This is a genomic window from Streptomyces sp. NPDC049597, assembly GCF_040675505.1.
Taxonomy (GTDB): Bacteria; Actinomycetota; Actinomycetes; order Streptomycetales; family Streptomycetaceae; genus Streptomyces.
In genome coordinates, this window is record NZ_JBFAOY010000001.1 from 724,390 (window position 1) to 835,006 (window position 110,617).

A 110,617-nucleotide genomic window follows, 5' to 3' on the forward strand; every position below is an offset into this window, starting at 1 on the left:
CGGGGGAAAGCCGGCCAGAGCCTCGCACCGCACAGCAGGTGTTGCCCCTATGCCGGGGGCGGGGCGGCAGCCCTCTGGCCCGCCCTCCGCACCGCGCGGCGGGCGCCGTCAGGCCACCGGGCGGAAGTCCACGCAAGCGCAGCGGGCCCCACGCCGGCGGCTGAAGCAGCAGCCCTCCCGGTGCGTGACCCTCACGGCGTCACGCGGGCGCGGACGCCAAGGTCAGGTCCGGCAGAAGTCGGGGCCCCCTCGGGGACGGCGCGCGCCGCCGCGCCTCAGCGGCAGTTGTCCGCCGCCTCGATCATCCGCGCCGCCTCGTCCAGCGCCTCCCTCAGCACCGCCGGGTCCGTCACCGCCTCCGCGCCCTCCGGCGGCAGCAGCCAGCCCGACCCTCGTACCGGCGGCACGCCGGGCGCGCCGGGGATCCGCATCCCCCGCCCCGATGTCTGCGTACACGCACTCCCCGGCACGTCCCAGCCGTCCGCAGTTCCCGGCGGCACCAGGAAGCCCAGCGTGTCGCACTCCCCGTCGTGGAGCACCGGCCCCACCCCCGGCGCCGCCGCCGCGCGGCGCAGGATGTCGACGGCCTCAAGACCCTGGCGCGCGGGCACCGTCACCAGGTCGCACGGCGCGGCAGGCGGCACGCTGCTGTCCGGGGTGGGCCCGTGGGCCACCGTGGTCGAGGGCGTCGCACCGGTCTCCATGCCGACCTCCAACAAGGGGATCCCCCTCCTCGCCGAGTCCCGTAGGAGACACGTAGCCGGTCTCCGTACGGTTCAACGGCCGTGCGCGTCAACGGCTACGGCGGCACGCCGCCGCAAAGGATGGCAGTTCATGGCAGATCGCCGACGAGATGTCCCTTTTGTAGTCAAACCCAGTGTGTGGGCCCTGTCACAGCAGGTACGTTCTTGCTCCGCCGGAACACGGCTGCACCAAGAGAGGGCTCGGCCATGGCGTCGTCGTCACAGGCATCGAGGGCGCACCCAGCGCACCCCAACCTGGCCTTCCGCCGACTGCGCGGATCTCGCTCCGCGGGCGAGTTCGCCACGGCCGTCCGCAGGGCTGCCCGCGAGATCGGCGAGCAGGTCTCGTGCGACGCCCGCTACATCGGCCGGGTCGAGTCGGGCGAGATCCGCTGCCCCAACTACGCCTATGAGCGGGTGTTCCTGCACATGTTCCCCGGTCTCACCCTGACCGATCTGGGCTTCACCGCCCGGGAGGACGTGCGCGGCCGCGGCCGCCGCGCGGCCCCCGACGCGCCGGAGGCCCGAACCCCGGCAACCCCGTTCCCGCCGTGCCGCCCCTTCGACGACGGCCGGCCCGACAGCGACAGCGACAGCGACGAGGAGAGCGACGTGCTGCGTCGCGCATTCATGACGAGCGGCTCCGTCACGGTGGCGGCCGCCTCCCTGGGACTGGGTCTCGCATCCGGTTCCGGTTCCGTGCCCGCGCAGCGCCGGGTCGGCGAGGCCGAGGTCGGAGCCGTCGAGGAGGCGGTGCGACGTATCCGCCTCCTCGACGACCGGCACGGCGCCGACGGGCTCTACCGGCGGGCCGCCCAGCCCCTGCGCGCCGCGTACGCGCTGCTCGACGCCGGGACGTGGTCCCGCAGGTCCACGGCGGACCGGCTGCACGCCGGGGCGGGCGAACTGGCCATTTCCGTCGGCTGGCTGGCCCATGACTCGGGCCGCTTGGACGACGCCCGTTCGCACTACGCGGAGGCGCTGGCCACCGCGCGCGTGGCGGGCGACCCGGGCCTGGAGGCGCACGCGTTCTGCAACACGTCGTTCCTGGCGAGGGACGCCGGCCGGTACCGGGAGGCGGTGCGCACCGCGCAGGCCGGCCGGCGCGCGGCCCGGCAGGTCGCCTCGCCGCGGCTGCTGTCGCTGCTCGCGCTGCGGGAGGCGGGCGGCTGGGCCGGGCTCGGCGACCGCGCGGCCTGCGAGCAGTCGCTCGCCCGCGCGCACGCGTACTTCGAGCAGGGGGCGTCGCCCCACGACCCGGAGTGGATGTCGTTCTTCGCCGAGCCCGAACGGGAGGCGCTGCAGGCCCAGTGCTGGGCGGCGCTCGGCGACTTCAGGCGCGCCGCGCACCACGCGCGCCGCGCGGCGGCGCTCCAGGACCACCGCTTCACCCGCAACCTCGCCCTCTACCGCGCGGAGCTCGCCGCCGACCTGGCGCGCGCCGGCGCCCCGGACGAGGCGGCCGCGGCGGGTGAGCAGGTGCTCGCGCTGCTCGGGGACGTCCGGTCGTCGCGCATCCGGACGATGCTGGCGGACACCGCGCGGGTGCTTGCGCCGCACCGGCGTGCCGAGGGCGTCGCGGCCTTCCTGGACCACCACGCGACGGCGACCCGCAGGGTGTCCCGCGCGTAAGGCGCCGGCCCGCGCGGGAGCTGCGCACGACGGCCGGACGCGCAGGACGCCGGCCGCCGCTCAGACCTCCAGGTGCCCCAGGTCGTTCCAGCGCTCGAACGCGGGCTCCCCGTACGCCCACGAAAGGACCGACAGGCTCGTCGGGTCGAGGCGGATGCGCGCGCCGAAGGAGATGTCCTGTCCCAGCCAGCGCGCCCCGATCGCGCGCAGGATGTGGCCGTGCGCGAAGACGAGCACGTCACGGTCGGCGGACAGCGCCCACTCGATGACCTCGTCCGCGCGGGCGGAGACCTGGGCGAGCGTCTCGCCCTCAGGAACGCCGTCGCGCCACAGCAGCCAGCCGGGCTGCCGGGCCTGGATCTCGGGCGGAGTCAGCCCCTCGTACGCCCCGTAGTCGTACTCCATCAGCGCGTCCCACGGCTGCGCGCGGTCTCCGAAGCCGGCCAGGGAACACGTCTCGCTCGCCCGCGACAGCGGGCTGGTGCGGATCTCGACACCGGGGAGCCCGGACCACGGCGCCCGGTGCAGCCGCTCGCCCAGCAGCTTGGCGCCGCGCCTGCCCTCGTCGAGCAGCGGGATGTCCGTCCTGCCGGTGTGCCGGCCACTCAGCGACCATTCGGTCTGGCCGTGCCGTGCGAGCAGGATCCGCGGTGCCATGGGCGCTCTCCCTGGGGTTCACGAGTGCTTGTCGTCCCATCATCCCGCACCTCATCAGGAGGCAACCTCCGGGACGGGGACGGCGTCCCCTTCCAGGACGGGTGATCCTTCGAACTGAAGACGGAGACCGACCGGATGCCGCTCCCCGCGCAGCACCAACGGCCCCGCTGGTGGACCGAGCTGATGCTGATCGCCGTGGTGTACGCGGCCTATTCCGCAGGGCGGCTCCTCGCTCGCGGCGACGTCTCGACGGCCGTGGACCACGGACTGGCGATCCTGCGCGTGGAGAAGGCGCTCCTCATCGACGCCGAGCACCCGCTGAACCGTCTCTTCACCGACACCCCGGCGATCGGCATACCCGCCGACTTCGCCTATGCGACCCTCCACTACCTCGTGACCCCGGCGGTCCTCGTCTGGCTCTTTCGCCGCCGCCCCGCCCACTACCGGGCAGCCCGGACCTGGCTGATGGTCTCCACCCTGCTCGGCCTGGCCGGGTTCACGCTGATGCCGACCTGCCCGCCGCGGCTGCTCGACGCCGCCCACGGCTTCGTCGACACGATGGCCCAGTACAGCGCGTACGGCTGGTGGGGCGGGGAGGCGAGCGCGCCGCGCGGGCTCGGCGGCATGACCAACCAGTACGCGGCCATGCCCAGCCTCCACGTCGGCTGGGCCCTGTGGTGCGGCGTGATGCTCTGGCGGCACGGCCGTACGCCGCTGATGAAGGCTCTCGGCGTCGCCTACCCGCTGCTGACCACGGTCGTCGTCATGGGCACCGCGAACCACTACCTCCTCGACGCCGTCGCCGGGGCCGCCGTGATGGGCGTCGGCTCGCTGCTCGGGCCGTACGCGACGCGGCTCGCCGACCGGGTCACCGGCCGCTTCGCGCACCGGACGACGCCTGCCGTTCCCCCCGTTGTCGGTGGCGGATGCGAGACTTCGGCGGGTGAGCGAATCCCCGGACAGCGCACCTCCTCCGAAGGCGCCGACGACAGCACTCAGGCAGCGGCTCGCTGAGCTGCGCGGGCCCGCCGCGCAGCCCCATCCGCTGGACGCCCGCGCGCTCGCGGCCCTCGCCGCCAACCCCGGCTGCAAGCGGCGCGCCCTGCTGGACGGCGCCGGTGTGGACAAGGCCGCGCTGGCATCGGCGCTCGGCTCTCCGGCGTCCTTCGGCCAGTCGCAGTTCGCGTTCATGCGGGGCAACGCCTTCGAGGCCAAGGTCAAGGCCGACGGGGGCAAGGAGCTGATGCGGCTGCTCGGTCTCGACCACCCGCACGAGGTGCACGTCCCCGACCTCTCGGCGACGGGCCCCGAGGGCCGCGCGGCCCGCACCGCGCTGGCGCTGCGCGAGGCGACCGGCGCCGGCGGCTTCGCACTGCTCGACCACCCGATGCTGGCGCTGGACGTCGCGGGTTCCCCCGCGTATCTGGAGCCGGACGCGCTCGTGGTGCACCCCGGCGGCCGGTGGACGGTGGTGGAGATCAAGTCGTTCCCGATGATCGACGCGGCCGCGGACGCCGCGAAGGTGGGCGCGGCCGCACGCCAGGCCGCGGTGTACGTGCTGGCGCTGGAGCGGCTCGCGGCGATGACCGAGGGCGCCTCGGTGGCCCACAGTGTCCTGCTGGTCTGCCCGAAGGACTTCACGAACATGCCGACCGCGTCCGTGGTGGACGTGCGCAAGCAGTTGTCGGTGACCCGGCGGCAACTGAGCCGGCTGGCCCGGCTGGAGGACATCGCGGCGGAGCTGCCCGACGGCGTGACGTTCGACGTGGAGTCGTGCTCGGCGGAGCAGTTGGCCGACGCCGTCGAGCAGGTGCCGCACGCGTACGCGCCCGAGTGCCTGGCCGCGTGCGAGCTGGCGTTCCACTGCCGCGAGCGTGCCCGGCTCGCGGGCGCGGTGGAGGCGCTGGGCCGGTCGGTGCGGGGCGAGCTCGGCGGGTTGACGACCATCGGGGACGTCCTGGCCGCCGCGCGCGGCGAGGCCGGCGACCCCGGGGACCCGGCGGTCGGCGCGCTGCGCCGGGCGGCGGCCCTGCGGGCGGAATCGCTGCGGACGGCCGGCCGGGCGGCCGCGCTGACGGAGACCGCCACCGACCGGGCCCCGTCCCCTGCCCCGGGGACGAACCGCACGGCCGTGAGGCAGACTGCCGCCGACGGGACCGTCACGACCACGGAGGCCCCTCCCGACAGGGAGGCCGTCGCCGGCCGGGCGGGTGCCGTCCCCCACAGGAGCTCGTCCGCCCCCGCCGGGGATCCCGGGCCCCGGAGCACCGGAGGCGAGGCCGCCCCCAGCAGGGGGGCCGCGGCCGACGCGACGGCCACGACCACGGAAGCCCCCGCCGCCAGGGAGGCCGCCCCGGGCCCGGAGCCCGTCGCCGGCCGGGCAGCCACCGTCCCGCACGGGAACTCGGCGAGGAGGGCGGCCGCAGCCTGCGGGACCGTCACGACCACGGAAGCCCCCGCCGACGGGACGGCCACGGACCGGGAGGCCGTCGCCGGCCGGGCGGGTGCCGCCCCGCGCGGAGCCCTGGCCGAGAAGGGCGTCGAATGTCGCTGATCTCCACCCTCGCGCGAATGGAGGCCGTCGAGTCCGGGCGGGCCCAGCCCCTCGCGACGGTCCGCCACCGCCATCTGTCGCAGCGGCCCCTGGTGTTCGTCCCGCTCACGACCGCGGGCGAGGCCGGCGCCCCGCTCGGGGCGCTGGTGGGCGCGGACCCCGGCCGGCCGCGGCTGCTGGTCGTGGCCCAGCCGCGCGACCGCGACCTGCGCTCGGCCTTCCTCGCGGAGCTGGCCGACGCCGTCCTTCCGTACATGGACGGATTCGGCGACGACGTCGAGCACGTCGAACGCAAGGAGACCGACGCGGAGACCGGGAAGAAGGTCACCGTCGAGGTCGAACTGTGCGCGGACGCCCCGCAGTTGATCGTGCCCAGCCGCGCGGGCATCGAGTACGTACGGCTGCTGGGCCGCTCGATGCGCTTTCGGCGCACGGCCGAGCAGGACCCCGACACGCCCTACCCCGCGCCGCCGCGCGTCCCGCTGCTGGGCCGCTGGCTCACCCACTACGGGGAGCGGGCCCGCGTGCCCGGCTCCTCGCTGCTGCTGGCGGCGACGGACCTGCTCAACCGGCACTGGGCCACGGGCCAGTCCTCGCTGGAGGACCAGCACCTGGGCGCCGTCCTCGCCTGGATCGACGTCGGCGAGGGCGAGTCGGGGGCCGAGGCCGCGCTGCGGGCGGAGCTGGCCCGCGACCGGGACGGGCAGCTGCTGTGCCCGCCGGCCGGTCCCGCGACCGACCCGGCGTTCGACAACCGGCTGCTGGCGCCCGCGACGGAGCGGTTCGACCGGGCGCGGCAGCTGCTGGCGGCCGCGGAGGACGGGGCGAGCGCGGACGAGCGCCTGGGCGAACTGCACGGCGCCGAGCGGGAGATCCGCCGTCTGATCGCGAGCCAGTTGCGGCCCACGTGGGAGGCGGTGTGGCGGACGGTCGAGCTGATGCGCGAACTGCCCGAGGGCGCCCGGGTGGCCGACCGCTGGACCCGCGACCGCTGGTCGTTCACCGCGCACCGCGACCGGGTGCGGGCCGGGGAGCCGCCGCAGCCCAGGCGCGACGACGCGGTGACCGCCGCGCAGAAGCTCGCCGCGCGGGAGAGCGCGCAGGCCCAGCTGGACGCGCACGAGGCGCTGGACGATCCGCTGGTGCTGGCCGGTCACCGGCTCGCCGGCCAGGCGTTCACCGCCGAGGTGCTCGACGTGGAGATGGCCTGGTCCGAGTCGAAGCGCCCGAGCCCGCGCCCGCTGGTCACCGTGCGCACGGACGACCGCCCGCACCTCGGGGAGGGGGCGAAGGTGTACCGCTCGCTCGAAGGCAAGCCGCAGACCGCCGAGTTCGTGCGGTACGAGGGGGACGGCGTCCTCGTGCTGCGCGTCACCGACCGGATGGGCCGCGCGAAGGAGCCCGCGGAGGGCTCGGTGCCGGCCAAGGGCGACCTGATCGACTGGACCCTGTTCGAGCACGACCAGCGGGGCGGCCCGAAGCTGCCCGACCCGGAGGAGACGCCGTGGACACACGGCGGACCTCCGCGCTCCGACACCGCCGAGAGCCCCGACCCCGTCACTCCGGAGGACCTCCTGTGACGTCTCCCGTCACGTCCGACCCCTCGGCGGAGGCGGCGCGCGCCACCGCCGGCATCCTGCACGACACCCTCCATGGGGACGCCCGGGGCGTCGTCGTCGACTCGCCGCCCGGCGCGGGCAAGTCGACTCTCGTGGTGCGGGCCGCGCTCGAACTGGCCGGTGCCGGACGCCCCTTGATGGTCGTCGCGCAGACCAACGCGCAGGTGGACGACCTCGTGCTCCGTCTCGCAGGCAAGGAGCCGGAGCTGCCCGTCGGCCGCCTCCACTCCAACGACTCCGACCCGTACGACAAGGCCCTCGACGCCCTGGACAACGTCCGTACGTCGGCGAAGGCCGCCGATCTCGCCGGCCTGGACGTCGTCATCTCGACGGCGGCGAAGTGGGCCCACGTACAGAACGTCGAGCCGTGGCGGCACGCGATCGTCGACGAGGCGTACCAGATGCGCTCGGACGCGTTGCTCGCCGTCGCCGGACTGTTCGAGCGCGCGCTGTTCGTCGGCGATCCCGGCCAGCTCGACCCGTTCTCGATCGTCGGCTCCGAGCAGTGGGCGGGGCTCTCGTACGACCCGTCGGCGAGTGCGGTCTCCACGCTCCTCGCCCACAACCCGGACCTGCCGCAGCACCGGCTGCCCGTCTCGTGGCGGCTGCCGGCGTCGGCGGCGCCGCTGGTGTCCGACGCCTTCTACCCGTACACGCCCTTCCGCAGCGGTACCGGTGCGGGCGACCGGCGGCTCTCGTTCGGCGTCCCCTCCGACGGCTCGGGCCCCGACCGGGTGCTGGACGAGGCGGCCGAGTCCGGCTGGGGCCTGCTGGAGCTGCCCGCGCGCCGCACGCCCCGTACGGATCCCGAGGCGGTCGGGGCGGTCGCCCTGGTGGTGCGGCGGCTGCTGGACAGGGGCGGGGCGGCGATCTCCGAGCTCGCCGCCGAGCCCGTGCCGCTGACCGCCGACCGGATCGCGGTCGGCACCGCCCACCGCGACCAGGCGGCGGCGGTCCGCGCGGCGCTGGCGGACCTGGGGGTCTCGGGCGTCACGGTCGACACGGCGAACCGGCTGCAGGGCCGCGAGTACGACGTGACCGTCGTGCTGCACCCGCTGTCGGGCCGCCCGGACGCGACGGCGTTCCATCTGGAGACGGGCCGCCTGTGCGTCCTCGCCTCGCGCCACCGGCACGCGTGCGTCGTGGTGTGCCGCGCGGGCGTGGGCGATCTGCTGGACGAGCACCCCTCGACGGAGCCGGTGCAGCTCGGCGTGACCGTGAAGTTCCCGGACGGCTGGGAGGCGAACCACGCGGTGCTGGCGCACCTGGCCGAGCACCGGGTGAGCTGGCGGCCCTGAGGCCCTCTTGCGGCGAGCGGGACAATGGATGACGGCCCGGGGCCCGGGCCGTGGTGCGAGGAGGAGAACGGACATGGCAGAACCGGAGCGGACGACCGAGCGCAGGATGCGGCCGGCCCCGCTGCTCTTCGAGCCCTCGGAGGCTGCCGCCGACCCCGAGCACTTCTTCGACCTGGAGTCCATGGAGGACCCCCAGGAGCTGCTGTCCCGCGCGACGGAGCTCACGCTGGCCTTCCGCGCGGCGACGGACCGGGCGGTGGAGTTCCAGGCGATGGCCGCGGCCCAGCTGGCGGACCCCCGCCGCTTCGACCGGCTGACGCCGGCGGAGATCGGGGAACGGGCGGGCTGGACGGAGGACTACGCGAGGAAAATGATCGAATTCGGCCGCGACCTCCTCCGCGGGGCTCCCTGACGCTCGCGGATCCCCGCGCCACGGAAGGCCGCGCCCGGATGCGTGACGCGCGCGCATCCCTGCCCCACGGGAGGCCCGCCCCGATAGGTGATACCCGCGGGTCCTTGCGCCACGGGGGCCCGCCCGGATGCGTGACCCTCCCGCATCCCTGCGCCACGAGGCCGCGCCCCGTGTTGTGACACTCACGCATCCCTGCATCCCAAGGGGCCGCACCCCCGACGCGCAGGGGGCGCTGGCCGCAGGCCGCCGTGACGCAACGCAACGCGCGGCTGCCGCCTCCTGCCGGGCCACCATGCCCGCTCAGCGGAGCCGCCCCAAGGCGCGCCCACGACGCGGAGATGCCACGGGGACGTGCCGCGGCGCGAACCTACGAGAAGGCCGCCCATGCGTAGGGGTCGGGGGCTATGGGCCGCCCGTGACGCAACGCGCTCAGCGGAGCCGCCCCAAGCGCGCGCCCGCGACGCGGAGATGCCACGGGGCCGTGCCGCGGCGCGAAGGTACCGCGAAGGGTCCCCGCCCGCGCGCCGGACGCGGTCGTGCCGCAGCGCGCAGGCCGCCGCGACCAGGCCCGCGGCACGGAGCTGCCGCAAAGGAGGCGCAGGGGCGACCGCCCGGACAGTCCCCCGGCCCGGCAGGGAGTGTGGCGCGCCAGCCCCATGGTTTCCCGGCCCCCGCACGGGGCCCGGGGCGAACCCCCGGTTCGGGAAGGCCCCCGCATATGCCAGCCACACGCGGCCAGGCGCAAGATACTCCCCTCCGCCCCGCCCTGTCCCCGTTTCCGTCAACCCTGGGAAACCGAATCGTTACTCCCGGTAGACCTGTCCTCATGAGTGCATGGCCGCGACACCGAGAGCACACCACGGACGTCTTCTCCCTCCTGTGCGAGCAGAGCCGCGATCGCGTCGCCGAGGTCACCCCGCCCGGCGCCGAGTGGCTCGCCTCCGCCCGTACGTCCCCCGGGTCGGCGCTGGCGCAGTGGGAGGACCGGCCCACCGCCCCCACCGTCCTGCCGTGCGGCACCGTCTTCGACGTCGTGAACGTGCCCGCCGTCTTCGGGCGCCGGATGCTCGGCCGGCTGTGGGACGAAGGCCCCGGCTCCGGGCCTGTCGCCATGCACGGGGGGCGCATGATGCTCTTCGCCGCCCCCGGCACGGCCCAGCGCCTGCCCTCGCTGCTCGACTGGGAGGTGGGGGTCCCCTCAGGGCGAAGCCCCACGGGGAGGGGCGAAGCCGTCCCGCCGCTGATCTGTCACGGCATCGGCGACGCCGTGACCGTCCCGCCCCTGACTCCCTCCGACACCCCCTCGGCACCGCGCTGGCTTGTGGCGCCCGACACACGGTGTCCCTGGCTGCCGGGCCCGGAGGTGCTGCTGTGGGCCTGCGTCCGGGTGGCTCGCGACGGGGCGCGGCCGGCTGTCCGCATATCGATTTTTCCTCCCGCCGATCAGGGTGCTAAGGTCTACGACGTCAGCAGGCGCCGCTAGCTCAGTTGGTTAGAGCAGCTGACTCTTAATCAGCGGGTCCGGGGTTCGAGTCCCTGGCGGCGCACAGACGGGAAAAGCCCCTCGCGAGAGCGAGGGGCTTTTTCGTATCCGCCCGCGCAGGCGGCCCCCACGCGCCGTCACGCGGTCGTGATCTTGACCGTCCACGCTCCGGTGGCCGTACGGTCCGCCACCTCCACGCGGGTCCGCCCGCCCGGCGGACCGGGCACCGTGAACGTCTCACCCACCCGCAGCGGTGCGTCCGCGAGCGGCGGATAGACCGACTCGTCGCCGCACGCCTCGGTCTCCGGGTGCGTGTCCACCACCTCGATCGGCCCGTCGCCGGACGCGGCCTCCCCCCGGACCCGGTAGAGGAGCACCCCCTCGGTGCAGGTGAGCTCGTCGTTGCCCGTGGCGCTGCGCGCCTCGATCGCGAGCGCGCTGTTGTGCCCGGTGCGCACCACCGCCAGCCGGGTACCGACGCTGCCGCCGCGCACGGGCGCGGCGGCGAGCGGTTCCAGGGTGATGATCTCCCCGCCGCCCGGCGGCCCGGCCGAGGCGGGTGCCTCGTCCGGGCCGTTCACGCACCGGACCTCCGCCCGGCCGAGCCAGCCGAGCTTCCACTTGTGCCAGCCGAACAGGTCGGGCGCGAGGCCGAACTGGCTGCCCATGACGTCCCAGTCGCCGACGTGGGTGTCCCAGTCGCCGTAGGCGCCGTCCTTGGGCCGGTGGTAGAGGTCGGGCAGGTCGAAGACGTGCCCGGTCTCATGGGCCAGGACGTTGCGGTCCGGGGGATGGCGTTCGAAGACGGTGACGACCCGCCGGATCTCGGCGCCGTCCGCGGACAGCGGCCGGTCGAAGTTGACGACCTTGGTGGCGTCGGAGTCGACCCCGGGGGCGTCCGGGTCCGCGACCAGGTAGACCACGTCGTAGCGCGAGAAGTCGACGTCGTCGTCGGCCGCGGCGATCGCGTCCCGGAGGTAGGCGGCGCGCCGCTCGGGGTCCCAGTCACGCCTTATGTCGTAGACGACGGACGCCTTCGGCATCCGCACCCACTCCTGCTGCGGGTGCGCGCGCAGCAGGAACTTGCCGTACGAGGCGCGCCGGAAGAAGTCGCTCGTGGCGGGGAAGTGGTCGGCGGCGAGCTCCTGGGGGCTGTTCAGCGGGACGGAGTCCGGGAACGACAGGAAGATCATGACGGCGTCGAGACCGTCGTCGGGCTGCGGATAGGCGGAGTTCCAGGAGTCGAGGCCGAGGGAGTGGTGGGCCTGCGTGCGGGGCAGGGCGCAGGGGCCGGCGGAGGAGGCGGCCACCGCGGGCCCGGTCACGAGGGACGTTGCCGTGAACGCCACGAGAGAGGTGAGCGACGCGGCGACGCTGCGCAGGCGCGCCCCTTCCACTCTCCCGGGTGTTCCCTCGGGCGACTGCTGACCCTCCACGTGGACCTCCGGCTCGGGAATGCTGGATGCCTCACCCACCTTGTGATGTTTCGCGGAGGTTTGCCCTGTTCCGGTGCCCCACTCGGGTGACCGGCCCGACACCGGCCCGATGCCGACTCGAGATGCGGCGACACTCCGAAGGCTCACGGAACGTCACATCCGGTCAGCTTGGCTCCGACCCCGGTCGCCACCCGCGCAGAAACGATCGGTCGCGGTACGCGAGGACCCGCGCCGGGTCGGTGGCGCTGGAACGGCCGCCGCGCCAGCCTCTATGATCGGCACACTTTCCCCGAGTCCTTGCGGGATTTCTTCGGCGAATGTCTCGGGCGGCCAGCCCCCGACCACATTTGCACGACCCTGTACGACACACTGCATGCGGGAGTGAGCGGTGAGCGGAACGTCCGAAGGACAAGGGCCCGCGGGCGTCGCAGTCCCCGGAAGCGTCCGAGAAACCGTCACCGAGCGTAACGGTTTGGGCCGGAGCTCCGCCGAGCTGCGCGACTACCGTGCCGCCTTCAACGCCGCACAGCTCGCCATGGCCGTCGTCGACCCCGAAGGACTCGTCGTCGGCGCCAACGAGGCCTTCGGGGCTCTCTTCGGCAGCCGTTCCGCCGAGCTGCGCGACCAGTACGCCGCCGACCTCATCGACCTCGCCTCCGACGCCCGCACCTGGCACGCCTACCGCGAGGTGCTGCGCGGCCGGCGCTCCCGCTTCCGCTGCACCCGGCGGCTCAAACACCCGGACGGGCGAGCCCTTTGGGCCGAGGTCACCGTCGCGCCCGTGTCCGGAACCGGCGACGTGCTGCTGTCCGTCGCCGACATCAGCGACCGGCGTGAGCTGCACGCGCGGCTGCGCCATCTGCAGCTGCACGACCCCGTGACCCGGCTGCCCAACCGGACGCTGTTCTTCGAACGGCTCACCGCCGCGCTGGAGTCCTCACCGTACGACCACGGTTCCACCGGCCGGATCGGGCTGTGCTACCTGGACCTCGACGGGTTCAAGGCCGTCAACGACACGCTCGGGCACCGGGTCGGCGACCGGCTCCTGGCCGCCGTCGCCACCCGTCTGACCGAGTGCGCCGACAACAGCGGGGCGCGCGGCTGCGGCCACCTCGTCGCGCGGCTCGGCGGGGACGAGTTCGCCATCCTGGTCGAGGACTCCACCGGCACCGAGCAGCTCGCCGACCTCGCACGGGCCGTACTGGCGGCGCTCCAGCAGCCGTTCGACCTGGCCGGCCGGCGTCTGTCGGTGTCGGCCTCCATCGGTGTCGTGGAGCGCGCGGTGACCGGCACGAGCGCCACCGGGCTGATGCAGGCCGCCGACACGACGCTGTACTGGGCCAAGGAGGACGGCCGGTCCCGCTGGACCCTGTTCGACCCCGAGCGCAACGCGACCCGGATGACGCGCCAGGCGCTCTCCTCGACGCTCCGCCCGGCAGTGGAGCGCGGCGAGTTCGCGCTGGAGTACCAGCCGCTGGTGGGACTCGCCGACGGGGTGACGCGCGGAGTGGAGGCGCTGGTGCGCTGGAACCACCCGCAGTTCGGCACGCTGACGCCGAATCGGTTCGTCGCCATCGCCGAGGAGGACGGCTCGATCGTGCAGCTCGGGCGGTGGGTGCTGCGCACCGCGTGCCGCCAGGCGCGCCGCTGGCAGCTCGACCACCCCGGGGTGGAACCGCTGTTCGTGAGCGTCAACGTCGCCGTACGGCAGGTGTGGGACTCCGACCTGGTGGCGGATGTCGCGGAGATCCTGGCCGAGACGGGACTGCCGCCGCACCTGCTCCAGCTGGAGCTCACGGAGTCGGCGGTGATGGGCTCGGCGGGCCGGCCGCTCCAGGCGCTGAAGGCACTCAGCGAGATGGGCGTCCAGATCGCGATCGACGACTTCGGGACCGGCTACTCGAACCTCGCGTACCTGAGCCGGCTCCCGGTGTCCGCGCTGAAGCTCGACGGAACGTTTGTCCGAGGGTTCCAGGACGAGGCCCACGCGAACCCGGCGGACGAGACGATCGTCGAGGCGCTGGTCGAACTGGCCCACCGGCTGGGACTCACCGTCACCGCCGAGTGCGTGGAGACTTCGGGACAGGCGTCCCGGCTGCGGCGCATCGGCTGCGACACGGGACAGGGCTGGCTGTACTCGCGGGCGGTGGCGCCGGAGCGGATCGCGGAGATGCTCGGCACGGGTGCGCGCGCGGAGCCCGCGGGGGCGTCGGGCTGAGGGGCGGATCCCCGGTGACGGAAACGGTGCCCCGCGAACCGGTCAGGCCGGCAGACCGTACGCGTCAGCGATCAACTCGTAGCTGCGCAGGCGCACATCGCCGCCGTGCGCGTTGGCCGTGATCATCAGCTCGTCCGCCCCGGTGCGCTTGTGGAGGTCGTCCAGCCCGGCCCGCACCGCGTCCGGGGTGCCGTGGATCACGTTCGCCAGCCAGCTGTCGACGAACTCCCGCTCCATCGGGCTGAACGCGTACTCCTCCGCCTCCTTCGGCGTCGGGATCAGGCCCGGCCGGCCGGTGCGCAGCCGCACCATCGACAGCGCTCCGGTCAGCACCTGGCGGCGCGCCTCCCGCTCGTCGTCCGCCGCGAGGGCCGAGACGCCGATCAGGGCGTAGGGAGCGTCCAGCACGGCCGAGGGCCGGAAGCTCTCCCGGTACAGCTCCAGGGCGGGGAGCGTGTTCCGCGCGGAGAAGTGGTGGGCGAAGGCGAACGGCAGCCCGAGCGCCCCGGCCAGCCGGGCGCTGAAGCCGGAGGAGCCCAGCAGCCAGACCGGCGGGCGGGCCGGGGACTGGACGCCGCCGGGCGCGGTGGCCTGCACCGGTCCGGGCACGGCATGGATACGCGCGTACGGGTGCCCGTCAGGGAAGTCGTCGTCCAGGAACCGGATCAGCTCGGCCAGCTGCTGCGGGAAGTCGTCGGCGCCCTCGTGCGAATCAAAACGGCGCAGGGCCGCGGCCGTGGCGCCGTCCGTGCCCGGCGCGCGTCCGAGGCCCAGGTCCACGCGGCCCGGCGCCAGCGCCTCCAGCGTGCCGAACTGCTCGGCGACGACCAGCGGCGCGTGGTTGGGCAGCATCACACCGCCGGAGCCGAGGCGGATGCGCTCGGTGTGGGCGGCGAGGTGGGCGAGGATCACGGCCGGGGAGGACGAGGCGACGCCGGGCATGGAGTGGTGCTCGGCGACCCAGTGCCGGTGGTAGCCCCGGCTCTCGGCGAGGCGGGCGATGTCCACACTGGTGCGCAGTGCGTCGGAGGCGGTGCGGCCGCTGCCGACCGTGACCAGGTCGAGCACGGACAGGGGGACGGGGGCGGTGCCGGCCGCCGTGCCTCGGATCTCGTCCACTGCGTTCACGGGTGGGGCCCTCCTGGGTGAGTCGTACGTACCTCGACGCACAACAGGAGGCCATCTCCGCTTTATTCCCGGCAGGCCGGCCGGCCCGCGACCCGGGCGGTCAGTCCTTGCGGGCGAACAGCCTGCCCAGCTCGTCCGACCAGGCGCCCCTGCGTTCCGCCAGCCGCAGCCCCTCCCACACCGTCACCTGGTTCGCCGTGAGCACGGGCTTGCCCGCCGCCTCCTCCAGTTCCGGCAGGTGGGCCACCGTGTGCAGGGCGGTGTCCGGCATCAGGACCGCGTCGGCCCGCGGGTCGTCCCCCTCGCGCAGCAGCTCCAGCACCCGCTCGCGCCCCCAGGTCGCCACCTCGGCCGCCGTCACGATCCCGCTCGCCCGCGCGGCCACCACCTCGATCCCCGCCGCCTTGAGGAAGCGGGCGAACAGGTCCGTCACGTCCTGGGGATACGTCGCGGCGACCGCCACCCGCGCGGCCCCGACCTCCCGTGCGGCATGGGCGAACGCGAACGACGTGCTCGACGCCGGGAGTCCGGCCGCCAGCGCCAGGGCCCGGGTCTGCTCATGGGCCCCCTCCCACCCGTACACGAACGAACCGCTGGTGCAGGCCCACACCACCGACTCCGCGCCCGACAGCCTCAGCTCCTCCACGCCGGCCGCCAGCCGCTCGGCCGAGCCCATTTCGCGCAAGGCGTCCTCGCGGTGCGCGTCCTCGCCGATGTCGGTGTGGACGACCGGCAGGTTGACACCGGTCAGCAGCGTCTCGATACGGGGGTAGTCGTCCTCGGCCGCATGCCCGGGATAGAGCAGGCCCACCGTCGTCATGTCACGCCCTCCTGTCCTTCCGGCTCCGCCGTCGCCGCCGTGGCGTCCATCAGCAGAGCCTGATAGGGGCCGACCGCGCAGGCGCCGACGGCGCGCAGGGCCGACCACATCGTGACCTGGTTGGCGGAGACCACCGGGATCCTCAGCTCGGCCTCCAACTGCGGGATCACGTCGTACGTCGGCAGGTTGGTGCAGCTGATGAACAGCGCGTCGGCGCCCTCCACCGACACCTGACGCGCCATGTCGACCACCGCGCGGTACGGCACTTTCCAGATGTGCCGGGTCAGCCCGAGGAAGGCCCGGCCCACCACCGTCACTCCCGCTTCCGCCAGATAGTCCTCCAATGACCGGGTGACCGATTCCGTGTAGGGCGTCAGCAACGCGATCCGCCGGGCCCCCAGCGCACCGAGCGCGTCGAGCAGTGCGCCGGACGTCGTCAGGGCCGGCACGTCGCCGGCCGTCCGCATCACCTCGCACAGGGCGCGTTCCCCGGCGAGGCCGCCGACAAAACTGCCCGACGCGCACGCGTAGGCGACGACCTCGGGCTCGGAGGCGCCCAGCGCCCGCACCGCCTCGCGCAGTGTCTCGTGCTCGCTCACCAGCCGCGCGAGGTCCAGGGAGACCCCGACGGGCACGAAGGGGGTACGCGTCAGGCGCAGCGATATGTCATCGGGCACCCAGCGCCACAGCTCCCGGTCCAGAGCGAAGTCGAAGGGGGCCACCACACCGATGCCGTGCTGCGGCTCAGGCCCGAGAAAGGAGACGACATCCATGCGCTCAGCCCCCTTGGCGTCTTGTTGACGACGGTAGGTTCCGGTGCGAGCGTGGGTCAATCCGTACATCTACGACGCGACGAGGTGGTTTTTGACCGATGGCCGAACCCACTCTGCTCGTGCTGAACGCGGACCCCCCGCCGCGCCTCGGCCGCCTGACCGGCAAGGTGCGGGTGGAGTACGCCGACGAGGAGACGCTCGCGGCCCGACTCCCCGGTGCGGACGTCCTGTTGGCGTGGGACTTCGCCTCCGACGCGGTCCGTCAGGCCTGGCCCGGCGAAGGCCCCCGGCCCCGGTGGGTGCACACCCCGAGCGCCGGCGTGGACCGCGTACTGTGTCCGGAACTGGCCGCGTCCGACACCGTGCTGACCAATGCCCGTGGCATATTCGAGCAGCCGATCGCCGAGTACGTCGCGGCGCTCGTCCTGGCGATGGCCAAGGACCTGCCGCTGACGCTGGAGCTCCAGCGCCGGCACGAGTGGCGGCACCGGGAGGGCCTCGCCGTCGCGGGCAGCCGCGCCGTGGTGGTCGGCGCCGGGCCCATCGGGCGGGCGGTCGCCGGCGCCCTGCGGGCGCTCGGCGCCACCACGGCGGTCGTGGGCCGCCAGGCCCGCCCCGGCATCCACGGCGAGCAGGACCTCGACCCGCTGCTCGCCCGCGCCGACTGGGTGGTGTGCGCGGCGCCGCTCACCCAGGCGACGGCGGGCATGTTCGACGCGCGCCGCTTCGGCCTGATGCAGCCATCGGCCCGCTTTCTCAACGTCGGCCGGGGACCGCTCGTCGTCGAGGCCGACCTCCTCGACGCCCTGCGCAAGCGGTGGATCGCGGGCGCGGCCCTCGACGTCTTCGAGTCCGAGCCGCTCGCGCCGGACAGCCCGGTGTGGGACACTCCGGGGCTGCTCGCCTCCCCGCACATGAGCGGCGACACGGTCGGCTGGCGGGACCGGCTGAGCGAGCAGTTCGTCGACATGTACGAGCTGTGGGCGGCCGGAGAGCCCCTGCCGAACGTGGTCGACAAGAAACGTGGGTACGTCCCCATGCATGACCACTCGCCTGACTGACCTCACCGCTCGTCAACTGCTGGCCGGCTATGCCCGGGGCGACTTCTCCCCCGTCGACGCGACCCGCGCGGCGCTGGAACGCGTCGAGACCGTGCAGCCGCTGGTCAACGCCTTCGTGCGGACCGACGCCGACGCGGCCGTCGCCGCGGCCGAGGCGTCGGCGGAACGCTGGCGCCGGGGCGAGCCGCAGGGGCTGCTCGACGGTGTGCCCGTCACCGTGAAGGACCTCGTCCTCCAGCGCGGAGTGCCCACCCTGCGCGGTTCCCTGACCGTGCGCGCGGACCGGGCCTGGGACGAGGACGCCCCGTCGGTCGCCCGGCTGCGGGAGCACGGCGCGGTGTTCCTCGCGAGGACGACGACGCCCGAGTTCGGCTGGAAGGGGGTCACGGACTCGCCGCGGCACGGCGTGACGCGCAACCCGTACGACCCCTCGCGCACCGCGGGCGGTTCCAGCGGGGGCGGCGCGGCGGCGGTGGCGCTCGGCGCGGGCCCGCTGTCGGTCGGCACGGACGGGGGCGGATCGGTCCGCATCCCGGCGTCCTTCTGCGGCATCTTCGCGCTGAAGCCGACGTACGGGCGGGTGCCGGTGTATCCGTCGAGCCCCTTCGGCAGCCTGTCCCATGTCGGGCCGATGACCAGGGACGCGGCGGACGCGGCGCTCATGCTCGACGTGATGAGCGGCGAGGACTGGCGGGACTGGTCCCATCTGGGGCCGGCACGCGAGGTGCGGCAGGGGCTCGGCGAGGGGGTGAAGGGCCTGCGGATCGCCTACTCCCCCACGCTCGGCGGTCAGGTCGCGGTCCGCCCCGCGGTCGCGTCCGCGGTGCGGCGGGCGGTCGGGGCGCTGGCCGACCTCGGCGCGTACGTCGAGGAGACCGACCCGGACATCACGGACCCGGTCGAGGCCTTCCACACCCTGTGGTTCACCGGCGCCGCCAAGCTGGTGCAGGGCCTCGGCCCGCGGCAGCGGGAGCAACTGGACCCGGGCCTGCGGGAGATCTGCGGCATCGGCGCCCGGCGCAGCGCGCTGGAGTACCTGGCGGCGGTGGACGTCCGGGCGGAGCTGGGCCGGCGGATGGCGCGGTTCCATATGGCGTACGACCTGCTGGTCACGCCGACGCTGCCACTGACGGCGTTCGAGGCCGGAGTGGAGGTCCCGGCGGGGTCGGGCCACCGGCGGTGGACGGGGTGGACGCCCTTCACGTACCCGTTCAACATGACGCAGCAGCCCGCGGCGACGGTGCCGTGCGGGCTGGACGCCGAGGGGCTGCCGATCGGAGCGCAGTTGGTGGGCCCGCGGTACGCGGACGGCCTGGTACTGCGGGTGGCCCACGCACTGTACGAGTCGGGCGCGGCGGGGGTCCCGGGACCGGGGGCGCTGGGGTAGGCGCGGCGCCCCCGGTCAGGCGCGCCGGAAGCTCAGCGTCTCCCCGGACGCGCCGGTGCGCCACAGGTCCTGGCACGCCGACGCCATCTCCTCCAGGCCCTCCACCACCGTGCCCCACACGATCCCCGGCACCCACCCCGTATCGCCGTTCAGCAGCAGGTTGTTGCGCTCGTAGAACAGGGCCAGATCCACCGTCACGGGGGCGGCGCGGCTCTCGTAGCCGTACGACGACGTGCCCAGCTGCACGTCGGTGAAGGTGAAGTAGCACAGGTCGCCGGGGATCGGCGTCACCGTCGGGTTCTCCAGCGGCGGTTCCTGGGGCGCGAAGGCGGGAAACAGGGCATAGATCTCATTACGCGCGTACTTGGCGTGATACACGTCCGCGGACAGCGGCAGCGCGTCCCACACAGCCGCGCAGGTCAGCGGAGCCTTGTCGGTCAGCAGCCGGGCGGTGCACCGCACTCCGCGCCGGTCCAGGGCAACAGTCAGGTATCGGTCGGCCATTTCCTACGCATACCCGGGAGCGACCCGGGTAGCCGCGCGCCCATGGCTCGTAGAAGACAAGCACGATCGATGAGCAGACGTTCCCTGCTGCTCGGCACCGCGGCGGCGGGCGCGCTCACCGCCGTCGGCGCCGCGGGCTGCGGCCGGGTGCCGTCCGGCGACGCGCTGGCCCGGCTGAAGTCCCAGGGCACGGTGCGCCTCGGCATCGCCGGGGAGGTGCCGTACGGCTACGTCGACGACCAGGGCGAGTTCACGGGCGAGGCGCCCGAGCTCGCCCGGGTCATCTTCAGGCGGCTCGGCATCGACCGGGTGCAGCCGGTCGCCACCGACTTCGCCTCCCTCATACCCGGCCTGAACTCCCAGCAGTTCGACGTGGTCTCGGCCGGGATGTACATCAACAAGGAGCGCTGCGCGCAGGTCGTCTTCGCCGACCCCGAGTACCAGATGCTCGACTCGTTCATCGTGCGCAAGGGCAACCCGAAGAACCTGCGGACGTACGAGGACGTGGTGCGGGCCAAGGCGAGGCTCGCGACGGGTACGGGCTACGCCGAGATCGGGTACGCGGTCGCCGCCGGCATACCCGAGAAGGACATCGTCATCCTCCAGGACCAGGTGGCCGGGCTGAACGCCGTCGAGTCCGGCCGCGTCGACGTCTTCGCCGGCACCGCGCTCACCGCCCGCGAGGTGGTCCGCAAGAGCGCCCGCGCGGAGGCCACCGAGCCGTTCGCCGCGGTCGTGGACGGCAAGAAGCAGATCGACGGCGGCGGTTTCGCCTTCCGCCCCACCGACACCGACCTGCGCGACGCGTTCAACGTCGAGATCCACAAAATGAAGAAGAGCGGTGAACTCTTCCGCATCCTGAAGCCCTTCGGCTTCACGGAGAGCGAGATGACCACCCTGACTGCCGAGGAGCTGTGCAGGAAATGACAGCCGGACTCTGGCAGAACTGGGTGCTCCCCGGTATCTGGATCACCGTTCAACTCCTGGTCTGCAGCACCGTGCTCGCCGCGGTCGTCGCCTTCGGCGTCGGCACCGCCCGCACGCACCGCTCGCGCACCGTCCGCTTCCTGGCGGGCGCGTACACCGAGATCTTCCGCGGGACGTCGGCGCTGGTGCTGATGTTCTGGCTGTTCTTCGTGGTGCCGCCGCTCATGGGCTGGCAGTTGGTGCCCATGTGGGCCGCGGTGCTGGCACTCGGCCTGTCGTACGGCGCGTACGGCGCCGAGATCGTGCGCGGCGCGCTCAGCGCGGTGCCCAAGGCGCAGCGCGAGGCGGGGGTCGCGCTCAGCCTCACGCCCTGGGAGCGGATGCGGCTGATCCTGCTGCCGCAGGCCGTGCCCGAGATGATCCCGCCGTTCTGCAACCTGCTGATCGAGCTGCTCAAGGGCACCGCTCTGGTGTCGCTGCTCGGCGTGGGCGACGTGTCGTTCGCCGCGTACCTGGTGCGGCTCGCCACCCAGGAGAGCGCGCAGATCTACACGATCAGCCTGGTGATCTACTTCCTGCTCGCGCTCGCGGTGACCCGGTCCATGAAGGCCCTGGAACGCAGGACGAAACGGAACATCGGCATCGAGCCGGAACCCGGTCTGCTCGGCGGCATGCTCTCCCGGCGGGCCGGGGCCGAGGCCGTCGGCACCACGGTGACGGGGGGTGCGGCCAAGTGACCTGGGACTGGTCCGCGGTCGCGGACTTCATGCCACGCTTCTGGGACGGTGTGCTGGTCACCCTGCAGGTGCTGGTGCTCGGCTCGCTGATCTCCTTCACGCTCGGCCTCGTGTGGGCCATCGCCTTCCGGGCGCCGAGCCGTTTCGTGCGGTGGCCGGTGAATCTCGTCACCGAGTTCATCCGCACGACCCCGCTGCTGGTGCAGCTGTTCTTCCTCTACTTCGTGCTGCCGGAGTGGGGCGTCCAGTTCTCCGCCCTGACCACCGGCACGATCGCGATCGGGCTGCACTACTCCACGTACACCGCTCAGGTCTACCGGGCCGGTATCGACGCCGTGCCGCCCGGGCAGTGGGAGGCGGCGAAGGCCCTGAGCCTGCCCGCCCACCGCACCTGGTTCGCCGTGATCCTGCCGCAGGCGGTCCGCCGGATCACCCCCGCCCTCGGCAACTACGTGATCGCGATGCTCAAGGACACTCCGCTGCTCGCCGCCATCGGCGTCCTGGAGATGCTCCAGCAGTCGCGGCTGGAGAGCGCCTCGACGTTCCAGTACACCGAGCCGCTGACCGTGATCGGTCTCGCCTTCGTCCTCATCGCCTATCCGGCATCTCTTCTCGTACGAGCCATGGAGCGCCGCCTTGTCCGCTGACATCACAGACACCACGCCCGAGGAACTGATCCGGTTCGAGAACGTCACCAAGAGATTCGGCGACACCACGGTCCTCGACGATCTCTGCTTCTCGGTGCGGTCCGGCAGGCACGTCACCCTGATCGGCCCGTCCGGCTCCGGAAAGACGACGATCCTGCGGCTGCTGATGACACTGGAGACGCCCGACGAGGGCACGATCCAGGTGAACGGCAGCCGGCTGTTCCCGGCCCCGGAGAAGGAGCGCCGCGAGGCGCGCAAGAAGATCGGCATGGTCTTCCAGCAGTTCAACCTGTTCCCGAACATGACCGTGCTGCGCAACATCACCGAGGCGCCGGTGCGGGTGCTCGGCCTGTCCAAGGACGAGGCCGAGGCCCGGGCCCGGGAGCTGCTGGACCTGGTGGGGCTCGGCGACCGCGCCGACGCGAAGCCGACGCAGCTGTCGGGCGGCCAGCAGCAGCGGGTGGCGATCGCCCGCGCGCTGGCGATGCGGCCGCAGGTGCTGCTGCTGGACGAGGTGACCTCGGCACTCGACCCCGAGCTCGTGGCCGGCGTACTGGATCTCCTGCGGGACATCGCGCGCACGACGGACATCACGATGGTGTGCGTCACGCACGAGATGAACTTCGCCCGGGACATCTCCGACGATGTGCTGATGTTCGACTCCGGCAAGGTCATCGAGTCGGGTCCGCCGGAAAAAATCTTCTCCGACCCGGAGCACGAACGCACGCGCGAATTCCTCGGCGCGGTGCTCTGACCATTCACTCTGTCGGACAGGAATGACTCTGGCATATGTCAAAGTGATGCGCCCCAGCGTATGCCGCTGGGGCGCATCGGCATTTGCGCCAACACCCCGGTCTGAAACGGCTCTTGGCCGCTATCGTGGTACGGAAGCTTGCGGTCACAACCTGCTGGGGGGAAACCGTGGCGCTGAAGCCCGAGCCGACCGCGCCGTTCCATTCGGTGCAGTACGTCCTGCGCGTCCTGGAGACCGTCTCCAAGCACGGTGGCGGTGTCACCGACGTCCAGATCGCACGTGAGACCGGCCTGCCCACCGGCCATCTCGCTCCCATGCTCGCCATGCTCCGCCGCGAGGGATACGTGGAGCAGGTCGCCGACGGCGCGTACGTGATCGGCGACTCCATGGTCCTGCTCGGCTCCGGTGCCACGCGCAAGGCGGCCCTGGAGGCCAAGCTCCAGGAGACCCTGACCGAGCTGCGCGACTCGGTGGGCGCCGCCGTCTACATCAGCCGCTACATCGACGGCGAGGTCAAGATCACCCAGTTCGCCGACAGCCCGCGCACGCCGAAGGTGAACGAGTGGGTGGACTTCCGCTCGGCCGCCCACGCCAGCGCGGTCGGCAAGTGCCTGCTGACCCAGCTCGACGTGAACGGCCGCCGCGATCACCTCTCGCGCCACAAGATCGCGCGCCTGACCTCGCGGACGATCACCAGCGAGCGGCTGCTCTTCTCGAAGCTGGACGCCCAGCCGCCGACCGTCCCCGTCCTCGACCTGCAGGAATACGCGGTGGGCACGGTCTGCGCCGCGGTGCCGCTGACAGCGGGCTCGGCCGTGGGCTGCCTGGCGCTCTCCCTGCCCATCGAACACGCCCACCGCCTGCGCTCGGCGGCGGACACGCTCAACCGCAGGGCCGCCCCGGTGGTGCTCTCGCTGGCGATCTAGGACCCCGGCCGGCCCCGGGTGGTCAGGAGCACCCCCGGGGACCAGGTACTATTAATGAGTCAGCCGCTCCGAGCGGCAGGCAAAGAGGCGCCGCTAGCTCAGTTGGTTAGAGCAGCTGACTCTTAATCAGCGGGTCCGGGGTTCGAGTCCCTGGCGGCGCACCCACAGCGAAGGACCCCTCGCCCCAGGCGAGGGGTCCTTCGGCATGTTCAGGTCACGGTGGCGGCGGCCGACGCCGCCACACCGAAGACGGCCACCGCGTGGTAGTACGTCCAGGCGGTCGAACGGCACGAGGTGCGGGTCGCGCCCGAGTACCGGGCGCACACCCGCCTCATGTCCGCGTAGAACGCCGAGTCGAGCCGCGTCCTGTTGGCCGCGAACGTGCCGGCCGCCTTGTAGTTGCGGTAGCCGAAGTCATGGCGGGCGCAGGCCGTCCCGAACGGGAAACCGAGCGGGTTGTCCGGGGACACGGAGCAGTAGTCCGTGGACCAGTTGAATCCGTAGGCGCTCCAGACGCTCTGGTTCGCCCGGGCGGCCGACCAGGCGTTGTAGCTGGTGACACTGGTCTGCGTCCAGGAACTGAGGACCTGGGGCTTGTCCGCCGGCACGGCCGCCGCGGCGGATGCGGGCAGGAGCGCGGCGGGCACCGCGAGAGCGGTGGCTGCGAGAGAAAGGGCGAGTCGGCGACGCATGCAGAACCTCCGGACGCAGAGCGGGAGTTGGTGCACGCACGTGGCCTGTCCACGGCGGATACAGACTCCCGCCCGACGCGCGTCCCGCACAGCGTGTACACGCCGATCGAAAGGGTGAACTTCTCCCGACGCGCCGTCACACGAGGACGGTTCGGGAAAGGGACGGGGCGCGGCCCGGGCGGACTCTCGCTGTCGGCGGTCCGCAGTACGGGGGCAGGGCCTGCCCTGCCCCCGTGACGGAGCGCCCGGTGGCGTCCGGCGCTCAGAACTGGACGTCGGAGCAGGCGTAGAACGCGTTGGCCGTGTCGTGGACGGTCCACACCGCGAGGATCAGATGGCGTCCACTGCGCTGGGGCAGGTTGCCGGAGTGGGTGAGCGTCGCCGGCGGCTGCTGACCGCCGTAGGGCACGGTCAGGAAGGGCTGGGACTCGAGGGCGGCCCGGGTCAGCGGCTGGCTGGGGTTCCAGCCGGCCTTGGTGATGAAGTACTTGAAGTCGGTGGTGCGGTGCCTGGCGGTGAACTGCCACCGGAAGGTGTAGTTCTGGCCGGATCCGACCCTGGTCGTGGGCCAGGCGCCGCCCCGCGGGTCGTCGAGCTGGGCGAACTGCGACAGACCCGCCGAGCAGATCCTGCCGTCGGCGGGACCGGCGGCGGGGAATCCCTTGGGGCCCTCGACACTCTGCGGTTCCCACTGGATGGGACCGCAGTTGCTCACGGTGCCGTTGGCACAGAGCTTCTGGCGGCTGATGGGTGAGTCGGTGTAGCCGTGGCTGCTGGCGCTGCCGGTGGCGAGCAGGGTGGCGCCCGCCACGGCGAGGCCGACCACGGCCGCACCTGTCTTCTTTCGCATGCTGGCTCCAGGAAGAACGTGGGGGAGTTCCGTGGGATGTGCGGCACGCGTGCGGTAGTACCTATTCCGGTCTAGACCAAGTTCCAATGTATGGACGGGAGTTCATCATGTCCAGACCAATCACAAGAGCGCGTGTCAGCCGTCCGCGCCCTGGGCCCGGCCCGTGTAGAAGGCAACGGTCAGGTCCTTCACCAGTGCCTTGCGCTCGTAGTCGTCCGGCTCGATGAGCCCCCGGCCGGTGAGCCGGCCCACCGTGTCCTCCACCGCGTCGACCACCGAGGTGAGGACGGTGTCGCGGTGGCGTGCGTCGAGCACCGCGATCCGGCGGCGCTGCATGGCGTCCGCCACCTCCGGCGCGTAGTCGATCACCGTCGGCTGGGCCGTGAAGATCTCGATGCCCACCGGGGCGCACTCGGCCGCGAGAGCCTTCGTCAGCGTGGCCCCCACCTTCTCCGTGTCGCGCAGCGTGGGGACGGCCTCCCCGATGGGCGTCCCCACGTCGAGGACGGAGGGAGCGTCGGCGGGCAGCTGCGAGAGCACCCGGGCGGTGGCCGACTCGACCTGCTCCCTGAGGAACGCCTCGTGGTCCTCGACGCCGAGGACCGCCCGCGCGGCGTCCTTGACGCGCCACACGACCAGCACCACCACCCGCAGTGCCGTGCCCTCGGCGTCGTGGACGGGCATCGGCTCGCTGCGCCAGTGCCGCAGCCGTACGTCGACGCGGCGGCGCAGCACCAGCGGGCTCATCCACACCAGTCCCGTACGGCGCACGCTGCCCCGGTAGTCGCCGCAGAGGGTGAGGACCCAGGCATGGCCGACGATCCCTCGGCCGAGTCCGCCGAGCCCGAACAGCGCGAGCAGGACACCGAGCGCGAGCAGGCACCACAGGCCGATGCCGATGCCCCGGTACGGCGGCGGGGTCACCCCGAACAGGGCCGCGACCACATCCGGCACGGCCCCCGTCCCCCACAGCACCGCGCCGATCCCGGCGAGCGAGAAGGTCCCGGCGACGAGCCCGGTCCAGCCGGGCAGCACGGGTCCGGGACGCTCGGCCAGGGACGGGTCGACGGGCGGCACGGACACTTCGGGAGCCGCCGGCGTCGCCGGTGCCGGCGGCGGGGTGGAGCGGCCGATCTTCGGCTGCTCGCCGGTGCCCTGCCGCCGCGAGACGACGGCGGGTCTGAGACCCGGGGGCAGCGCGAGCGGCCTCTTGTCGTCCCGGAAGAGCAGGTGCACCGGGATCTCGGTCGTCGTCTCGCCCGCGATGACGGGGCTGCGCCGCTGGCCGTCGGACGGGACCGTGCCCTCCGGCTCCGACATCGTGCTGTTCATGCCGCCTCGGCTTTCGCTCGTTGCTCGTGTCAGCTCGTACTCGTGACGCGTCGGGGGCGGGACCGGCCCGCCCGGTCAGCCTGCGGCGAAGAGCCGCCGCCAGGTCTCGGGGCCCGGGTAGCCGTCCGCCTCGGCGCCCCGCCAGCCCTGGGCGCGCTGGAACGCCTGGACGCCCAGCCGGTGGGCCTCGCTCCAGCGCGGCGAGGGGCCCGAGGTGTCGTGCCTGCCGTAGCCGCGCCGGACGAGTTGGCCGCCGAGCCGGCTGATGTGGTCGCTGGACCGGCCGGGGCGGAAGTGGTCGCGCCCGGGGAAGGCGGGCGGCCGTGCCCTGGAGCCGCCGGTCGCCGCGGCCGGGATGTCCTTGCCCCGCGCCTTCGCCAGCAGCCGCCAGGTGTGGGGCCCGGGCAGTCCGTTCGCCTCGGCGCCCCGCCAGCCCTGGGCCCGCTGGAACGCCTCGGTGGCACGCCGGTCCGCGTCGGACCAGTGCGGTCCCGGGCCGTCGGCGTAGAAGTGCTCGGCTCCGCGCGCCATCAGCATCTTCCCGAGCTCGGTGACGTACCGGTTGACGGCGCCGGGGCCGAAGGAGGCATCACCCGGGTAGGGCGCGGCCGGGCTCTTCGAGCCCGCGGTCCTCGCCGAGGCGACGACGCCCTTGTAGCGGTAGGCGACATAGCTCGCGGAGTTGTTCCAGTAGGCCATGGGAGTGGCCTGCTTGCGGGTGTGCGGCTTGGTCTGCTCGTACGCGACGTAGTAGGAGTGCGTGTAGTCGGTCCAGCCGCCGAAGATCGTGACGTGCGAACCCTTGGTGGGGTTCTTGGGGTTGTGGAAGAGCAGGATGTCGCCGGGCTGCAGGTCGTCGCGGAGGATGCGGTCGCCGAACTCGGCGAGGCTGCCCGTCCACTCGTTGCTCCCCAGGTTCCAGGCCATGGACACATAGCCGGAGCAGTCCTGGCGGTAGCCGTCCGACCAGTACTTCGACATGCTGTACGGCACCTTCGCGCCGACCCACTTCTTGGCGCGGTTGATGATCTGCGCCCGGGTCGACGCCCGCAGGCGGGACTGCCCCTGAGGGGGCTTGCCCGACGGCCCGTACAGGGGGCTCGTGCCCCCCTGCTCGGTCGACGGCCCGGGGTCCGAGGCAGGTGCGGGCGCGGGCCGCGGGGACGCGGGGGCGTCGGCCGCCGCCGTCCCCGCTCCGCCGAGGACCATCGCGGCGGCGGTGACCAGCACCAGTGCGCAGCGCCGGCGGTGGGCGGACGGGCGTGCTCCGTCGGCGAGCACCGTCCCCCGCCAAGCGCATCCGGCGCAGTCGCAGTCACCGGCGGGCTCGTACTCCTCGAAGACCGGCACGGTCATACGCGTCCCCTCCGCAGCTGCAGTCGGCGAGATCTTCTGACGGCGCCTCACGGGCCCCGCTAAATGTCCTTACTTGATGCATTTTGACCGATAGAAGGGTAAAAGCGATGATCCGACAGGCCGGGCGCGGCGGTGGAACGCGAGTGCGACGGCACGGAGCACTCCCAGGAGTCGGGTAGAGTTCTCCAGGTCAGCAGGCGCCGCTAGCTCAGTTGGTTAGAGCAGCTGACTCTTAATCAGCGGGTCCGGGGTTCGAGTCCCTGGCGGCGCACCGGCACACGAGGCCCTCGTCCGACGGACGAGGGCCTCGTGCTTTCCCGCTCGGGAGCGGGTGCGACCGCGTGACCGCCGGCCCCCGGCGGGTGACGCCGGGGGCCTGTCGCGTCGTCGGCGCGTGCCGTCAGAGACGCGGAGACCGCGTGCCCGTCAGGTACGCGGAGACGACGACGTTGGCCGTGTAGCTGCCGGTCGCCCGGTCGAAGGCGCCGCCGCAGGTGATCAGGCGCAGTTCGGCCCGCCCCTCCTCGCGGGCCCCGTAGACCGCGCGCGCGTCGAACCGCTCGCTGCCGAAGACCCGCACGTCGTCCACGGTGAACTCGGCGATCCTGCCGTCCGCACCCGTCACGTGGATCCGCTCGCCGGGCCTCGCCGCGCTCAGGTCGTAGAAGACGGCGGGCCGCGTCTCGGTGTCCACATGACCCACGAGCAGCGCCGCGCCCCGCTCGCCGGGCCGCGCGCCCCCGCCGTACCAGCCCACGGTGTCCGGCGTCTCGAAGGACGGCGGGGCGACGGCGCCCCGCTCGTCGAGGCCGCGCACGACGACGGGCGCGGACAGGCCGAGAGCGGGCATGTCGACGCGGCGGGGTTCGGCGGCGTCGAGCGGGGGGTGCGCGGGGGGCATCGGGACACCGGGCGGACGGCCGACCGCCGCCATGTCCCCCGTGGTGAGCGCCGACCTGCCGACCGCTCCCCCGGGAGCCCCGCCGCCCCACAGCCACAGGACGAGCACGAGGAACGCCCACAGCACGCCGACGACCGCCCGGACCGTGCCCGAGCCTCGGACGTCCCGCCGTGCGCGCGGCCTGGTGCCGGACATCTCAGTCGGAGTCCGTACGACGGCGGCGTACGGAGCGGACGGCGACGACGACGGCGGCGATGCCCGCGAGCACGAGACCGATCACCGTCTGGGTGGCGCTGGGGCCGGCGTCCTCGGTGTCGACGGCGGCGACGGGCGCCGCGATCGCCATCGTCCCGCCGCCGCCCGCGCGGACGGGCGCCACGGGGGACGCGTGCGCTGCTTTCACCGGCTCGGCGGTGTCCGGCAGCCGGCCGGCGACTTCGAGGCGGCCGGAGGAGGGATACTCGCGGCCGTCGCAGCGGACGCGGACGTCGTAGGCGCCGGGCCGGACATCCGGCCGCACGCTCGCCTCACCGGTCAGGCCACGGGACCCGCGCCGTGCCGTCAGCTCCGCGTCCGTCACGAAGACCTCGGATCTCGCGGTGGCGGTCGAGCGCGCGCAGCCGGTGGCGCTGATGCCGACCTTCCCTCCGGGCGCCGTCGTGGCGGGGGTGAGGATCGCTTTGGCGGAGTCGTCCGCGACGGCCGCGGTGGCGGGGGCCAGGATCAGCGCGGCGGCCACCCCGGCGGAACGGAGAGCAATCGAACCTGCACGCATCGTGAACCTCCTGACAGCCAGGTTCACGCGAGCGGGCCGATCCCGCATCCGCAGAGGGGGCCGCCGCGTCCGCGACGGGGCCCTGACCTAGACGCGATCCACCAGGTCGGCGATCGAGTCGACGACCTTCGACGGCCGGAACGGGTACTGCTCCACCAGGGCGGGCGTCGTGGACCCGGTGAGGACCAGGAACGTCTCCATGCCGGCCTCCAGACCCGCGAGGACGTCGGTGTCCATACGATCGCCGATCATGGCACTGGTCTCGGAGTGCGCGCCGATCGCGTTGAGCCCGGTCCGCATCATCAGCGGGTTGGGCTTGCCCGCGAAGTACGGCTCCTTGCCGGTCGCCTTGGTGATCAGCGCGGCCACCGAGCCGGTCGCCGGGAGCGGACCCTCGGTGGAGGGCCCGGTGTTGTCCGGGTTGGTGCAGATGAACCGGGCGCCCGCGTTGATCAGCCGGATCGCCTTCGTCAGCGACTCGAAGCTGTACGTGCGCGTCTCGCCGAGCACGACGTAGTCCGGCTCGTGGTCGGTGAGCACGTAGCCGATGTCGTGCAGCGCCGTGGTCAGGCCCGCCTCGCCGATGACGTACGCGGTGCCGCCGGGGCGCTGGTCGTCGAGGAACCGTGCGGTGGCGAGCGCCGAGGTCCAGATGTTCTCGACCGGTACGTCGAGGCCCATACGGGCGAGCCGGGCGTGCAGGTCGCGCGCCGTGTAGATGGAGTTGTTGGTGAGCACCAGGAACGGCTTCCCGGTCTCCCGCAGCTTCTTGATGAAGGCGTCCGCGCCCGGGATCGGTACGCCCTCGTGGATGAGGACACCGTCCATGTCGGTGAGCCAGGACTCGATCGGCTTGCGCTCTGCCATGTGGCGGACTCCTGCCGTGCAAACGTGCGTGCTGGGGGCGCCGCGACAGCACTGTGGCGACGCCCCACAGCCTAATCAGGAAGCCTCGATCCTGACCCCGTCGATCACCGGCTCTGGAACCGGCGCAGCGGAAGCGGAAGCTCACGGGCTGGGCCGCAGCCGCGGCCCTGCCGACGCAGGCGCGCCCTTCGGCAGCAGCTCGCGCAGCGCCTGACGGACCGTCTGGCGCGAGAGCTCGTCACGTGGACGGTCAGCGTCGGCGAGCCCACAAGCGGCGCGACATCAGCAGTAGCAGCCCGGTGCCGAGCGCGATGACCGCGCCCGCTGCGGCGACCCGGACGGCGGTCCGGGAGCCGGTGGTGGCGAGCTCGTCGAGGGAGCGGGCGAGGGCCGAGCCCTCGGGGGCCTCCTTGACGTCGAAGCGGTAGTCGCCGGACGCGCCGACCCAGTCGCCGTCGTTGCCCTTGCGCTGGACGACCGCGGCGTTCACGGTGACGGTGTTGGGCGCGGTGTCGGCGGCGAGCGCGAGGCGGACCTTGACGGTCACGGTCTTCCCGGCCGGTACGACGAAGCCGCGGAAGCCGTCGTCGAAGGCGCCGACGATCTCGTCCTGGCTGGTGCGCTCCAACGCGACGGGCCGCCAGCGTCCGGCGTCCTCGTCGCGGAACTGGACGTCGACCTTGTCGGCGGTCAGGCCGGGGCCTCGGCCGGTGAGGATGACCACGGGGTGGATGCGGTGGCACAACTCCCGGGTGGTGTTGGTGAGATCGAGCTTCACGCTCTGGAATCCGCCCCCGGGGTGGACGGTGCGCGGGCCGCCGTGGATCCGGGTCCGGATGGGGAAGTCGGGGTCGGCGGCCTTGCCACAGGTGGGCTGCTGGTCGGCGGGCCGCTCCCCGGACCGGTCCTCCCCCACGGACGCGCCGCCGACACGGTCGGCGTCCTCGGCACGGGGCACGCTCCGTACAGCGGCCGCCGGAGCGGTCTTCGCCGCATGGTGGGCGGCGGGCGCGGCGAGGGCCGTCGCGGGGGACACGGCCGTCAGCGCCGCTGTCGCGGCTGTGAGGGCGAGGGCGTTGCGCAGTCGCATTTGGGGCCTTTGCTTGCTCGCGTACCGCCGGGGGGGGGAGGCCCGCGTCGTGGCGTGGGCTCTGCCAATCGTGGCCCGCGTCGGCCCGCCCTGTACGGTCGCGTACCGCCGAACAGCGGCCCCGTACCCCTCCCGTCAGCGCTTTCTCATTCACCCTCGTTGGCCGCGAAGGCCGCCCGCGCCCGGCCGAACACCGGAGCCAGCACCAGCTGCGCCGCCCCCTCCGCGACCGTGCGCCCCCCACCGCCCGCCGTCGTCACCGGCACCCGGCTGCGCGCCGCGAGCACCGCGCCCACCCCGCGGACGAACTCCCCTTCCGCCGCGTCCACCACCCGGCCCCCGAGCACCACCCGGTCGATGTCGAGCAGTTCGACCAGGTTGGCGGCGCCGACGCCGAGCACCCGCGCCGCGCCCGCGATGTCGCCGCGGGCGACGGCGGCCAGGCACAGCGCCTCGACGCAGCCGCGGTTGCCGCAGCCGCATCGAGGCCCGTCGAGCTGGACGACCTGGTGCCCGAACTCCCCCGCACCCGTCCGCGCGCCCCGGTAGAGCTCGCCGCCGAGCACGAGTCCTGCGCCGAGTCCCGTACCGAGGTGGAGGTAGGCGAAGGAGTCGCCGGGGCCGCGCAGCGCAAGGCCGAGGGCGGCGGCGTTGGTGTCCTTGTCGAGGACCACGGGCAGCCGCAGCCGCGCGGCGAGCTCGTCGCGCAGCGGGTAGCCGTCCCACTCGGGGAAGCCGGTGACGCGGTGCGGCACTCCGGTGGCGTGGTCGAGCGGCCCGGGCATGGCCACGCCGACGCCGAGCACCCGGGGCCCGCCGCGGCCCCCCGCCCCGTCGATCAGCTCCCGTACCTCCCCGGCGGCCCCCGCCAGCACCGCGTCGGCGCCCGCGCCCAGGTCCAGGGGGCTCGTGCGGGTCGCCACACGCGCGCCCGACAGGTCCAGCAGGACCGCCGTCAGCTCGTCGCGGTCCAGGTGCAGGCCCACCGCGTGGCCCGCCGCCGGCAGCAGCCGCAGCACCGTGCGCGGCTTGCCGCCCGTGGAGGCGCGGCGGCCGGCCTCCGCGGCCAGGCCCTCCTCGCGCAGACGCCCGACGATCTTGCTGACGGCCTGCGGGGTCAGACCGGTGCCCTCGGCGAGCTCGATGCGGCTGATGCCGGCCTCTCCGGCCGTGCGCAGCAGGTCGAGCACCAGCGCCGCGTTGTGGCTGCGCAGAGCGGGAAGGTTCACTCCGGCCCCGCCGCCCCTCACATCGGCGCCGTCGCCTCGTTTCATTTCCGCCTCCGCCCTCGTCACCCTCCCATTCTCCGCAGCGGTTGCACTTTGGCAACAGCGTTGCTTAAGTGGAGCCATGACTGGATCCGGCTCCCCCCTCCGCGTCGGACTCGTGGGCTACGGCCTGGCGGGCTCCGTCTTCCACGCCCCACTGATCGCCACCACCGACGGCCTCGTCATCGACACGGTCGTCACCTCCAGCGAGGAGCGCCGGGCTCAGGCCCGCGCCGCACTCGGTGACGGGGTGCGCTTCGCGGCGGCCCCCGACGAGCTGTGGGAGCGGGCGGACGAGCTGGACCTCGTCGTCGTCGCCTCGCCGAACAAGACGCACGTCCCGATCGCGACCGCCGCCCTGGAGGCCGGTCTCGCCGTGGTCGTGGACAAGCCGGTCGCCGGCACCGCCGCGGAGGCGCGCGCGCTGGCGGCCCTCGCCGACGACCGCGGCCTGATGCTCTCGGTCTTCCAGAACCGCCGCTGGGACAACGACTTCCTCACCCTCCGCCGCCTCGTCGCCGGCGGCGAGCTCGGCGACGTCCAGCGGTTCGAGTCCCGTTTCGAACGCTGGCGCCCGCGGCTCAAGGGCGGCTGGCGCGAGTCGGGCGACCCGGCCGAGATCGGCGGCCTGCTGTACGACCTGGGCAGCCACGTCGTCGACCAGGCGCTGACCCTGTTCGGCCCCGCCGCGCGGGTGTACGCGGAGTCCGATGTGCGCCGCCCCGGTGCCGCGGCCGACGACGACACCTTCATCGCGATCACGCACGAGGGCGGCGTCCGCTCGCACCTGTACATGAGCGCGACCACCGCCCAGCTCGGTCCCCGTTTCCGGGTTCTCGGCTCGAAGGCCGGGTACGTGAAGTACGGGCTGGACCCGCAGGAGGCCGACCTGCGCGAGGGCAGGCTGCCGGGCGGCGGCGAGCCCTGGGGCGTGGAGCCGGAGGCGCTGTGGGGCCGCATCGGCGCCGGTGAGTCCCCGGTCACGGGCGGAGGCGCCCCGGTCGAGACCCTGCCGGGCGACTACCCCGCCTACTACGCGGCCGTCGCCGCCGCGGTGCGCGACAAGACCGCCCCGCCGGTGACCGCGCTCGAGGCGGCCGCCGCCCTTGACGTCCTGGAAGCCGCCCGCCGCTCCGCCCGCGACGGCGTCACCGTGGAGATCACCGCATGAGCACTCCCCGCCAGCACCTCACCGTCGACGAGATCGTCGAGCAGGAACGGCGGCTGACGCTGCACCACTTCACGCACGACGACGCCTGGAAGCTGGGCAGCCTGCTCGTCGAGATGGCGCACCTGCGCGGCGCGCCCGTCGCGATCGACATCCGGCGCGGCGCCCAGCAGCTGTTCCACTGCGCCCTGCCGGGCTCCAGCGCCGACAACGACGCGTGGATCGACCGCAAGCGCCGTGTCGTCGAGCGCTACGGCGAGAGCTCGTACCTCGTGGGGGCACGGCACCGCGCCAAGGGCACGACGTTCGAGGAGTCCTCGCGTCTGGACCCGGACGTGTACGCGGCACACGGCGGCTCCTTCCCGATCACGATCGAGGGGGCCGGCGTCGTCGGCACGGTCACGGTCTCCGGCCTGCCGCAGGCCGAGGACCACGCGATGGTGGTCGAGGCGCTGGAGCGGTTCGCCGCGCACGCCGACGGTTCGAGCGGTACGGCCGGGCCGCCTTCCTGACCCGCCGCACCGCCCGCGCCCTCCGTCCCGGCAGCGCGAGCAGCGCTCACCCATGCCCCGGCCGCAACCGGGCAGGCAGCGCTCACCGTGCCGCCGGACCATGCCCCGGCCGCATCGGGCCGGGGTCGCTCACCGTGCCGCCGGCCCGCTCGGGCCGGGGTCGCTCACCGTGCCGCCGGCCCGCTCGGCCGCTACGCGTCCTTGAGCTCCTGGCGCTGCCGTCCGAGCCCCTCGATCTCCAGCTCCACCACGTCGCCGGCGCGCAGGAACGGCTTGGGCTCCGGCTGCCCGAGCGCGACGCCCGCCGGCGTACCGGTGTTGACGACGTCGCCCGGGTACAGGGTCATGAACCGGCTGAGGTAGCGGACGACATCGGCCACCGGGAAGATCTGGTCGGCGGTGGTGCCGTCCTGCTTGAGCTCGCCGTTCACCCAGAGCCTGAGCCGCAGCGCCTGCGGGTCGGCCACCTCCTCGGCGGTCACGAGCCAGGGCCCGAGCGGGTTGAACGTCTCGCAGTTCTTGCCCTTGTCCCAGGTGCCGCCGCGCTCGATCTGGAACTCGCGCTCGGAGACGTCGTGGGCGACCGCGTACCCGGCGACGTACGACAGCGGGTCCTCGTCGTCGGCGATGTAGCGCGCCGTACGTCCGATCACCACCGCGAGCTCGACCTCCCAGTCGGTCTTGCGGCTGCCGCGCGGTACGAGCACGGTGTCGTCCGGGCCGACGACCGTGTCCGCCGCCTTGAGGAAGACGACGGGCTCGGCCGGCGGCTCGGCGCCGGTCTCGGCGGCGTGGTCGTGGTAGTTCAGCCCGATGCACACGACCTTGCCGACACGGGCCAGCGGCGGACCGATCCGGAGCCCGGCGGCGTCGAGTACGGGCAGGTCACCGGCTTCGGCCGCGGCCCGGATCCGGTCGAGGGCGGCGGCGTCCGCGAGCAGCGGGCCGTCGATGTCCGCGACGAGGCCGGACAGGTCGCGCAGGGTCACCCCGTCCTCGTCGAGCAGGGCGGGGCGCTCGGCGCCCGCCGTACCGACACGCAGCAACTTCATGGTTTGTCTCCCCTGGTCGAGTGCGTCGAGTGCCGACCCGGCCCGACAGGTGCGGCCGTCGGAGGATCAAAGGGTTGGCTGATCCTCCAAGACATCTGACCACCCCGCAAGACCGTGTTCACAACCTGGACCCTTACGAGTCGGTAGCCGGCGCACGAACGGGAGCCGGACGACGCGGCTGGGGGGAGACGCGGCGCGCGGCGGTCTCTTTCACCGGTGCCGCACATCCAGCATTCGGCGGTGCGGGCGCGGTCGTGCTCGGCCCCGCCGAGGAGCGGGGCCGCGGCGAGAGCGTTCCCACCAGCTGCGGAGCACGGGCTCGGGCGCGGTCGTGCTCGGCCCAGGCACGGCGGTCGCCCGGCGGTCGTCGCCGTGACAGGCGCCAGTCACCGGGCCCCGTCGTGCCGGGCGTCGCCGTGACAGGCCTCGTCACCGGGCCCCGTCCTGCCGGGCCTCGCCGGGACAGGCTCGACCGCCTGCTACACCACTGAAGCCGGCGCCCCGGCGCTCGGCACGTCCCGGTACAGGAACACGCGCTCGGCCGCGGACCACGTGGTGCTGGTGACGACGTACAGCGCGGCCGCGAGCGGCACGACGGCGACGGTGATCAGCGTGGCGAACGACATCAGCGGCACGATCTTGAACATCACGCCCATGCCCGGCACCTGCTCCCCCACCGCCGCGGGCGCCGCCGCCATCTGACACTTGGTGTGCCGGTAGCTGAACGTCGCCACGGCGGCGACGATCCCGAAGAGGGCCAGGTACACGAGCCCGGCACCGCCGAGCACGCCGCCGTCCGCCAGCGCGTCCGTCCAGCGCCCGCCGAGCGGGGCGGCGACGAGGGTGTGGTCGAGCAGCCCGTTCGGCTCGCCGCCGATCCGCGCGCCGGAGAACAGGCGGTACATGAGGAAGAACGCCGGCAGTTGGAGCAGGGACGGCAGGAAGCCGGAGAACGGCGACACCTTCTGCCGCGCGTAGAGCTCCGTCGCGGCCGCCACCAGCCGGTCCCGGTCGCTCCCGTGCTTCTCCCGCAGCTCGGCGAGCTGCGGCGCGAGCCGGGCGCGGGCCTTTTGACCGCGGGCGGCCGAGCGGGACAGCGGATGAATGGCGAGCCGCACGAGCGCGGTGAAGACGACGATGGCGGCGGCGGTGGCCGAGGCGGCGAACAGCGGGTGGAGCAGGTCGGCGAGGCGCTCGACGAGATCGGCGAATACGGACATGGGTGGGCCCCTCCGGGGGTGGTGTCGTGCCGGGGATCGGGTCATGCGGGCATGGCGGCATGACGGCCCGTGGAGGGACCTCGCGGGGATCTGCTGTCGCTACACGGCCGCCGGGAGGCGGCGGCCGGGGGCGCGGGGGCGCGTACGGCCCCGGGCGTCGGGGTCGCGCTGCGGGAGGAAGGCGGTGCGCTGCTCGCGGTCGCGGATCGCCGTGCGCACCCGGGTGCGCGGCACGGCGGGCACGCAGCGGGCGCTGATGACGGCACAGACGACGAGTGCGGAACCGGCCGCCGCGGTGGCGGTCGCGGCGAGCGCGACGGCGGCGGTGAGACCGGCGCCGTCGACGAGAACGGCCTCGACGACGACCTCGACGAGGAGGAACAGCAGGAGCACGGCGGGACGGAACACGCTTGTCATGCGAGCGGACACGCGTCCCCCTTCCTCCCGTTCGTGACGTCCGGCTCTTCCGTCCATGTACACGAGTGGCGGAGCCGTCGGGTTCCCAAGTGCTCGGGAAAACCGGCGGACAGCGCTTTCACCCCGCCTCGGCCACTAGTTCAACACGCAACACCGTTGCCATCACGTTACGTGTGCGGCTCTTGACGCCCAGCAGTGACAGAGAGTTGGCTTTGCGCCACCTCGGCCGAAAATAGGCGGCCTGTCCTGGAGGTTGGTTTCCACAAATGAACAGAAGTGCGCGTAGTGCCGTGGCGGCCGCTTCAGCCTCTGTCCTCGCCTTCTCGCTGGCCGGCTGCGGCAGCGAGGAGCACACCGGCGTGATCAGCAACGACATCGTCGTGGGTCTGCTTCTCCCGGACAGGGCCGCGGCGCGCTACGAGAAGTTCGACCGGCCGGTCATCGAGGACAAGGTCGACAGGCTGACGATCGGCGAGGGCAAGGTCGTCTACGCCAACGCCAACCAGGACGCCGCGCTCCAGGCCCTCCAGGTCCAGAACATGATCGAGGACGAGGTCGACGTGCTGATCCTGGACGCCGTCGACGCCAAGGCCATAGCCGGCAGCGTCGAGAAGGCCGAGAAGGCCGGCATCCCGGTGGTCGCCTTCGACCGCCTCGCCGAGGGCCCGATCGACGCCTACACCTCGTTCGACAACGAAGAGGTCGGCCACGTCCAGGGCAAGGCCCTGCTGAAGGCGCTCGGCAACAAGGCCGAGAACCGCCGGATCGTCATGGTGAACGGCGCCCTCACGGACCCGAACGCCGCGCTGTTCAAGAAGGGCGCCCACGCCGAACTCGACGGCAAGGTCACGATCGGCAAGGAGTACGACACCGAGGAGTGGAAGCCGGAGAACGCCGAGGCCAACATGAAGGCCGCGATCGAGGAACTCGGCCCCCACGCCATCGACGGCGTCTACTCCGCGAACGACGGCATGGCGGGCGGCGTCATCGCCGCCCTCAAGGCCGCGGGCGTCACCAAGCTCCCGCCGGTCACCGGCCAGGATGCCGAACTCGCCGCCGTACAGCGCATCGTCGCGGGCGAGCAGCACATGAGCGTCTACAAGCCGTACGCGCCGGAGGCCGCCGCCGCGGCCGAGATGGCGGTGGCGCTCGCGAAGGGCGAGTCGCTTCACACCGTCGCCCAGACGCACGTGGACAGCCCGACCACCAAGGACATCCCCTCCGTCCTGGTCCCGGTCATCGCCCTGACCCAGGCCAACATCGAGGAGACGGTCATCAGGGACGGCATCTTCACGGCCGAGGAGATCTGCACCCCGACGTACGCGGCCGCGTGCGCGAAGCTGGCCATCGGCTGACCGGCGACCCGACCGGGACGGGCGCCTGAACCTGCCCCACGCCGGTCAACGGGGCCGCACGGAGGTCAGCTTCGCCCAGACCACCAGTCGGTAGCGGGAGCTGAACTCGGGGGTGCAGGTCGTCATCGTGAGGTAGTGGCCGGGCTCGCCGTAACCGGCGGAGGGCCGCACGAGGCTGCGCGGCACCGGCGCGATGACGCCGGTGTCGCGGGGCGTCGTCCGAGCGAGCCTGCGGTCCACCGCGTAGTCGAAGATCCCCTCGCGGGTCTCGACCCGCACCATGTCACCGGAGCGCAGCCGGTCGATGTACCGGAAGGGCTCGCCGTGGGTGTTGCGGTGCCCGGCGACGGCGAAGTTCCCGGCCCGACCGGGCCGCGCCGTGCCCGGATAGTGCCCGATGTACCCCTTGTCGAGAACATCGCTTCTGCCGATGCCCTGCGCGACGGGGGCGACGACGCCGAGGCGGGGGATGCGAAGGACGGCGTACGCACGGTCCCAGCGGGGCGTTTCGTCCGGTTCAGGAGATATCTGCCTGCCTCGTCGCGTCGGCACCTGAGTCCTGTCCGAAGCCGCTGCCTCCCGCCCCCAGTCCCGCTCCAGGGCCCGGACCTGGCGCTCCGCACCCCGCCTGGCCTGCTGGTTGGTCCACCAGAGCTGGTGGACGACGAGGAGGAGGACGACGACTCCGAGCGTGACGGTCACCTCGGCGGCGGCCCACAGCCCGCGGGCGAGCGCCGCCCGCGCCCGCCGCCGTCCTGCCCCGCGCCTCTGCCGCACGGGCGCAGAGTAGGACCGGGGGCGTCAACTCACCAGTGGCGAGGGCCACTCCGTACCGCTCGCCGTGACACGGCACACCGCACGTACACCCGGCCGCAGTACGGTGTGGTGCATGCGCCCCGACACGCCTGCCGACCACACCGCCGAAGCCGAGCGCCTGCTGCGCACCGCAGCGCAGTATCCGGAGGACGACGAACAGCTGCTGCTCCAGGCGGCGGCCCATCTGGAACTGGCCGGCGACCGCGGCCGCGCCTCCGGCCTCTACGACCGCCTGCTGGCCGCTGAGCCGGAGCACCCGCAGCTGGTCAAGGCCCTCCAGGCGGCCAACCTGTGGGAGTACGGCCACGAGGCGGAGGCCCGCGCCCTGATCGCCGGCATCCGCATCGCGGCCCCGACGCAGGCCGCGCCGTGGGAGATCATCGCCGAGACGCTGGAGTCGCACGACGAGCTCGAGGCGTCCCACGAGTGCTTCACCGAGGCGCTGGCCCTGCTGCTGCCCGAGGACGACGACGTCCCGTACGCGACGCGCTCGCTCCTCACGGGCCGCCACCGCGTACGCCGCCTGCTGGGCCTGCCCCACGACGACCACGACGCCCTCGCCGACCGGGTTCACACGGCCCAGACCCCGGACGTCACGCTCGACGAGCTCCACGACCCGAACCGCCTGTGGGCGCTGGGCTCGGACAACCCGGCGGAACTGAAGGCCGAGATCGCCCGCCTCCGCTCGGAACTGGGCTCGTTCCGCTCGGCCCTGTCGCGCCCGTTCCCGGTGGCGGTCCTGCACTGGCCGCAGGCGGAGCTGGCGGAACTCCTGGAGGCGTACCCCGACCTCACCGCGGAGTACCCGTCGCACGAGAGGCACCTCGCGACGATCGAGTCCTCCCTCCGCGACCTCGCGGGCACAGGCACGGAGAACCTGGGCATCGTGACGGCCACGGTCCCGTCCTACGAGGCCTTCGCGGCCTCGGAGGCGTCCTCCCCGTCGAACGCCTCCCTGCTCCCCCAGTACGCGACGACCCTGGCGGCCCGGGGGCGGGCTGCTGCGTGGCCGCCGGCGCGGGGAGCGGGGTGCTGGTGCGGGTCGGGGCGTGTTTATGGGGAGTGCCACGGAGCCTAGGCCTCGCCCTAGGTTCTCGCGAAGGTCGCGATCATTGAAGAGTCCAAGGCCTCTCGGAATCGGTCAAGCCTCGGCCGACGCTTCGAAACCTCGTCAGAAAGCCCTTCACCTTCAGGCTGAAGACCCTGCTGACACTCACAGGATGCATACAGTAACGTCACATTTGAACCTGATGACCTGACGGGCCGCCCCCTCCCCCCTCGGGCCCAGTCCTGTGTGCGCGAGGAACACCATCTATGCCCTACAGCCCGTCCGCCGACTGGCAGTTCGAGGTTCCCACCCAGGGAAGCAAGCGTCTCCCGCCAGCTGCCCGCTACGTCGATTCCCTTACGCATCAGGGATACGGCTTCGAAGCCGCCATAGCAGACCTCATCGACAACTCCATCGATGCGGGAGCTCGGAACGTGGTGGTCAGTTTCCTGCGGGACGACGACCGCCTCGTGAGCCTCCTTGTCATTGACGACGGCCGCGGAATGGATGACGAAGCCCTGGACGTGGCCATGACCGTCGGTGGACGGGAGAGCTACGCGAACGATGCCCTTGGCCACTTCGGGGCAGGCTTGAAGGCAGCGTCGTTGTCCCACGCCAACTCACTCACCGTCATCAGCCGCACGAAGCGCAGCTCCTCCACAGGCCGTCGCTGGCTCACGGAACAGGCTAAGGCCGACTACAGCTGCGACATCGTTAACGCCCGCTACTGCCAGGACCTCGTAGACCGGTATGACGGGGTGATCGGCTGGCAGGGCACGATCGTTCGCTGGGACGCAGTCCGCGCCTTCGAAACGATCACATCTGGCCAGACAGACCGCTTCCTCAACGACGCCATCGAGAAGCTGGAGACCCATCTCGGGTTGTACTTGCACCGGTTCCTCACCAAGGACAGCTTCAACATCGACATCGTCGTCGAGGACGTACGGACCCGGGAGGAACTGGACCATCGAGGCGTCGAGCCCATCGACCCCTTCGGCTACCGCATACCCGGTCAGCCTGGGTTTCCGCGCCGGTACACGGCGCCAGTTGAAGGCATCGGCAACCTCGAGTTCACTGCGCACATCTGGCCGCCGAAGTCTCCGCTGGTCCCCTTCCGCGGTATCGGCCCCCTCGCCGACCGGCAAGGCTTCTACATCTACCGCAACAACCGCTTGGTACAGGCCGGCGGGTGGAACGGCACCCGTAGTGCTGAACAGCACCACAACCTGGCGCGCGTCTCGCTTGATCTGCCTTCCGGGCCGAATGGCGTCTTCAGCCTCACGGTCAAGAAGGACGGAGTAAATGTCACACCTGCCTTCGCCCGAGGCCTGGAGAAGGCGACTGACCAAGCCGGTAATTCGTTCGCTGCCTACCTGGCAGCCGCTCAGACGACCTACCGGGACGCTGCAAGGCGATCCACCGAGGTCCAGCGAAAGGAAGTCATCCCTCCCGGCAAGGGAATTGACCCAAAGCTGAAGCGAACCCTGAGAGATGAGCTGCCTCAGCTCGAAGGCGAGGATCCGATCACCTTCCGTTGGGACAGCTTGCCACTCGATGTCTTCTTCGACATCGACAGGGAGGGTCACGTTGTACGTCTCAACAAGGAATACCGTCAAGCCTTTAACGGTGACCGTCGGGCTGGCTCAAACGACGCACCTGTCCTCAAGGGGCTTCTCTACTTGGTACTTGAAAAGAACTTCAGGATGGGCCGCTCCAGCGCTCAACGTGACGACGAAATGGCGCTGTGGAACAGCGTGCTGCTGACGGCGGCCCGCTGCGAACTCGATCGCACCAACGCTGACCGCTGACCGCCTGACGCGTAACCGCTGGGGACAACCATGACCGACCACTTGCTCAACCTTCATGGCGACGTACTTGCAGCTATGCGCCGCGGCCCGCGAGACTTCACCCAGCTCGCCGGCGTCCTCTCCGATACGGACGACCCTTGCAGCCTCGATCTCACGGTGTTCCGTGACCGCCTCGTGGGCGGGGACCCGGACCTCAAAGCGCTCTGGTGTCGCGCCCTCACAGCCTGGGACATCTCCGAGACCACCGAGTGGTTCGCGACTCCAGCCCGTACCGACGAACGGCGCACCGAGGTCTACTCACGGCTAGGCTTTGAAAGCGACCTGCGCAAGGCTCTCGATGCCGCCGTCTCCATCGACAAGGGGCCACGCCAAGTTGTCATCAGTGACAAACTCAAGCCCTGGTACTCCAAGGACGCTGCGGGGATCCGGTCCTTCTACTGGACTGCCTATCAGAATCTGCTCCGCAGTAAGGGGTGGAGCGATGCAGCTGTTTCCAGTCTTGATGAGGCATCGCACAGTATCGTCGAGCGGCTCGCAAACCCGACACAACCCGAGGAATACGGCGCCCGAGGCCTCGTCGTCGGCTACGTACAATCTGGAAAGACCGCCAACTTCACCGGCGTTATAGCCAAGGCCATTGACGCCGGCTACAGGCTGGTGATCGTCCTCGGCGGCACTCTCAACCTGTTGCGAAGCCAGACCCAGCGCCGTCTCGACATGGAACTCATCGGCCGGGAGAACATCCTGCGTGGTGCAAACCCGGCGGACCTCGATGACCTCGTCGGCATCGACTACCAAGACGACGAAGACTGGCCGGATAAGTTCGTGTCACACGGCAGCCGGCCTTCGGCGCTCGGGGCGTTCGACGTCGAACGACTTACGACACGAGACGACGACTACCGGGGCCTGATGCAGGGCATCCGTGCCCTCGATATCGAAAAGGTCGACCGGACCCTTCCGCTCTATGATCCAGCGAACCTTCACCATGCCGCTGCACGCATCATGGTGGTCAAGAAGAACAAGTCAGTCTTGACCAACCTCGTGAAGGACCTCAAGAAGATCGGGCCGATCCTTGGCGAGATCCCGGCCTTGATCATCGATGATGAGTCAGACCAGGCTTCCATCAACACCACCAACCCGAAGAAGTGGGCCGAAGGCAAGGTTACTCGCACCGCGATCAACGGCCTCATATCAGAGCTGCTCAGCATGCTTCCACGAGGACAGTACGTCGGCTATACCGCTACGCCGTTTGCCAACGTCTTCGTCTCTCCCGATGACGCAGAAGACATCTTCCCCCGGGACTTCCTGCTCTCTTTGCCGCGCCCCTCGGGCTACATGGGCGTGCAGGACTTCCACGACCTCAACTCAGACAACGAAGAGAGAGAGTCGACGTTCGCCAACTCTCGGGAGAAAGCGCACGTCCGAGGGATCGACAGCGAGTCAGGTGACCGGCTCCTGGAGGCTATTGACGCCTTCGTACTCACCGGCGCCCTCAAGCTATATCGAGTCGCTCAAGGGGTTCCAGAGAGTCGGTTCCGCCATCACACAATGCTCGTCCATGAATCGGTGAGGATGGCCGAGCACGCGAACCTCGCTCTGCGGATCAACTCAATGTGGCACTCGTCCTACGGCAGTTCTGAAGCGCACAGCCGCCTAGCGGACCTCTTCAAGTCGGACTTCCACCCGGTGTGCGAAGCACGTGCTGACGGTCTCCCATTCCCCTCTTCCTACGACGACCTGCGTCCGCACATCAGTCGCGCGCGGCAGCTCATCACTTCCGGCGGCAATCCGGTCATCATCGTGAACGGTGCGACCGAGCGCGATTACGAGCAAGCCGACCTGGATTTCGACCGGACGCCGAACGTGTGGAAGATCCTCGTCGGCGGCACAAAGCTCTCCCGTGGGTTCACCGTCGAAGGCCTCACAGTCACGTACTACCGCCGCAAGACCCAACAGGCTGACACCTTGATGCAGATGGGGCGCTGGTTTGGCTTCCGTGACGGATACCGCGACCTGGTCCGTCTCTATATAGGCCGAGAAGAGCCCTACGGCAAGGACAAATCACTCGACCTGTACAAGGCCTTCGAGGCGGTCTGCCAGGACGAGGAAGAATTCCGGTCTCAGCTCGCACAGTATGCCGAGATGATCGACGGTGAGCCTCAGCTGACTCCTGCCAAGGTACTGCCCCTCGTTTCTCAGCACCTGGCCCTGGTCAAGCCCTCTGCGCGCAACAAGATGCACCATGCTGAACTCGTCGAGATCCGGTCACCTGGAAAACCGATCGAGCCAGCCGCCTATCCGCTGGATGGTGCCGCGATCCGCCGTAACGCAGAACGCTGGCGGCCACTACTTCACGTCTTCGAGGCCGATTCGAGGACAATGACTCTACCGCCGGACGACAGTAGCCCCCTGACCAGAACATTTCGCGGGACGACCACTGTCATTTCCCATGCGGCGCTGGTCAGCGTGATGAGCAAGCTTGAGTGGGAGGGCGACAACCACTTCGCGCCGCACCTGAACTATCTGACCCAGCTCGACGGAGGCCTCGCCAAGGTCGACGACTGGTTGCTCGTGGCTCCGCAGACGACTGCGGACAGACGAATTCAGGCCAGCCTCCTGGGCGTCGGCCCCTGCTCCCTCGTCCGACGCAGTCGGCAACTTGGGAAGCCATCTTTTGGCCGCATCTCTGGACTTGAACACCGCCGCTGGGCTCAGGCACTCATCGACAGCGCTCAGGAGGGAGCCGCTTGCACCACCGCCGATGGGCTCGCGCTTGGCCCCCGCACTGGCGTCGTGCTCCTGTATGCGGTGGTCGAAGCCGCCAAGGACAACGAATTGAAGGCTGCAGCCCCTCACGGCATCGCTGATCCCGCACGGGTCATCCTCGCATTCACCGTGATCTCCCCCAGGGCAGCCAACGACTCGTCACGCCGCTTGCTGCGCTATCGCGCCAAACGCGCCGGCAACTAGGGGCAGCCCATGGGCGGCCGAAGCTAGGCTTCGGCCGCCCATCCGAGACATCATGCACCGCACTCAACGGACAGGACTGCCCTCTTGCTGCCTCTGGACATGTCAGCCGCCACCAACATTCACACCCAGGCGCTTCTCCAAGATGACCCTGAACTGGCAGCGGTCTATGGGAGGCTGAACCAGCTCGACCCCACTGGTCAGCGCTTCGCAAGAGTCCTCCGCGACACGATCGATCAACTCCTCAACGGCGAGGTAACGGGTCGATACGACTGGAAAACTCTGTTCAAGACTGAGAAGACTCACGCCGGCACCCTGGTTGAAATCAATCTGCAACGCGAATTCAGTTTCGACGATGGCATTGACATGGACTACCAGATCAACGGCATCGACGTGGACTGCAAGTACTCTCAGCAGTTCGGCGGATGGATGATCCCCCCAGAGGCGGTTGGTCACCTGTGTCTTCTCATCTGGGCGAATGACTACGAAAGCCGCTGGAGCGCTGGAATCCTTCGCATACGGGACGAGTGGCTGAACCGCGGAAATAACCGCGACATGAAGCTCACTGTCAAAGCAGCGCACCGTAATAAGATTCTCTGGCTCTGGGAAAAAGCGGAGCTACCTGAGAACGTCCTGCTACACATGAGCCCCACCGACCGTGAGGCAGTTTTCGCATCAAAGTCAGGACAGGAACGCCTCAACGAATTGTTCCGCCGGGCACAGAACCGCCGTATCGGCCGGAACGTCATCCGCACTGTGGCGCAGCAGAAGGATTACATGAAACGAGTTCGTGGTAACGGTGGAGCCCGATCCGCCCTGCGCGATGAAGGAATCCTGATCATGGGGGACTACACGGCTCACAGGAAGGTCGCGGCGGCACTCGGAGTTCCTGTACCCCGGGAAGGCGAATTCGTGAGCGCTAAAGTCAAGCGCGTTGACCCTTCACGCGCCCTGCACTCCGTCGAGCTAGAAGGTGCACACTGGGCACTCGCGCTGGATGAACGGCCTGACTGCGCTGCCCCCGTGTTGCCGACCCCAAGACGCTGAGCAAGAAGATCGAGCTTGATAGAGATCAAAAGCGCCTGGACGTATGACTTACAGGAGACGGGTGTCCGCTCTTCACAATTTCACGAGGAGCGAGATAATTCCCCGGTCGGGAATTGTGATAGCGGAAGTTGATATCCGGGCAGAATGCGACGATCAGTGCCGCGCTCTTCCACGACGAAACTCTTCGATACCCTCATTCCATGGTGAAACGGAACCTTCGGGCCCAGGAGCCCGAGCCGACAGTTGCGGAGTGGGTGCCGCCCGCGGGCTCATGGGCATCTTCGGCTGCCCGTCGCCGGAATATGCAGGCGATCCGCAGCAGGGACACCAAGCCGGAACATCTGGTCCGGAGGTTGCTCCATGCCCAGGGGCTGCGCTACCGCGTGGCAGCCAAGCCCCTGCCTGACCTCCGGCGGACGGCGGACATCGTCTTCCGGCCTGTGAAGCTGGCAGTCTTCATCGACGGTTGTTACTGGCACGGCTGCCCTGAGCACTACGTGGCACCGAAGACGAACCCGGGCTACTGGTCCGATAAGGTCGCGCGAAACGTCGCCCGCGACCGAGACACCGACCAGCGTCTCAAGGAAGCTGGCTGGACCGTGCTCCGGTTCTGGGAACACGAGCCTTCGGCAGAGTGCGCGGCTGCCATTGCCGCAGAGGTCGAACGGCGCCGTGCCCTTGCGGGAGGCAAGGGCACGGCCTGATCACGGTCCTTCGGCGTCCCGTTCCCGAGCCGCCTTCAGCACCTCAATGATCGACTTGCCGACAGCAGTGGCAACGGGAGGCGGGAACGCGTTACCGACCTGGCGGTACTGGGCCGTCTTGCCGCCATCAAGAATCCAGCCCTTCGGGAAGCCTTGGATGATCGCGGCCTGCTCCACCGTGAGCATCGGCCCATCGGGTCCGAAAAGGTCGCGGTCTTCCGACTCCTTCTTCTTGCATGTCTCGATGTCATTGGCAACGCCGAGTCCCGAGACTCCCAGCAGCTTCCACGCCGCCTTGGCCCGGCTGGGGCCGAGGTCTGCTCCGCCATGCTTCTTGGAACCGCCTACCAAGGTCGGAGCAATCCCGCCGCCCTTGCCCTTGAGCTCCCGATCGCGTTCAGCAGCTGCGTCACGCCACCGCTTGAGGGCGTCGCGTGCCTGCTGCCCACGTGGCCCGTCGAAGTACTGCTCGTACCGCTCCTCCATCGTGGCGTCGAGCGCCGCAGCTACACTGACCGGCTCTTCGTGAGTCGGCGTCGGCCACTCGTACTTCACGTCCTTGAGGACATCGTTTCGGATGGCCACCAGAATGGCTCGCGGGCGGAGTTGCGGGACTCCAAAGTCACTGGCCTCCAGAACACCCCACTTGCAGACGGTGTAGCCGAGCCCGGGATCGCTGACGACGCTCCCGTCCTCCTCGCGGTACGTACCCCCCTGGAGCTTCGCCATGATCGAGTCGCGGTAGTCGGAGAACTTCGGGTCCATAAGCCCGCGCACGTTCTCGATCATCACCGCTCGCGGATTCAGCCGCTCAACGAGCTCAAGCATGAACGGGAAGAGGTCACGCTCGTCGTCCTTGCCCAGCTGCTTACCCGCATGGGAGAAGGGAGGGCAGGGAACACCGCCGGCGAGGAGATCGAGACCGTCCCGCTTGAGCAATTTGCCGCTTTTAGCCAGATGCTTGTCGGGGTTGAAGTCCTTCACGTCCATGCCGAGGAGATCGCAGTGCTGCTTCTCCCAGCTCCACGACTCCTGAGCGTCGATGTTCCGCTGAAGCGTTTGGGCCGCGTGCTTGTCGATCTCGACGAGAGCGAGGTGCTTGAAACCCGCTTCGTGCAAGCCGATGGCCTGCCCGCCGGCCCCAGCACAGATCTCAATAGAGGTGAACTCCGTCTCAGTGCTGGTCATGCACCCTCCTTTGAACACGTACCCGCTGGCGCCCTGTGCCACCAGCCATCACAGAGGGTGACAGACCCCACTGACAACGCCTCACAAGTGTGAGGCATCCTCCGACGTCTTCAGACACTCCCCACACCAGACGAACATTTATACGATGCTGCGCATGGCACAGACCCCTTGGGTACGGGACGAGCTTTTGCTTGCGCTGGCGCTCGTGGTAGACAACGGCTGGCGCGAACTGCGTCAGCAGGATTCGCGCGTGGTTGAGCTGTCCGGCTTGTTGCGCTCGCTTCCGCTCCACGAAGACGCCGTCGCCGACCCCCGGTTCCGCTCGCCTAACAGCGTCAGCCGTAAGACCACTGACATAGTGACCGCCCACCCCGACCACCTTGGTGAGACGACCAAGGGCGGACGTCCCACTCAGAAGATCGTCGCCGACTACCTGGAACGTCCAGACGCGATACTGGCAGCCGCTCGCGCCTTGCGGCACGTAATGGACAGCGGCGAGCTGCACAGAATCCCTCCACAACCGGATGAGACGGACGAGAGCGGCGAGCTCAGCTCCCTTGAAGGCCGACTGCTTGTCCGCTTGGCCCTCTACCGAGAGCGAGACCGCGGGCTGCGCGAGCTCAAGCTGCGGCAGATCCGAAGGCTGAAGCAGCCCATCGCGTGCGAGGTGTGCTCTTTCGACTTCGGCACGACGTACGGGCCTCTTGGCGTTGGCTACGTCGAGGTGCACCACGTCACACCTCTCCACGCAATCGGGCCTCGCGAGACGCGACTGGACGATCTGGCCCTCCTGTGCGCGAACTGCCATCGCATGTGCCACCGAAGCCATGCCGGCAAGACGTGGCGTACTCCCGCTGATCTCCGCGAAGCAATGCACGGCGTCAGCATTCACGGTGCCTCGTAGAGCTACTGAGCACGAAGGAGAACGTCGTCGGGATCATCTCCCTGCACCGTCAGCCAGACCAAGAGATCTGCGATCAGCGTGGCGGCTGCCTCCTGGTTTACACGTGAGCGCACAAGTCGAGCCGAGGCCGCACTAACGCCGAGCACTTCTCGATAGGTGTCGAGAACCGCCGAAGCACGTCGCACTCGGCTGGTCACTGCATCTCCCATAACGGATAGTTCACACCAAACCGCCTTACCCGTCCCCCGTGGCGAACGCGCCCCAGTCGGCAGACATCGATGCCAGAAGGTGGAGTCCGCGCCCGCATTCGGCATCACAGGATGCTGGTCTCCCAGCCGTCGGCATGACGCCGCTCTTGTCGTGCAGCTCCACCCGAAGACGATTGCCACGGGACTCGAGGACGAGCGTTGCCGGCGTGCGCTCACCCGCGTGCTTAATCACATTGGTCGCGAGCTCAGTCACGACAAGTTGGACTTCATCCACTGTGTGCCGGGCACCCCAGCGGACCAGTGTTGGCCGGATCGCCTTCCGCAGCAGGCTCACTTCATCCGGCACAGCGTCAAAGGGCAGGACACAGCGAAGCCTTGACTCGCAGTCTTCCTCGAAAGTCAAAGTGAGACTCCCTCCCAGAGGACAGCAGCGCTGCGCCCACCGCATCCACGGCGACGCTGCGTGACCTTAGGTCACCGAGTATGACAGTGAGAAGTCTCTCCATGTAACTTCTCACAAGACTCGATCGGGTGAATTGGCTGGCACCAAGGACCATGCTGCATAGCCTGATTGGCGCCCGAAAGTGAAGGACAGCACCGTGTCATCGAGGACTACGACTCGCCGCCGCCAGCTCGGCGCAGCCATGCGAAACCTCCGAGCTCGCGCGGGTATGACGCTGGAAGAAGCCGGCCAACTCGTTGGCGTGTCCAAGGCGACCGTGAGCCGGTATGAAACTCAGGCCGGCCCTGTGAAGTGGCCCATCGTGGATGCTCTCTGCCGCGAGTACGGGGCAAGCGAGGCTGAACGTACGACCGTTGTCGGGTTGGCCAAGGATGCCAAACAGCAAGGGTGGTGGAACTCCATCGCAGATTCCATCCCGGAGAACATGAACCTGCTGCTCACGCTGGAAGACGAAGCGGTCCGCGAGGACCACTTCTCCTGCGTCTACGTTCCGGGCCTCCTGCAGACCCGGGCGTACAGCACCGCCTTGCAGCAGGCGAATGAACTGCGCCTTGAACCAGATGAGATCAACCGGCTCGTCGGCATCCGCATGAAGCGGCAGGAGATCCTCGCCAGGCCCAAGCCTCCGCACCTCTGGGCCATCCTTGACGAGTCAGTTCTGCGACGCGTGGTGGGATCGCCGGAGGTCATGAAGGACCAGCTCGGCCGCCTCCTTGAAGCGAACGAAACCACCCCGATCACGCTCCAGGTGCTGCCGTTTTCCAAGGGGGCTCACGCCGCAGCGTTGGGCAGCTTCGTCATCCTTGGTGCGGCCGATCCTTCACTCGATGTCGTCTACGTCGACCTGCACACTGGCTCGCTGTTCATGGAGACCGAAAGGGAACTGGAGCGATACAGACTTGCGTTCGAGTACCTGCGCGCACAAGCGTTGGACATGGAAGCCTCGTCATCCCTGATCCATCGCATTCGCAAGGAGCTGTAATGCCGACACTACGGTCACACGCCGAGCCGCCCACCTGGTTCAAGTCGTCTTACAGCGGCGGAAACACGACAGAGTGCCTGGAGTGCGCGAGGGTCGGTCAAGCCACGTTCGTGCGTGACTCGAAGCGACCTGAGGGGCCTGTTCTCACCGTCCGCGATGAGCCTTGGCGAGTGTTTGTTGGAGCGGCCACACTCAGCGGCTTTCACGAAGCAGACTGAGGTGTCGGGCAGACCACCGAAGGGCAGCGGTTCCTCCTCGCCTCCCGACTCTGCAATGTGGCAGTGGGCGACGAATCGCAACCTGCCCCGCGCCCCGGGGTGTGTCCTCCTCGTCCGGGGCCAAGTTGCACGCAATCCGCGGTGGCCGACCGGGATGGAGCAATCTCGCGCAACCGGACCCCGCCGTCTGCCCGTTGACCGCATGCTGGTGTCCCGACCAGCGAGAACGGAGCCCAACGTGACGCTCAGGTTCATCGGCACGACGTCCGAACACGGCAACTGCCCCACGCTCTACGAGATCCAGGAGACAGGACAGATCGTGGTCCAGGGCGACCAGCTCACCGATCCCGAGCATCTGGCCCAACTGCGGGACGTCGGCGAACAGGAGACCTTCGTCGTCATTCCCCGTGAGCTGCTGACCCGCTTCGCCCCGAAGGAGTGACGTGCCTCCCTTGATCCCCTTCGAGGAGATCACCCATCTCTTCTCCGAGTTCGAGCGCACTGCCTTCCGCCTGGAGACCCGCCGTGGCTACGCAACCGACCGCGCGGGCGCTCGGTTCCAGGCATTCCTGAAGGGCATGGATCCGCAGCCGGAGCCGGATCATCCGTGGAACGCGAACGTCCGAGCCAAGGCGGCGGGCGGAGCCACGTTTTCCCGGGTCCGAATCATCGATCAGCCGCCCACCGACGGACAGCGGTTTCTCATGGCAACCGCCGCCGCCAACGTGGAAGCGGGAGAGGACATCCGTGTTCTCGCTCGCACCGAGGCCGATCGGCTTGGCCTCCCGGACTGGGACTTCTGGCTATTCGACTCGCGAACCCTGATCCGCATGCACATCGACGAAGCGGACACCACGACCGGTGTCGAAGTGATCGAGGAGGAGGAGCCCGTGCTCGCCGCATGCCGGGCCCGTGATGCCGCCTGGGCCGTTGCCGCCCCTACTGCCGAGGTGTGGGCCCGGGTACGTTCGTCCATGTGAGCAGCACGGACTTCCAGAACGCGCGCGTCGCCCTCGGCCTACGCCTGCGTGAGCTCCGCGAGGACACCGGCCTGACCGGCAAGGGCCTTGCGGAGCGCCTCGGATGGCAGCGGTCGAAGGTGTCCCGACTGGAGACCGGGAAGCAGACGGCGAGCGAGGCCGACCTGGATGCCTGGGCAGCCGCTGTAGGAGCACCTGGGCAGGCAGGCGACCTGAAGTCCCGCCTGCGCGGACTGGAGTCCCAGCAGCGGTCGTGGCGGCGACAACTCGCAGCGGGACACCGGCCGGTGCAGGACCGGTATGTCGTGGAGTACCAGCGCACTAAGACGATGCGTGGCTACGAGGCGACCGTGATCCCAGGCCTCTTCCAGACACCTGACTACGCGCGGCACCTTCTGCTCCAGAACGCTTCCCTGATGCGCTCTCCTCGGGACACGGACCAGGCAGTCGCCGGTCGCATGCGTCGGCAAGCGGTGCTGTACGAGCCTGGGAAAGTATTCCGCGTCCTCATGTGGGAGGGCGTCCTGCATGCGCTGATCTGCCCGCAGGACGTGATGACAGGCCAGCTCGATCGGCTCGTCGGGCTGATCGGGATGAGCACGGTGGAGCTGGGCATCGTGCCGTTCGGCGCAAGGCTGCCGATGACTCCGAAACACGGGTTCTGGATCTTCGACGAAAAGCGGGTCATCGTCGAGACCATCAATACCGAGCTGTCCTACGACTCATCCGAAGACCTTGCGCTGTACGGGCGAGTGTGGGACGGACTGCACAGCGCGTCGGCCTACGGGCCACAGGCGCACCGCCTGATTGCTCGGGCTCGGGCCCAGCTGCAGACCACGTAAGCAACTCACACCAACCTGCTGCCGGGGCGCGCAATCCGGGGCAATCGGCGCGCGCCGACCGCGATCGGATTCCTACCGTCCTCGTCATGGACGCACACACCGTCACGCGCCCGGCGGGCCTCGCTCTGTGTTGGTATCCGAAGCCTGACGCGCCAGTCCGCTGTTGCACGTTGCCACCCGGACATCCCGGCAACCACTCGCACGAGTACTCCGGCGCAACATGGCCGCGAGAGGCGAAATGACCAGCGGCGCATCACCGGCCCGCTGCGCCGACGTGCCGATCCCGCCGGCTGCTGCGCTGTCCTGGGAGGCCTACGCGGGACGCGCCTGTTACGCGTGCGGCAAACCGCTGACCACCGGTGCCGTGTTCGTCGGCCGCGCCACCGGGCAGCAAGGCGCCCACGTCCTCGACACCGACGTCTACGCCTGCCCATGAGACGTACGCGGGTGCCGCCGATCGCCCGCGGCCCAGCCCCGTCCCGTACCAAGCGCCCTGGCAGGACCGGTCCGGGACGGTGTCGGGCTCCCCGGCAGGAGCCCGACACGCACCACGGCGCGCGGGTGAGCCGCGTGCCGAGCACGTATCGAAGGAGCATCGCATGACCGCTCTCGCAACAGAACTGGCCCGTGGCCGCAGCCTCGTCGAGCCGGAGCTCTTCGACCGGCTCGTGGCATTCCTCGTCCAGGAAGAGGGGATCACCCGCGAGCGGGCCGAACGCGTCATGGATCAGGCGCTCGCCTTCCTCCACATGTCCGCCCACCGCGACTCGGGCCTGTCACCGTCCCAGGCCGTGGACCCCGGCTGGCACGCCTTCATGCTGCACACGCGCGAGTACGCCGCCTGGTGCCAGGAGCGGTTCGGCCGGTTCATCCATCACAACCCGTTCTCGGAGCCGCAGCTCTTCGACGGCGCGCAGATGCGGGCCTCCGTCGCCGCGATCGAAGAGGCCGGGTTCATGGTCGACCACGAGCTGTGGGACACGGCGACCTGCAACCCACCGGCCTGCTGTGGTGACGGTGGCGGCTGCGGCGGCAAGTAACCGCCCCGTTCACCGCGTGGCCGCCCGACCGGCGGCCACGCGTCCCCTCGGACCGGAGCCGCCATGCCCGCTCTCCACGTCACCGCCGTCAGCCGGCTCACCGTTTTCCCGTTGCACGGCCTTCTGGTCGCGTACACCACCCAGTCCAGCGACCGGCGCGGCCTGGGCGACATCGCCATCGTCGGCGTCGTCGGCCCGGACAACGCCACGGGAGACCACGTGTGGCGCCTGGCGATGAGCATGTACTCCAACAGGCCCACCGGCCAGGCGCAGGCGCGCTGGGTCCTCACCCAGTGCATCCGCGCCCGCATGTGCCGCGCCCTGTCCTACCGCGACCTTCCGGAAGCGAAATGGACGGCGGTACTGACCCGCAGCATGCGTCTCGACGGGCTGTTCGCCAACCACGACATCCTCCGCACCGGCACATTGGTGATCGAATAGCGCCTTGAGAGGACCGCTGATCCGAAGGCCGGGCGCAACCGAGTGCCGGCGTGCTCCACAATCGACCTGTGGCAGACCGCATCAGCGCGTGCATCTCCGTCCTCGGCGTACTCGCCACCTCCCTCCTCCTCGTCGGCGCCGTCCGTGAGTACCAGGCGGGCTCATCCGCCTGGTGGGTGGGCGCGGGGGTGGTGTTCGTCCTCGCCGCCTGCTTCACCCTCGTGCGTGACGTCCGCCGTTTGCGGGCGCCCGCGCCGAACGGTCGCAAGTCGTGAAGAGCGTCGGCACCGCACCCCGTACCGGCGGTCGTCCTATCCCCGCGCCCACGTCCCCAACGCCCGTGCCAGGCGCTCGTTCTGCTCGCGCGTGATGCCGTGGGCAAGGCGTATCCCGCAGCGCGGGCTCATCGGCTCGTCGCAGCACAGGATGCCCCTGAAGGACTCCTCGGTGCCGCTGAGCGGTGACGCGGCGGTCAGCGTCCACTCGGCCGGGCCCCAGAGTGGGTGGTCGGACAACAAGGCCGACGCCACACGCGGTGCCTGCGCCGCCGGGGCGCCCATGTGGAGAAGCGCCGTGGTGACCATGTCCCGCGCCTCTGAGGGGAGATCCGCGTCGCCGAGCGCCGGCAGCAGGAGCAACAGCCGGGCGTGCGGGTCGTGGACGCCCGGGGCGGTCGTGTCAGGGGTGTGCGCGATGTGGACGAGTTCCCGCCAGGCGAGACCCGGTCCCGCCTGGTGGCCGTCGAGGGTGGCGAGGTGGCCCAGTCGCCCCCAGTCCGGGTGGGTGACGACGTACTCGGTGCCGAAGTCGTCGGGGAAGTTGCGGTAGACCACCGCCGCGGTGTGACCGTCGGCGAACGGGATCCGGAAAACCGGCCAGCGATCCTGGTCCATGGCCGTCTCGTACGCCGCGTCCGCGTCGGCCGCGTCCACGCCGAACCACTCGGGGGACGGTTCGTCGTCCTCGTCGTCCGTCTCGCACAGCCACAGGAGGTGGGTGGCCCAGAACCCCGGCAGGGAGAGCAGCTCCTCCCCGGCGACCAGCGGGTCTTCGTCGTATCCCTGGATCAGCACGCGTCAAGACTGCCAGGCGCCACCGACAGCCGGGGAGCAGGCGACCGGCCGGCGGTGACCGAGCACGTCGGCCACCCGCTCCCTCACCCGGCGCCCCCCGCAGCCGCCCGTCACACCGCCGTCGGCATCTCCCCCGCCTCCGACACCGCCTCGTCGATCGTCGTCGCCGCCGCCCGCAGCACCTCGACCGCCTGGTCCAGGAACGGGTTCGGGTCGCCCGACCGGCGGACCGCGAACACGCGGCGTACGTGCGTGGGGTTGGCCAGGCGTATCAGGTGGACGTCCTCCGACTTGCTCAGGGCCAGTTCGGGGACGATCGCGACGCCGAGGCCGTTGCGTACGAGCTCGAAGGGGAGGTTGTAGTCGTTCGTGCGGAAGATGACCTCCGGGCGGAAGCCTCCCGCCGCACAGATGTGGAAGAGGGAGCGGGCCGCGTCCGTGTCCTCGCGGTAGCAGATCCAGCGTTCCGCCGAGAGGTCGCTGACCTGGATGCGTTTGCGGCGGGCCAGCCGGTGCCGCTTGGGCACGAGGACGTACAGCGGCTCTTCCAGGATCAGCGTCCGCTCCAGGTCGGGCGGGTCGTTGCGCGGCACCGTCCCGTATTCGAAGATCACGGCCAGGTCGAGCCGGCCCTCCGCGACGGCGGGCAGGGTGACCGGCGGGTCGCCCTCCTCGTAGCGGACGTCGACGTGCGGGCGGTCGCGCAGGAACTCGGTGAGGACGGCCGGCATCAGGCGGAAGCCCGCTGACCAGAAGCTGCCGAGATGCAGCCGGCCGCGTTCGGCCGCGGCGAAGGAGCGCATCTCGTCCTCTGCGGCCTCCAGGTCGGCGAGCAGTCGTGCCGCCCGCCGGGCGAGCTGGGCGCCGGCGGCGGTCGGCCGGACACTGCGCGGCGAGCGCTCGAAGAGCGGCACGCCGAGGGCCCGTTCCACCGAGGCTATCTGCTGGGAGACGGCGGACGGGGAGTAGCCGAGGCGGCGGGCGGCGGTGCGCAGTGAACCGGTGGCGACCACATCGCGGATCGCCTGCAACTGCGTCGGGGTCAGCATCAGCCGAACTTAACAACCGCTCCGATGTCGCCGCCAGAGGTCGCTCTCGGTGAAGTTCCCCGCCGTGCGGGCGTGTCGAGCGCTCGACGGTTCACCGCGCAGGTGGGCGAGGGTACGCGGCGGGAGCCGAGCAACAGGTCAGCTGAACAATGTGTGCGGCAATGTTCGTTCTGTTTCATCTTGTGCCGCCGGTTCGACTGTCGCAGATTGAGCGGCATCAAGCGGCAGGAACCGGCCATCACTTGGCCGGCCGACCAGCGAAAGGCAACCGCCATGGACATACGGCTCCCGGGGCTCCGAGCCCGTCGCACGAGGCGCGCCGCAGCTGCCGGCGTGGCGCTGGCCGGACTTCTTCCGCTGCTGGCGGCGTGCGGCGGCACACCGTCGGCCGGTGCGACCGGGCCGGGCTCCGCAGCGCCGTCCGGTCAGGCCGCCGCGCAGAAGAAGGACCCGAAGCTCGCGGCGCTGCTGCCGAAGAAGGTGCGCGACTCCGGCGAGCTGGTCGTCGCGGAGGGCGACGACTATCCGCCTCTGGTCTCCCTCGGTCCGGACAACAAGACGCTGGTCGGCATGGAGCCGGAGCTCATGCGGGCGATCGGGCAGGTGCTCGGCGTCGAGGTGAAGTTCTCCAAGGCCAGCTTCGACAGCATCATCGGCGGCGTCCAGTCCCGCCGCTACGACCTCGCCATCCAGGCCATGCTCGACAAACCGGAACGGCGGCAGCACGTCACGTTCGTCGACTACTTCAAGACCAGCAGCGCCATCCTGGTGCAGCAGAAGAACGCGAAGTCGATCGCCTCCCTGGACGATCTGTGCGGCAGGACGGCGGCCGTCGAGAACGGCACCGCGCAGGTCGAGGACATCGAGGCGCAGGCGAAGAAGTGCGAGGCCGCGGGCAAGCCCGCCGCGAAGGCGCTGGTCTTCCCCGACTCCGTCGGCTGTTTCCAGGCGCTGTCCACCGGCCGCGCCGACGCCTTCGTGGGCGGCACCCCGACCGTCGCGTACCAGGCCGGGCAGTCGAACGGCCAACTGGAGCAGGTCGGTGAGCCCTACCGCTTCCTGCCGTACGGAATCCTCGTGAACAAGCAGGACAAGGACCTGGTCGAGGCCGTGCGGCTGGCCCTGCAGAAGCTCGTCGACAACGGTGCGTACGGCGAGATCCTGCGGCGCTGGGACGTCGAGTCGGGGGCTCTCGACCGGGTCACGGTGAACGGCGGCGCGACGGCATGAGCGAGTCCACGCTCCGCACCGCCCCTGTGGTCAAGACGAGCGCGGGCCGCAGGCGGATCGACGCGGTGCCGGTGCGCCGGCCGGGCCGATGGTTCGCCTCCGCTGCACTCCTGTTCCTTGTGGTCTTCCTCGTCGAGGGATGGGCCTCGAACGAGCGGATGCAGTGGGCGACGGTCGGCGACCACCTCTTCGCCCCCGTCGTCCTCGAAGGTCTGGCCACGACGCTCTGGCTGACGGCGGCCGCCATGGTCATCGGTGTCGCCGGGGGTGTCGTCCTGGCCGTGATGCGCCGGTCCGCCAACCCGCTGCTGTCCCGGCTGAGCTGGGTCTACGTGTGGGCGTTCCGCGGCACACCCCTCCTGGTCCAGCTGCTGTTCTGGTACTTCCTCGCCGCGATCGTCCCGCAGGTCGGGCTCGGGGTGCCGTGGGGGCCGACGTTCGTCGAGTTCGACACGAACACGCTGGTGACGCAGACGTCGGCCGCGCTGCTCGGCCTCGGGCTGCACGAGGCCGCGTACATGGCGGAGATCGTCCGTTCCGGCATCGCCTCCGTGGACGACGGCCAGACGGAGGCGGCGCACGCGCTCGGCATGACGCGCCGCCAGACCCTGCGGCGCATCGTGCTGCCGCAGGCGCTGCGCATCATCATCCCGCCCACGGGCAACCAGGTGATCTCCATGCTCAAGACCACCTCCCTGGTCTCGGTGATCGCCGTGCCCGAACTGCTCACCTCCATCCAGGCGATCTACTCGCGCAACTTCCAGCAGATCCCGCTGCTGACGGTGGCCTGCGCCTGGTACCTGCTGGCCGTGTCGGTGCTCAGCGTCGGCCAGTACTACCTGGAACGCCGGTACGGACGCGGGGCGAGCCGCGATCTGCCGCCGACTCCGCTGCAGCGCGTACGCACCGCCCTCGCCGGCCGCGGGACTTCGCCGCAGGAGCCCGTACGCCCGAAGCCCGTGCCGCAGGAGGACCGATGACGACCACCGCAGCACCCGTGGTGCGTGCCGAGGGTGTCCACAAGAGCTTCGGCCGGACGGAGGTGCTCAAGGGCATCGACCTGACCGTCGCCGCGGGCGAGGTGATGTGCCTGGTCGGTCCGTCCGGATCCGGCAAGTCGACCTTCCTGCGGTGCATCAACCACCTGGAGACCATCGACGCCGGACGGCTGTACGTGCGCGACAGGCTCATCGGCTACGAGGAGCGCGACGGCCGCGTCCACGAGCTCACCGACGCGGCGATAGCGCGGCAGCGGCGTGGCATCGGCATGGTCTTCCAGCGCTTCAACCTGTTCCCGCACATGACGGCGCTGGAGAACGTGATGGAGGCCCCGGTCCAGGTCAGGAAGGAGTCCAGGGCCGAGGCCGGGGAGCGTGCGCGGTCCCTGCTCGCCCGGGTCGGACTGGCCGACCGTGCCGGCTCCTACCCGTCGCAGTTGTCGGGCGGTCAGCAGCAACGCGTCGCGATCGCCCGGGCGTTGGCCATGAGGCCCGAGCTGATGCTGTTCGACGAGCCGACCTCCGCGCTGGACCCCGAGCTCGTGGGCGAGGTCCTCGATGTGATGCGTGGGCTCGCCCAGGACGGGATGACGATGATCGTCGTCACGCACGAGATGGGATTCGCCCGCGAGGTGGGCGACTCGCTGGTGTTCATGGACGACGGTGTCGTCGTCGAGTCGGGCGACCCGGCCGATGTGCTGGGCTCGCCCCGTCACGCCCGCACCCGGGCCTTTCTCGGCAAGGTCCGCTGACCGGCAGCCGGACCGCTCCCGGCAGCGCGGCGCGTCCAGGCGCGGGCACGGGACGGGTTCGGCCTCGACTGTCGTGCCCGCCACCCCTTCCCGCGCCGCGCCACGCCCCACGCTGCCCCATTTGTCACGTATGCCATGGTGCCGGTGCGGGCTCCTCCGGCACCTGTCCCCGCCCCCCGGCATCGCCCCGCCCCGGCGGCCGCCCTTCCTTCCCGTACCGCAAAGGAAAGACCCATGCCTCGTGTCCTCGTCGTCGGAGCCGGCGTACTCGGCGCCTCCGTGGCGCACCATCTGGCCCAGGCCGGTGCCCACGTCACCGTGATCGACGCCGGTGGCCCGGCCGCCGGAACGTCCAGCGCCACCTTCTCCATCGACGTCACCCACCTCAAGACGCCGTTCAGCTACTACGCGTTGAACCGGCGCGGCGCCGAGCTGCACCAGCGGCTCGGCGAGGAACTGGGCGGAGCCGACTGGCGCCACCCCGCGCCCCTCGTGCAGTGGGGCCACACCGAGCAGGAGCAGCACGTCATCCGCGAGCGGGCCGAGCGGCTGCGGGACTGGGGCCACGCCTGCCGCTCCGCGCACCCCGCCGAACTGGCCGACCTGGCGCCGGGCGTCTCCCCGGACGCCTGCCGGGCCGACGAACTCGTCGTCCACGAGCACGCGTGCTGGTACGACGCCCCGCTGTTCACCCGGCGGCTGCTCGACCGGGCGGCTCTGGGCGGCGCGGACATCCGCTTCGGGCTGCGTGTCACGGAGGTGCTGCGCACGGGCGGACGCGTCACCGGCGTGGTGGCCGAGGGACGCCGGTTCGAGGCGGACTGGGTGGTCAACTGCGCGGGCCCGGACGCGGGGCGCATCGCCGCGCTGGCGGGTGCGTCGCTGCCGCTGAACCGGGTGCCCGGGCTGGTGGGCGAGAGCACACGGCTGCCGGACCACGAGCAGCTCGGCGCGATCCTGGCCACGCCCGGTGTCGACCTGCGGCCCGCGCCCGACGGCCGGGTCGTGTCGATCTCGTGGCCGGTGGACGCCATGCTGCCGCCGGATGCCGAGGGCGCGACGGACACGAGGGACGCGGTGGACGCTTCGAACGCTTCGAACCCTTCGAACGCTTCGGACACGGCGCGGCGGGCCGACCCGGCGCTGGAGCAGGAGCTGCACCGTCTGGGCCGGGAGGTGTTCACGCCGCTGCGCGCCGCCGGAATGGCGGGCGTACGGCTCGGGGTGCGTCCCGTGCCCGCGGACGGGCTGCCGCTCGTCGGCTGCGCGGAGGCGACTGCGGGCCTCTACACGGTCGTCACGCACAGCGGTGTCACCCTGGCACCGGCGCTCGGCCTGCTCGCCGCGCGGGAGATCGTCGGCGGCCGCGCCTGCGAGGAACTGGCGGACTACCGCCCGGACCGCGTCCCCGCCACGGACGTACTCGACGAGAGCGTGCAGGTCATGAGCGGTGCGGCCGCGATCACGGCGGCCTGAGCCGGGACGGTCGGACGCCGCCGCCCCCTGGGGCGGACCTGGCGACGTCCACACGGCCGGGGCCGTTGTCAGTGGGTACCGTCATGCTGGCGGCCATGACTGCGATCACGCTGACCGACATCGAGGCGGCGCTGCGCGCCAGTTGGGCCGCCGACACGTGCTCGCCCGACGACGTGGAGCGCGCGGCCTGGAGCGAGGACAATCCGTCCTGGGGGCACTGCGATGTCACCGCCCTGGTCGTGCACGACGTCCTCGGCGGTGATCTCGTGCTGGGCGCGGTATTTCTCGGCGGCGAGCAGCACGGCCACCACTGGTGGAACGTGCTGCCGAGCGGCGTCGAGGTCGACCTCACCCGCGACCAGTTCCGCGACGGGCAGACGGTGACCGGCCGGCGGATCGTCCCCAGACCGGTCGGGCGGCCGCTGCGGCGTGCGAAGGAGTACGGGCTGCTGCGCGGCCGGGTCGAAGCACGGCTCGGCCGGTCCCTGCCCGGGCCGACCGCGGAGGGGCCCTCCCGCCGCGCGTTCGACGCCGCCGGCCACCGGCTGTCGTACCTGGACTTCGGCGGTCCGGGGCTGCCGCTGCTCGCGCTGCACGGGCATTTCGGCGAGGCCCGCACGTTCGCGGACCTGGCCGCATCGCTCGCGCCCGCGTGGCGGGTGATCGCGCTCGACCAGCGCGGCCACGGCCGTTCGCACCGGCCGGGGGACTTCTCTCGCGAGGCGTACGTACGGGACGCGGCGGCACTGCTCGACCACCTCGGGCTCAGCGGGGTCGTGGTGCTCGGGCACTCGCTCGGCGGTGTCAACGCCTACCAGCTCGCGGCCCGGCGGCCCGAGCTGGTGCGCGCGCTGGTCATCGAGGACATCGGCGCGCAGGTCGACGACGACCTGTCGTTCTGCCTGTCCTGGCCGCACCGGGCGCCGACGCGCGCGGCGCTGATCGAGGGGCTGGGAGAGTCCGCGCGCTATCTGGGGGACGCGATACGCGAGTACGCCGACGGGTGGGGTCTGGCCTTCGAGCCGAAAGACATGGTGCTCTCGCAGCAGCGGCTCAAGGGGGACCACTGGGAGGACTGGCTCGCGGCCGACTGCCCGGCACTCCTGGTCCACGGCGCCCGCAGCGACGTCCTGAGCGCCGCACACGCCGAGGAGATGGCCGCGCGCCGCCCCGGCACCACACTCGCCCGGCTCCCGGCCGGGCACACGGTGCACGAGACGGACCCGGCGGGATTCGCCGCTGCGGTACGCGAGTTCCTGGGCGGCCTGCGCGCGTGAGGCGTCGTGCCTCCCTTATGGGCACAACCGCAGCTCCGGCAGATCCGTGGTACGCGTCCGGCCGGCTCGATTCCGGCACCCACAGTCCCGACCCACATCGGGGCCCCACGCAGAACCATCACGAGTTCCGCCACTCCTGCACATTTCCCTCACCCAAGTGCCATGCTCGGTACCTTCGGTTCCGCTTCATCGGCCTTGGGGGCACACATGTCCATACGAAAAGCGCGCGGTCGAGCCATAGCTGTTGCCGCAGTCCTGGGTGTGGCCGTTACCGGGTGCGGCGGGGACAGTGACGATGTGAAGCCCCTCGCCGCAACGTCCAGTGCTGCTGCGCGGGAAACGCCCACCCCCTCGGCCACGCCGGTCCTCGACCTCGTCGACGACGAGGAGAGTGCAGATGCGGGCAACGAGATCGTCGTGGCCGTACTGGACAACGACACCCTCGCCCAGGACGGCGGCACTCCCCAGGAACTCGAGACCGCTCTCGGCGCTGAGGGGTTCACCCTGACCGTGGACACTGCTCCGGCGCACGGCACGGCAACGGTGGACGGGACCGACATCGTCTACACCGCCACGCCCGGCTTCGGAGGCGAGGACGAGTTCACGTACCGCGTGCAGGTGAAGGGAGACGCCTCGCTCAGCGGGACCGCCGTCGTACGGATCACCGTGGCGAAGCCCACCCCCACGCCGAAGCCGACTCCGACCAAGGCACCTGCCGCACCGAAGGTGTCGTACGCGAACTGCGCTGCCGCGCGAGCGGCGGGGGCGGCACCTGTGCACGAGGGCGATCCGGGCTACGGGCGCCATCTGGACCGGGACGGTGACGGCGTCGGCTGCGAGCCGTACAGCGGAGGCAGTGGAGGCAGCTCCGGGGGCTCTGGGGGCTCCGGAGGTTCCGGGGGGAGCACCTACTACGCCAACTGTTCTGCGGTACGTGCCGCTGGTGCCGCTCCCATCCATTCCGGTGACCCGGGATACGGACGCCACCTCGACCGGGACGGCGACGGCGTCGCCTGCGAGTGACGACGCGGCGAGAGGACAAGAGGGGACAGGGCCTCAAACCACCGTCTCCGCCTCCTTCTTGATCAGCTTGCCGTCCGCCGCGATCACGAACCACTCGCCGTCCAGGCCCTGGCCGTTGACGTCCCCGGGGGTCACGTCGCCCACGTAGTAGTACAGCGGCCAGTCGCCGTACACCGCCTGCTCCGCGCCCGCGCTCAGCTTGGTCTCCTTGAGCAGCGCGGGGTCGGCGGCGCCGTCGGCGGTGACATCGGCCGGGGAGATGAGGGCCGGCCAGACCGCGATGCAGTCGGCGTCGCAAGTGGCCTGGCCCGGCTTGTCCTTGGTGAAGCCGTAGAGCGTGCGGCCCTTTCCGTCGACGAGGATCGTGCCGAGTTCGGACTCCGCCGTCGTGACCGTCACGGTCGCGGGCGCTGGCTCCGGCGCGGAGTCGGCGGCGCCGTCGGCCGGGGCCTTCGTGCCGGCGGGGGCGTCGGCGGGCGGCCGGGCGGGCGGCGGCTGCTCGGCGCTCGGTGAGGCCGGGCCGGCCCCGTATCCCGTGCCCGATCCGCCGGAGTCCTCGCACGACGTCACCGTGAGCAGCGCCAATGCGATCAGCGGGGCCGCGAGCAGGCTTCTGGTCCGGGCTGTGGTGCGGGTGCCGCGCATGGTGAGATCCCCTCGGATTCCGGTCTGCGGGAAGGAACGTACGGCGGGATGTACGGGCCCGACCGGCCGGCTGTTCACTCCGATCGGCGGCGGCGTGCGTTTGAACGGGGAGCCGGAGAGCCCCGTACTTGACGCCGACCGGCCACCACCGGGTCGGCCCCCAACGGGAGGTTCATCCGCCATGCACAAGCGCCATGTCTCCGTCTCGGCCGCCGCCGCCCTCGTACTCGCCGCCGCGGCGGGCGCCGTCCCCGCATCCGCGCACGACAGCCACGCGAGCGGGCACGGCACGGCGAAGGACGGCGCGGTGACGTTCACGAAACCGGCCCACGGCCACGCCGTCACCTTCGCCGCCGTCCTCACCGGTGCGCACGAGGTCGCCGAGAAGGGCGGGCCCGCCGTGAACGACCCCGACGGCCGGGCCGTCGCGCTCGTCAAGGTGAAGGGCGACCGGGTCGTCTTCGCGATGCAGTGGAAGGGGTTCGTGCCGAGCCAGGGGCACATCCACGAGGGCGCCGCCGGACGGAACGGCGACGTGAAGGTCCCGCTCTTCGGCACCGAGATGCCCGACACCGTCCACTCGGCGGCCGGGCACACCGTCCTCACCGACGCCAAGCTGGCCGACAGCATCCGTGAGCATCCGTCCGGGTTCTATCTGAACCTGCACAGCAAGGAGTTCCCCGGCGGCGCGGTGCGCGGGCAGCTGAAACGGCTGAAGCGGAACATCAACCCGCTCCACATCATCAAGGGCGGCAAGCTGCGGGCCCTGGCGAACGGCGCGCAGGAGGTGCCGGTCACGGACCCGCACAAGGTGGGGGACGACGACGGGTACGCGGTGACCTTCCTGCACCCCGCCGGGCGCAGCGTCGACTTCTCGCTCGCCTGGGTCGACATCCAGGCGCCCCAGGCCGCGCACATCCACAAGGGCGGTTTCGGCAAGAACGGGGACGTGGTGCTGGGGCTCCTGAACAAGCCCGTCCCGGAGGGCCTGTTCGCCGTCTCCGGACGGCTGGAGGACCAGCACAAGGGGCTGCTGAAGGAGATACGCCACAACCCGTGGGCCTTCTACTCCAACATCCACACCAAGAAGTTCCCGGACGGCGCGGTGCGCGGCCAGCTCTTCCACTGAGGGGGCGGGCCCTCGGCGGCGCGGGCGTTCTACGCTCGGTGCATCGAAGTTCGACAGTGAAAGGCGGCAGCAGCATGGCCAGGGTACCCGCGGCAGCGGTGGCGGCAGGCGGACTCGTGGGCGGGTACTCGGTGGCCCGCTTCAGCGGGAAGCGCCCCCTCGGCGGGGTCGCCCTCGCCGCGGCCGGCGCCGTCGCCGCCCGCCAGTGGCACCAGGACGCCGGACCGAGGGCCGCAGTCGGGCTGAGCGCCGCGTACGTCGCCGCCTTCGCCGGGTCGCATCCCCTGGCCAGGAAGATGGGTGCCTGGCCGGCCGTCCTCACCGTGGCGGCCGGTGTGGCCCTCGCCTCCGTGGCGGTCACCCGCCGGAGCCACTGATCCCGCGGAGCCGGTGAGGCGCGCTGAACGCTCCCGGCCCGCCGTACGTATTCCATGACACCTCCCCTAGAGGCGCTGGGCGCGTGACCGTCGGCAGGGACCGGTCACGCGCCCAGCGCACATCCGCGTCGCGGCCCCGGGCAGCGCAAACCCGCCCCCGCCCGCCTGGCGGCCCCGGCAACGAAACCCGCCGCCGCCCACGTGGCAGCGCCAAACCGCCCCCGCCCGCGTCGCGGCCCCGGCAACGCAAACCCGCCCCCGCCCGCGTCGCGGCCCCGGCAACGCAAACCCGCCCCCGCCCGCGTCGCGGCCCCGGCAACGCAAACCGCCCCGCACGTCCGCACGACGCGGCACGACGCCGTCAGGCACCCAGCGCGTGCGCGACGGTGTAGATCAGCAGGCCGGCGAGCGCACCGACCACCGTGCCGTTGATCCTGATGAACTGGAGGTCGCGGCCGATGTGCGCCTCGATCTTGCGCGAGGTGTGCTCCGCGTCCCAGCTCGCGATCGTCTCCGAGATCAGCGAGGTGATCTCCGTGCGGTACGTGGTGACCAGGTACACCGCCGCGTCCTCGACCCAGCCCTCCACCTTCGCCTGGAGTCTGCTGTCCGTCGCCAGCCGGGCGCCCAGCGACAGCAGCGAGGCGCGGGCGCGCAGCCGCAGTTCGCTGCGCTCGTCCTCCGCCGCCGAGATGATCATGCCGCGTACGGCGGACCAGGCCGACGCGATCACGTCCTGCACCTCCGAGCGCGACAGCATCTCCGACTTCATCCGCTCGACGCGCTCCCGCGTCTGCGTGTCCGACTGGAGGTCGACCGCGAAGTCCGCGAGGAAGCGGTCGATCGCGGCGCGCGCCGGGTGGCCGGGCATGTCGCGCGTCTCAGTGACGAAGCGCAGCAGCTCCCGGTAGACGCGCTCGCCGACCTTCCGGTCCACGAACCGGGGCGTCCAGCCCGGGGCGCCGCCCTCGACCGCGTCCATCACGGAGTCCGAGTGGAGGACCAGCCAGTCGTGGGCGCGGGCCAGGATCAGGTCGACGGCCCGGTGGTGGGCGCCGTCGGCCACGACCTTCTGGAGGGTCTTGCCGATGCCGGGCGCGATCTCGGCGGCCTCCGCCCGGCGGGTGATGGCCTCGCCGACGACCGCCTGGACGTCGGAGTCGCGCAGGACGGTGAGCGCGCCGCGCAGGGCGGTGGACAGTTCCGCGGTGACGCGGTCGGCATGGGCGGGCTCGGCGAGCCAGGCGCCGAGGCGGCCGCCGATGCCGAGGGCGTGCAGGCGGGCGCGTACGACGTCCTCGGAGAGGAAGTTCTCGCCGACGAAGGAACCGAGGGCTGTGCCGAGCTGGTCCTTCTTGTTGGGGATGATCGCGGTGTGCGGGATGGGCAGGCCGAGGGGGTGGCGGAAGAGCGCGGTGACGGCGAACCAGTCGGCGAGCGCGCCGACCATGCCGGCCTCGGCCGCGGCCGCGACGTATCCGGCCCAGGGGCCGAGTCCCTCGTTCTTCGCCCAGGTGGCGAGGACGAAGACCAGCGCGACGAGGAGGAGCAGACCGGTGGCGGTGGCCTTCATGCGCCGCACGCCCCGCCGCTTCTCCTCGTCGGCGGCGGTGTACGTGAAGCCGGGCAGCCGGGCGCCGGGACGGGGCCCGGCCCGGGCGGTCGGGGCGGCTACGGCCGTGCGCACCCCGTCGGACCGCCCGGCCGCGGCCGCGCCGCCGCCGCCGGAAGCGTCCGGCAGCGCGGCATCCGCCCGCTCGCCGGCTCGCACGGCACCCGAGGCCGCGCCGGAGCCCGGCGTGGAGGCGCCCCCTGAGGCGCCCGGAAGCAGGCGGTGCCCCGGGCCCGAGTCGCCGGACCCGGCCGCGCCCCCTGCCCCCACACCTCCGGCGCCCTCCGAGGCGCCCGGCTCATCCGGTCCTGTACCTTCCATCCGCTCCACCCGTCCGCGCGTGCGTACCGTACGCATTGTCCCTACCTCGTGTACTCCCGGGCGGCACGTCGAGTTCCCGGGGCATGGCCGATGATGTGTTCATGAGCAAGCGTTCGGGGTATGCGGGTCTCGCTGCCCTCATGGCCGCAGTCGTCCTGATCTGCGGCGGTATCTACCTCGGGGTCGGTGCCGTCAAGGCCAAGCCGGCCGTCCGCAAACCCCCGGCGGCCACACCCCGGTGGATCGGCACCTGGGCGGCGAGCCCCGTCGGCATCGCGCCCGTCGTCTCCGTTCCCGGCGCGCCCCGCGGGCCGCACGGCCGGTCCGTGCGCAACGTCGTGCACACCAGCATCGGCGGCACCGCCGCCCGTGTCACCGTCTCGAACCTCTACGGCACCCTGCCGCTGCGCATAGCCGCCGTCTCCCTCGCCGTGCGCGCCGGGGACGACGGCCCGGAAGCCGTGCGGGGGACGCTGCGGCCCGTCACGTTCGGCCGGGCGACCGCCGCCACCGTCGCCCCCGGCGGGCAACTGGTCAGCGACCCGGTCGTGCTCCGCATCCCCTACGACGGCGATCTCCTGGTCACTGTCCACACATCCGCTCCGGGTGGACCCGTCACCTCCCACACCCACGCCCGCCAGACGTCCTACATCGCCGAGGGCGACCACACGCGGGACGAGGCGGGGGACGCGTACCGGACGGAGACCCGCTCCTGGCACCACGTCACCGCCGTCGACGTCCTCACCGCCGAGGCGCGCGGCGCCGTGGTCGCCGTGGGGGACTCGATCACCGACGGGGTGTCGTCCACGCCCGACGCCAACCGCCGCTGGCCCGACGTGCTCGCCGACCGGCTGGCCGGACGGTACGGCGTGCTGAACGAGGGCATCAGCGGCAACCGGCTCCTCAGCCATGACCGGGGTCCCAGCACCCTCGGCCGCTTCGACCGCGACGTCCTCTCGCACTCCGGGGCCAGGACCGTGATCGTCGCCATCGGCATCAACGACCTGCTGCGCGCGCCGTACACGCCGACCGGCGACGGCGTCGTCACGGGCCTGACCGAGCTGTCCCGCCGCGCCCATGCCCGGGGGCTGCGCGTGATCGGCGCGACCCTCCTGCCGTGCGGCGGACACCTGCGCTGCACCCCGGCCGTGGAGGCCGAACGCGTCAAGGTGAACGCGGCGATCCGCGCGGGCGGGATCTTCGACGAGGTCGTCGACTTCGACCGGGCGCTGCGCGATCCGTACGCACCGCAGCGGCTCCGCCCGGTGTACGACTCCGGTGACCACCTGCACCCGAGCGACGCGGGCTACGCGCGGATGGGCGCCTCGGTGGACGTCAAGGCGCTGTGAGACGTGCAGGCGCCGCTGTGAGACGTCACGGCGCTGCGACCCGGCTGCTGTGACCTGAGTGCCGCGCCCCGGGCGCCGTGGCCGCGGCGGAGCCCTCAGTCACCCAGCTCCTTGTGGCCGTGGCCACCCTGGTGCCCGCCGTGGCCCAGGTGGCCCCGGCCCTTCCTGCCGTCCTTCTCCAGCCGGGCGCGCTCGGCCCGCTCGGCCTTCAGGCGCTGCCTCTCGGCCTTGGTGCGCTTGCGTTCCACCCCGACGCCGCCCATGAGGGCCAGTCCCTTGACGATCACGCGCGGCGCTGACGGGTCCGGTGCGCCGTCGACGCTGCCGTGCTCGCCGAAGCCGCCCAGCAGGCCGATGCCCTTGACCTCGACGTGCAGCTCGGGCGGAACGACGACCTGCACGCCACCCATGATCGCGAAGCAGGTGATCACCGTCTCGCGGTCCTCGAACCGGGCGTCCCGCAGATCGAGCTCGCCGCCTCCCATGAGGGTGAACGCGGTGAACCGGCGGGCGACGGTCCATGTCCCCCTGCGCCGGAACCCGCCCCAGAAGGCGAACGCCCCCTTCGAGGTCGCCGGTCTTCCGATGCGCTCCGTCCAGCCGCCGGCGGCCGTGGCGGGGGCGGCCGCGTCGACCGGCACGACCGTCCCGGCCGCCGGCAGGTCGCGCACCAGCGGCGTCAACTCGCCGTGCGTGCGCGCGCTGTACGCGGCCTCGAGGCGCTGTCCGAACTCCTCCATGTCGAGCCGTCCCTCGGCCACGGCTTCGCGCAGCCGCTCGGCCACGCGCTCCCGTTCCGAGTCGGACGCGCGCATCTCGGGGAGATCTCTCGTCATATCGCCAGACTAGTTTCAGGCGGATCGGTCCGCGTACATCTTCGCGATGACGGCCTCGATGTCCGGCTCGCGCACCGACAGGTCGACCAGCGGATACCGCTCCGCCAGGGCCGCGACGAGGGGCGCCGCCGACATCGAGGCGGGAAACGCCAGCCACTGTCTGGGGCCCTCCACCTTCACCGTCCGCGCCGTGTCCAGCGCGATGGGCGGCAGCTCCCGCTCCAGGTCGACGACCAGCGTCCGCTCGCTCTCCCCCACCTCGTGCAGTCCGGCGAGTGCGCCGTCGTACATCAGCTTTCCGTGGTCGATGACCATGACACGCTTGCACAGCTGCTCGATGTCGGTGAGATCGTGCGTGGTCAGCAGCACCGTCGTCCCGCGCTCGGCGTTCAGCTCGCGCAGGAACTCCCGCACCCTCGCCTTGGAGACCACGTCCAGGCCGATGGTCGGCTCGTCCAGGTAGAGCACCTCGGGGTCGTGCAGCAGGGCGGCCGCGATGTCGCCGCGCATCCGCTGGCCGAGGGAGAGCTGACGCACCGGCACGTCCAACAGCTCGCCCAGGTCGAGCAGTTCGACGCAGCGGTCCAGGTTCTCGTGGAAGACGGCGTCCGGGACCCGGTACATGCGGTGCATCAGCCGGTACGAGTCGCGCAGCGGAAGGTCCCACCACAGGGTGGTGCGCTGGCCGAACACCACGCCGATCCGCCGGGCGAGCCGGGTGCGTTCGCGCGAGGGGTCGATGCCCGCGACCCGCAGGCGTCCGCCGCTCGGGGTGAGGATCCCGGTCAGCATCTTGACGGTGGTGGACTTCCCGGCGCCGTTCGGGCCGATGTATCCGACCATCTCGCCGCGCGGCACGGTGAAGCTGATGCCGTCCACGGCGCGCACCCGGTGCCGCTCGCGGCGCAGCCGCCCCACCTTGCGGCGTACGTCGAAGACCTTCTCCACCCCGTCGAGTTCGATGAAATCCATGAGCTGACCAGCCCCCTCAGTTTCCCGTGCTGCGGTACGAACGAAGGCCCGCGCGCCAGGCCAGTGCCGCGAGCCCGCAGCATCCCGCCGCCACCAGGGGCGGCAGGAACGCCAGCCAGCCCGGCAGCCCGAGGGGGTCCTCGCGGCCCAGCACGTACAGCGACGGCACCCAGTTGACGAAGGCCAGCGGCACGACGAACGTCACGCCGCGCACCAGGTCCTTCGCGAAGATCGACGGCGGGTACTGGAGCAGGGTGTTCCCGCCGTACGTGAAGGAGTTCTGCACCTCGGAGGCGTCCTGCGCGAGGAACTGGAACGCCCCGCCCGCCACGAACACGGACGCGAAGATCACTCCGCCGCTGAGCATCATCAGCGGCACCATCGCCACCTTCACGGCCGTCCACTCGACATCGAGGGACGCGAGCCCGTAGCCGAGCACCAGCAGCCCCTGGGTGACGCGGCCGAGCCTGCGCAGGGCGAACCGGTCGGCCGCGACCTGGGCGAGGACGGGCACGGGCCGCACCAGCAGGGTGTCCAGCGTGCCGTCGCGCACCCGCCGGCCCAGCCGGTCCATCGACCCCATGACCAGGTCGGCGAGGCCGAAGGCCGTGCTGGTGGTCCCGTACAGGAACGCGACCTCGGGCAGCGAGTAGCCACCGAGCGCGTCAACGTGGGAGAACATCAGCAGGATCGTCACGAAGTCGAATCCGGTGGCGGCGAAGTTGCCGAAGGCGGTCATCGCGAACGAGGCCCGGTAGGCCATCGTGGAGCGGACCCACATGGCTACGATCAGCCCGTACGCCCGCAGCGCCTCAGCCACCCTGGACCACCACCCGTCGTGTCGCGACCGACTGCAGCAGGCGTCCGGCGGCGAGCAGCGCGAGCGCCCAGCCGGCCTGGAAGGCGTAGGCGCCCAGCAGGTTCCAGCCGGTGTGCCTGCCGAGGAAGACGTCGGCGGGGACCTGGAGCAGCGAGGACCAGGGAAGGGCCCGCGCCACCTCGCCGAGGAGGCCGGGGAAGAGGTTGAGGGGCAGCAGCATCCCGGAGAAGAAGAGCGTCGCCAGCCAGCAGATCTGCATGACCCCCGCCCCGTCCATCAGCCAGAACGCGGACAGGGCCACGAGGAAGCGGACCGCGAAGCTCACGATCACGCCCAGCGTGACCGCGAGGAGGAAGGCCAGCCAGGTCAGCGGGGATGCGGGCATCACCAGGTCGAAGGCGAGCGAGCCGAGCACCATCGGCACGATGCCGCGTCCCAGCAGGTGGAAGGCGGCCCGGCCCAGGTCGCCCGCGAGCCACCACAGTTGGAGGTCGGCGGGGCGGTAGAGGTCGATGGCGATGTCGCCGGTGCGGATGCGTTCGATCAGCTCGTCCTCGAAGCCGCCGCCCATCATGGCGCAGGTCATCAGCAGCGCCTGGCCGAGCCACACATAGGTGAGGGCCTGGGAGAGGTCGTATCCGCCGAGCTGAGGGCGCTCGTCCCACAGGGCGATATAGGTGTAGGCCACGATGAAGCCGAAGACGGTGTTGGTGAACACCCCTGCCGCCGTCGCCACCCGGTACGTCGCATAGCGCCGGAACCCACCCGCCGCGACGACCGCGTACAGCCGCACAACAGCTCCCTCCCACGCGGACGATGCGCCCCGCCCCGCGACGCCAAAGCGCACGACCCTAGCCGAGCCCTTCGCCGGGGTGCGAGTGCTTTTCCGGCCGGAAGTACCGGGTTGCGATGATTATCGGGACAAAAAGGGCACTATGGGGGACATGAGCGACGAGCCGCAGCAGGGCTGGACACCCCGCGACGCGACAGTTCCGACGCCGGCAGCATCCGCGAGGAAGGCGGAGACACCGGAGAGGGCGGAGAAAACGGAGCGGGGCGGCAAGGGCCGCCCCCGGCGCACCGGCTGGCGCCGCGTCATCCCGACCTGGCGCATGGCTCTCGGCGCCTTCCTGGTCTGCGCGCTCCTCCTCATCGGCGGGTTCCTGGCCGGCTACCTGCTCGTCGACATCCCCCCGGCCAACGCCTCCGCGGTCGCCCAGAGCAACGTCTACCTCTACAAGGACGGAACGCCGATCGCCCGCGACGGCGAGATCAACCGGGAGAACGTCTCCCTCTCGCAGGTCCCGGTCGGCGTGCAGCACGCGGTGCTCGCCGCCGAGGACCGCGACTTCTACTCCAAGCCGGCGGTCGATCCCCAGGCGATGCTCCGCGGCGCCTGGAACACCGTCACCGGCAAGGGCAGACAGTCCGGCTCCACGATCACCCAGCAGTACGTCAAGAACTACTACCTGCACCAGGAACAGACCGTCACCCGCAAGGTGAAGGAGTTCTTCATCGCGGTGAAGCTCGGCCGCGAGGTGAGCAAGAGCGAGATCCTCCGGGGCTACCTGAACACCAGCTACTTCGGCCGCAACGCCTACGGCATCCAGGCCGCCGCGCAGGCGTACTACGGCAAGGACGTCTCCGACCTCGACACGGCCGAGGGGGCGTATCTCGCCTCTCTCCTCAAGGCGCCCAGCGCGTACGACATCGCCACCCACCCCGGCAACCGGACCGCGGCACAGAGCCGGTGGGACTACGTGCTCGACGGCATGGTCAAGGAGAAGTGGCTGAGCCCGGCGGCGCGCGCGGTGATGGAGTTCCCCGCGCCGCGTCGCGACAGGACCGCCGACGGCCTGTCAGGACAGCGCGGCTACGTCGTCCAGGCGGTCGAGGAGTACCTCACCGGCAAGGGGATCGTCGACGAGAACACGCTCTCCACCGGGGGCTACCGGATCACCACCACCCTGGAGCAGGGCAAGCAGGACGCCCTCACCGACGCCGTCGACGAACAGGTCACCTCCCGGCTCGACACCGGCCGCGAGGCCGACCGCAACGTCCGTGTCGGCGGCGTCTCCATCGACCCGGCCACCGGCAGGGTCCTCGCCATGTACGGCGGCGTCGACTACACGAAGCAGTTCGTCAACAACGCCACCCGCCGCGACTACCAGGTCGGCTCCGCCTTCAAGCCGTTCGTCTTCACCGCGGCCGTCGAACACGGCTCCACCACCCAGGACGGCCGGCCCATCACCCCCAACACCGTCTACGACGGCACGACCAAGCGCCGCGTCCAGGGGTGGACCGGCGCGCCGTACGCGCCCGCCAACGAGGACGACGTGTCCTACGGCCCGGTCACCGTCAGCCGCGCCACCGACGAGTCCGTCAACGCCGTCTACGCGCAGATGGCCGTGGACGTCGGCCCGGCCAGGGTCCGGCGGACCGCGGTCGCCCTCGGCCTGCCCGCGAAGACGCCGGACCTGACGGCCGCGCCGTCGATCGCGCTGGGCACGGCGACCGCCAGCGTCCTCGACATGGCGCAGGCCTACGCCACGCTCGCCAACCACGGCAGGCACGGCGCGTACACGCTGGTCGACAAGGTCACCAAGAACGGCACCGAGATCGAGCTGCCCGCGCAGCGGACGCGCCGCGTCGTCTCCCGCGAGGCCGCCGACACCACCACCGCCATCCTGCGCAGCGTCGTCGACGGCGGCACCGGGACGGCGGCGGGAGCGGCCGGCCGGCCGGCGGCGGGCAAGACCGGCACGGCCGAGGAGGACCGAGCCGCCTGGTTCGCGGGCTACACGCCCGATCTGGTCACCGTCGTCGCCGTGATGGGCCAGAACCCCGACACCGGCGCACAGACGCCGCTGTACGGGGCGCTGGGGCACGGCCGGATCAACGGTGGCGGCGTGCCGGCCGAGATCTGGGCCCGGTACACGGCCGCGGCCCTGAAGGGCAGCCCCGCGCGGGCCTTCGAGCTGGAGGTGGTGGAGGACATCGAGGAGGACCGGCCCCCGTTCGGCCGGCAGGACGGCGACGATCCGACCGGGCCCCGCGACTCCGGAGGCCCCGGCCGCACGCGCGGCCCGGGCGAGGGCGAGTGGTGGGGGCGCGGCGGCCCGGCGGGCTCCGGCCCCTCGGCGGGCGGCGCGGCCACCGGCGGGGCCGTGACGGGCGGCCCCGCCACCGGCACCACCGCCCCGGGCACCGGCGGGACGCCCACCGGCGGAACCCCCCCCGACGGGACGGTCACCACGGCCCCCACCGCGGGCGGCCCGGGGGCCACGCCCGGCCCCGGCGGACCCGCCACCGGCAGCCCGGGCGGGACCGCGAGCGGCACCCCTGGCACCCCCGTCCCCGGCAGCCCGGGCGCAACCCAACCCCCCGGCGGCCCCTCGGATGTCCGCCACTCCGGCGGGCCTCAGTGACCCGAGGTCGCCTTCAGCCCCACGACGGCCACCAGCAGCAGACAGACGAAGAAGATCCGGGCCGCGGTCACCGGCTCGTTCAGTACGAGCATGCCCACCACCGCCGCGCCCGCCGCGCCGATGCCGACCCAGACGCCGTAGGCCGTTCCGATGGGCAGCGTCTTCGCGGCATGGGACAGCAGCACCATGCTGGCGACGATCCCGAGACCGGTGAACACGCTCGGCCAGAGCCTGGTGAACCCGTCGGTGAACTTCATCCCGATCGACCAGCCGACCTCGAGCAGACCGGCGACAACAAGCAGAACCCAGGCCATGACGGCACCTCCGAGACGCGGGACAACACGGGGTGCGTCGTCTTCGCGTAACCCGGTACGGCGCGTCTCGTCGGGCCCTCCAACGTAGCAAAAGGCGTACAGAAAGGGGCTGGTGACCTCCGCCACCAGCCCCTGCGGCCCCGTCGGGGCTCCGGCCGCCTACAGGTACAGGCCCGTGGAGTCCTCCGACCCCTGGAACCGGTCCGCCGCCACCGCGTGCAGGTCGCGCTCGCGCATCAGGACGTACGCCACGCCCCGCACCTCGACCTCGGCACGGTCCTCCGGGTCGTACAGCACCCGGTCGCCCGGCTCCACCGTGCGCACGTTCTGTCCCACCGCGACGACCTCGGCCCAGGCCAGCCGCCGGCCCACCGCGGCGGTGGCCGGAATCACGATGCCGCCGCTGGAGCGCCGCTCGCCCTCCGGGATGTCCGTCCTGACCAGCACGCGGTCGTGCAGCATCCGGATCGGAAGCTTGTCGTGCTGGGTGCTGTGCTCATGACTGTTGGTGCTCACGCCTCGAACCTACCTGCCGCTCGGCCCTTCGTGCGCCGCAGGGTCACGCCCGTCGCCGGCGGGCCGACACGGCCAGCAGGCCGACCAGACCCACGGCGACGACCGCCACCGGCACCACGCGTTCCAGCCGCGGCGTGCCGTCCTCCGAGACGAACTGTGCCTTCACGTCCGACACCGCGCGGTTCACGGCGACGAAGGCACGGCCCGCCGTACGGTCCACGCTGGAGGCGACCTTCGCCTTCGCGTCGCCGATGACCGTCTTGGGGTGCATGCGCACACCGATCTCGTCGAGCATCTCGGCCAGCTGCTCGCGTCGGCGGACGATGTCCGCCTCGATCTGCGCTGGGGTCCTGGTGTCCGACACCGCGCCGCCTCCGTCGTCGTGTCCGGTAATCCTGCATCGACAGTCTGTCAGCTCGGCGTCGCCCGCACCCCACGGCACCCCCATTACGCTCGACGGCGTACATCCCTGTGTCTGACGAGGAGAACCATGAGCGAGCGACTCCAGCCCGGCGACACCGCCCCCGCCTTCACCCTGCCCGACGCGGACGGCAACGAGGTGTCGCTCGCCGACCACAAGGGCCGCAAGGTGATCGTCTACTTCTACCCGGCGGCGCTCACGCCCGGCTGCACCAAGCAGGCCTGCGACTTCACCGACAACCTCGAGCTGCTCGCCGGCGCCGGCTACGACGTCATCGGCGTCTCGCCCGACAAGCCGGAGAAGCTCGCGAAGTTCCGCGAGAAGGAGAGCCTCAAGGTCACGCTGGTCGGCGACCCCTCCAAGGAGGTCCTGGCGGCGTACGGCGCCTTCGGCGAGAAGAAGCTCTACGGCAAGACGGTGACCGGCGTCATCCGTTCCACGGTCGTCGTCGACGAGGAGGGCAAGGTCGAGCGCGCCCTCTACAACGTCAAGGCGACCGGCCATGTCGCGAAGATCATCAAGGATCTGGGCGTCTGAGGACCTCGGTCTCCGGGGGCGTCGCCCGGCCAGTACGATGGCCGGGCGACTCGCGGTCGTGGTGGAACTGGCAGTCACGCTGGGTTTAGGTCCCAGTGGGGTAACTCCCGTGAGGGTTCGAGTCCCTCCGACCGCACCATCGACTCCCGGCGTCAGCCGAGGAGTTCACGCACCACCGGCACCAGCGCCCTGAACGCCTTCCCCCGGTGACTGATCGCGTTCTTCTCCTGCGGGCTGAGCTCCGCGCACGTCCGCGTCTCGCCCTCGGGCTGGAGGATCGGGTCGTAGCCGAATCCGTTGGTCCCGCGCGGGGAGCGGCGCAGGGTGCCGAGGAGGCGCCCCTCGACGACGCGTTCCGTGCCGTCCGGGAGGGCGAGCGCGGCCGCACAGGCGAAGTGGGCTCCGCGGTGCGGGGTGTCGATGTCCGCGAGCTGGGCGAGCAGCAGGTCCAGGTTGGCCTTGTCGTCGCCGTGCGTGCCGGCCCAGCGGGCGGAGAAGATGCCGGGCGCGCCGCCGAGGACGTCGACACAGAGGCCGGAGTCGTCGGCGACGGCGGGCAGGCCGGTGGCGCGGGCGAGCGCGTGGGCCTTGAGGAGCGCGTTCTCGGCGAAGGTGACGCCGGTCTCCTTGACGTCGGGGACGTCGGGGTAGGCATCGGCGCCGACGAGGTCGTGGGTGATGCCCGCGTCGGCGAGGATGGCCTTCAGTTCGGTGATCTTCCCGGCGCTCCGGGTGGCAAGGATCAGGCGCGTCATGACCCCAGTATCTACGGCGTGCAGACCTTGCCGATCTCGGCGGCCGCGTCGGTGACGGGCGTCAGGTCGGGAGTGGTGTCGCCGCCGTCGATCGACTTGCGGACGTTGTCCACTCCGGCGGCGAGGTCGTCGACGGCCTTGCCGAGGTCGGCGTTGTCGGTCTTGTCGCCGAGGTTGTCCAGCTCGCGGTCGATCTCGTCGAGGGCCTGCCGCGCCTGGGTGGGGTCCTCGGCCGCGTTGGACGCCGCCTGCTGCAGCTTGTCCACGCTGGTGGCGATGGCGTCGGCGGTCTCGACACAGTCCATCGCCGTGCTGAGTGCGCTGCAGCCGACGGCTGCGGGCACCAGCAGGGCGGCTGTGGCGACGGTGATGGCTATGCGGCGGCGCGCGGACATGCGGGTCCTCCCAGGTACGGACGGGCGCACGGTTCGGCCCGTGCGCCCGTGACTCTAACGACGCCCGACGGGCGCTCCCGGTTGCTGCGCCACCGGGAGAAAGGCGCTTCGCGGTGTCAGGCGGGCTGTCCCGTTCCGAGCGCCTCGCTCTGGAGCGCGGCGAGGTCGGCGCAGCCTCCGGTGGCGAGGTCGAGAAGGGCGTTGAGCTCCTTGCGGTCGAAGGGCTCGGCCTCGGCGGTGCCCTGGACCTCGACGAAGCGTCCGTCGCCGGTGCAGACGACGTTCATGTCGGTCTCGGCGCGCACGTCCTCCTCGTAGCAGAGGTCGAGGAGGGGGGTGCCGTCCACGATCCCCACGCTGACGGCGGCGACGGTACCGGTGAGCGGCTTGCGCCCGGGCTTGATCAGCTTCTTGCCCTGCGCCCAGGTGACGGCGTCGGCGAGGGCGACGTAGGCGCCGGTGATCGCGGCGGTACGGGTGCCGCCGTCGGCCTGGAGGACGTCGCAGTCGAGGACGACGGTGTTCTCGCCGAGGGCCTTGTAGTCGATGACGGCCCGCAGGGACCGGCCGATGAGCCGGCTGATCTCATGGGTGCGTCCGCCGATCTTGCCGCGCACGGACTCGCGGTCGCCGCGGGTGTTGGTGGAGCGCGGGAGCATCGAGTACTCCGAGGTGACCCAGCCTTCGCCGCTGCCCTTGCGCCAGCGGGGCACGCCCTCGGTGAAGGAGGCGGTGCAGAAGACCTTGGTGTCGCCGAAGGAGATGAGGACGGAGCCCTCGGCGTGCTTGCTCCAGCCGCGTTCGATGGTGACGGGGCGGAGCTGTTCGGGGGTTCGGCCGTCGATGCGTGACATGGTCCCGAGCCTATCGGCACAGGGGTGAGGGGCCCGTTCCGGTGGTACGGATCAGGCCCCTCGGACCCGGTGCCGGGCGGTCCGTGACCGGCGCGGCTCACGCACCGGCGGCATCGCCGTCCACCGCCCCCGGCAGCCTCGCGCTCACATCATGTCTTCGATGTCGGCCGCGATCGGGTCGGCGTCGGTGCCGATGACGACCTGGATCGCGGTGCCCATCTTCACGACGCCGTGCGCGCCCGCGGCCTTGAGGGCGGCCTCGTCGACCAGGCTGGGGTCGGCGACCTCGGTGCGGAGACGGGTGATGCAGCCCTCGATCTCTTCGATGTTGTCGATCCCGCCGAGCCCGGCGACGATCTTCTCAGCCTTGCTGGCCATGTGATTCTCCCTGCGTTCGAGCGCGCTGAGCGCTGTCTCGGCCCACCGTTGATCCGGGTCGGTCCGCTTTGTCACGGTAACGCACGGTTGGCCCATCTTCACGGGCGAGTAACCGTCTTGTACCGAAAGATGACGATCACCAGCGCCCCGCCCTTCGCGGGGCGCCGGAACCGTATGCCGACTGGTCTACACCACTCGGCGACGCCTGCCAAACAGGGGCCGTTCCGGGAGGACGCCGATGAGCACCGAGAGCGCGGCCGCGCCGCGGCACACGTGGCGGAGCGGACTCTTCCAGGGGCTCCAGAAGGTGGGCCGCAGCCTCCAGCTCCCGGTGGCCGTCCTGCCGGCCGCGGGCCTGCTCGTCAGCCTGGGCAACCTGTTCGCCGCGTATCTCCACGGCGACTTCTGGGACAAGACGTCCGACGTCCTGATCAAGGGCGGCACCGGCATCCTCGACGGCAGCCTCGGCCTCCCGCTCCTCTTCTGCATCGGCGTCGCGATCGGCTTCGCCAAGAAGTCGGACGGCTCCACCGCGCTCGCCGCGGTGGCGGGCTTCCTCGTCTACCACAACGTCCTCAAGGCCTTCCCCGTCAGCGGGTCGGTCACCGAGGAGATGCCCGAGGGCTCACCCCAGAACCCCGGCGTCCTCGGCGGCATCGTGATCGGCCTGCTGACGGCGGTCATCTGGCAGCGCTACCACCGCACGAGACTCGTCGACTGGCTCGGATTCTTCAACGGCCGGCGGCTCGTGCCGATCATCATGGCCTTCGTCTGCTGCGTCCTGGGCGTGCTGTTCGGGCTGCTGTGGGACCCGGTGGGCGACGCGCTGACCTCGTTCTCGAAACAGTTGATCGACCTCGGCGCGTGGGGCGCGGGCATCTTCGGCGTCGCGAACCGGCTGCTCATCCCGATCGGCATGCACCAGTTCCTGAACACGTTCTTCTGGTTCCAGGCGGGCGAGTACACGGACGACGACGGCACCGGCGTCCAGGGCGACCTGACCCGGTTCTTCGCCGGTGACCCGGATGCCGGCCAGTTCATGTCGGGCTTCTTCCCGATCATGATGTTCGGCCTCCCGGCGGCCGCCCTGGCCATTACGCACTGCGCCCGCCCCGAGCACCGCAAGCGCGTGGCGGGCCTGATGTTCTCCGTCGGCCTGACGTCGTTCGTGACGGGCGTGACCGAGCCGATCGAGTTCTCGTTCATGTTCGCCGCACCGCTGCTGTACGGGCTGCACGCGCTGCTCACCGGCGCCTCGATGGCGATCACCTGGGCGCTCGGCGTCCACGCGGGTTTCAGCTTCTCGGCGGGGCTGATCGACTACGTCGTGAACTGGCACCTGGACACCAAACCGTGGCTGATCCTGCCGATCGGCGCGTGCTTCGCGGTCGTCTACTACATCGTGTTCCGCGTGGTGATCACGGTGTTCGACATCCCGACCCCCGGCCGCGAGCCCGAGGAGGTCCAGGAGGAGATGGAGCGGGACGCGACGAAGTGACGCCCCGCCGAACAAAGGCGTGACGCCCCCGAAGCCGGCGGCCCGGGGGCGTTCGCGTGCATACACCGGATTGTTACCGGGCCCGCGAATTTCGCAGGTTCCTTATCCAACCCTCACCGTGCTACAACAGGTCTACACCACTGAGTGGTGTAGACCATGCGGTCCAGACCACTGCCGCATTCTCCCCTGAGCCGCCGCCCTCCCCCGATCTCTGTCCTCGGCGGCGCCTTGCCCTCCCCCAGCCGGTCCGGCCGGGGGGACCCCCAGGAGGAAGTTGATGTCCACGGCCAGCGCCGCCCCCGGGGCGGACAACAAGAAGACGGGCGCGGGTGCGATGGCTGTCCTGCAGCGCATCGGCCGCAGCCTGATGCTGCCGGTCGCCGTGCTGCCCGCGGCCGCGCTGCTCGTGCGTTTCGGTCAGCCCGACATGCTCGGCAAGGAGTCGTTCCCGACCTTCGTCACCGAGATCGCCGGGTACATGGCGGCCGGTGGCGGCGCTCTGCTCGACAACATGGCGCTGCTGTTCGCCGTCGGTATCGCGATCGGCTTCGCGAAGAAGTCGGACGGATCGACGGCCCTCGCGGCGGTGGCCGGTTACCTCGTCTTCAAGAGCGTGCTCGGCACCTTCACGGACAGCAGCCTGCCCAAGAAGGAAGCCATAGTCGACGGCAAGATCGTCATGGTGGAGCAGGCGGTCGACGCCAAGGTGCTCGGCGGCGTGGTCATGGGCATCATCGTGGCCCTGCTCTACCAGCGCTTCTACCGCACCAAGCTGCCCGACTGGGCCGGCTTCTTCGGCGGCCGACGCCTCGTCCCGATCCTGTCGGCCTTCGCGGGTCTGCTCACCGGCATCGTCTTCGGCCTGATCTGGCCGTGGCTCGGCTCGGGTCTGCACTGGTTCGGCGAGAGCCTGGTCAGCTCGGGGGCCGTGGGCGCCGGCATCTTCGGTGTCGCCAACCGCGCGCTGATCCCGGTCGGCATGCACCACCTGCTGAACTCCTTCCCGTGGTTCCAGGCCGGTTCCTACGAGGGCAAGAGCGGCGACATCGCCCGCTTCCTCGCCGGTGACCCGTCCGCCGGCCAGTTCATGACCGGCTTCTTCCCGATCATGATGTTCGCCCTCCCGGCGGCCTGCCTCGCCATCGTGCACTGCGCCCGCCCCGAGCGCCGCAAGGTCGTCGGCGGCATGATGTTCTCGCTCGCCCTGACCTCCTTCGTCACGGGTGTCACCGAGCCGATCGAGTTCACCTTCATGTTCATCGCGCCGGTCCTGTACGCGATCCACGCCGTGCTCACCGGTGTCTCGATGGCCCTGACCTGGTCGCTCGGCATGAAGGACGGCTTCGGCTTCTCGGCCGGCGCGGTGGACTTCCTGCTGAACCTGGGCATCGCGTCCAACCCCTGGGGCCTGGCCCTGGTCGGCCTGTGCTTCGCGGCGGTCTACTACGCGGTCTTCCGCTTCGCGATCACCAAGTTCAACCTCCCGACGCCGGGCCGCGAGTCCGACGAGGAGCTCGCCGAGCTGCAGAAGGCCGAGGCCAAGTAGCCCTCGCGCATGAGGGAGGCCCCCGCCCTCAGGGCGGGGGCCTCCCGTGTCGTGGGGCCGGCTCAGATCTCGTACACGGCGCCCGGCACCGCGATCTCCGCCGGACCGTCGTAGACCGCGCGCGCGTCCGACAGGTTCCGCCCGCCGTCCGTCCACGGCGGGATGTGCGTCAGCACCAGCCGGCGCGCGTTCGCCCGCTGCGCGCAGGCGCCCGCCTCGCGGCCGTTGAGGTGGAGGTCCGGGATGTCCTCCTTGCCGTGCACGAACGACGCCTCGCACAGGAAGAGGTCCGCACCGGCGGCGAGTTCGTCCAGTGCGTCGCACACGCCCGTGTCGCCCGAGTACGTCAGCGACTTCCCGCCGTGCTCCACCCTGATCCCGTACGTCTCGACCGGGTGGGCCACCCGTTCCGTACGCACGGAGAACGGGCCGATCTCGAAGCTGCCGGACTTCAGCGTGTGGAAGTCGAACACCTCGCTCATCGACGACGCGGAGGGCGTGTCCGCGTACGCCGTCGTCAGCCGCTGCTCCGTGCCCTCGGGGCCGAAGACCGGCATGGGTGCGCAGCGGCCGCCGTCGTGGCGGTAGTAGCGGGCCACGAAGTACCCGCACATGTCGATGCAGTGGTCCGCGTGCAGGTGGCTGAGGAAGATGGCGTCGAGGTCGTAGAGACCGCAGTGGCGCTGCAGCTCGCCGAGGGCGCCGTTGCCCATGTCGAGGAGCAGCCGGAAGCCGTCGGCCTCTACGAGGTAGCTCGAGCAGGCCGAATCCGCGGACGGGAACGACCCCGAGCAACCGACGACGGTGAGCTTCATTGAGCTGGAACCTCCGTGGACGAAGGAGGGCTGGGGAAGGTTCGTGCGGTCCGTCGAGCGTAAGGCGCGAAAGGGCCGGTCGCTCCTCAGCAGCGCTGTGTTGTGGGAGAACTCACCCTTACCCGGGGCGCCGAACAGGGGTGCGGGCGCCGGGCCACGGAAGCGGGGGCGGGCGGGGGCACGGGGGGCGCGGGTAACGTCTCCGGTATGGACACGTCGTGGTGGCTCGCCGTGATCGCCGTCGTCGTGGTCGCTCTCGTGGTCGCCGTCTCCGACGGACTCGGCCGCGGCGCGCGGCGGCCGGCCGGTCGCAGGCGGCCACCGGGGCGACCGGGCGAGCGCGCACGCGAGCGCGGAGTCAGGCCGAAGGGGCGACCGTCACCGGGCGAGATCTGGTGGGCGGATGTGCCCTACGAGGACGGTCCCGGATCGAAGGACCGCCCCTGCCTGGTCCTGTCGGTACGGGGCGGAACGGCCCTGGTCGCGAAGATCACGAGCCGGTACCACGACGAACGCTCCGGGGTGATCGCGCTGCCGCCGGGCACCGTGGGCGACGCGCAGGGGCGGCCGAGCTTCCTGGAGACGGACGAGCTGCGGGACGTACGGGTGGGCGAGTTCCGCAGGCGGGTGGGCACGGTGGACCCGGCGGTCTGGGACCAGGTCCGGCATTTGGCGGTGTGAGTCCCCGCCCCGGTTCCGGTCCCGCGCTGCGCGCGGACTGCCGAGCCCGACGTGCGACCTCTGCGCAGCCACGACCGGCGCGGCAGCCGCCGCGCCGGCGATCGAGGCGCGCGGGCCCCGGCGGAGCCCCCGGAGCCCCGGGCCGGGACCCGTTACGCCCAGAGCTGGCCCTGCAGCGTCTCGATCGCCTCTTCCGTCGTCTTCGCCGTGTAGACGCCCGTCGACAGGTACTTCCACCCGCCGTCCGCCACCACGAACACGATGTCCGCCTGCTCCCCCGCCTTGACGGCCTTCCTGCCGACGCCGATCGCGGCGTGCAGGGCCGCCCCCGTGGAGACGCCCGCGAAGATGCCCTCCTGCTGGAGGAGCTCGCGGGTGCGGGTGACCGCGTCCGCGGAGCCGACCGAGAAGCGGGTGGTCAGCACGGACGCGTCGTAGAGCTCGGGGACGAAGCCCTCGTCCAGGTTGCGCAGACCGTAGACGAGGTCGTCGTAGCGCGGCTCGGCGGCGACGATCTTCACGTCCGGCTTGTTCTCGCGCAGGTAGCGGCCGACGCCCATCAGCGTGCCCGTCGTACCGAGGCCCGCCACGAAGTGGGTGACCGACGGCAGGTCCGCGAGGATCTCCGGGCCGGTGGTCGCGTAGTGCGCGCCCGCGTTGTCCGGGTTGCCGTACTGGTAGAGCATCACCCACGACGGGTTCTGCTCGGCGAGCTCCTTGGCGACGCGCACCGCCGTGTTGGAGCCCCCAGCCGCGGGGGACGAGATGATCTCGGCGCCCCACATCGCGAGCAGGTCGCGCCGCTCCTGGGAGGTGTTCTCCGGCATGACGCAGACGATGCGGTAGCCCTTGAGCTTGGCCGCCATCGCCAGCGAGATGCCGGTGTTGCCGCTGGTCGGTTCGAGGATGGTGCAGCCGGGGGTGAGCCGGCCGTCCTTCTCCGCCTGCTCGACCATGTGGAGCGCGGGGCGGTCCTTGATCGAGCCGGTCGGGTTGCGGTCCTCCAGCTTGGCCCAGATGCGGACGTCCTCGGACGGGGACAGCCGCGGGAGCCGCACCAGCGGCGTGTTGCCGACGGCGGCGAGCGGGGAGTCGTAACGCATCAGGATCAGACCATGCCGCCGGCGACGGCCGGCAGGATCGTGACGTTGTCCCCGTCGGACAGCTTGGTGGAGATGCCGTCCAGGAAGCGGACGTCCTCGTCGTTCAGGTAGACGTTGACGAAGCGGCGCAGCTGGTCGCCCTCGACGATGCGCTCCTGGATGCCGCTGTGCCGGGACTCGAGGTCTGCGAACAGCTCGGCGAGGGTGTCTCCGCTGCCTTCGACGGCCTTGGCTCCGCCGGTGTAGGTGCGGAGGATGGTCGGGATGCGGACCTCGATGGCCATGACGTGGGCTCCTGTCGGAAGGTGGCGTAGGGGCGCGCGGCTGTGGCCCCCGCGCGGGGGGTGCTGCTGGCGTGGTGCGCTCGTACGTCAGAACGCGGCGCGGGTGGCCGTACACATCGCGCTGGCGAGGCGGCACAGGTCGACGTGCAGCCGCGCAACGAGCAGCAGGGTGCTCGGCGTCTTGTCGCTCACGTCGTGAAGAACCATGCGGTCATCGTATCGATTCCCGGTCCCGATCCTTCAGTGTGATCTCGCATATCGGACGGAAGCCGCTCAGGATGTGAACCGCACGGGCGGAACCCCTTGTCGGACGGCCCGCCCGTACCGATGTCCCGCACCTCTCAGTACGCCTCGACGACCTTGACGTCCTCTTCGGTGACCTCGCCCTCCACGATGCGGAACGAGCGGAACTGGAAGGGGCCCGCGTCGTCGGTGTCGGCGGTGGAGACGAGGACGTAGTGCGCGCCGGGCTCGTTGGCGTAGCTGATGTCGGTGCGCGAGGGGTACGCCTCGGTCGCGGTGTGCGAGTGGTAGATGATCACCGGCTCCTCGTCGTTGTCGTCCAGCTCGCGGTAGAGCTTGAGGAGGTCGGCGGAGTCGAACTCGTAGAACGTGGGCGAGCGGGCCGCGTTCAGCATCGGGATGAAGCGCTCGGGGCGGCCGGAGCCCTCCGGGCCGGCGACGACTCCGCAGGCCTCGTCGGGGTGGTCCGCGCGGGCGTGGGCGACGATCTGGTCGAACAGGGCCTGGGTGATGGTCAGCATGAGCGACAGGATAAGCAGACGGGCCGCCGCGTACCGATGAGTGGTACGCGGCGGCCCGGATGCTGGACGCCGCCCTTACGAGCGCTTGGCGAAGGCCGCGCCGTCGGGGTTGCGGCTCTTGAGCACCAGGTAGGAGACGCCGAGGATCAGGCCCCACAGCGGGGCGCAGTACAGCGAGATCCGGGCGTCCTTGTCGACGCCCATCATCACGATCACCATGCCGATGAAGGCGAGGGCGAACCAGCTGGTGAAGGGGGCGCCGGGCGCCTTGAAGGTGGACTCGGGCAGTTCGCCGCGGTCGGCCCTGGCCCGGTACCGGATCTGGCTGACCAGGATCATGATCCAGGCCCACATGCCGGAGATCGTGGCGAAGGAGACGACCATCTCGAACGCCTTGCCCGGCCACTGGTAGTTGATCCAGACGCCGAACATCATCAGCAGCGCCGAGAAGGTGGTGCCGATGAGCGGGGTGCCGTTCCTGGTCAGGCGGGTGAAGAGCTTCGGGCCCTGGTTGTTGAGCGCGAGGTCGCGCAGCATCCGGCCGGTGGAGTACATGCCGGAGTTGCAGGACGACAGGGCCGCGGTGAGCACGACGAAGTTGACGATGCCGGCGCCGACGGCGAGGCCCATCTTGTCGAAGGCGGCGACGAACGGGGAGACGCCCGGCTCGAAGTGGGTCCAGGAGACGACCGACAGGATCATGATCAGGGCGCCGACGTAGAAGACGGCGATACGCCACGGCACGGTGTTGATGGCCTTGGGCAGCGTCTTCTCCGGGTCCTTGGACTCGCCGGCGGTGACGCCGACCAGCTCGACCGCGAGGAAGGCGAACATGACGATCTGCAGGGTCATCAGCGTGCCGCCGATGCCCTTGGGGAAGAAGCCGCCGTCGGCCCACAGGTGGGTGACGGACGCGGTCTCACCGGCGTCGGAGAAGCCGAGCGTGAGGATGCCGAGGCAGATCAGGATCATGCCGATGATGGCGGTGACCTTGACCATGGAGAACCAGAACTCGAGCTCGCCGAAGAGCTTCACGGAGATCAGGTTCGCGCCGTAGAGGATGATCGTGAAGATCAGCGCGGAGACCCATTGCGGGATGTCGAACCAGTACGTCATGTACTGGGCGGCCGCCGTGACCTCGGTCATTCCGGTCACGACCCAGAAGAGCCAGTACGTCCAGCCGGTGACGAAGCCCGCGAAGGGACCGATGAACTCGCGCGCGTACTCGGAGAACGACCCCGAGACGGGGCGGTACATGAGCAGTTCGCCCAGCGCCCGCATGATGAAGAAGATGACCAGGCCCGCGATGGCGTAGGCCAGGATGAGGCTGGGGCCGGCCTTGGAGATGGCCTTGCCCGCGCCGAGGAAGAGGCCGGTGCCGATGGCACCGCCGATCGCGATCATCTGGATCTGCCGGGCCCCCAGTCCACGCTGGTAGCCCTCGTCCGCGCCCGCGGCCTCTTTGCCGTCGTTCGGTTCGACCTGCATCGAGGTCATTGGTGATGCGCCCTTTCTCCATGCTGATCCGCCGCGACCGCTGCGTCGCGCGGTTACGGATCAGGTCCTGATCCCCCCGGATGTGGATGGAGTGCCACCGGCGGTCTGCCGGTTCAAGCGCCCTCGGGGACAGGGGTGGCGTCCCCGAGCGGTCGTGAAGATTTATCACGGCCGCAACAGTGATCCACTGAAGCGAGAGTGACGCACCCCACAGGAAGAAGGGGACAAAGAGCGCGTGTGGCGGCAAAGTGTCGTGGCGCGGTGACGTGATCGTTATTCGGATTTGAGCGTCCGTTGAGCGAACACACGCCAGGACGGATACCGCCACTACGGGGCAAATCCACACCGAGGGCGAGCCCTCAGGGTGTCAGAGGGTCTCGATGAGCGTCTCCTGAAGCGCCCCGAGCCAGAGGTAGGCCATCACCATGGGCTTGCGCGGGTCGGAGTCCGGCAGCCGGTACAGGTCGTCGTTCTCGTCCTCGTCGGTGACCTCGAGCCGGGTGCCGATGGTCAGCCGCAGGTCGTTGAGCGCGCCCAGCCAGTGCAGGCAGTCCTCGGCGCCCAGCTCCAGCACGGCGCCGCCGTCGCCGCCGGGGGTCAGCGAGTCCAGGCTGCGGACCACCGCCAGGGCGTCGTCGCGCTTGCGGGTGCGCAGGTCGTTCTCGGTGAAGCGGCGGAACTCGGCGGAGGCCGCGCGCCTCTCGTCGTCCTGCGGCCCGGCCCCGGGGTCCGCGTAGGCCTCGGGGAAGAGGCGGGCGAGCGCCGGATCGGAGGGCGGTTCGCTCGGCCCCTCGGCGAACAGGGCGGCCAGCGGGTCCTCGCCCTGGGCCGGCTCGTCACCCGGGCCGATGAGCTCCAGCATCTGCACGACCAGGGAGCGCAGGATGGAGATCTCGACCTCGTCCAGTGCCACGGCGGCGCCGCCGCCCTTCAGCGGCTCGAAGTGAGAACTCATCAGCCACGGTCCTGGGTGAGCGTGGCCCACAGTCCGTATCCGTGCATCGCCTGCACGTCCCGTTCCATCTCCTCGCGGCTGCCGCTGGAGACGACGGCGCGTCCCTTGTGATGGACGTCGAGCATCAGCTTGTGCGCCTTGTCCTTGGAGTAGCCGAAGTAGGCCTGGAAGACATAGGTGACGTAGCTCATCAGGTTGACCGGGTCGTTGTGCACCAGGGTCACCCAGGGCACATCGGGCTCAGGGACGGCCGCGCTCTCCTCGGCCGACTCGGTCTGCTCGATCTCCAGTGGCACAGTCACTCCACCCATGCTGCCACCTGAGCCCCCTCGTCGCACAAACGACCCCGCCGGTGACAGAGACATCTCGTCAGACTGACGAAATGTGCGCTAGCATCGCGGTCATGAACACTGCAGACCTTGGGCTGCCGGTGGACGTGCCGTCGACCGCGCTCTTCACCGATCAGTACGAGTTCACGATGCTCCAGGCGGCGCTCGAGGCCGGGACGGCCGAGCGGCGCTCGGTCTTCGAGGTCTTCACCCGCCGGCTTCCCGAGGGCCGTCGCTACGGTGTCGTCGCGGGCACCGGCCGCGTCCTGGACGCCGTGGAGAACTTCCGCTTCGACGCGGGCGTGCTCGACTTCCTGCGCGAGCGGCACATCGTCGACGGGCCGACCCTCGAATGGCTCGCCGGCTACCGCTTCCGCGGCGACATCTGGGGCTACCCCGAGGGCGAGGTGTACTTCCCCGGCTCGCCGATCCTGCGGGTCGAGGGCTCCTTCGCCGAGTGCGTGCTGCTGGAGACCGTGATCCTGTCGATCCTCAACCACGACTCGGCGATCGCGGCGGCCGCCTCGCGCATGTCCGCGGCCGCCGGCGGGCGCGGCCTGATCGAGATGGGCGCCCGCCGCACCCACGAGCTGTCCGCCGTCGCGGCCTCCCGCGCCGCGTACGTCGGCGGGTTCGACTCCACCTCCGACCTGGCGGCCGGCTACCGCTACGCCATCCCCACGGTCGGCACCAGCGCCCACGCCTTCACCCTCCTGCACGACAGCGAGCGCGGCGCCTTCCAGGCGCAGGTCGACTCGCTGGGCCGCGGCACGACCCTGCTCGTCGACACCTTCGACGTGGCCGAGGCCGTGCGCACCGCGGTCGACATCGCGGGCCCCGAGCTCGGGGCCGTACGGATCGACTCGGGCGACCTGCTGCTCGTCGCGCACCGGGTGCGCAAGCAGCTGGACGAGCTGGGCGCGGTGGACACCAGGATCGTCGTCACCTCCGACCTCGACGAGTACGCCATCGCGTCGCTCGCCGCGGCCCCGGTGGACGCGTACGGCGTGGGCACCCAGCTGGTCACCGGCAGCGGTCACCCGACCTGCTCGATGGTCTACAAGCTCGTCGCGCGGGCCCGCTCGGCGGACCCGCGGGCCGCGCTGGAGCCGGTGGCGAAGAAGTCGCTGGGCGGGAAGCTTTCGATCGGCGGCCGCAAGTGGGCCGCGCGCCGGCTGGACGAGCACGGGGTCGCCGAGGCCGAGGTCGTCGGGCTCGGCGACGTGACGCCCGAGCTGGTGGACCGGCAGTTGCTGGTGGAGCTGGTCAAGGGCGGCGAGATCGTGGCCCGCGAGCCGCTGGACGCGGCGCGCGAGCGGCACATCGCGGCGCGGGCCGGGCTGCCGATGTCGGCGATCCAGCTCTCGCGCGGCGAGCCGGTGATCCCGACCGAGTACGTGTAGGTCCGTGCGGAGGGAAAGGCGCGGGCGCGAGCGTCCGACGCCCCCTCCCGCCGGGCGTTCCGAGTGTCTACGCTCAGTAGTTGAACCCTCGCCGGTCGTCCGGCCCGCCCGGCGGGACGAGTCCGCCGGCCACCGCGCCGACCGTCACCCAGCCACCGAAGGACACCCGCCATGCACCGCGCCTTGATCGTCGTGGACGTTCAGAACGACTTCTGCGAGGGCGGCAGCCTCGCGGTGTCGGGAGGCGCCGACGTCGCAGCCGCCATCACCGAGCTGATCGGCCAGGCCCAGCCGGGCTACCGCCACGTGGTCGCCACCCGCGACCACCACATCGAGCCGGGCGGCCACTTCTCCGAGCACCCCGACTTCGTCGACTCCTGGCCGCGGCACTGCGTCGCGGGCACGGAGGGCGTCGGCTTCCATCCGAACTTCGCGCCGGCCGTGGCCTCGGGCGCCGTCGCCGCGGTCTTCGAGAAGGGCGCGTACGCGGCGGCGTACAGCGGCTTCGAGGGCACCGACGAGAACGGCTCCACGCTGGCCGAGTGGCTGCGGGCCCGCGGCGTCACCGAGGTGGACGTCGTCGGCATCGCGACCGACCACTGTGTGCGGGCCACGGCGCTCGACGCGGCCAGCGAGGGCTTCACCACCCGTGTGCTGCTCGACCTGACCGCGGGGGTCTCGAAGGAGACGACCGACCGCGCCCTGGAGGAGCTGCGCGCGGCGGGTGTGGAGCTGAGCGGGAAGCCGGTGGTGGTCTGACCCCGCCGCATCGTCGCGGCCGTCAGGCGGGGCGGGCGGATCTGAGCAGCGCCCGTACCGGACGCCAGAGGTCCGGGGCGGCGCCCTGCTCCGCGCGCCACAGCAGCCCGTCCGGGTGATGCAGGACGGCGGTCACCTCGTCCGGCGTCGGCGGCTCGGCGTTGCCGCGCAGGTAGACCGCGCGCAGGCCCAGGTTGCGCAGCCGGGTCAGCGCCCTGGCCCGGTTCGCCGCGTGCACGAGGAACCGCACGCTGGTCCCGTCGCCGGCTGGGCTGGGCAGGCTGAGCGCGACGACCACGCTGCCGTTGGGCAGCTTGCAAAAACCTCCAGCAGGCATGCGGAACCACTCCCCCGTGCGTTCACTGTCAATAAGGGCTTCGTCCCCCGCACCTAAACACGATCGGCCGCCGCCCGCTAGAGGGCGACGGCCGATACCCCTGTGACCTGCAGTTTTACGAATTACTTGGTCGACGGACCAACCTGGACCGTGATCGTCTGACCGCTGCGCGGCTCCTTGACGATCGAGATCTTGGTGTTGGTGTCAGTTACCTTGACGCCCGCCGTCGGGTTCTCCGCGTACCAGTAGACGCCCTTGCGGTCGTCGAAGATGGAGTTGCCCGGCTGCGACGCCAGCGAGAACGGGACGCCCGCGTTGTGCAGCTGGAAGGCGTCCGTCCGGTACCGGCTGAACGTCGAGTCGAACGTCTGGATCTTGTTGCGCATCAGCGTGCCGTCGGCCCACTTCAGCGGCTTGGCGTGGGCGTCGACCGGAAGGACCAGACCCTCACCCGGGTGGGCACTGGTGTTGTTGTCCTTCTGGGAGGTGTCCCACTGCCAGATCAGCAGACCGTTCTGGTACGGGTAGTGCTCGACCCAGCCGTCCTTCGGCGCCTTCCAGCCGAAGTTGTACGGGCCGACCTTCAGGGTCTTGTCGTACGAGACGTACTGGCGGTTCTCCGCGATGTAGTACTGCTCGTACTCCTTGGTGAAGCCCTCACCGATGCGCGAGAAGCCCTTCGCGGTCCAGCCGGGGACCTCGCCCTCGGCGTTGTCCGAGAACAGCGGGGCGCCGTCGGCGTTGATCACGATGGAGTCGGCCGCGAAGCCCTTGCCCGCGACGCCGCCGTCCGTCTGGTAGCGGAAGCGGACGTCGACCTTCTTGCCCGCGTAGGCGTCCAGCGCGTAGACGAGCTTCTTGTGGCCCTCCGACGGGCCGGTCAGCGCCGGCTTGTCGCTCGCGTCGCGGGTGATGGCCTTGCCGTCGGCGGTGCCGTCCACCGGCGTCCAGTTGGCGCCGCCGTCCGTCGACACCTCGGCGTAGAGGTAGTCGTAGTCCGCCTCGATGTCCCACCAGCCGGTGAGCTCCAGCGTGGCCTTGGACTTGCCGGAGAGGTCGACGGTGCGGGACAGGGTGTTCTTGAGGTCGTCACCCATGTCGCTCCACCACTGCCGGGAGCCCTCGGCGGGCTTCACGACATTGGTGGTGACCTTCTTCTTCGGCAGCTCGACGAGGAGTGCCTGCGGCCTCTTGGTGTTGTACTCGGCCACGCCCAGCGTGTGGGTGGACTTCGTCGCCGCCTTGGCCTTGGTGTAGTTGAGCCAGCCCAGCTGCAGCTTGTCCCAGGCGGTCATGTCGCCGGGGAGGTCGCCGATGGAGTCCTTGCCGGTGCCCAGCCAGGAGCCGGCCGACATCAGGGTCCAGTAGCCGGTCGAGTTCTCGCCCTTGCCCGAGGTGTCGTAGTGGTCGGGCAGGCCGAGGTCGTGGCCGTACTCGTGGGCGAAGACCCCGAGGCCGCCGTTCTCGGGCTGCACGGTGTAGTCGCCGACCCAGATGCCGGTGTCGCCGATCTGGGTGCCGCCCGCCTTGTTGTGCGCGGGGCCGGTCTTGCCGGCGTCGGTGCCGTACGCGTACCAGCGGTGGGCCCACAGGGCGTTCGGGCCCTCGGCGCCGCCGCCCGCGGACTCGTCCTCGCCGGCGTGGACGAACTGGAAGTGGTCGATGTAGCCGTCGGACTCGTTGAAGTCGCCGTCGCCGTCGTGGTCGTACCGGTCCCACTTGTCGTACTCGGCGAGCGTCGCCTTGATCTCGGCGTCCGACCTGCCCTTGGCCTTCTGGTCGGCGACCCAGGCGTTGACGCCGTCGCGGACGGCGTCCCAGGCGTTGGCGCAGTTGGACTGGCCGCAGTAGTTGGAGCCGTAACGGGCCTCGTTGTAGTCGACCTTGACCCAGTCGGAGACCATGCCGTCGACCGAGTACCGGCCTGAGGAGGTCTTCTCGTAGTAGGTCTTCAGGGAGTGCTTCGGCTGACCGTTCTCGTCCTTGCCGGTGCCGAAGTAGAGGTCCTCGAAGTGCTTCTGGTTGTAGTCGGCCTGCCAGGCGGTCGAGTTGTCCACCGACCGGTCGGGCTCGGCGATCTTGTTGTGGAGCGGGCCGGGCGTGCCGCCGTACTTCTTGACCGGGGGCTTGGGTCCGTCCGCGCCGTCCGGGTCGTGCATCGTCGTGTCGTCGACCTTGTCGCCGAACTCCACGAGGATGGTGAAGATCTTGTCCGTCTTCTCCCGGGCGAGCTCGACGTACTTCCTGTCGTCGAGCTTGACGACATTCGAGCCGCCGCGCCTCTGCACGGTGGCGTCGCCGGTTATCAGCTGCTCCATGGCAGCCTCGCGCTGCGCCTCCTGCTGCTTGCTGAAGGGGCCTTCGAGGTCGTGGTCGACATGGGCCTCGTGCGGGGCCGGGTCGTGGCGCTCGATGGCGGCCGGGTCCGACGACTTGTGGTCGTCGGCCTGTGCGAAGGTGAACGCCGACGCCGTCGCGGTCGTGGCGGCGAGCGCGACGACGACCGCGGACGCTCTGAACGTCCGTCGCTTGCTGGTCACTTGATGGTGTCCTCCCCCGCGTTCCGTCGGCGCTGCGGACGGAAGTGTGGGGTTGTCCGCGCGCGCGGTGTACGCGTCTCAAGTGACGACATTCGATCGGAGTTGAGGCAGAAAAGACAACCCTTGACTTGAACAGACCAACTGCACTATGCAGGAGCGGAGTTCCGTTATCCGAACGGCGGCGAATCCGGACAGAGGCGCAGACTTCCAGCCATCCGGCTGGGAGGAATGACTCCGTGCGCCCCCCATGCACCGGCACCGTGGGTTAGGTCACGCTTACTGCCGGTTCCTCACGGGCATTCAGGATCGTAGAGTCTTGCGGCGGTGCGACCACCGGCCCCCGAGTCTCTCCCCGCCCCTGTCCCGAGGACGGATACCGTGATGCCGCGTCCGACTGCCGCACAGTACGCCTACGGTTCGGCCACCGTCGTCTTCTCGACCGTCGCCCTGCTGCTGCTGACCCGCACGACGGACGGTGTCGCCGTCGCCGCGATAGGTGTCCTCGCCCTGGCACTCGGCCTCGCGGTCGCGCTCGCCCTTCCGGTGCGCCGCGTGGCCGGTCCGTCCGGGGAGCGTGCCGCGTCCCGGGAGGCGGACCTCGTCGCGTCGGCCCGTACGCCCGAGCCGACGGCCACCGCGGCCGCCGCCGACGGTCTCACCACCCGCGTGCCGGCGCCCCGCGCCGGGGCCGCGGTCGCCGGGCACTCGCTACGCCGCTGAGACGACGACCGTCTTCCCCGCCTTGTCGTGCAGACCCTGCTTGTAGGGCTTGTCGGTCAGCACGGTGATGAGGATGACGAGCCACCAGATGCAGTAGCAGCACACCAGCGCGGGCACCCACAGCACGACGGCACGCATCAGCGCGGAACTCGTGTCCGGCGTCCGTCCGTCCTCGAGCATCGCGACCCGCAGCTTCATCAGCCGCTTGCCCACGGTCTGGCCGTTGCGCTTCGTCATGATCGTGTCGTAACCGATGTACGCGACCAGGGAGATGAGCGTCCACAGCCACTGCCGGCCCGTGTTGACCTGGTCGGTGATCTCCTCCCAGTCGTCGCCTTCGGTGGTCACCTCCCAGCCGCCGGCCAGCAGGGAGATCACCGCGAGGGGGATCGCGATGATCAGGATGTCGACGAGCCGTGCGACGAAGCGCTTGCCGAACTCGGCGAGCGGCGGCATTCCCGCGAGCGGATCCGGTCCGCCGTAGCCACCCCCGTAGGCGTTCGGACCATAGGGAGGCGGCATACCGCCGCCGTACGGACCGCCGGGCCCGCCCGCGCCGCCGCCGGGGGTGTCGTACGGGGAGCCGCCACCGGGCGGCGGGCCGCCCTGCCCCCCGGCCCCGCCGTACGGAGACCCGGGCGGCGGCCCCTGACCCTCGCCGCCGCCGGTCCCGCCGCCCTCGCCGGGCCCGGGCTCCTGCGGCCTCTTGCGGAACGGGTCGTCATCGGGCGGCGGGCCGGGCGGCGGCTGATCGTTGCTCATGGGGGCAGTGCATACCGGCACAAGGGGCCCCGCAACGGCTCGCGCGCGTTCGGGGGAACGCGCGCGCCACGGCGTGCGGAGCGGATCAGCCCGTCACGAACGTGTGCGCCGCCTTGTCGTGCCAGCACTGCCGCCACGGGCGGTCGAACAGGCACCACAGCACATTGAGCACGCCGAGGACGAGGACGCCCAGCACGCTGTAGACCAGCCAGCGGCGCAGCGCCGCACCGAACGGCGGCGGTTCGTGGGACTCGATGTCGAGCACCTTCACCCCGCACAGCCTCTTGCCCAGGGTGCTGCCCCACTTGGCGGTCGGCAGCGCCTCGTACAGCGCGCCGAGGACGAGGAGAGCGCCGAGGACGATGCCGAGCTGGCCCGAGGTGGTCCCGTCGATCAGCCAGACCGTGACCGTCTCGCCGGACAGCTTCGCCGCCTCGATCTTGTCGTCGATGTGGGCGAGCGCGCTCAGGACGACCGGGACCGCGACGGCGCCGACCAGCGCCCCGAGCACGAGCGTGTCGATGAGCCGGGCGGCGAACCGCTTGCCGAGGGAGGCGGGCCGGGCGTTCGCCTGTGCCCGCGCCGCGGCCAGGAACGGGTCGTCGACCGGGGGCTTCCACGGCGGGACCTGCCGGCCGGCGTCGGGGGCCGGGCCCGACTGGGCGAGTTGGTGGACCTGCTGCGCCCACGAGGCGGCGCCGCCACCGGGGCCGTTGGTGACGGGCGTCTGTGCGGCCGGGGCCTGGGCGGCCGGTGCCTGCGGCTGCGGCGCCCGCTGCTGCGGTGCGGGCGACGGGACCTGGGGCTGGGGCTCGGGCTGCGACGGGGCGGGGACGCCCGGCTGCTGGGCGGGCGCGGCGGCTCCGGCTCCGGCTCCGCCTCCGGCTCCGGCTCCGGCTCCGGCTCCGAGCGAACGGATCGTCATGGTGCCGTCGGGCTCTGCGCCCGTGGCCGGTCCGCCCGGACGCTGCGCGCGCACGGTGACCGTGTGCTCGGCCGGCGGGCGGCCCGCGGGGGCATCGCCGGAGCCGTCCGCGCCGGGGCGCAGGGCCCGGATGGCGACGGTGCCGTCCGTCAGGGGGCCGTCGGGCGCGGACGGGGCGAGCGGGCGGGCCTCGCCGGGAGCGTCGCCGCGGCCGGTCCCGCTCTGCGGGGTGACCGACCGCATGCCGGGCAGCCGGCCGCCGCTCGGGTCGACGGCCCCCGAGGGCTCGGCCGGGCGGCGCGGGTCGGACGTGCCCGCGTCGCCGGAAGGGTCGCCGGCACGCGGGTCCTGGGCGCCGCCCCAGGAGACGCGGTTGTCCAGGTCGCCGCCGAAGCCGGACTGGCGAGCGGCGTCCGCCTGCCAGGCGGACGCGGGCTCGGGACGCGAGGGCTGGGCATCGGGCTCCTCGTCGAGGAAGACCGGGCCGGTCTCCTCCACGGGCGCGGGCGCGGGCGCGGGCGCGGGGGCGGGCGCGGGGGCGGGCGTCGCGCGCGCGGCGGGCACCGCCGACGCGGGCGGCGTGGGCATCTCCTCGCCCGACTTGGGCGCGGGCCTGCTCGTACCGGGCACCCACGCGGCACCGTTCCAGTACCGGACATATCCGGGGATGGAGGGGTCCGGGTAGTAGCCGGGCGTGGGGCTGCTGTCGCCGGTTGCCGGGGTTGGCGCGCTCATCACCGTGGTCCCGTATCTCTTCGAGGCCTCAATTCAAGGCTCCACATCTATCAGACCCTCGCACGCACCTGGGCCGGTCCTTCGGTAACGACCACTTTCCGGTAAGGGCGGGGTCACGGAAAGTTGTCACCCGAAGTCGCGTAAGAGCCGCGGGGGAAGCCCCTCTCCCTCTGTGAGGCCCGCTCCTGGCGGGCCCGGACCGGAAGCACAGGAGAGGGAGACGACGATGAAGAAGACCGTGGTGCAACGCGACCTGGAGCTGAAGCTGCTGCTGTCGCGGGAGCGCGGCGTCCCCGTGCCGGCCCGGCTGACCTACCGCACCGACGACCCGTACGCCGTCCACATCACCTTCCACACCCGCTCGGACCACCCCGTCGACTGGACGTTCGCCCGTGACCTCCTCGTCGAGGGGGTCTTCCGGCCGTGCGGCGACGGTGACGTACGCGTGTGGCCGGCGAAGTCCGGGGGCCGCGGCGTCATCCTGCTGGCGCTCGGTTCACCCGAGGGCGACGCGCTGATCGAGGCGTCCTCGGCGGTGGTGTCCGGATGGCTGGAGCAGACGCTGCGGCTCGTGCCGCCCGGCTCGGAGACGGAGCAGCTCGGCCTCGACGACGGCCTGGCCGAGCTGCTCTCCCCCACCAGGACCGAGGACGCGTAGCGGAGTGGAGGGTGAGGTCTCAGAACAGCTTGCCGGGGTTGAGGATCCCGAACGGGTCGAAGGTGCGGCGGATGCCGCGCTGCAACTCCAGACCCACCGGTCCCAGTTCGCGTGCCAGCCATTCCTTCTTCAGCACGCCGACGCCGTGTTCGCCGGTGATGGTGCCACCCAGTTCCAGACCGAGCGCCATGATCTCGTCGAACGACTCGCGGGCCCGCCGCGACTCGTCCGGGTCGTGGTGGTCGAAACAGACGACGGGATGGGTGTTGCCGTCACCGGCGTGCGCGCAGACCCCGATGGTGAGGTCGTACTTGTCGGCGATCGCCGCCGTACCGTCGATCATCTCGCCCAGCTTCGAGCGCGGTACGCAGACGTCGTCGATCATCGTCGCCGACTTGACCGTCTCCAGCGCGGTCAGGGACAACCTGCGCGCCTGGAGCAACAGTTCGGACTCGGCCGCCGTGTCGGCGGGCACGACCTCGCTCGCGCCCGCCGCCTCGCAGAGCGCCGCGACCGCGGCCAGGTCGGCGGCCGGGTCGGGGGTGTCGAAGGCACACAGCAGCAGGGCCTCGGTGGTCTCCGGCAGCCCCATGTTGGCCAGCTTGTTGACCGCCCGGACGGTGGTGCGGTCCATGATCTCCAGCAGTGACGGGGTGTGGCCGCGCTCCATGATCGCGCAGACGGCGTCGCAGGCGCTCGCCGCGGAGGGGAACTCGGCGGCGAGCACGAGCTGGGCGGGCGGCTGCGGCTTGAGCGCCAGCACCGCCTCGACAACGATGCCGAGGCTGCCCTCGGAGCCCACGAACAGCCGTGTGAGGTCGTAGCCGGCGACGCCCTTGGCGGTGCGCCGGCCCGTGGTCAGCAGCCTGCCGTCGGCGAGGACGACCTTCAGTCCGAGCACGTATTCGGCGGTCACGCCGTACTTGACGCAGCACAGTCCGCCGGACGCCGTTCCGATGTTGCCGCCGATGGTGCACATCTCCCAGCTGGAGGGGTCCGGCGGGTAGTACAGGCCGTGCTCGTTCACCGCGCGGGACAGCACCGCGTTGACGACGCCCGGCTCGACGACCGCGATCCGGTCGACCGGGTTGATCTCCAGGATCCGGTCCATCCTGGTCAGCGACAGCACGATGCAGCCGTCCGAGGCGTTGGCCGCGCCCGACAGGCCCGTACGGGCGCCCTGCGGCACCACGGGCACGCGCAGGGCGGTCGCGGTCCGCATCACGTGCTGGACCTGTTCGACGGTCCGGGGCAGGACCACGACGGCGGGGCTGCCCGCGTCGCAGAAACTCGCCATGTCGCGCCCGTACGACGGGGTCACGTCCGGGTCGGTGATCAGTGCCTCGTCAGGCAGTCCGGCCCGCAGCCGTTCCAGGAGATCGTCCATGATCCCAGCGTCGCACCGGGGGCCATCGGTGTGAACCCGTCTGCGTTCCGCTTCGCACAACCGAGTGTGTACTTCGTATGAGCTGCCCGCTGACGCACAGTGAGCGCCATGAAGAGCGAAACCCTGAAGAACGCCGCTGTCAGCACGCTGGTCGGCGCGACGCTGGTCACCGGGGTGATCCTGCTCGCGCCCGGATGGGGGGAGGAGACGGGTACCGGGCCGGCCACCCAGCGGTCCGCGGTCCGCGCGATGGCCGCGGCCGGTGCGGGCGCGCCGGCCGCGCCGGCCGATCTGAAGGCGCTGATCGGCGACTACGAGGACTGGCTGCACCGCCATCCGGGTGACGGCCCGTCATGGGCGGTGCTCGGCGCGGCCTATGTGGAGCGGGGCACGCGGTTCGCGCGGCCGCAGGACTTCTCGAAGGCGGAGGAGGCGCTCGAACGCTCGATGGAGCTCAGGACGGCGAAGGACCGGGAAGACGTCCGCGCGCTGGTGGGGACGGCGGCGCTGGCCAACGCGCGGCACGACTACGTGACCGCGCGCCTCTGGGGCGAGCGGGCCCGCAGACTGGCCCCCACGACGTGGACGGTGTACCCGGTGCTCGTCGACGCCTACACCGGGCTGGGGAACCTCAACGCCGCCGGCAAGGCGATGGACACGCTGCACGAACTGCACTCGGGACCCCAGGTGCAGGACCGCGAGGCGCAGCTCTACCGGGACAGGGGCTGGCGCGAGGACGCCGCGGCCCTCGCGTACGACGCGACGGAGCAGGCCGAGACGGGCGCCGCGAAGGCCACCGCGCTCGTACGGCAGGGTGAGCTGGCCTGGGAACGGGGCGAGGCCGCCGAGGCCGTGGACCACTACGACGCTGCGCTGGAGGCCGACCCCGGCAGCCACCGGGCCCTCGCGGGACGTGCCCGCGCCCTGGCGGCGCTGGACCGCACGGACGAGGCGCAGCGGGACTACGAGGAGGCGCTGGACCTGGCGCCGCTGCCGGAGTACGCGCTGGAGGCGGGCGAGTTGGCCGAGTCGCTCGGCCTGGACGGGGACGCGGCGACCCAGTACGCCCGGGTGCGCACCCTGGTCGAGGAGGCACGCGCCCACGGGGTCGACGGCGACCTGGTGCTGGCGCGGTACGAGGCGGACCACGGCGATCCGGAGTCGGCGGTGCGGCGCCTCCAGGACCAATGGTGGCGCGGCCACCGCAGCGTGGCCGTCGCGGACGCGATGGGCTGGGCTCTGTACCGGGCGGACCGGGCGGAGGACGCGCTCCCGTTCGCGAAGCTCACGACGGGGCAGGGAGCGCGGAACGCACTGTTCTGGTACCACCGGGGCAAGATCGAGCGGGCGCTCGGCAACGAGGGGCGGGCGCGCCGGCACATCGAGGAGGCGCTGCGCATGAACCCGGACTTCTCCCCCCTGCACGCGCCGAGGGCCCGCGAGGTGCTGGAGGCGCTGGGCGAGCCGTCGGCGGGGGGCCCGGTGGACGTGGACGGGGACGGGCTGCCGGACAAGGAGCCGTGGGTACCGCCGGCGGTGCCGCCGGCGACTGCGTCCCCGGGGGCGGGGGTGCCGTCGGCAGGTCCGTCGGCCGGAGTGCCGTCGGGGAGTCCGTCGGCCGGAGTGCCGTCGGCGGGTCCGTCCGTGGCGCCTTCGCAGCCGGTCGCGCAGCCGTCGGCGTCGCCCTCGCCCTCGCCCTCGTGGTCACCGTCGGTGCCGGCGTCGGCCTCACCGGCGGTGACCGGAACGAGATGATTTCTTCCGCGCGGCCGGCGGCTGCGGGCGGTATCCGCATCCCGGGACCGGGGCAGGCCCCGGACCTCGCACCGCGCTCCGCGCGGTGTCCTCAGACGCCGGACGGGCTGAAAAACCCGCTCCCGCCGGCGTTCGAGGCGCGGGAGCGGGGGCGGAGCCCCCCACCCGGAGGGCAGCCCGGCGCCGCGGGACCCGGCAGGTCCGGCGCGCGCGGCGGGGGGTGCGTCGCGCGCGCCGCGCGCGGGCTACAGGTTGCCGCGCTTCGCCTGCTCGCGCTCGATCGCCTCGAACAGCGCCTTGAAGTTGCCCTTGCCGAAGCCCATCGACCCGTGTCGTTCGATCATCTCGAAGAAGACCGTCGGGCGGTCCTGGACCGGCTTCGTGAAGATCTGCAGCAGGTAGCCGTCCTCGTCCCGGTCCACGAGGATCTTCAGCTCGCGCAGCGTCTCGACCGGCACCCGGGTCTCGCCCGCCCAGTCGCCGAGGGTGTCGTAGTACGAGTCGGGCGTGTCCAGGAACTGGACACCGGCGGCCCGCATCGTGCGCACGGTGGCGACGATGTCGTTCGTGGCGAGCGCGATGTGCTGGACGCCCGCGCCGCCGTAGAACTCCAGGTACTCGTCGATCTGCGACTTCTTCTTCGCGATCGCGGGCTCGTTGATCGGGAACTTCACCTTCAGCGTGCCGTCGGCGACGACCTTCGACATCAGGGCGGAGTACTCGGTGGCGATGTCGTCGCCCACGAACTCCTTCATGTTGGTGAAGCCCATGACCTTGTTGTAGAACGCGACCCACTCGTTCATCCTGCCGAGCTCGACGTTGCCCACGCAGTGGTCGATCGCCTGGAAGGTGCGCTTCGCCGGGGGCTCGACGATCGGGTCCGCGGCCACGAAGCCGGGCAGGTAGGGCCCGTCGTAGTCCCGGCGCTCGACGAGCGTGTGGCGGGTCGTGCCGTAGGTGGCGATGGCGGCGAGGACGACGACCCCGTGGTCGTCCTTGACCTCGTACGGCTCGGCGATGCCCGTCGCACCGTGCTCGACGGCGTACGCGTAGGCCGCGCGCGCGTCCGGAACCTCGATCGCGAGGTCGACGACACCGTCGCCGTGCACGGCGACGTGGTCCGCGAGGAAGCGGCCCCAGTCGGTGGACGCCTTGATCACGGACGTGAAGACGAAGCGGGCGGCGCCGTTGGTGAGGACGTAACTCGCGGTCTCGCGGCTGCCGTTCTCCGGTCCGGAGTAGGCGACGAGCTTCATGCCGAAGGCCGTGGAGTAGTAGTGCGCGGCCTGCTTGGCGTTGCCCACGGCGAAGACGACCGCGTCCATTCCCTTCACCGGGAAGGGGTCTGCCTTGCGCGCGGTCTCCGGGGTGTGATCGATGGTCATCGAGTTGTCTGCCATGGCTGCAGGCTCCCCCGGGACGGCAAGGTGCGCAATAGTTTCCGTAGCGACTGGTCAATCTGCCCAGCAGATCGGGCCGAGTGCCGGACGTTGTGTACAGGATGACCATTGGGGAGGCGTCATGGCGATCGATCATCTGGACGGGCGGCTCATCGTCCTGCTGGCGCGGGAGCCACGCATCGGGGTACTGGAGGCGTCGCGGCGGCTGGGGGTCGCGCGCGGCACCGTGCAGGCGCGCATGGACAGGCTCCAGGCGAACGGTGTGATCAGAGGCTTCGGCCCGGACGTCGACCCTGCGGCGCTGGGCTATCCCGTGACGGCGTTCGCCACGCTGGAGATCAAGCAGGGGCAGGGATCCGACGTACGGGCGCATCTGGCGACGGTCCCCGAGGTCCTGGAACTGCACACGACCACGGGCCACGGCGACATGCTGTGCCGGCTCGTCGCACGCTCCAACGCCGACCTCCAGCGGGTGATCGACCGGGTCGTGGGCTTCGAGGGGATCGTGCGCGCGTCGACGGCGATCGTCATGGAGAACCCGGTGCCGCTGCGGATCATCCCGCTGGTGGAGCAGGCGGCGGAGGACCCGGCCGACAGGTGACCCACGGCAAGGCGCCCGCCTTGCAAAGGAGTCGCTGCAAAAAAGCGTTGCAGCGACTCCTTTGCAAGGATACCTTTGCATGCATGAGCGAGCAGCCGACGCCCAAGGTCCGCACCCTCGACCCGCACTCCCTGCGCGGCCTGGCCCATCCCCTGCGCATGCGCCTGCTGTGGTCGCTGCGGCACGACGGGCCGGCAACCGCGTCCCAACTGGCCGAGAAGTTCGGCGAGTCGAGCGGCGCCACCAGCTACCACCTGCGCCAGCTCGCCGCCCACGGCTTCGTCGAGGACGACCCGGGGCGCGGCAAGGGCCGGGAGCGCTGGTGGAGGGCGGCGGAGGACGGGACGCGCTTCAACGACACCCTGTTCACCGATCCGGACCCGGCGGTACGCGGCGCGGCGGACCTGTTCATCCACGAAGTCGCGACCCAGCACACCCAGGAGGTCGCCACCTGGCTCGGCACCCATCACGACTGGCCCGAGGAATGGTGGGGCAGCTCCGACCTCAGCGACTTCACGCTGCGTCTGACCGCCGCTCAGGCGTTCGAGCTCAAGGAGAAGGTCCACGCCCTCATCGAGAGCTACCGGGACCTCGCACCGCCGCCCGGCACCGAGGGCGTCGCCCAGGTCCGGCTGCACACACACGCATTCCCACGCGCCACCGACTGAGGGGACCGAAGGACATGCACGCCGACATACACCTGAGACTGCACGAACTGCGCGCCGAGGAACTGCGCACGGAGGCCGCCCGTCATGTGCGGCGCGAGCGTCTTCGGACACAACTCGGCTGGGCCTTAGTCGAGTTGGGGCTTCGACTGCTGCTCCAGCCGTCCGGCCGCACCGGGCGCAGGGCCCTTCTCGTATGAGCGGGCAGGGGGGACCGGGAGACGGCCGGAGACGCGATCGCAGGCCGCTGGCCACCGTCCTGGCGGCCGACGCCGTCTCCATCAGCGGCAATTCGCTCACCCTCATCGGGGTTCCGTGGTTCGCCCTCGAGACCACGGGCAGCCCCGCCAAAGCAGGACTGGTCGCCTTCTGCGCGACCCTCCCCGTGGTCGTGTCGGCGATCACGGGTGGCCCGGTCATCGACCGCGTCGGCCGCCGCCGTGTCAGCGTCGTCACCGACCTGGTCTGCGCCGCCGCCCTCGTCGCCATCCCTCTCCTGCACCACACGGGCGCGCTGCGGTTCTGGATGCTGTGCGTGCTGATGGCCGTCACCGGCCTGTTCAACGCGCCCGGCGAGACCGCGCGCCACGTCCTCGTACCCGACCTCGCCGAGCGGGCCGGTACGAGCCTGCCGCGCGTCGCGAGCCTGTTCGACGCGGTGTCACGCGGCGCGCGGATGACCGGAGCGGCCCTGGCCGGCGTCCTGATCGCGCTGATCGGCGCGGAGGCCGTCCTGTTCGTGGACGCGGCGACCTTCTGCTGCTCGGCGCTGCTCGTCTCCTTCGGACTGCGCGGCCTGCGCGCCGCCGAGCCACGGCGGGACGCGCCTCGCATCTCCGTCGCCGCCTACCGGGCCGAGCTGCGGGAGGGGTACGCCTTCCTGCTGCGCAGCAGGCTGCTGCTCGGCGTCGTGCTGATGGTGATGCTCACCAACGGCCTCGACCAGGGCTGGAGTTCGGTGCTGCTGCCCGTGCACGCGCGGGAGAACCTCGGCGGCGCCCGCGACCTCGGCCTGCTCGTCGCCGTCTTCGGCGGCTGCGCGCTGCTCGGCGCGCTGCTGTACGCCGCGACAGGGCACCGGCTCCCGCGGCGGCTGCTGTTCACCGTCGCGTTCGTGCTGTGCGGGCTGCCGCGGTTCGTGGTGGCCGCGCTGGCGGACGGGGCGGCACCGCTCGCCGCCACGATGGCGGTCGCCGGTCTGGGCGCGGGCATGCTCAACCCGATCCTGACGACAGTGATGTACGAGCGCATCCCGGAGGAGCTGCGCAGCCGGGTCGCGAGCACGACGACGGCCGGCGTGCGGATGACGATGCCGCTCGGCGGTCTGGCGGCCGGCTACCTGGTCGAGCGGGCCGGGCTCGTGACGGCGCTGCTGGCGCTCGGCGGGCTGTACTTCCTGGCGACTCTGGCACCGGCCGTGTTCCCGTCCTGGCGGGGGCTGGACCGGGCGGACGCGGACGACGAGGGCACGGGACGGGGCTCGGACCGACCGGGCGGCGCCGAACCGGGCGGGGCGGCGGGACCACGCGGGGATGAACCCGGCCGGGCAGCCGGACCAGGCCGGGCCGAACCCGGAGGGGCAGCGGGACCGGACCGGGCAGCCGGACCCGACGGCGCCGTGACGGACGACACCGTGACGGACGACACCGCGGGCGTCAGCAGCTCGGGACCTTCCCGCCCCGCTCCAGCGCCCGCAGGGAGTCCACCGCGCCCCTGAGCGTGGTGACGGGGATCAGCCGCATCCCGGAGGGCAGTTCCGCCTGGGCGTCCGCGCACTCGTCCTTCGGGACCAGGAACACGGTCGCGCCGTCCCGCTTGGCCGCCTGGGTCTTCAGCGACACGCCCCCGACCGGGCCGACCTTGCCGTCGGCGGTGATCGTGCCCGTACCGGCGATGCTCCGGCCGCCGGTCAGATCCCCGCCCGCGCCGTCGCCGTCGAGCTTGGCGACGATGCCGAGGGAGAACAGCAGCCCGGCGCTGGGGCCGCCGACATCGGCGAGGTGCAGCGTGACCTTCACCTTCGCGGGGTCCTCGCCGAGATAACCGAGGGCCGCGCGGGTGGCGACGTCCTGCGACTGGCGCATGTCACGGACGTTGTGCCGCTCGATCTCCCGGTCCGACTTGCCCGCGGGGTAGACCGCGTCGCGGGGCAGCACGGCGCGGTCGGTACGGAACCATCCGTCGACCACGTCGCCGAGACCGACGTCGACGGACGGACCGCTCGCCACGATCGTCGTCATGCGCAGGGCGCCCTCGGTCTCGTGCGTCGGAGCACCGGAGATCGTGATGATCTGCCGCCCCTGGTCCTTGCTGAGCACGTCCGCGGTCATCCCGGGCTGCGCGACGACGTACGGCAGCGGCGCGAGTCCGGCGACGGCGAGCAGCGCGACGACGGGCAGGGCACAGAGGGCGAGGGCGCGGGGGCGCGTGAGGCTGGAGAGCACGGTGCCAATCTATCCGGCCGTGGGCCCGCTCCCGCCGGGCGGGACGCCCCGGGAGGTCCCTCAGCGCAGGGCGTCCGCGACCTCGCGCGCCGCGTCCAGCACGCGCGGGCCCACCCGCTCCGGAACGGCGTCGGCCAGCATCACCACACCGACGCTGCCCTCTATCCCGGTCACGCCCACGAGCGCCGCGGCCGCGCCGGACGCCCCGGCCTCCAGCTCGCCGTGGGTGAGGGTGTAACCGGGCTCCGCCTGGCCGTTCTGGCGCGCGGCGAGGATGGCCTTGCCGGCCGCCCCGCGGTCCAGCGGGTGCCGGAAGCCGGCCCGGTAGGCGACGTGGTAGTCGGTCCAGGTCGGCTCGACGACGGCGACCGCGAGGGCGTCGGCGCCGTCGACCAGGGTGAGGTGGGCGGTCGCCCCGATGTCCTCGGCGAGCGAACGCAGGGCGGGCATCGCCGCCTCGCGCACGAGCGGATGCACCTGCCGGCCGAGCCGGAGCACGCCGAGGCCGACCCTGGCCCGGCCCCCGAGGTCGCGTCGGACCAGGGCGTGCTGCTCGAGGGTGGCGAGCAGGCGGTAGACGACGGTGCGGTTGACGCCGAGTTTGTTGGACAACTCGGTGACGGTCAGCCCGTGGTCGGTATCGGCGAGCAGCTTGAGGACACGGAGTCCCCTGTCGAGCGTCTGGGAGGTTTCCGCGGTCACGACGCCCTCTCTTTCGGAGTGAGTGACGGCGGTCCTCGAAGAGATGTCGCGACACCGGTCCCATCGGCGACGCACCCAGAGGCCGCCGGCAGGCCATGGCACACCGACTGCGCTCCGCGGCGGCGCTGCCACGGGGCGTTTACATTGCGGGGACATTAGCGACCGGCACCGCTCAGCGGAAGGGCTCGTCCAGAATCCGGGCGATCTTCCGCCGACGACGGGCTTTCCGGTCGCCGTACGCGACCTCGAAAAGGGACGAGGGCCCGGCCCCGGGGCCGGGACGGGGAGGCTGCGCGTATGGGTGCCCTGCGGACGCGCGTGCGCAGGGGCGGGGTGTCGTCACGGGTGCGCACACCGGTGCCGTCGCGGGCGCGGCTGCGCGTGACGTTCGGGCGAAGTGTCGTCGCCGGTGCGCGTACGCGTGCCGTCGCGGTCGCGGGCGCGTACGGGCGAGGTGTCGTCGCCGGTGCGCGTACGGGTGCCGTCGCGGGCGCGGCTGCGCGTGACGTTCGGGCGAGGTGTCGTCGCCGGTGCGCGTACGGGTGCCCTCGCGGTCGCGGGCGCGTACGGGCAAGTGCGGTAGCGGGCGCGCGTACGGGCGAGGTGCGGGTCGCGGGCGCGCATACGGGCGAGCGTTGCGGCCGCGGGCGGGGTCACCGCATCCGCGTCGCCCACTCCTGCACCTTCTTGATCCGCTCGCGGATCTGCCCGGCCGTGGCCTCCGCGCTCGGCGGCCCCCCGCACACCCGGCGCAGCTCGGTGTGGATGACGCCGTGCGGTTTGCCGCTCTGGTGCACGTACGCGCCGACCATGGTGTTCAGCTGCTTGCGCAGCTCCAGCAGCTCCTTGTGGGAGACCACCGGACGCCGCTCGGCCGGCAGCTCCAGCAGGTCGGCCTCCTCGTCGGGCTTCTTGCGGCTGTGCGCGATCTGCCGCGCCTGCCGCTTCTGCAGGAGCAGTTGCACCTGGTCGGGTTCGAGCAGGCCGGGGATGCCGAGGTAGTCCTGCTCCTCCTCGCTGCCCGGGTGGGCCTGCATGCCGAACTCGGCGCCGTCGTACAGGACCCGGTCGAAGACGGCGTCGGACTCAAGCGCCTCGAAGGGCAGCATGTCCTGCTCGCCGGTGTCCTCGTCCTGCTGCTTCTCGGCCTCCGCCATCTCCTTCTCGGACTCGGCGTACGGGTCCTCCTCGCCGTCCTTCTTCGGCCGGTCGAGCACGTGGTCGCGCTCGACCTCCATCTCGGAGGCGAAACCCAGGAGGTTGGGAATCGTCGGCAGGAACACGGACGCGGTCTCGCCGCGGCGCCTGGACCGGACGAAACGGCCCACGGCCTGCGCGAAGAACAGCGGCGTCGAAATGGTCGTCGCGTACACGCCGACGGCCAGGCGCGGCACGTCGACGCCCTCGGACACCATGCGGACGGCGACCATCCAGCGGTCCTGGTTGCCGCTGAACTCCTCGATGCGCTGGGAGGCCGCGGCCTCGTCGGAGAGCACGACGGTGGCCCTGGTGCCGGTGATCTCGCGGATCAGCTTGGCGTACGCGCGGGCCGAGTCCTGGTCGGAGGCGATGACGAGCCCGCCCGCGTCCGGGATGCCCTTGCGGACCTCGGTCAGCCGCTGGTCGGCGGCGCGGAGCACGTTGGGCATCCAGTCGCCGCGGGGGTCGAGCGCGGTGCGCCACGCCTGCGAGATCGCGTCCTTGGTCATCGGCTCGCCGAGCCGGGCGGCGACCTCGTCGCCGGCCTTGGTGCGCCAGCGCATGTTGCCGCTGTAGCTGAGGAAGATCACGGGCCGGACGACTCCGTCGCCGAGCGCGTTGCCGTAGCCGTACGTGTAGTCGGCGGCGGAGCGCCGGATCCCGTCGTTCCCTTCCTCGTAGGTCACGAAGGGAATGGGATTGGTGTCCGAACGGAACGGCGTGCCGGTGAGGGCGAGCCGCCGGGTGGCCGGCTCGAACGCCTCCAGGCACGCCTCCCCCCAGGACTTGGAGTCACCGGCGTGGTGGATCTCGTCGAGGATGACGAGGGTCTTGCGCTGCTCGCAGCGGTTGCGGTGCAGCATGGGCCGTACGCCGACACCGGCGTAGGTCACCGCGACCCCGTGGTACTCCCTGCTCAGCGGCCCGGCGCTGTACTCCGGGTCCAGCTTGATCCCTATCCGCGCCGCCGCGGCCGCCCACTGCTTCTTCAGGTGCTCGGTCGGCGCGACGACCGTCACCTGTTGCACGACGTGGTGGTGCAGCAGCCAGGAGGCGAGGGTCAGCGCGAAGGTCGTCTTGCCGGCGCCGGGCGTGGCGACGGCGAGGAAGTCGCGCGGCTGCTCCTGGATGTACTTCTCCATGGCGCCCTGCTGCCAGGCACGCAGCTTGCTGGCCGTGCCCCAGGGAGCACGGCCGGGGAAGGCGGGTGAGAGGTGGTGGGAGGCGGTAGTAGTCACGGTCTCCGGTTCACGGGACGGGGGCTCTGGTACGACAACCGGGCCACCCTACCGGTGGCCCGGCCCTCGTCCGGGCGACGCGGCCCAGTGACCGCACCGGGTGCGACTCAGCTCACAGAGGGCGCCGCGAGCACACGCAGCCGCCCCGCGATGGCGGCCAGGTCGTCCACCGCTCCAGAGGCGACATCGACGACGAGGTCGTACGCCGTGTCCTGGTCGGCGTCGGCGAGGTCGGCGCCGTTGAGGGCGAGGAACGTCACGGCAGCGAGCCAGGCCGTTCGCTTGTTGCCGTCGACGAAGGGATGGTTGACGGCGATCGCGTGCAGCAGCGCGGCGGACTGCTCGTACAGGTCCTGGTGGGCAGAGACGCCGAACATCCGCGCCCTGGGCCGGTGCACCGCGGATTCCAGCAGGCCCGGTGCGCGCAGTTCGGGCCTGCCCGTACCGAAGGCGAGCCCGGCGATCTCCGTGACCTCACGGACGGTCAGGTGCCTGGCCGTCGCCGTCATTCGCCGAGCCTCCTGAGCAGGTTCGCGTGCCGCGCCGCGAGTCGCTCGGCGTGGTGCCGCGCAAGCGTCTGCTCGTGGGTGACCTGCCGCAGCAGGGCGTCCTGCGCCAGGTCCTCGACGGAAATCCCTTGGGCGTCTGCGAGATCGGCGACGGCGCGCCACTCGTCGTCGGCGAGTCGAATGGTCATCTCGATCATGGAGCGAGCGTAGGGCGCGGCCCGGCTCCCGGGCTCAGGAATTTCACGACGTCACCCGTAGTCGCGACGCGACCCACGCCCCCACCAGTGCCACCCCCGCCATGGGGAGGAACACCGCCGCGAAGGCCGCCGGGTGCGGGGCGGACGCGGACACGGCTGCGTGGTCCCCCACCGCACCGCCGCCGAGGGCGGCGAACGCCGCACCGCCCGCCGCCAGCAGCATGATGTTCGACAGGGCGTCCGAGATCTGCAGCGCGGCCGAGTTCGTTCCCGCCTCCTCGGGGGCCGAGAGCTTGAACAGCAGCACGCTCGTCGAGCCGATCACGAGCCCCATGCCGAAGCAGCCGAGCCCCCACGCCACGCCCACGATCCACACGGGGACGGCGTCGATCAGCACGCTCGGCGCGGTCGCGATCGCCGCTGCGACCAGCAGCATGCCGAAGACGACCAGGGGTTCGCGGAAGGGCTCGGTCCGCGGCCGGGACTGCACGTACGAACCGAGCGCCCACGTCGCTCCGCCGACCGCGAGTGACAGGCCCGCCAGGGTCGGGGACAGCCCGCGCTGGGTGACGAGCATCAGCGGCACGAAGGACTCCGCGGCGATGAACGACCCCGCGGCGATGCCGCGCAGCAGGACGACGGACGGCAGCCCCCGGGCCGCCCGGTACGTCCCCTTGGGCAGGATGCCGAGGACGCAGGGAACGAGCAGCACCGCACCGGCCACCGCCGACAGCAACGACAGCGGGCGCAGGTCCTGGCCCGCGTACTGGAGCAGCCCCGCACCGAGCGAGATCCCGAGGGCCAGCCTGATGCGGCGCGGGTCGAACGGCGGCAGGGGCGCGGCGGCGTCCGCCGGCCCCGAGGCGCGCTGCCGGATCGCCGGCAGCGCGAGGGCGAGCGGTACGGCGACGAGCGCGGGGATGCCGAGGAAGACCCAGCGCCATCCGAGCTGTTCGGTGACGGTGCCGGCGGCGAGCGGGCCTATCACGGACGGGACCACCCAACTCGCCGCGAAGGCCGCCATGATCGCCGGCTGGAGCCTTCCGGGATAGGCGCGGCTGACGACGACGTACAGGGCGACGATGACCAGGCCGCCGCCCAGCCCCTGGACGGCACGCCCCACGACGAACACCCACATCGCGCCCGCCGTCCCCGACAGCAGCAGCCCGGCGGCCCAGGCGCTCATCCCGCCGGCGAGCGCGCCCAGCGGACCCGTGCGGTCGGCCCACTGCCCGGCGACGACCATGCCGAAGAGGCTGGTGGTGAAGTACGCGGAAAAGGCGAAGGCGTAAAGCGGGATGCCGTGCAGCTCGCGCGCGGCCACGGGCATCGCGGTGCCGACGGCGGTCGCCTCGAAGGCGATCAGGAAGACGACGGAGACGATGCCGAGGCTGAGAGCGCGGTACGACGGGCCGAGAACGCCCCCGTCGTCCGGTTCGCCGG

At 71.2% G+C, this 110,617-nt stretch carries 113 protein-coding genes, 4 tRNA genes, 1 pseudogene and 1 riboswitch (1 of these 119 cut by a window edge); of the genes and pseudogenes, 60 read left to right on the forward strand and 58 right to left on the reverse strand.

From position 1 onward, the window contains the following. Positions 1-275 precede the first annotated feature (275 nt). On the reverse strand, positions 276-704 hold the full coding sequence (locus AB0K02_RS03220) for a hypothetical protein (RefSeq protein WP_365990592.1): 429 nt from the start codon (positions 702-704) through the stop codon (positions 276-278). 246 nt (positions 705-950) lie between these two features. On the opposite strand from AB0K02_RS03220, the gene AB0K02_RS03225 reads away from it, so the two are divergent. After that, positions 951-2,375, forward strand: coding sequence for a tetratricopeptide repeat protein (locus AB0K02_RS03225; RefSeq protein ID WP_365990593.1), 1,425 nt, complete (start codon positions 951-953; stop codon positions 2,373-2,375). A 60-nt stretch (positions 2,376-2,435) separates the two neighbouring features. Here AB0K02_RS03225 and AB0K02_RS03230 read toward each other — a convergent pair whose 3' ends face one another. Further along, complete coding sequence (locus AB0K02_RS03230) at positions 2,436-3,032, reverse strand: histidine phosphatase family protein (RefSeq protein ID WP_365990594.1); 597 nt, start codon at positions 3,030-3,032, stop codon at positions 2,436-2,438. Positions 3,033-3,167: 135 nt separating this feature from the next. Here AB0K02_RS03230 and AB0K02_RS03235 point away from each other — a divergent pair, with 135 nt between their 5' ends. The 7 genes and pseudogenes from AB0K02_RS03235 to AB0K02_RS03265 all read left to right on the forward strand — a co-directional run bounded on the left by AB0K02_RS03235 (position 3,168) and on the right by AB0K02_RS03265 (position 10,462). Next, the gene (locus AB0K02_RS03235) at positions 3,168-4,046 is read left to right on the forward strand and encodes a phosphatase PAP2 family protein (RefSeq protein ID WP_365990595.1); all 879 of its coding nucleotides are present in this window, start codon (positions 3,168-3,170) and stop codon (positions 4,044-4,046) included. Further along, positions 3,976-5,088, forward strand: a pseudogene (locus tag AB0K02_RS03240) (hypothetical protein); the annotation flags it as partial. The gene AB0K02_RS03235 and the pseudogene AB0K02_RS03240, both read left to right, overlap by 71 nt. Positions 5,089-5,576: 488 nt before the next feature. Continuing rightward, positions 5,577-7,166 carry a hypothetical protein gene (locus AB0K02_RS03245; RefSeq protein WP_365990596.1) on the forward strand — a complete coding sequence of 530 codons (1,590 nt, stop codon included), beginning with the start codon at positions 5,577-5,579 and terminating at the stop codon, positions 7,164-7,166. Beyond that, positions 7,163-8,503: an AAA domain-containing protein gene (locus AB0K02_RS03250; protein ID WP_365990597.1), complete on the forward strand. Its 1,341-nt coding sequence runs from the start codon at positions 7,163-7,165 to the stop codon at positions 8,501-8,503. Before AB0K02_RS03245 ends, AB0K02_RS03250 begins: the two co-directional genes overlap by 4 nt. 73 nt (positions 8,504-8,576) lie before the next feature. After that, positions 8,577-8,915 carry a hypothetical protein gene (locus AB0K02_RS03255; protein WP_365990598.1) on the forward strand — a complete coding sequence of 113 codons (339 nt, stop codon included), beginning with the start codon at positions 8,577-8,579 and terminating at the stop codon, positions 8,913-8,915. A gap of 826 nt (positions 8,916-9,741) precedes the next feature. Next, entirely contained in the window at positions 9,742-10,398 is a 657-nt protein-coding gene (locus AB0K02_RS03260) for a bifunctional DNA primase/polymerase (protein ID WP_365990599.1), read from the forward strand. Then, positions 10,389-10,462 (forward strand) — tRNA-Lys (locus tag AB0K02_RS03265). Before AB0K02_RS03260 ends, AB0K02_RS03265 begins: the two co-directional genes overlap by 10 nt. Positions 10,463-10,535: 73 nt before the next feature. Here AB0K02_RS03265 and AB0K02_RS03270 read toward each other — a convergent pair. Further along, positions 10,536-11,834 carry a M6 family metalloprotease domain-containing protein gene (locus AB0K02_RS03270; RefSeq protein WP_365990748.1) on the reverse strand — a complete coding sequence of 433 codons (1,299 nt, stop codon included), beginning with the start codon at positions 11,832-11,834 and terminating at the stop codon, positions 10,536-10,538. A 388-nt stretch (positions 11,835-12,222) separates the two neighbouring features. On the opposite strand from AB0K02_RS03270, the gene AB0K02_RS03275 reads away from it, so the two are divergent. Next, entirely contained in the window at positions 12,223-14,052 is a 1,830-nt protein-coding gene (locus AB0K02_RS03275; RefSeq protein WP_365990600.1) for an EAL domain-containing protein, read from the forward strand. A 42-nt stretch (positions 14,053-14,094) separates the two neighbouring features. Here AB0K02_RS03275 and AB0K02_RS03280 read toward each other — a convergent pair whose 3' ends face one another. The 3 genes from AB0K02_RS03280 to AB0K02_RS03290 all read right to left on the reverse strand — a co-directional run bounded on the left by AB0K02_RS03280 (position 14,095) and on the right by AB0K02_RS03290 (position 16,773). Beyond that, entirely contained in the window at positions 14,095-15,180 is a 1,086-nt protein-coding gene (locus tag AB0K02_RS03280) for an LLM class flavin-dependent oxidoreductase (RefSeq protein WP_365990601.1), read from the reverse strand. Positions 15,181-15,280: 100 nt separating this feature from the next. After that, entirely contained in the window at positions 15,281-16,000 is a 720-nt protein-coding gene (locus AB0K02_RS03285) for a decarboxylase (RefSeq protein ID WP_365990602.1), read from the reverse strand. Beyond that, complete coding sequence (locus tag AB0K02_RS03290) at positions 15,997-16,773, reverse strand: aspartate/glutamate racemase family protein (RefSeq protein ID WP_365990603.1); 777 nt, start codon at positions 16,771-16,773, stop codon at positions 15,997-15,999. Before AB0K02_RS03290 ends, AB0K02_RS03285 begins: the two co-directional genes overlap by 4 nt. A 98-nt stretch (positions 16,774-16,871) precedes the next feature. Here AB0K02_RS03290 and AB0K02_RS03295 point away from each other — a divergent pair, with 98 nt between their 5' ends. After that, positions 16,872-17,834 (forward strand): D-2-hydroxyacid dehydrogenase, encoded by a 963-nt coding sequence (locus AB0K02_RS03295; RefSeq protein WP_365990604.1) that lies wholly within the window; start codon positions 16,872-16,874, stop codon positions 17,832-17,834. After that, positions 17,815-19,221: an amidase gene (locus AB0K02_RS03300; protein WP_365990605.1), complete on the forward strand. Its 1,407-nt coding sequence runs from the start codon at positions 17,815-17,817 to the stop codon at positions 19,219-19,221. The genes AB0K02_RS03295 and AB0K02_RS03300 overlap by 20 nt, the downstream gene beginning before the upstream one ends. Before the next feature lie 15 nt (positions 19,222-19,236). On the opposite strand, the gene AB0K02_RS03305 is transcribed toward AB0K02_RS03300, so the two are convergent. Further along, entirely contained in the window at positions 19,237-19,725 is a 489-nt protein-coding gene (locus AB0K02_RS03305; protein ID WP_177153754.1) for a DUF3830 family protein, read from the reverse strand. Between the two features lie 69 nt (positions 19,726-19,794). On the opposite strand from AB0K02_RS03305, the gene ehuB reads away from it, so the two are divergent. The 6 genes from ehuB to AB0K02_RS03335 all read left to right on the forward strand — a co-directional run bounded on the left by ehuB (position 19,795) and on the right by AB0K02_RS03335 (position 23,877). Beyond that, positions 19,795-20,652, forward strand: coding sequence for an ectoine/hydroxyectoine ABC transporter substrate-binding protein EhuB (gene ehuB, locus AB0K02_RS03310; protein ID WP_365990606.1), 858 nt, complete (start codon positions 19,795-19,797; stop codon positions 20,650-20,652). After that, positions 20,649-21,389: an ectoine/hydroxyectoine ABC transporter permease subunit EhuC gene (ehuC, locus tag AB0K02_RS03315; RefSeq protein ID WP_365990607.1), complete on the forward strand. Its 741-nt coding sequence runs from the start codon at positions 20,649-20,651 to the stop codon at positions 21,387-21,389. Before ehuB ends, ehuC begins: the two co-directional genes overlap by 4 nt. Then, the gene (gene ehuD / locus AB0K02_RS03320) at positions 21,386-22,036 is read left to right on the forward strand and encodes an ectoine/hydroxyectoine ABC transporter permease subunit EhuD (protein ID WP_365990608.1); all 651 of its coding nucleotides are present in this window, start codon (positions 21,386-21,388) and stop codon (positions 22,034-22,036) included. Before ehuC ends, ehuD begins: the two co-directional genes overlap by 4 nt. Next, the gene (gene ehuA / locus AB0K02_RS03325; RefSeq protein ID WP_365990609.1) at positions 22,026-22,790 is read left to right on the forward strand and encodes an ectoine/hydroxyectoine ABC transporter ATP-binding protein EhuA; all 765 of its coding nucleotides are present in this window, start codon (positions 22,026-22,028) and stop codon (positions 22,788-22,790) included. The genes ehuD and ehuA overlap by 11 nt, the downstream gene beginning before the upstream one ends. A 167-nt stretch (positions 22,791-22,957) precedes the next feature. Beyond that, positions 22,958-23,716 (forward strand): IclR family transcriptional regulator C-terminal domain-containing protein, encoded by a 759-nt coding sequence (locus AB0K02_RS03330; RefSeq protein ID WP_365990610.1) that lies wholly within the window; start codon positions 22,958-22,960, stop codon positions 23,714-23,716. 87 nt (positions 23,717-23,803) lie between these two features. Further along, a tRNA-Lys gene (locus tag AB0K02_RS03335) sits at positions 23,804-23,877 on the forward strand. A 48-nt stretch (positions 23,878-23,925) separates the two neighbouring features. On the opposite strand, the gene AB0K02_RS03340 is transcribed toward AB0K02_RS03335, so the two are convergent. From AB0K02_RS03340 to AB0K02_RS03355, 4 genes are all read right to left on the reverse strand, one after another. Next, positions 23,926-24,408 carry a phospholipase gene (locus AB0K02_RS03340; protein ID WP_365990611.1) on the reverse strand — a complete coding sequence of 161 codons (483 nt, stop codon included), beginning with the start codon at positions 24,406-24,408 and terminating at the stop codon, positions 23,926-23,928. Positions 24,409-24,670: 262 nt separating this feature from the next. Continuing rightward, positions 24,671-25,258, reverse strand: a complete 588-nt coding sequence (locus AB0K02_RS03345) for a lytic polysaccharide monooxygenase (protein WP_365990612.1) — start codon at positions 25,256-25,258, stop codon at positions 24,671-24,673. 135 nt (positions 25,259-25,393) lie between these two features. After that, positions 25,394-26,590, reverse strand: a complete 1,197-nt coding sequence (locus AB0K02_RS03350) for an SPFH domain-containing protein (protein WP_365990613.1) — start codon at positions 26,588-26,590, stop codon at positions 25,394-25,396. A 75-nt stretch (positions 26,591-26,665) separates the two neighbouring features. Beyond that, on the reverse strand, positions 26,666-27,946 hold the full coding sequence (locus AB0K02_RS03355) for a peptidoglycan-binding protein (RefSeq protein ID WP_365990614.1): 1,281 nt from the start codon (positions 27,944-27,946) through the stop codon (positions 26,666-26,668). 197 nt (positions 27,947-28,143) lie between these two features. Between AB0K02_RS03355 and AB0K02_RS03360 the strand changes: the two genes are divergently transcribed. Then, a tRNA-Lys gene (locus AB0K02_RS03360) sits at positions 28,144-28,217 on the forward strand. Between the two features lie 129 nt (positions 28,218-28,346). Here the strand turns inward: AB0K02_RS03360 and AB0K02_RS03365 are convergent. The 5 genes from AB0K02_RS03365 to AB0K02_RS03385 form a co-directional block, all read right to left on the reverse strand. After that, positions 28,347-29,042 (reverse strand): class F sortase, encoded by a 696-nt coding sequence (locus AB0K02_RS03365; protein WP_365990615.1) that lies wholly within the window; start codon positions 29,040-29,042, stop codon positions 28,347-28,349. A gap of 1 nt (position 29,043) precedes the next feature. Beyond that, on the reverse strand, positions 29,044-29,622 hold the full coding sequence (locus tag AB0K02_RS03370; protein ID WP_365990616.1) for a hypothetical protein: 579 nt from the start codon (positions 29,620-29,622) through the stop codon (positions 29,044-29,046). Positions 29,623-29,709: 87 nt separating this feature from the next. After that, complete coding sequence (locus AB0K02_RS03375; RefSeq protein WP_365990617.1) at positions 29,710-30,489, reverse strand: HAD-IIA family hydrolase; 780 nt, start codon at positions 30,487-30,489, stop codon at positions 29,710-29,712. A 250-nt stretch (positions 30,490-30,739) separates the two neighbouring features. Continuing rightward, positions 30,740-31,579, reverse strand: a complete 840-nt coding sequence (locus tag AB0K02_RS03380) for a hypothetical protein (protein WP_365990618.1) — start codon at positions 31,577-31,579, stop codon at positions 30,740-30,742. Between the two features lie 146 nt (positions 31,580-31,725). Next, complete coding sequence (locus tag AB0K02_RS03385; protein WP_365990619.1) at positions 31,726-32,853, reverse strand: ROK family transcriptional regulator; 1,128 nt, start codon at positions 32,851-32,853, stop codon at positions 31,726-31,728. Positions 32,854-32,929: 76 nt separating this feature from the next. Between AB0K02_RS03385 and AB0K02_RS03390 the strand changes: the two genes are divergently transcribed. Further along, positions 32,930-34,018, forward strand: coding sequence for a Gfo/Idh/MocA family oxidoreductase (locus AB0K02_RS03390; protein ID WP_365990620.1), 1,089 nt, complete (start codon positions 32,930-32,932; stop codon positions 34,016-34,018). Beyond that, positions 34,015-34,527 (forward strand): heme-degrading domain-containing protein, encoded by a 513-nt coding sequence (locus tag AB0K02_RS03395; RefSeq protein WP_365990621.1) that lies wholly within the window; start codon positions 34,015-34,017, stop codon positions 34,525-34,527. The genes AB0K02_RS03390 and AB0K02_RS03395 overlap by 4 nt, the downstream gene beginning before the upstream one ends. 191 nt (positions 34,528-34,718) lie before the next feature. On the opposite strand, the gene AB0K02_RS03400 is transcribed toward AB0K02_RS03395, so the two are convergent. The 3 genes from AB0K02_RS03400 to AB0K02_RS03410 form a co-directional block, all read right to left on the reverse strand. Further along, positions 34,719-35,579 carry a fumarylacetoacetate hydrolase family protein gene (locus tag AB0K02_RS03400; protein WP_365990622.1) on the reverse strand — a complete coding sequence of 287 codons (861 nt, stop codon included), beginning with the start codon at positions 35,577-35,579 and terminating at the stop codon, positions 34,719-34,721. A gap of 479 nt (positions 35,580-36,058) precedes the next feature. Next, the gene (gene yidC, locus AB0K02_RS03405; RefSeq protein WP_365990623.1) at positions 36,059-36,799 is read right to left on the reverse strand and encodes a membrane protein insertase YidC; all 741 of its coding nucleotides are present in this window, start codon (positions 36,797-36,799) and stop codon (positions 36,059-36,061) included. Positions 36,800-36,898: 99 nt separating this feature from the next. Then, positions 36,899-37,216 carry a DUF6412 domain-containing protein gene (locus tag AB0K02_RS03410; RefSeq protein WP_365990749.1) on the reverse strand — a complete coding sequence of 106 codons (318 nt, stop codon included), beginning with the start codon at positions 37,214-37,216 and terminating at the stop codon, positions 36,899-36,901. 266 nt (positions 37,217-37,482) lie between these two features. On the opposite strand from AB0K02_RS03410, the gene AB0K02_RS03415 reads away from it, so the two are divergent. Further along, positions 37,483-38,571, forward strand: coding sequence for a substrate-binding domain-containing protein (locus AB0K02_RS03415; RefSeq protein WP_365990624.1), 1,089 nt, complete (start codon positions 37,483-37,485; stop codon positions 38,569-38,571). A gap of 45 nt (positions 38,572-38,616) precedes the next feature. Here AB0K02_RS03415 and AB0K02_RS03420 read toward each other — a convergent pair whose 3' ends face one another. Further along, on the reverse strand, positions 38,617-39,348 hold the full coding sequence (locus AB0K02_RS03420; RefSeq protein ID WP_365990625.1) for a class E sortase: 732 nt from the start codon (positions 39,346-39,348) through the stop codon (positions 38,617-38,619). Between the two features lie 112 nt (positions 39,349-39,460). Between AB0K02_RS03420 and AB0K02_RS03425 the strand changes: the two genes are divergently transcribed. From AB0K02_RS03425 to AB0K02_RS03445, 5 genes are all read left to right on the forward strand, one after another. Continuing rightward, entirely contained in the window at positions 39,461-40,465 is a 1,005-nt protein-coding gene (locus tag AB0K02_RS03425; RefSeq protein WP_365990626.1) for an SEC-C domain-containing protein, read from the forward strand. 236 nt (positions 40,466-40,701) lie between these two features. Continuing rightward, positions 40,702-42,243 (forward strand): ATP-binding protein, encoded by a 1,542-nt coding sequence (locus tag AB0K02_RS03430; protein WP_365990627.1) that lies wholly within the window; start codon positions 40,702-40,704, stop codon positions 42,241-42,243. Between the two features lie 30 nt (positions 42,244-42,273). Then, entirely contained in the window at positions 42,274-45,213 is a 2,940-nt protein-coding gene (locus tag AB0K02_RS03435; RefSeq protein ID WP_365990628.1) for a Z1 domain-containing protein, read from the forward strand. 99 nt (positions 45,214-45,312) lie between these two features. After that, the gene (locus AB0K02_RS03440) at positions 45,313-46,257 is read left to right on the forward strand and encodes a NaeI family type II restriction endonuclease (protein ID WP_365990629.1); all 945 of its coding nucleotides are present in this window, start codon (positions 45,313-45,315) and stop codon (positions 46,255-46,257) included. Positions 46,258-46,457: 200 nt separating this feature from the next. After that, entirely contained in the window at positions 46,458-46,961 is a 504-nt protein-coding gene (locus AB0K02_RS03445) for a very short patch repair endonuclease (RefSeq protein WP_365990630.1), read from the forward strand. Here the strand turns inward: AB0K02_RS03445 and dcm are convergent, their stop codons facing one another. Further along, positions 46,962-48,149 (reverse strand): DNA (cytosine-5-)-methyltransferase, encoded by a 1,188-nt coding sequence (gene dcm / locus AB0K02_RS03450; protein WP_365990631.1) that lies wholly within the window; start codon positions 48,147-48,149, stop codon positions 46,962-46,964. It lies immediately after the preceding gene. A 154-nt stretch (positions 48,150-48,303) separates the two neighbouring features. Between dcm and AB0K02_RS03455 the strand changes: the two genes are divergently transcribed. Next, positions 48,304-49,053, forward strand: a complete 750-nt coding sequence (locus tag AB0K02_RS03455; protein WP_365990632.1) for an HNH endonuclease — start codon at positions 48,304-48,306, stop codon at positions 49,051-49,053. Between the two features lie 234 nt (positions 49,054-49,287). On the opposite strand, the gene AB0K02_RS03460 is transcribed toward AB0K02_RS03455, so the two are convergent. Then, a complete protein-coding gene (locus AB0K02_RS03460) occupies positions 49,288-49,710 on the reverse strand; it encodes an ATP-binding protein (protein WP_365990633.1) in 423 nt (140 codons plus the stop codon). A gap of 151 nt (positions 49,711-49,861) precedes the next feature. Here AB0K02_RS03460 and AB0K02_RS03465 point away from each other — a divergent pair, with 151 nt between their 5' ends. The 9 genes from AB0K02_RS03465 to AB0K02_RS03505 all read left to right on the forward strand — a co-directional run bounded on the left by AB0K02_RS03465 (position 49,862) and on the right by AB0K02_RS03505 (position 54,503). Beyond that, on the forward strand, positions 49,862-50,707 hold the full coding sequence (locus tag AB0K02_RS03465) for a helix-turn-helix transcriptional regulator (protein ID WP_365990750.1): 846 nt from the start codon (positions 49,862-49,864) through the stop codon (positions 50,705-50,707). After that, the gene (locus tag AB0K02_RS03470) at positions 50,707-50,925 is read left to right on the forward strand and encodes a DUF397 domain-containing protein (protein WP_365990634.1); all 219 of its coding nucleotides are present in this window, start codon (positions 50,707-50,709) and stop codon (positions 50,923-50,925) included. The genes AB0K02_RS03465 and AB0K02_RS03470 overlap by 1 nt, the downstream gene beginning before the upstream one ends. A 238-nt stretch (positions 50,926-51,163) precedes the next feature. Next, positions 51,164-51,367, forward strand: coding sequence for a hypothetical protein (locus tag AB0K02_RS03475; RefSeq protein ID WP_365990635.1), 204 nt, complete (start codon positions 51,164-51,166; stop codon positions 51,365-51,367). A gap of 1 nt (position 51,368) precedes the next feature. Continuing rightward, positions 51,369-51,905 (forward strand): DUF6879 family protein, encoded by a 537-nt coding sequence (locus AB0K02_RS03480; RefSeq protein WP_365990636.1) that lies wholly within the window; start codon positions 51,369-51,371, stop codon positions 51,903-51,905. Further along, positions 51,902-52,747 (forward strand): helix-turn-helix transcriptional regulator, encoded by an 846-nt coding sequence (locus AB0K02_RS03485; protein WP_365990637.1) that lies wholly within the window; start codon positions 51,902-51,904, stop codon positions 52,745-52,747. The genes AB0K02_RS03480 and AB0K02_RS03485 overlap by 4 nt, the downstream gene beginning before the upstream one ends. 238 nt (positions 52,748-52,985) lie before the next feature. Then, positions 52,986-53,183, forward strand: a complete 198-nt coding sequence (locus AB0K02_RS03490; RefSeq protein WP_365990638.1) for a hypothetical protein — start codon at positions 52,986-52,988, stop codon at positions 53,181-53,183. Between the two features lie 163 nt (positions 53,184-53,346). Further along, positions 53,347-53,787: a hypothetical protein gene (locus AB0K02_RS03495; protein WP_365990639.1), complete on the forward strand. Its 441-nt coding sequence runs from the start codon at positions 53,347-53,349 to the stop codon at positions 53,785-53,787. 63 nt (positions 53,788-53,850) lie between these two features. Continuing rightward, on the forward strand, positions 53,851-54,228 hold the full coding sequence (locus AB0K02_RS03500; protein WP_365990640.1) for a hypothetical protein: 378 nt from the start codon (positions 53,851-53,853) through the stop codon (positions 54,226-54,228). 68 nt (positions 54,229-54,296) lie between these two features. After that, positions 54,297-54,503 (forward strand): hypothetical protein, encoded by a 207-nt coding sequence (locus AB0K02_RS03505; RefSeq protein ID WP_365990642.1) that lies wholly within the window; start codon positions 54,297-54,299, stop codon positions 54,501-54,503. Between the two features lie 36 nt (positions 54,504-54,539). Here AB0K02_RS03505 and AB0K02_RS03510 read toward each other — a convergent pair whose 3' ends face one another. Together AB0K02_RS03510 and AB0K02_RS03515 are read right to left on the reverse strand one after the other, a co-directional pair. Continuing rightward, positions 54,540-55,301, reverse strand: coding sequence for a hypothetical protein (locus AB0K02_RS03510; RefSeq protein ID WP_365990643.1), 762 nt, complete (start codon positions 55,299-55,301; stop codon positions 54,540-54,542). 110 nt (positions 55,302-55,411) lie between these two features. Then, on the reverse strand, positions 55,412-56,350 hold the full coding sequence (locus tag AB0K02_RS03515; protein ID WP_365990644.1) for a LysR family transcriptional regulator: 939 nt from the start codon (positions 56,348-56,350) through the stop codon (positions 55,412-55,414). 273 nt (positions 56,351-56,623) lie between these two features. Here AB0K02_RS03515 and AB0K02_RS03520 point away from each other — a divergent pair, with 273 nt between their 5' ends. From AB0K02_RS03520 to AB0K02_RS03545, 6 genes are all read left to right on the forward strand, one after another. Beyond that, the gene (locus AB0K02_RS03520; protein ID WP_365990645.1) at positions 56,624-57,580 is read left to right on the forward strand and encodes an ABC transporter substrate-binding protein; all 957 of its coding nucleotides are present in this window, start codon (positions 56,624-56,626) and stop codon (positions 57,578-57,580) included. Beyond that, positions 57,577-58,560, forward strand: a complete 984-nt coding sequence (locus tag AB0K02_RS03525) for an amino acid ABC transporter permease (protein ID WP_365990646.1) — start codon at positions 57,577-57,579, stop codon at positions 58,558-58,560. Before AB0K02_RS03520 ends, AB0K02_RS03525 begins: the two co-directional genes overlap by 4 nt. Beyond that, entirely contained in the window at positions 58,557-59,330 is a 774-nt protein-coding gene (locus tag AB0K02_RS03530) for an amino acid ABC transporter ATP-binding protein (RefSeq protein ID WP_365990647.1), read from the forward strand. The genes AB0K02_RS03525 and AB0K02_RS03530 overlap by 4 nt, the downstream gene beginning before the upstream one ends. Positions 59,331-59,564: 234 nt before the next feature. Continuing rightward, the gene (locus AB0K02_RS03535; RefSeq protein ID WP_365990648.1) at positions 59,565-60,806 is read left to right on the forward strand and encodes an FAD-dependent oxidoreductase; all 1,242 of its coding nucleotides are present in this window, start codon (positions 59,565-59,567) and stop codon (positions 60,804-60,806) included. A 95-nt stretch (positions 60,807-60,901) separates the two neighbouring features. Then, complete coding sequence (locus AB0K02_RS03540) at positions 60,902-62,083, forward strand: alpha/beta hydrolase (RefSeq protein WP_365990649.1); 1,182 nt, start codon at positions 60,902-60,904, stop codon at positions 62,081-62,083. A gap of 297 nt (positions 62,084-62,380) precedes the next feature. Further along, positions 62,381-63,106, forward strand: coding sequence for an excalibur calcium-binding domain-containing protein (locus tag AB0K02_RS03545; RefSeq protein ID WP_365990650.1), 726 nt, complete (start codon positions 62,381-62,383; stop codon positions 63,104-63,106). Positions 63,107-63,139: 33 nt separating this feature from the next. Here the strand turns inward: AB0K02_RS03545 and AB0K02_RS03550 are convergent, their stop codons facing one another. Then, entirely contained in the window at positions 63,140-63,751 is a 612-nt protein-coding gene (locus tag AB0K02_RS03550) for a hypothetical protein (protein WP_365990651.1), read from the reverse strand. A 181-nt stretch (positions 63,752-63,932) separates the two neighbouring features. Here AB0K02_RS03550 and AB0K02_RS03555 point away from each other — a divergent pair, with 181 nt between their 5' ends. Then, positions 63,933-64,880: a CHRD domain-containing protein gene (locus AB0K02_RS03555; RefSeq protein ID WP_365990652.1), complete on the forward strand. Its 948-nt coding sequence runs from the start codon at positions 63,933-63,935 to the stop codon at positions 64,878-64,880. Positions 64,881-64,954: 74 nt separating this feature from the next. Then, on the forward strand, positions 64,955-65,257 hold the full coding sequence (locus tag AB0K02_RS03560; RefSeq protein WP_365990653.1) for a hypothetical protein: 303 nt from the start codon (positions 64,955-64,957) through the stop codon (positions 65,255-65,257). A 361-nt stretch (positions 65,258-65,618) separates the two neighbouring features. On the opposite strand, the gene AB0K02_RS03565 is transcribed toward AB0K02_RS03560, so the two are convergent. Further along, on the reverse strand, positions 65,619-67,226 hold the full coding sequence (locus tag AB0K02_RS03565; RefSeq protein WP_365990654.1) for a DUF445 domain-containing protein: 1,608 nt from the start codon (positions 67,224-67,226) through the stop codon (positions 65,619-65,621). A gap of 65 nt (positions 67,227-67,291) precedes the next feature. On the opposite strand from AB0K02_RS03565, the gene AB0K02_RS03570 reads away from it, so the two are divergent. Continuing rightward, positions 67,292-68,539 carry an SGNH/GDSL hydrolase family protein gene (locus AB0K02_RS03570; RefSeq protein WP_365990655.1) on the forward strand — a complete coding sequence of 416 codons (1,248 nt, stop codon included), beginning with the start codon at positions 67,292-67,294 and terminating at the stop codon, positions 68,537-68,539. A 95-nt stretch (positions 68,540-68,634) separates the two neighbouring features. On the opposite strand, the gene AB0K02_RS03575 is transcribed toward AB0K02_RS03570, so the two are convergent. From AB0K02_RS03575 to AB0K02_RS03590, 4 genes are read right to left on the reverse strand one after another with little or no spacing between them, the layout of a single operon-like run. Beyond that, on the reverse strand, positions 68,635-69,375 hold the full coding sequence (locus AB0K02_RS03575; protein WP_365990656.1) for a DUF1707 domain-containing protein: 741 nt from the start codon (positions 69,373-69,375) through the stop codon (positions 68,635-68,637). Between the two features lie 15 nt (positions 69,376-69,390). Further along, entirely contained in the window at positions 69,391-70,347 is a 957-nt protein-coding gene (locus AB0K02_RS03580; protein ID WP_365990657.1) for an ATP-binding cassette domain-containing protein, read from the reverse strand. A gap of 16 nt (positions 70,348-70,363) precedes the next feature. After that, positions 70,364-71,167, reverse strand: coding sequence for an ABC transporter permease (locus AB0K02_RS03585; protein WP_365990658.1), 804 nt, complete (start codon positions 71,165-71,167; stop codon positions 70,364-70,366). Next, positions 71,160-71,960 (reverse strand): ABC-2 family transporter protein, encoded by an 801-nt coding sequence (locus AB0K02_RS03590; protein ID WP_365990659.1) that lies wholly within the window; start codon positions 71,958-71,960, stop codon positions 71,160-71,162. The genes AB0K02_RS03585 and AB0K02_RS03590 overlap by 8 nt, the downstream gene beginning before the upstream one ends. A gap of 151 nt (positions 71,961-72,111) precedes the next feature. Here AB0K02_RS03590 and AB0K02_RS03595 point away from each other — a divergent pair, with 151 nt between their 5' ends. Next, positions 72,112-74,595, forward strand: a complete 2,484-nt coding sequence (locus AB0K02_RS03595) for a transglycosylase domain-containing protein (protein WP_365990660.1) — start codon at positions 72,112-72,114, stop codon at positions 74,593-74,595. Here the strand turns inward: AB0K02_RS03595 and AB0K02_RS03600 are convergent. From AB0K02_RS03600 to AB0K02_RS03610, 3 genes are all read right to left on the reverse strand, one after another. Next, positions 74,589-74,909, reverse strand: a complete 321-nt coding sequence (locus AB0K02_RS03600; protein ID WP_177152551.1) for a multidrug efflux SMR transporter — start codon at positions 74,907-74,909, stop codon at positions 74,589-74,591. The genes AB0K02_RS03595 and AB0K02_RS03600 overlap by 7 nt on opposite strands. A gap of 31 nt (positions 74,910-74,940) precedes the next feature. Continuing rightward, a riboswitch (guanidine-III (ykkC-III) riboswitch) is annotated at positions 74,941-75,009 on the reverse strand. Positions 75,010-75,068: 59 nt separating this feature from the next. Beyond that, positions 75,069-75,425, reverse strand: a complete 357-nt coding sequence (locus AB0K02_RS03605; RefSeq protein WP_177152552.1) for a co-chaperone GroES — start codon at positions 75,423-75,425, stop codon at positions 75,069-75,071. A gap of 43 nt (positions 75,426-75,468) precedes the next feature. Beyond that, positions 75,469-75,789, reverse strand: a complete 321-nt coding sequence (locus tag AB0K02_RS03610; RefSeq protein WP_365990661.1) for a DUF3618 domain-containing protein — start codon at positions 75,787-75,789, stop codon at positions 75,469-75,471. Between the two features lie 126 nt (positions 75,790-75,915). Between AB0K02_RS03610 and bcp the strand changes: the two genes are divergently transcribed. Both bcp and AB0K02_RS03620 read left to right on the forward strand, forming a co-directional pair. Then, on the forward strand, positions 75,916-76,383 hold the full coding sequence (gene bcp / locus AB0K02_RS03615) for a thioredoxin-dependent thiol peroxidase (RefSeq protein ID WP_365990662.1): 468 nt from the start codon (positions 75,916-75,918) through the stop codon (positions 76,381-76,383). A gap of 52 nt (positions 76,384-76,435) precedes the next feature. Continuing rightward, positions 76,436-76,522, forward strand: a tRNA-Leu gene (locus AB0K02_RS03620). A 13-nt stretch (positions 76,523-76,535) separates the two neighbouring features. Here the strand turns inward: AB0K02_RS03620 and rdgB are convergent. The 4 genes from rdgB to AB0K02_RS03640 all read right to left on the reverse strand — a co-directional run bounded on the left by rdgB (position 76,536) and on the right by AB0K02_RS03640 (position 78,765). Beyond that, positions 76,536-77,138 (reverse strand): RdgB/HAM1 family non-canonical purine NTP pyrophosphatase, encoded by a 603-nt coding sequence (rdgB, locus tag AB0K02_RS03625; RefSeq protein WP_365990663.1) that lies wholly within the window; start codon positions 77,136-77,138, stop codon positions 76,536-76,538. 11 nt (positions 77,139-77,149) lie between these two features. Continuing rightward, positions 77,150-77,533, reverse strand: a complete 384-nt coding sequence (locus AB0K02_RS03630; RefSeq protein ID WP_365990664.1) for a hypothetical protein — start codon at positions 77,531-77,533, stop codon at positions 77,150-77,152. A gap of 116 nt (positions 77,534-77,649) precedes the next feature. Further along, entirely contained in the window at positions 77,650-78,387 is a 738-nt protein-coding gene (gene rph, locus AB0K02_RS03635) for a ribonuclease PH (RefSeq protein WP_365990665.1), read from the reverse strand. Positions 78,388-78,531: 144 nt separating this feature from the next. Further along, positions 78,532-78,765, reverse strand: a complete 234-nt coding sequence (locus AB0K02_RS03640) for a glucose PTS transporter subunit EIIB (RefSeq protein WP_177152560.1) — start codon at positions 78,763-78,765, stop codon at positions 78,532-78,534. A gap of 238 nt (positions 78,766-79,003) precedes the next feature. Between AB0K02_RS03640 and AB0K02_RS03645 the strand changes: the two genes are divergently transcribed. Together AB0K02_RS03645 and AB0K02_RS03650 are read left to right on the forward strand one after the other, a co-directional pair. After that, positions 79,004-80,263 (forward strand): PTS transporter subunit EIIC, encoded by a 1,260-nt coding sequence (locus AB0K02_RS03645; RefSeq protein WP_365990666.1) that lies wholly within the window; start codon positions 79,004-79,006, stop codon positions 80,261-80,263. 277 nt (positions 80,264-80,540) lie between these two features. Beyond that, the gene (locus AB0K02_RS03650) at positions 80,541-81,809 is read left to right on the forward strand and encodes a PTS transporter subunit EIIC (RefSeq protein WP_365990667.1); all 1,269 of its coding nucleotides are present in this window, start codon (positions 80,541-80,543) and stop codon (positions 81,807-81,809) included. A gap of 62 nt (positions 81,810-81,871) precedes the next feature. Here AB0K02_RS03650 and AB0K02_RS03655 read toward each other — a convergent pair whose 3' ends face one another. Beyond that, positions 81,872-82,624: an MBL fold metallo-hydrolase gene (locus AB0K02_RS03655; RefSeq protein WP_365990668.1), complete on the reverse strand. Its 753-nt coding sequence runs from the start codon at positions 82,622-82,624 to the stop codon at positions 81,872-81,874. Positions 82,625-82,831: 207 nt separating this feature from the next. On the opposite strand from AB0K02_RS03655, the gene AB0K02_RS03660 reads away from it, so the two are divergent. Beyond that, complete coding sequence (locus tag AB0K02_RS03660; protein ID WP_365990669.1) at positions 82,832-83,305, forward strand: type II toxin-antitoxin system PemK/MazF family toxin; 474 nt, start codon at positions 82,832-82,834, stop codon at positions 83,303-83,305. A gap of 152 nt (positions 83,306-83,457) precedes the next feature. On the opposite strand, the gene AB0K02_RS03665 is transcribed toward AB0K02_RS03660, so the two are convergent. The 7 genes from AB0K02_RS03665 to clpS all read right to left on the reverse strand — a co-directional run bounded on the left by AB0K02_RS03665 (position 83,458) and on the right by clpS (position 88,219). Further along, entirely contained in the window at positions 83,458-84,408 is a 951-nt protein-coding gene (locus AB0K02_RS03665) for a cysteine synthase (protein WP_365990670.1), read from the reverse strand. 5 nt (positions 84,409-84,413) lie between these two features. Beyond that, entirely contained in the window at positions 84,414-84,692 is a 279-nt protein-coding gene (locus tag AB0K02_RS03670; protein ID WP_307715283.1) for a MoaD/ThiS family protein, read from the reverse strand. A gap of 87 nt (positions 84,693-84,779) precedes the next feature. Further along, positions 84,780-84,899: a putative leader peptide gene (locus AB0K02_RS03675; RefSeq protein WP_365990671.1), complete on the reverse strand. Its 120-nt coding sequence runs from the start codon at positions 84,897-84,899 to the stop codon at positions 84,780-84,782. A gap of 134 nt (positions 84,900-85,033) precedes the next feature. After that, entirely contained in the window at positions 85,034-85,456 is a 423-nt protein-coding gene (locus tag AB0K02_RS03680; protein ID WP_365990672.1) for a M67 family metallopeptidase, read from the reverse strand. A gap of 75 nt (positions 85,457-85,531) precedes the next feature. Next, positions 85,532-86,953, reverse strand: a complete 1,422-nt coding sequence (locus AB0K02_RS03685) for an amino acid permease (RefSeq protein WP_365990673.1) — start codon at positions 86,951-86,953, stop codon at positions 85,532-85,534. A 367-nt stretch (positions 86,954-87,320) separates the two neighbouring features. Beyond that, the gene (locus AB0K02_RS03690; protein WP_365990674.1) at positions 87,321-87,908 is read right to left on the reverse strand and encodes a DUF2017 domain-containing protein; all 588 of its coding nucleotides are present in this window, start codon (positions 87,906-87,908) and stop codon (positions 87,321-87,323) included. Further along, a complete protein-coding gene (gene clpS / locus AB0K02_RS03695) occupies positions 87,908-88,219 on the reverse strand; it encodes an ATP-dependent Clp protease adapter ClpS (protein ID WP_365990675.1) in 312 nt (103 codons plus the stop codon). The genes AB0K02_RS03690 and clpS overlap by 1 nt, the downstream gene beginning before the upstream one ends. 92 nt (positions 88,220-88,311) lie before the next feature. Here clpS and AB0K02_RS03700 point away from each other — a divergent pair, with 92 nt between their 5' ends. Then, positions 88,312-89,640 carry a nicotinate phosphoribosyltransferase gene (locus tag AB0K02_RS03700; protein WP_365990676.1) on the forward strand — a complete coding sequence of 443 codons (1,329 nt, stop codon included), beginning with the start codon at positions 88,312-88,314 and terminating at the stop codon, positions 89,638-89,640. 171 nt (positions 89,641-89,811) lie between these two features. Continuing rightward, the gene (locus AB0K02_RS03705) at positions 89,812-90,399 is read left to right on the forward strand and encodes a nicotinamidase (protein WP_365990677.1); all 588 of its coding nucleotides are present in this window, start codon (positions 89,812-89,814) and stop codon (positions 90,397-90,399) included. A 22-nt stretch (positions 90,400-90,421) separates the two neighbouring features. Here AB0K02_RS03705 and AB0K02_RS03710 read toward each other — a convergent pair whose 3' ends face one another. After that, positions 90,422-90,736 carry a hypothetical protein gene (locus AB0K02_RS03710; RefSeq protein WP_365990678.1) on the reverse strand — a complete coding sequence of 105 codons (315 nt, stop codon included), beginning with the start codon at positions 90,734-90,736 and terminating at the stop codon, positions 90,422-90,424. A 122-nt stretch (positions 90,737-90,858) separates the two neighbouring features. Further along, positions 90,859-93,276, reverse strand: a complete 2,418-nt coding sequence (locus AB0K02_RS03715; protein ID WP_365990679.1) for an immune inhibitor A domain-containing protein — start codon at positions 93,274-93,276, stop codon at positions 90,859-90,861. 381 nt (positions 93,277-93,657) lie between these two features. Between AB0K02_RS03715 and AB0K02_RS03720 the strand changes: the two genes are divergently transcribed. Next, positions 93,658-93,996, forward strand: coding sequence for a hypothetical protein (locus AB0K02_RS03720; protein WP_365990680.1), 339 nt, complete (start codon positions 93,658-93,660; stop codon positions 93,994-93,996). On the opposite strand, the gene AB0K02_RS03725 is transcribed toward AB0K02_RS03720, so the two are convergent. Then, entirely contained in the window at positions 93,985-94,758 is a 774-nt protein-coding gene (locus AB0K02_RS03725; RefSeq protein WP_365990681.1) for an RDD family protein, read from the reverse strand. The two genes, AB0K02_RS03720 and AB0K02_RS03725, sit on opposite strands and share 12 nt — an antisense overlap. Before the next feature lie 85 nt (positions 94,759-94,843). After that, on the reverse strand, positions 94,844-96,418 hold the full coding sequence (locus tag AB0K02_RS03730) for an RDD family protein (RefSeq protein ID WP_365990682.1): 1,575 nt from the start codon (positions 96,416-96,418) through the stop codon (positions 94,844-94,846). A gap of 226 nt (positions 96,419-96,644) precedes the next feature. Here AB0K02_RS03730 and AB0K02_RS03735 point away from each other — a divergent pair, with 226 nt between their 5' ends. After that, a complete protein-coding gene (locus AB0K02_RS03735) occupies positions 96,645-97,076 on the forward strand; it encodes an SsgA family sporulation/cell division regulator (protein ID WP_365990683.1) in 432 nt (143 codons plus the stop codon). 19 nt (positions 97,077-97,095) lie between these two features. Here the strand turns inward: AB0K02_RS03735 and AB0K02_RS03740 are convergent, their stop codons facing one another. Continuing rightward, entirely contained in the window at positions 97,096-98,463 is a 1,368-nt protein-coding gene (locus tag AB0K02_RS03740) for an FAD-linked oxidase C-terminal domain-containing protein (protein ID WP_365990684.1), read from the reverse strand. A 108-nt stretch (positions 98,464-98,571) separates the two neighbouring features. Here AB0K02_RS03740 and AB0K02_RS03745 point away from each other — a divergent pair, with 108 nt between their 5' ends. Next, a complete protein-coding gene (locus tag AB0K02_RS03745; RefSeq protein ID WP_365990685.1) occupies positions 98,572-100,218 on the forward strand; it encodes a tetratricopeptide repeat protein in 1,647 nt (548 codons plus the stop codon). A 245-nt stretch (positions 100,219-100,463) separates the two neighbouring features. Here the strand turns inward: AB0K02_RS03745 and hppD are convergent, their stop codons facing one another. Continuing rightward, on the reverse strand, positions 100,464-101,603 hold the full coding sequence (hppD, locus tag AB0K02_RS03750) for a 4-hydroxyphenylpyruvate dioxygenase (RefSeq protein WP_365990751.1): 1,140 nt from the start codon (positions 101,601-101,603) through the stop codon (positions 100,464-100,466). 136 nt (positions 101,604-101,739) lie between these two features. On the opposite strand from hppD, the gene AB0K02_RS03755 reads away from it, so the two are divergent. From AB0K02_RS03755 to AB0K02_RS03770, 4 genes are all read left to right on the forward strand, one after another. Continuing rightward, on the forward strand, positions 101,740-102,219 hold the full coding sequence (locus AB0K02_RS03755; RefSeq protein ID WP_177152582.1) for an Lrp/AsnC family transcriptional regulator: 480 nt from the start codon (positions 101,740-101,742) through the stop codon (positions 102,217-102,219). Between the two features lie 83 nt (positions 102,220-102,302). Continuing rightward, positions 102,303-102,887 carry a winged helix-turn-helix domain-containing protein gene (locus AB0K02_RS03760; protein ID WP_365990686.1) on the forward strand — a complete coding sequence of 195 codons (585 nt, stop codon included), beginning with the start codon at positions 102,303-102,305 and terminating at the stop codon, positions 102,885-102,887. Positions 102,888-102,901: 14 nt separating this feature from the next. Beyond that, positions 102,902-103,084 carry a hypothetical protein gene (locus AB0K02_RS03765; RefSeq protein ID WP_365990687.1) on the forward strand — a complete coding sequence of 61 codons (183 nt, stop codon included), beginning with the start codon at positions 102,902-102,904 and terminating at the stop codon, positions 103,082-103,084. Continuing rightward, positions 103,081-104,601: an MFS transporter gene (locus tag AB0K02_RS03770; RefSeq protein WP_365990688.1), complete on the forward strand. Its 1,521-nt coding sequence runs from the start codon at positions 103,081-103,083 to the stop codon at positions 104,599-104,601. Before AB0K02_RS03765 ends, AB0K02_RS03770 begins: the two co-directional genes overlap by 4 nt. Here the strand turns inward: AB0K02_RS03770 and AB0K02_RS03775 are convergent. From AB0K02_RS03775 to AB0K02_RS03805, 7 genes are all read right to left on the reverse strand, one after another. After that, complete coding sequence (locus tag AB0K02_RS03775; protein WP_365990689.1) at positions 104,540-105,328, reverse strand: S16 family serine protease; 789 nt, start codon at positions 105,326-105,328, stop codon at positions 104,540-104,542. The two genes, AB0K02_RS03770 and AB0K02_RS03775, sit on opposite strands and share 62 nt — an antisense overlap. Positions 105,329-105,388: 60 nt before the next feature. After that, positions 105,389-106,030: a helix-turn-helix domain-containing protein gene (locus AB0K02_RS03780; protein WP_365990690.1), complete on the reverse strand. Its 642-nt coding sequence runs from the start codon at positions 106,028-106,030 to the stop codon at positions 105,389-105,391. 339 nt (positions 106,031-106,369) lie between these two features. Beyond that, positions 106,370-106,705 carry a hypothetical protein gene (locus tag AB0K02_RS03785; RefSeq protein WP_365990691.1) on the reverse strand — a complete coding sequence of 112 codons (336 nt, stop codon included), beginning with the start codon at positions 106,703-106,705 and terminating at the stop codon, positions 106,370-106,372. After that, entirely contained in the window at positions 106,684-108,468 is a 1,785-nt protein-coding gene (locus AB0K02_RS03790; RefSeq protein WP_365990692.1) for a DEAD/DEAH box helicase, read from the reverse strand. Before AB0K02_RS03790 ends, AB0K02_RS03785 begins: the two co-directional genes overlap by 22 nt. Positions 108,469-108,575: 107 nt before the next feature. Continuing rightward, positions 108,576-108,977, reverse strand: a complete 402-nt coding sequence (locus AB0K02_RS03795; protein ID WP_365990693.1) for a type II toxin-antitoxin system death-on-curing family toxin — start codon at positions 108,975-108,977, stop codon at positions 108,576-108,578. Then, positions 108,974-109,174 (reverse strand): CopG family transcriptional regulator, encoded by a 201-nt coding sequence (locus tag AB0K02_RS03800; protein ID WP_365990694.1) that lies wholly within the window; start codon positions 109,172-109,174, stop codon positions 108,974-108,976. Before AB0K02_RS03800 ends, AB0K02_RS03795 begins: the two co-directional genes overlap by 4 nt. 43 nt (positions 109,175-109,217) lie before the next feature. Continuing rightward, positions 109,218-110,617: the 3' portion of an MFS transporter gene (locus tag AB0K02_RS03805; protein ID WP_365990695.1), read on the reverse strand. The gene runs 64 nt beyond the window's last position; only the last 1,400 of its 1,464 coding nucleotides appear in the window; the start codon falls outside the window, past its right edge; it ends in the stop codon at positions 109,218-109,220.

Coding starts and splice junctions, on each gene's coding strand:
- AB0K02_RS03220 (WP_365990592.1), bottom strand. CDS start 704: ATGGAGACCGGTGCGACGCCCTCGACCACGGTGGCCCACGGGCCCACC.
- AB0K02_RS03225 (WP_365990593.1), top strand. CDS start 951: ATGGCGTCGTCGTCACAGGCATCGAGGGCGCACCCAGCGCACCCCAAC.
- AB0K02_RS03230 (WP_365990594.1), bottom strand. CDS start 3,032: ATGGCACCGCGGATCCTGCTCGCACGGCACGGCCAGACCGAATGGTCG.
- AB0K02_RS03235 (WP_365990595.1), top strand. CDS start 3,168: ATGCCGCTCCCCGCGCAGCACCAACGGCCCCGCTGGTGGACCGAGCTG.
- AB0K02_RS03245 (WP_365990596.1), top strand. CDS start 5,577: ATGTCGCTGATCTCCACCCTCGCGCGAATGGAGGCCGTCGAGTCCGGG.
- AB0K02_RS03255 (WP_365990598.1), top strand. CDS start 8,577: ATGGCAGAACCGGAGCGGACGACCGAGCGCAGGATGCGGCCGGCCCCG.
- AB0K02_RS03260 (WP_365990599.1), top strand. CDS start 9,742: ATGAGTGCATGGCCGCGACACCGAGAGCACACCACGGACGTCTTCTCC.
- AB0K02_RS03285 (WP_365990602.1), bottom strand. CDS start 16,000: ATGACGACGGTGGGCCTGCTCTATCCCGGGCATGCGGCCGAGGACGAC.
- AB0K02_RS03290 (WP_365990603.1), bottom strand. CDS start 16,773: ATGGATGTCGTCTCCTTTCTCGGGCCTGAGCCGCAGCACGGCATCGGT.
- AB0K02_RS03295 (WP_365990604.1), top strand. CDS start 16,872: ATGGCCGAACCCACTCTGCTCGTGCTGAACGCGGACCCCCCGCCGCGC.
- AB0K02_RS03300 (WP_365990605.1), top strand. CDS start 17,815: ATGACCACTCGCCTGACTGACCTCACCGCTCGTCAACTGCTGGCCGGC.
- AB0K02_RS03305 (WP_177153754.1), bottom strand. CDS start 19,725: ATGGCCGACCGATACCTGACTGTTGCCCTGGACCGGCGCGGAGTGCGG.
- ehuB (WP_365990606.1), top strand. CDS start 19,795: ATGAGCAGACGTTCCCTGCTGCTCGGCACCGCGGCGGCGGGCGCGCTC.
- ehuC (WP_365990607.1), top strand. CDS start 20,649: ATGACAGCCGGACTCTGGCAGAACTGGGTGCTCCCCGGTATCTGGATC.
- AB0K02_RS03340 (WP_365990611.1), bottom strand. CDS start 24,408: ATGCGTCGCCGACTCGCCCTTTCTCTCGCAGCCACCGCTCTCGCGGTG.
- AB0K02_RS03345 (WP_365990612.1), bottom strand. CDS start 25,258: ATGCGAAAGAAGACAGGTGCGGCCGTGGTCGGCCTCGCCGTGGCGGGC.
- AB0K02_RS03350 (WP_365990613.1), bottom strand. CDS start 26,590: ATGAACAGCACGATGTCGGAGCCGGAGGGCACGGTCCCGTCCGACGGC.
- AB0K02_RS03355 (WP_365990614.1), bottom strand. CDS start 27,946: ATGACCGTGCCGGTCTTCGAGGAGTACGAGCCCGCCGGTGACTGCGAC.
- AB0K02_RS03365 (WP_365990615.1), bottom strand. CDS start 29,042: ATGTCCGGCACCAGGCCGCGCGCACGGCGGGACGTCCGAGGCTCGGGC.
- AB0K02_RS03370 (WP_365990616.1), bottom strand. CDS start 29,622: ATGCGTGCAGGTTCGATTGCTCTCCGTTCCGCCGGGGTGGCCGCCGCG.
- AB0K02_RS03375 (WP_365990617.1), bottom strand. CDS start 30,489: ATGGCAGAGCGCAAGCCGATCGAGTCCTGGCTCACCGACATGGACGGT.
- AB0K02_RS03380 (WP_365990618.1), bottom strand. CDS start 31,579: ATGCGACTGCGCAACGCCCTCGCCCTCACAGCCGCGACAGCGGCGCTG.
- AB0K02_RS03385 (WP_365990619.1), bottom strand. CDS start 32,853: ATGAAACGAGGCGACGGCGCCGATGTGAGGGGCGGCGGGGCCGGAGTG.
- AB0K02_RS03390 (WP_365990620.1), top strand. CDS start 32,930: ATGACTGGATCCGGCTCCCCCCTCCGCGTCGGACTCGTGGGCTACGGC.
- AB0K02_RS03395 (WP_365990621.1), top strand. CDS start 34,015: ATGAGCACTCCCCGCCAGCACCTCACCGTCGACGAGATCGTCGAGCAG.
- AB0K02_RS03400 (WP_365990622.1), bottom strand. CDS start 35,579: ATGAAGTTGCTGCGTGTCGGTACGGCGGGCGCCGAGCGCCCCGCCCTG.
- yidC (WP_365990623.1), bottom strand. CDS start 36,799: ATGTCCGTATTCGCCGATCTCGTCGAGCGCCTCGCCGACCTGCTCCAC.
- AB0K02_RS03410 (WP_365990749.1), bottom strand. CDS start 37,216: ATGACAAGCGTGTTCCGTCCCGCCGTGCTCCTGCTGTTCCTCCTCGTC.
- AB0K02_RS03415 (WP_365990624.1), top strand. CDS start 37,483: ATGAACAGAAGTGCGCGTAGTGCCGTGGCGGCCGCTTCAGCCTCTGTC.
- AB0K02_RS03425 (WP_365990626.1), top strand. CDS start 39,461: ATGCGCCCCGACACGCCTGCCGACCACACCGCCGAAGCCGAGCGCCTG.
- AB0K02_RS03430 (WP_365990627.1), top strand. CDS start 40,702: ATGCCCTACAGCCCGTCCGCCGACTGGCAGTTCGAGGTTCCCACCCAG.
- AB0K02_RS03435 (WP_365990628.1), top strand. CDS start 42,274: ATGACCGACCACTTGCTCAACCTTCATGGCGACGTACTTGCAGCTATG.
- AB0K02_RS03440 (WP_365990629.1), top strand. CDS start 45,313: ATGTCAGCCGCCACCAACATTCACACCCAGGCGCTTCTCCAAGATGAC.
- AB0K02_RS03445 (WP_365990630.1), top strand. CDS start 46,458: ATGGTGAAACGGAACCTTCGGGCCCAGGAGCCCGAGCCGACAGTTGCG.
- dcm (WP_365990631.1), bottom strand. CDS start 48,149: ATGACCAGCACTGAGACGGAGTTCACCTCTATTGAGATCTGTGCTGGG.
- AB0K02_RS03455 (WP_365990632.1), top strand. CDS start 48,304: ATGGCACAGACCCCTTGGGTACGGGACGAGCTTTTGCTTGCGCTGGCG.
- AB0K02_RS03460 (WP_365990633.1), bottom strand. CDS start 49,710: ATGCGGTGGGCGCAGCGCTGCTGTCCTCTGGGAGGGAGTCTCACTTTG.
- AB0K02_RS03470 (WP_365990634.1), top strand. CDS start 50,707: ATGCCGACACTACGGTCACACGCCGAGCCGCCCACCTGGTTCAAGTCG.
- AB0K02_RS03490 (WP_365990638.1), top strand. CDS start 52,986: ATGACCAGCGGCGCATCACCGGCCCGCTGCGCCGACGTGCCGATCCCG.
- AB0K02_RS03495 (WP_365990639.1), top strand. CDS start 53,347: ATGACCGCTCTCGCAACAGAACTGGCCCGTGGCCGCAGCCTCGTCGAG.
- AB0K02_RS03500 (WP_365990640.1), top strand. CDS start 53,851: ATGCCCGCTCTCCACGTCACCGCCGTCAGCCGGCTCACCGTTTTCCCG.
- AB0K02_RS03515 (WP_365990644.1), bottom strand. CDS start 56,350: ATGCTGACCCCGACGCAGTTGCAGGCGATCCGCGATGTGGTCGCCACC.
- AB0K02_RS03520 (WP_365990645.1), top strand. CDS start 56,624: ATGGACATACGGCTCCCGGGGCTCCGAGCCCGTCGCACGAGGCGCGCC.
- AB0K02_RS03525 (WP_365990646.1), top strand. CDS start 57,577: ATGAGCGAGTCCACGCTCCGCACCGCCCCTGTGGTCAAGACGAGCGCG.
- AB0K02_RS03530 (WP_365990647.1), top strand. CDS start 58,557: ATGACGACCACCGCAGCACCCGTGGTGCGTGCCGAGGGTGTCCACAAG.
- AB0K02_RS03535 (WP_365990648.1), top strand. CDS start 59,565: ATGCCTCGTGTCCTCGTCGTCGGAGCCGGCGTACTCGGCGCCTCCGTG.
- AB0K02_RS03540 (WP_365990649.1), top strand. CDS start 60,902: ATGACTGCGATCACGCTGACCGACATCGAGGCGGCGCTGCGCGCCAGT.
- AB0K02_RS03550 (WP_365990651.1), bottom strand. CDS start 63,751: ATGCGCGGCACCCGCACCACAGCCCGGACCAGAAGCCTGCTCGCGGCC.
- AB0K02_RS03555 (WP_365990652.1), top strand. CDS start 63,933: ATGCACAAGCGCCATGTCTCCGTCTCGGCCGCCGCCGCCCTCGTACTC.
- AB0K02_RS03560 (WP_365990653.1), top strand. CDS start 64,955: ATGGCCAGGGTACCCGCGGCAGCGGTGGCGGCAGGCGGACTCGTGGGC.
- AB0K02_RS03565 (WP_365990654.1), bottom strand. CDS start 67,226: ATGCGTACGGTACGCACGCGCGGACGGGTGGAGCGGATGGAAGGTACA.
- AB0K02_RS03570 (WP_365990655.1), top strand. CDS start 67,292: ATGAGCAAGCGTTCGGGGTATGCGGGTCTCGCTGCCCTCATGGCCGCA.
- AB0K02_RS03575 (WP_365990656.1), bottom strand. CDS start 69,375: ATGACGAGAGATCTCCCCGAGATGCGCGCGTCCGACTCGGAACGGGAG.
- AB0K02_RS03580 (WP_365990657.1), bottom strand. CDS start 70,347: ATGGATTTCATCGAACTCGACGGGGTGGAGAAGGTCTTCGACGTACGC.
- AB0K02_RS03595 (WP_365990660.1), top strand. CDS start 72,112: ATGAGCGACGAGCCGCAGCAGGGCTGGACACCCCGCGACGCGACAGTT.
- AB0K02_RS03600 (WP_177152551.1), bottom strand. CDS start 74,909: ATGGCCTGGGTTCTGCTTGTTGTCGCCGGTCTGCTCGAGGTCGGCTGG.
- bcp (WP_365990662.1), top strand. CDS start 75,916: ATGAGCGAGCGACTCCAGCCCGGCGACACCGCCCCCGCCTTCACCCTG.
- rdgB (WP_365990663.1), bottom strand. CDS start 77,138: ATGACGCGCCTGATCCTTGCCACCCGGAGCGCCGGGAAGATCACCGAA.
- AB0K02_RS03630 (WP_365990664.1), bottom strand. CDS start 77,533: ATGTCCGCGCGCCGCCGCATAGCCATCACCGTCGCCACAGCCGCCCTG.
- rph (WP_365990665.1), bottom strand. CDS start 78,387: ATGTCACGCATCGACGGCCGAACCCCCGAACAGCTCCGCCCCGTCACC.
- AB0K02_RS03640 (WP_177152560.1), bottom strand. CDS start 78,765: ATGGCCAGCAAGGCTGAGAAGATCGTCGCCGGGCTCGGCGGGATCGAC.
- AB0K02_RS03645 (WP_365990666.1), top strand. CDS start 79,004: ATGAGCACCGAGAGCGCGGCCGCGCCGCGGCACACGTGGCGGAGCGGA.
- AB0K02_RS03650 (WP_365990667.1), top strand. CDS start 80,541: ATGTCCACGGCCAGCGCCGCCCCCGGGGCGGACAACAAGAAGACGGGC.
- AB0K02_RS03655 (WP_365990668.1), bottom strand. CDS start 82,624: ATGAAGCTCACCGTCGTCGGTTGCTCGGGGTCGTTCCCGTCCGCGGAT.
- AB0K02_RS03660 (WP_365990669.1), top strand. CDS start 82,832: ATGGACACGTCGTGGTGGCTCGCCGTGATCGCCGTCGTCGTGGTCGCT.
- AB0K02_RS03665 (WP_365990670.1), bottom strand. CDS start 84,408: ATGCGTTACGACTCCCCGCTCGCCGCCGTCGGCAACACGCCGCTGGTG.
- AB0K02_RS03670 (WP_307715283.1), bottom strand. CDS start 84,692: ATGGCCATCGAGGTCCGCATCCCGACCATCCTCCGCACCTACACCGGC.
- AB0K02_RS03675 (WP_365990671.1), bottom strand. CDS start 84,899: ATGGTTCTTCACGACGTGAGCGACAAGACGCCGAGCACCCTGCTGCTC.
- AB0K02_RS03680 (WP_365990672.1), bottom strand. CDS start 85,456: ATGCTGACCATCACCCAGGCCCTGTTCGACCAGATCGTCGCCCACGCC.
- AB0K02_RS03685 (WP_365990673.1), bottom strand. CDS start 86,953: ATGACCTCGATGCAGGTCGAACCGAACGACGGCAAAGAGGCCGCGGGC.
- AB0K02_RS03690 (WP_365990674.1), bottom strand. CDS start 87,908: ATGAGTTCTCACTTCGAGCCGCTGAAGGGCGGCGGCGCCGCCGTGGCA.
- clpS (WP_365990675.1), bottom strand. CDS start 88,219: ATGGGTGGAGTGACTGTGCCACTGGAGATCGAGCAGACCGAGTCGGCC.
- AB0K02_RS03700 (WP_365990676.1), top strand. CDS start 88,312: ATGAACACTGCAGACCTTGGGCTGCCGGTGGACGTGCCGTCGACCGCG.
- AB0K02_RS03705 (WP_365990677.1), top strand. CDS start 89,812: ATGCACCGCGCCTTGATCGTCGTGGACGTTCAGAACGACTTCTGCGAG.
- AB0K02_RS03710 (WP_365990678.1), bottom strand. CDS start 90,736: ATGCCTGCTGGAGGTTTTTGCAAGCTGCCCAACGGCAGCGTGGTCGTC.
- AB0K02_RS03720 (WP_365990680.1), top strand. CDS start 93,658: ATGCCGCGTCCGACTGCCGCACAGTACGCCTACGGTTCGGCCACCGTC.
- AB0K02_RS03725 (WP_365990681.1), bottom strand. CDS start 94,758: ATGAGCAACGATCAGCCGCCGCCCGGCCCGCCGCCCGATGACGACCCG.
- AB0K02_RS03730 (WP_365990682.1), bottom strand. CDS start 96,418: ATGAGCGCGCCAACCCCGGCAACCGGCGACAGCAGCCCCACGCCCGGC.
- AB0K02_RS03735 (WP_365990683.1), top strand. CDS start 96,645: ATGAAGAAGACCGTGGTGCAACGCGACCTGGAGCTGAAGCTGCTGCTG.
- AB0K02_RS03740 (WP_365990684.1), bottom strand. CDS start 98,463: ATGGACGATCTCCTGGAACGGCTGCGGGCCGGACTGCCTGACGAGGCA.
- AB0K02_RS03745 (WP_365990685.1), top strand. CDS start 98,572: ATGAAGAGCGAAACCCTGAAGAACGCCGCTGTCAGCACGCTGGTCGGC.
- hppD (WP_365990751.1), bottom strand. CDS start 101,603: ATGACCATCGATCACACCCCGGAGACCGCGCGCAAGGCAGACCCCTTC.
- AB0K02_RS03755 (WP_177152582.1), top strand. CDS start 101,740: ATGGCGATCGATCATCTGGACGGGCGGCTCATCGTCCTGCTGGCGCGG.
- AB0K02_RS03760 (WP_365990686.1), top strand. CDS start 102,303: ATGAGCGAGCAGCCGACGCCCAAGGTCCGCACCCTCGACCCGCACTCC.
- AB0K02_RS03765 (WP_365990687.1), top strand. CDS start 102,902: ATGCACGCCGACATACACCTGAGACTGCACGAACTGCGCGCCGAGGAA.
- AB0K02_RS03770 (WP_365990688.1), top strand. CDS start 103,081: ATGAGCGGGCAGGGGGGACCGGGAGACGGCCGGAGACGCGATCGCAGG.
- AB0K02_RS03795 (WP_365990693.1), bottom strand. CDS start 108,977: ATGACGGCGACGGCCAGGCACCTGACCGTCCGTGAGGTCACGGAGATC.
- AB0K02_RS03800 (WP_365990694.1), bottom strand. CDS start 109,174: ATGATCGAGATGACCATTCGACTCGCCGACGACGAGTGGCGCGCCGTC.